This is a genomic window from Nocardia jiangxiensis NBRC 101359 (assembly GCF_000308615.1).
Classification (GTDB): Bacteria; Actinomycetota; Actinomycetes; order Mycobacteriales; family Mycobacteriaceae; genus Nocardia; species Nocardia jiangxiensis.
Genome location: NZ_BAGB01000013.1, coordinates 288,356 through 403,039, shown reverse-complemented (window position 1 = coordinate 403,039; position 114,684 = coordinate 288,356). Strand labels below are relative to the sequence as shown.

Genomic DNA, 114,684 nt, shown 5'->3' with positions numbered 1-114,684 from the left:
GACGGGATGAACGTGGACACGGTGCAGCGCGCCACCGCGGGACTCGCCGACTGGCTGCGTGAGCGCTGTCTGGGCGGCGGCGTGGTGATCGTCGGGCGCGACGCCCGGCACGGATCGGCCGAATTCGCCACGGCCACCGCGGAAGTCCTCGCCGCGGCCGGATTCTCGGTCCTGGCGCTGCCGCGCCCGCTGCCCACCCCGGTCGTGGCCTTCGCCGTGCGCGAACTGGGAGCCGTGGCCGGAGTGCAGATCACCGCGTCACACAATCCGGCCACCGACAACGGCTACAAGGTCTATCTCAGCGGCGGCTCCCAGCTGATCCCGCCCGCCGACACGGAGATCGAACGCCACATCGAAGCCGTGCGCGAACCGATCTCCCGCGCCGACCCGCAACCGACCTCCCCCGACCCGCAATTGCTGGACCTCCCGCCTGGCACCCCGGTCGCCGAACTGGGCGAGGAGATCGTCCGCCGCTATCTCGACCGCGTCGCCACCCTGCCCGCCCGGCTCGGCGGATCCGATGCCGCGCCGGACGCACCGAACACCGGCCGGACGACCCCGGGCTCCGCGAAACTCCCGATTCCGTTGCGGCGCAACGAACTCCGGATCGCGTTGACGCCGATGCACGGTGTGGGCGGGGAACTCGCCGTCGCGGCACTGCACGCGGCCGGATTCACCGATGTGCAGGTGGTGGTCGAGCAGTTCGCGCCGGATCCGGATTTCCCGACCGTCGGGTTCCCGAATCCGGAGGAGCCGGGGGCCGCGGATCTGCTGCTCGCGCTGGCCGATCGGATCGATGCCGATCTGGCGATCGCGCTGGATCCCGATGCCGATCGATGCGCCGTCGCGCTGCCCGGACCGGACGGCCGCCGGATGCTGCGCGGTGATGAAACCGGCGTGCTGCTGGGCGATTTCGTCCTCCGCGACGCCCCCGCCGACGCGCTGGTGGCGACCACCATCGTGTCCTCGCGGTTGTTGAGCAAGCTGGCCCCGGCCCGCGGCGCGCGGTACGCCGAGACGCTGACCGGCTTCAAATGGCTCGCGCGGGCGGGGAACGGCCTGGTCTACGCGTACGAGGAGGCGATCGGGCACTGCGTGGATCCGGCGGCGGTGCGCGACAAGGACGGCATCTCCGCCGCGGTCGCGGCCGCCGAACTCGTCGCCCGGCTGCGTGCCGACGGACGCAGCCCGCTCGATCTGCTCGACGATTACGCCCTCGAATTCGGCCTGCACGCCGGGGATCAGGTCTCGCTGCGACTGACCGATCAGGCCGCTGCGGCACAGGTGCTCGACCGGCTGCGCGAGAATCCGCCGGACGCCATCGCCGGTACCCCGGTCACCTGCACCGATATGGCGCAGGTGCGCGGCCCGATGCGCACCGACGCGCTGATCTTCGACGCGGCCGCGCAACGCATCGTGGTCCGCCCGTCGGGCACCGAGCCCAAGCTCAAGTGCTATCTCGAGGTCGTCGAGCCGGTGTCGTCCCGGGCTGCGCTGCCAGCGGCGAAACAGGCTGCCGCGCAACGCCTGTCCGATCTGCGCAAATACTTCGAGAATCTGTAGCACCGGCGGTCCGGCCGGAATTCGGTGCGGGAGTATCGGACTCAGCGCGGCCCGAACTGCCGATCGCCCGCGTCACCCAGGCCCGGGACGATGTATGCGTCGTCGTTGAGCCTGGCATCGACGGTCGCGGTGACCAGTCGGACCGGCAGCCCGGACTGCTCGAGCGCCGCGACGCCCTCCGGGGCGGCGACGACGCACACCGCGGTGATATCCGTGGCGTCGCGGGCGGCGAGCAGTTCCAGGGTGTGCCGCATCGAACCGCCGGTCGCCAACATCGGGTCCAGGACGAATACCGGTACCCCGGCCAGAGTTTCGGGCAGCGATTCCATGTACGGCACCGGCTGATGGGTGTGCTCGTCACGGGCGATGCCGACGAAGCCGACCCGTGATTCGGGGATCAGCTCACTGGCCGCGTCCACCATGCCGAGCCCGGCCCGCAGCACCGGCACCAGCAGCGGCGGATGTGTCAGGCGCACACCCTCGGTGACCGCGACCGGAGTGGTGACTTCGAACGTCGTCAGCGGGGCCTCGCGCAGGGCCTCGTAGATCAGGATTCCGGTCAGATCACGCAGTGCGCCACGGAAACCCGGGTTGGGTGTGCGCACATCACGCATGATGGTCAGCAGAGTCGAGACGAGCGGGTGATCCACGATGTGCGTTCGCATGAGGGAACGATAAGGTTTCCACCGGGTCCCGGCCCGCACTCCGTCCCGGATTTTTCTCGCTCGCGGAGTGGAACCGTTCTCGTGGAACCTGCGTCAAACTACTCGGATGACGTAATCTGCCACCAGACCAGCACGATGGGGGATTGTGATGCCAAAGATCTCGGTCGACACCGAAGGCCTTGCCGCTTACGGTGCGACAGCCGGCGGACTGGCCGGAGAAATGGCCTCGGCCGCAACCGCGGCGGCAGCCGCCGACCCGACTCTACTGGGCCCGATCTTCGGGCTGGTCGGTGGCGATTTCCTCAGCGCGTACTCCGCCGCCCACGCCGGACACGTGGCCTCGATCGGCCAGCTGTCCGCGGTGCTCGGCACGATGGGCACCGCCGCGGCCGGAGCCTCGGTCAGCTACGCGGAGAACGACGCCGAGCGCGTCACCGCCATGCACGCCGTCCAGGAAGAGCTCCAGGCATGATCGCCGGGATCGACCTGGACGCCCTGGCCAAGCCGCTGGTGGATCTGGTCGCCAGCTTCGGCACCGGCGTGTTGCCCACCGGCGGCCCCGCCGACGCGCTGCGCCGGACCTCCACGACGTTGGACGGCATCCACCAGGCCGGCAGCACGAGCATCAACCAGATGACCAACGCCTGGAACGGGCGCGCCGGTGACGCCGCCATGGACAAGGCGATGCAGGTGCAGACCTCCGCGGCGAACATCTCCGATCGCGGCACGAACATGGCCGACGTGGTCAGTCAGGCCGCGTCCACGGTGCAGACCGGTCAGCAGAAACTGGCCGGAATCCTGCAGGACTTCGTGCATCAGGTGAACGTGCTCGGCCCCGCGGCCACCACACCCGTGGGCCTGACGACCGTGGTCACCTCCGCGATCGACCATTTCGGCCAGGCGGTCGGCGTGGTCGGGCAGGTGCGTTCGGACCTCGATACGCACACCGCGTCGATGACCCAACTGACCCCGGCCCCGTCCACCCCGTCCACGGTCGGCACCCCGGCCAATGCGGCCTCGCTGATCTCCCAGGCCAGCAGCGGCGCGGAGACTGCCTCCGCACTGCTCGGCGGGGTCCTGTCCAGCGGCGGTTCGGCGGTCGGTTCGCTGACCACCCCGGCCTCGGCCAAGGATTCGAAGACCTCCACCGCGGCCAACAGCAGCACCGACAAGACCACCAAGAACGGGGGCGTGATGATCACGCTGCCCGACGGCACCAAGGTCGAAGCACCCAATCAGAAGGCCGCGACGGCGGTGAACGCCGCGATCAAGTGCTGCGGCACCCCGTATGTGTGGGGCGGCAACACACCTGGTCAGGGCCTGGATTGCAGTGGTCTGACCAAGTACGCGTACGGCCAGGCCGGGGTCGACCTGCCGCGCCTGGCAGCGGATCAGAGCCAAGGCGCGACACAGGTCAGTCCCGGTGATGTGGAGCCCGGTGATCTAGCCATCTGGGATGGTCACGTCGCCATGGTGGTGGGTAACGGAAAGATGGTCGAGGCCGGAGATCCGGTGCAGATCGATCCGATTCGAACGGAGAACATGGGAATGGCGTTCCACGGCTTCTACAGGCCCACGTCATGAGCGCGCCGCAGCAGCCGCCGAAGGAGATCCCGAACGTCACGGTCGCCTCGAGCACCAATCGTTCCGGCACCATCTCCGTGCGGGCGACCGATCAGGGCATGCCCGTGGAGATCAAGTTCGAGCGCAGCGAATACCGTTACGGCGCACAGGCTCTGGCCGGTGAGATCCTGCGCCTGACCAAACGTTCGGCGATCGTGGCCAAGGCCCGGCGGCGGGAGCTGCTGGCCGAGTCGGGTATGCCGGTCGAGATCCTCGACAAACTCGGCCTGCCCACCCGCCAGACCGCCGTGGACGAGCTGGACCGCATGGACGACGAGGACACCGGACCCACGAGCTGGATGAGGCAGGTTTGAGCGTATGAGTGCTGAGATGGATGCTCTCGTCGCCGCGGCGACCGAGAAGCTGGAGGCACTCGAGGCCGCACTGCACGGCCTCGGGCAGGTGCGCGGTAAGCACACCACCGACGACGGCCTGATCAGCGTCGAGGTGAACAGCGACGGCGCCCTGGTCGGCCTGCGACTCGCCGAGTCGATCACCACCCGTCCCCCCGCTGACGTGGGCCAGGCCATCATCGCGGCCTGTACACAGGCAGCCCAGGATGCGGGGGAACAGCGCTCCGCGGTCGTGGCGACGCTCAACTCGAGCTTCACCACACCGCAGGCGGGAAATGTTGGGGGGCGGGCCGAATAGTGCCACAGGCGCAGGGTCGATAGGCTCACGGTCATGGCTTCTGGAGACATCGTCCCGATCGAGCTCGGCCTGACCGACGGCGATCTCGTCACCCTATGGGCACCGCGCTGGCGCGACGGTGAGGACGAGTGGGAGGCATTCCTCGGACACGAGGACGCGCTGTACGGTTTCGACTCGGTCGCGGAGCTGGTCGCGTTCATCCGGACCAACGACGACAACGATCTGGTCGACCATCCGGCGTGGAAGGTCATCGCCGGGTTGTCGGCCGCGGAGCTGGAGCCCGAGGACGAGCACATCTTCGATCTGGTCGCGGTGCCGGAGTTGGCGGCGGGCGATCCCGATCCGGATGCCGTCGCCGAGCTCGAAGCGACGCTCGATATGGCCCGCACGATCGGGGACGTGTGCGAGCTCGAGGTGGTGACCAAGTTCTTCGACTCACACAAGGAGATCGGCGCGCTGTCCTCGGGCATGCGCGCGTTCTTCGGGCGTGAGGGCGAGGAGCTGTGGGGGCAGATCGGTGCGGCCATCGTCAAGGACTGGGACGAGGTCGTGGACGGCATCGACGCGGTGGTGAAGTCGCCGGAGGTCGATGCGGAGGCGGTGTCCGTCGCCGAGGCCGAACTGCTTGCGGCGGAACAGAACATCGTCGATGCCGAGGATGCGGCCGAGAACGACGAGGACGACGAGATCGAACAGGTCGACCTCGATGCGGAGGACGAGGAACCCGAAGACGAGGAGGAGGAGACCTTCTGGCACGGAGTCGGTATCGACCCGGTCCGGATCGTCACCTCCGAGGGCCAGTTCTTCACGTTGCGCTGCTATCTCGACGACGAGCCGGTGTTCCTCGGCAGCAACGGCCAGATCACCGTGTTCGGTTCCGAGCGCGCCCTGGCCCGCTACCTGGCCGACGACCACGATCACGATCTGGCCGCGGTGAGCACGTACGGCGAGGTGCACACCGCGGCGATCGACGGGTCGCTGGAGGTGGAGGTCTCCGACGAGAACGTCTACGTGCTGCCCGGCCTGGCCGACGATCTGGGCGAGGGCCCGGAGGCCGTCGATCTCGATCAGCTCGATCTGGCGGTCGAATTGTTCACCGACGCAGCCGATTACGCCGACGACGACACCGTGGAGCAGGCACTGACCAAGTCCACCTCACTGGGTTCGTACGTCTCGTACCTGCTCGAGCCCGACCCGGGCCGGATGGCGCCGAGCGCACCGTTCGCCGCCGAGGCCGAAGCCTGGCGAGTCCTGGAACGCGCCTTCGAAACCCGCCTCGACAAGGCATAGAGAAACCCCGCGCCGGAGCACCGGCGCGGGGTGGGCAATTCTCACCCGAGCAGTACCGCGTAACCCGGCTTGATCACCTCGTCGATGATGCGGAGGCGTTCGGGGAACGCGATGAAGGCGGACTTCATGGCGTTGATGGTGAACCGCTCGAGGTCGCTCCAGCCGTAGCCGAAGGTGTCCACCAGTTTGAGCATTTCCCGGCTCATGGTGGTGTCGCTCATCAGCCGGTTGTCGGTGTTGACCGTGACGCGGAAGCGCAGCCGCGCCAGCAGGTCGAACGGGTGCTTCTCCAGGGAGGGCACCGCGCCGGTCTGCACATTCGAGGACGGGCACAACTCCAGCGGAATCCGTTGGTCCCGAACGTAATTGGCGACCAGTCCGAGTTTCGGCCCGGATTCGGAATCGGTGATGTCGTCGGTGATGCGCACGCCGTGGCCGAGCCGTTCACAGCCGCAGAACGCGACGGCCTCGTGAATGGACGGCAGGCCGAAGGCCTCACCGGCGTGGATGGTGAAGTGCGCGCAGTTGGCCCGCATGTATTCGAAGGCGTCCAGGTGCCGGCTGGGCGGGTAGCCCGCCTCGGCCCCGGCGATGTCGAATCCGCCCACGCCGCGATCGCGCCACCGCACGGTCAACTCCGCGATCTCGAGTGAGCGCGCGGCATGGCGCATGGCGGTGAGCAGGCAGACCACCCGAATGGGTGTACCCGCCTCGGCGGCCAGTTGTTCGCTCTCGCGGAAGCCCGCCAGGGTGTGTTCGACGACCTCGTCCAGCGAGAGGCCGCGCTGCAGATGTTGTTCGGGTGCGAAACGCACCTCGGCGTACACCACGCCGTCCTCGGCCAGGTCCAGGGCGCATTCGCGGGCCACCCGGCGCAGGCCCTCGGCGGTCTGCATGACCGCCGTGGTGTGCGCGAAGGTTTCCAGATATCGCTCGAGTGATCCGCTGTCCGCCGCATCGCGGAACCAGTTGCCCAGCGCGTCGGCGTCCTGGGCGGGTAGCTGGTCGTAACCGCATTGTGCCGCGAGATCCAGCACGGTCCCGGGGCGCAACCCACCGTCGAGATGATCGTGCAGCACGGCCTTCGGGGCCTGGCGGATCGAGGCAAGAGTCAAAGGCATCGGTCCAGTCATGTATCGACGCTAGCCGCATCCGCCGCGTTCCGCAGCGAACTTTCCGCGTGTGCATCCCATGGAAGGCGAATCGTCCCCTTCCGGTTGCCCGCATGTCGCCTGTCCGATTCCCGCTGGACCATTCCGCCGCGGGAGGGGCGATGCGATCAGGGGGCAATACGGTCGAGCACGATCGAGACCGGCGCGCCCCGGTCGGGCACGGCCGACCCGGGCACTGCCGCGGCGTCGATCGCGTAGGCGTCGCGCAGGGCATCGAGGGCGGCCGGAAATGCTTCGGGCGTGTCGGTGTGCAGCGTGAGCAGCGGCTGCCCCGCGACGACCGGCTCCCCCGGTTTGGCGTGCATCTCGACGCCCGCGCCGAACTGGACCGGGTCACCCTGACGGGCACGCCCGGCTCCCAGGCGCCAGGCCGCCAGACCGACACCCATTGCATCGAGCCTGGTCAGCGTGCCGGATCGCGCGGCGGTGACGATCTCGGTGTGCGCGGCGACGGGCAGGGCGGCGTCCGGATCGCCGCCCTGGGCCCGGACCATCGCCTTCCAGTGGTCCATGGCGCGGCCGTCGGCGAGTGCGTCCGCCGGATCGACGTCACCGATTCCGGCTTGTGCCAGCATCTCCCGGGCCAGGGCGAGGGTCAGCTCGACCACATCGGCGGGGCCTGCGCCGGAGAGCACCTCGACCGTTTCGGCGACCTCGAGGGCGTTGCCGGCGGTCCGGCCGAGCGGAGTGTCCATCGCGGTCAGCAGCGCCACGGTGCGCAGGCCCGCGTCGGTGCCCAGTTCGACCATGGCCGTTGCCAATTCGCGGGCCGCGTCGAGCGTCTTCATGAAGGCGCCCGCCCCGACCTTGACGTCCAGTACCAGCGCCGCGGTGCCCTCGGCGATCTTCTTGCTCATGATCGAGCTGGCGATCAGCGGAATCGATTCCACGGTCCCGGTGACGTCCCGCAATGCGTAGAGCCGCTTGTCGGCGGGCGCCAGATCGGCCCCGGCGGCGCAGATCACCGCGCCGATCGCCGGATCCGCCAGTATCCGGCGCATGTCCGGAACCGGTACGTCGGCACGCCAGCCGGGTATCGATTCGAGCTTGTCCAGGGTGCCGCCGGTGTGCCCCAGACCGCGCCCGGACAATTGCGGCACCGCCGCACCGCACGCGGCGACCAGCGGCGCCAGCGGCAGGGTGATCTTGTCCCCCACGCCACCGGTGGAATGTTTGTCCACGGTCGGGCGCGGCAGATCCGCGAAGCTCATCCGCTGCCCGGACTCGATCATCGCGCCGGTCCAGCGCGCGATCTCGCGCCGGTTCATGCCCCGCACCAGAATGGCCATCGCCAGGGCCGACATCTGCTCGTCGGCCACCTCACCTCGGGTGAATCCATCGACGACCCAGTCGATCTGCTCGTCCGACAACTCCCCGCCGTCGCGTTTGGCCATGATCACCGACACCGCCGAATGCACGCTCACCATGCCCGACAGACTCTCAGAGGATTCCCCGCGGTGCACTGCCCATCACCGGGCACACGGACATGAATCACGAGCGGACTCCGGAGATATCCGCGGTCGCCGGTATCTCGCAGTGCCGCCGCGAATGCGCGGCCGCGCCCCGCACACCCTCGAACGGCAGGTAACGCAGCTCACATCCATCCCTGAAGCCGCTCAGCGAGGTGTCGTAATACGTTGTACGACAACGCTTTCCGAAACCCGACCGCATGTCCGGTCCGGCCACTCGATTCCACCTGGACCCACACCCTGTCGAGCGAACGGTCAGCACCACTGGGAAGTCGTGCGAAAACTCACATCATTTCCGCCCCGCCGCAAGATCATCGGGTCCGAAGGCAAACGGCAGCAAACGGTTCAGCGGCACCGGCCCGTCCGCGTGATCGACCATCAGATCACCGCCTCCGTGCTCGTAGAGCAGCTGCCGACAACGCCCGCACGGCATCAGGACCACCCCGCGCGAATCGCACACAGCAATCGCCAGCAACCTTCCCCCACCGGACGCACAGAGGTTACCGACCAGTACACATTCAGCACACAGCCCCAACCCGTATGAGACATTTTCCACATTGCACCCGAGCACCATTCGGCCGTCGACAGTGCGCGCGGCAGCGCCCACCGGATACCCCGAGTATGGTGCATACGCATTCTGCATAACTTCGAATGCATTGTGGCGCAATATATCCCAATCAATTTCCGACATTCCGAGACTCCGCTCGAGCTGTTCGTCAACGGTCGAGAAAAAGCTACCTCGAGCACTTCGAGATATCAGGCAAGGCAAACCTAACTCATGGAATTACGGCGCAACGAGCGGCACGCCGAATTAGTTCCGCGAATGTCCGGGGATTACAGTTCTGAAAGATCGGTTCGGGTTTGGCCATGCACCGTCGGCCACCGCCTTCGGGGTGTCGGCTCCGGGCACAGAGCTGGTGTATTCAGATCCAACGGCTCCTACTGTCCGCGCGCCGAAATCTGCGACCGGATCGCCACTGCCGGCCCGCCCGGCGGGTCCACAACGACGTTGGAGGCACCGCACTCTATGACCACCACGCTGGAAGCTCCGGCTCAGCCGAAGCGGAAGACTTTGTACCGCGGCGACCCTGGCATGTGGTCCTGGGCGCTGCATCGGATCACCGGTGTGACGATCTTCTTCTTCCTCTTCGTCCACGTGCTCGACACCGCGCTGGTGCGGGTCAGCCCGGACACCTACAACCGGGCGATCGAGACCTACAAGAACCCGCTCGTCGCTCTGATGGAGATGGCCCTGGTCGTGTGCGTGCTGTTCCACGCACTCAACGGCGTCCGGGTCATCCTGGTCGACTTCTGGTCCAAGGGCCCCAAGTATCAGCGGCTGATGCTCTGGATCGTGCTCGCGATCTGGGTGATCGTCGCCGGTATGGGCGTGGGACGCCAGCTGTTCTACATGATCACGACGGAGCTCTGAGACCATGACCGCACCTGTCCTCGGCAAGTCCTACGACCGCCCCGCCAGCCTCGACTCGCCCCGCGCGCCGCGCCGGGCCTCGGGCAACAACTTCGAGAAGCACGCGTGGCTGTTCATGCGCTTCTCCGGCATCCTGCTGATCGTGCTGGTCCTGGGCCACATGACGATCATGCTGATGCTCGACGGCGGCGTGAAGCGCCTGAACTTCGCCTTCGTGGCCGGTCGCTGGGCCAGCCCGTTCTGGCAGATCTGGGACCTGACCATGCTGTGGCTGGCTCAGCTGCACGGCGGCAACGGCCTGCGCACCGTCATCGACGACTACTCGCGCAAGGACTCCACCCGGTTCTGGCTCAAGACCCTGCTGGCCGTCGCGATGATCCTGATCATGGGCGTGGGCACCTACGTCATCTTCACCTTCGACCCCAACATCAGTTAGGAACAGGCCTCTTCGATGACCGAGAACCCGATTGAGGAACACCGCTACGACGTGGTGATCGTCGGTGCCGGTGGCGCGGGAATGCGTGCGGCGATCGAGGCCGGGCCCCGCGTCCGCACCGCCGTGCTGACCAAGCTCTACCCCACCCGCAGCCACACCGGCGCGGCCCAGGGCGGCATGTGCGCCGCGCTGGCGAACGTGGAGGAAGACAACTGGGAGTGGCACACCTTCGACACCGTCAAGGGTGGTGACTACCTGGTCGACCAGGACGCCGCGGAGATCATGGCCAAGGAGGCCATCGACGCGGTGCTGGACCTGGAGAAGATGGGCCTGCCGTTCAACCGGACCCCCGAGGGCCGGATCGACCAGCGCCGCTTCGGCGGGCACACCCGCGACCACGGCAAGGCGCCGGTGCGGCGCGCGTGCTACGCCGCGGACCGCACCGGTCACATGATCCTGCAGACGCTGTACCAGAACTGCGTCAAGCACGACGTGGAGTTCTACAACGAGTTCTACGTGCTGGACCTGCTGCTCACCGACACCGACCGCGGCCCGGTCGCGACCGGTGTGGTCGCCTACGAGCTGGCCACCGGCAGGCTGCACGTGTTCCACGCCAAGGCGATCATCTTCGCCACGGGCGGTTCGGGCCGGATGTACAAGACCACCTCCAACGCACACACGCTGACCGGCGACGGTATGGCGATCGTGTTCCGCAAGGGACTTCCCTTGGAGGACATGGAATTCCACCAGTTCCATCCGACAGGTCTGGCCGGTCTGGGCATCCTCATCTCCGAGGCGGTCCGCGGCGAGGGCGGCATCCTGCGCAACGCGTCGGGTGAGCGGTTCATGGAGCGCTACGCCCCGACCATCAAGGACCTCGCCCCGCGCGACATCGTCGCCCGGTCGATGGTGCTCGAGGTGGCCGAGGGTCGCGGCGGCGGGCCGAACAAGGACTACGTCTTCATCGACGTGACCCACCTCGGTGAGGACGTGCTCGAGGAGAAGCTGCCCGACATCACCGAGTTCTCCCGCACCTACCTGGGTGTGGACCCGGTCAAGGAGCCGGTGCCGGTCATGCCGACCTGCCACTACGTGATGGGCGGCATCCCCACCCGCATCCGCGGCGAGGTGCTGCGCAACAACACCGACGTGGTGCCGGGCCTGTACGCCGCCGGTGAGTGCGCCTGCGTCTCGGTGCACGGGTCCAACCGGCTGGGCACCAACTCGCTGCTGGACATCAACGTGTTCGGACGTCGCGCGGGCATCGCCGCCGCGGAATACGCCCAGCGCCACGACTTCGTGGAGCTGCCGCCGGAGCCCGCGACCATGGTGCAGAACTGGCTGGCCAACGTGCTGTCCGAACACGGCGACGAGCGCGTCGCCGATATCCGCGGCGAACTGCAGGCGACCATGGACGCCAACGCGGGTGTGTTCCGCACCGAGGACACGCTGAAGAAGGTGCTCACCGATATCCACGGATTCAAGGAGCGCTACGAGCGGATCACCGTGCAGGACAAGGGCAAGCGCTACAACAGCGACCTGCTCGAGGCCGTCGAGCTGGGCTTCCTGCTGGAGCTGGCCGAGGTGACCGTGGTGGGCGCGTTGAACCGCAAGGAGTCGCGCGGCGGCCACGCCCGCGAGGACTACCCCAACCGTGACGACGTGAACTTCATGCGCCACACCATGGCGTACAAGCAGGTCGAGCCCGGTGCGCCGGCGGAGTTGATCGCCGACATCCGGCTGGACTTCAAACCGGTCGTGCAGACCCGTTACGAGCCGATGGAGCGTAAGTACTGATGACTGCTGTAGCCGAAGCTCCCGCAGGGCAGAAACCGGCCCCCGTTCCGGACGGTTCGGTCATGGTCACCGTGAAGGTGGCCCGGTTCAACCCGGAGAACGAGCTGGGCGCGCACTGGGATTCCTTCCAGGTGCCGGTGCTGCCCACCGACCGTTTCCTGAACGTGCTCATCTACATCAAGTCCTATCTGGACGGCACGCTCACCTTCCGCCGCTCCTGCGCACACGGTGTCTGTGGTTCGGACGCCATGCGCATCAACGGCGTGAACCGGTTGGCGTGCAAGGTGCTGATGCGCGACATGCTGCCCAAGAACGGCAAGACCCTCACCATGACCGTCGAACCCATCCGCGGCCTGCCCGTGGAGAAGGACCTCGTGGTGAACATGGAGCCGTTCTTCGACGCGTTCCGCGCGGTCAAGCCGTACCTGATGACCTCGGGTAACGAGCCCACCCGCGAGCGCATCCAGTCCCAGACCGACCGGCACCGGTTCGACGACACCACCAAGTGCATCCTGTGCGCCTGCTGCACCACCTCGTGCCCGGTGTACTGGAACGACGGCAGCTACTTCGGTCCGGCCGCGATCGTGAACGCGCACCGCTTCATCTTCGACAGCCGCGACGAGGGCGCCCGCGAGCGCCTGGACATCCTGAACGATGTGGAAGGCGTGTGGCGCTGCCGCACCACCTTCAACTGCACCGACGCCTGCCCTCGTGGCATCGAGGTCACCAAGGCGATCCAGGAGGTCAAGCGCGCACTGCTGTTCGCGCGGTAGCAATGCACTCCGGGATCACCCGGAAAGGCAAGGCCCCGAGGGCCGCTCACATCATCGGATGTGAGCGGCCTTCGTCGTAGATCACAACACCGCGCGGGGGCGAGCGGGAACTCCGTGCGCCGGGTGCGGCGTTGGGAGTGCAGACAGGCTCGAAGCCCGATCCCGCACGGGGACGGGCGTATTCGTAGTAAGGACAGTGCCGTGATCTGCTTCTTCGACTCCTCCCACGGCCAGGCGACCACGCAGGCGATGTGGCAGCCGCAGTGGGGGGTGCCCCGGCCCGTCGAGGTCTGCCAGATGTGTGCGCAACGTATTCAGACCACGCAGCCGCCCTACTATCAGCCCGTGCAGCAGGGTTATCCACAGCCTGGTTACCCGCAGCCCGGCTATCCGCAGCAGGGTTATCCACAGCAGGGCTATCCGGGCCAGCCCGGGTATCCGCCCCAGCGTCAGGGGCACAGCACCGCCGCCGTGGTCGGTGCGGGTGCGGCGGGCGTGGTCGGCGGCATGCTGCTCGGTGAAGTGCTCTTCGACGACGACCAGGACTCCGAACGCGCCTACGAACGCGGATTCGAGGACGGTGGCTACGCCGACGAACGCCGGGACGACGGCTTCTTCTGATGGCTCCGAACCTCGGACGATACCGGATCTGCTAGGCAATTTGTCAAGGTAACTGGTCTTTTATTGTCGGCTGAGCCCAGCGGTGATTGCATCTAGGCATGTTCAACGAAGCTCAGTTGTACTCGCCGGTGACCACGGACACCGACGGTGATGTGACCGTGCACCTGAGCGACGAGCACCCCGGCGTGCACGATCCCGCCTACCGGGCTCGTCGCAACGCGATCGCCGCACGGGCACTGGCCTACCGGCGGGGCGAGCCGACGCCCCGGATCGAGTACACCGAGGACGAACAGCAGGTGTGGCGGATCGCCTCGGCCGAACTGTCCCGCAAACACCAGAGGTACGCGTCCGCGGAGGTGCTCGCGGGCGCGCACCGTCTGGGCCTGCCGCGCGATCACATTCCGCAGCTCGACGAGGTGTCCGCGCAACTGGTGCCGCTCAGCGGATTTCGCTACGTGCCCGCGGCCGGGCTGGTGCCGCTGCGGGAGTTCTTCGGCTCCTTCGCCGACCGCGTCTTCCACTCCACCCAGTACATCCGACATCATTCGGCCCCGCTCTACACGCCCGAACCGGATGCGATCCACGAAATCATCGGCCACGCCAATCAATTGGCCAGTCCCCGGTTCGCCGCGATCTACGCCGAGGTCGGCGCGGCGGTGACCCGGCTGGAAACCGATGCGGCACTGAAGTTCCTGGCCGACGTGTTCTGGTTCTCGATGGAGTTCGGCGTGGTCCGCGAACGCGGCCGGGTCCGTTGCTACGGCGCGGGCCTGCTGTCCTCGTACGGTGAGATCGAAGAGTTCCGCGACGCCCAGCTACGTCCGCTGAACGTGTACGAGATGGGCACGGCCGCCTACGACATCACCCACTACCAGCCCGTACTGTACTGCGCGGCTTCGATTTCCGAGATCGAGGACGTGGTGGGCGGATTCTTCGCCACGGTGACCGACGACATCGTCGCCGAGCTCACTACAGCGCCATCCCCTGCTCCAGGAAGTCGGCGACCTGCTTGATCTTCTCCATGTCCAGGCCGCGCCCGGTGGTGGCATCGAAGGTGGTACTCATCGCGCCGATCAGCGCGCCCGCGAACGCGCGCACCTCCAATTCGTCGGCGGACCGGCCGGTCCGGTCGGCGATCAGCCGGGCCACCAAACGCACATTGCGCTCGGTCTCGCGGGCGATCACGCTGGCCAGTTCGGGCACCGTGTAGATCAGCTTCATCCGCTGCTGTTCGAATTCCAGATCCTCCGGCTCGAGCGAATCGAAGACCTCGACGGTGGCACAGAGGAACGCACGCAGCGGCGACAGCTCCGCGGGCTGCGCCTCGACGGCCCGGATCATCGGCGGATCCAGGTCGTCGGTCAGCACGACCTGTTCCTTGGACGGGAAGTAGCGGAAGAACGTACTCGGCGAGATGTCCGCGGCCTCGGCGATCTGCTCGACCGTCGTCTCGGCGTAGCCCTGCTCGGCGAACAGCCGCATGGCCTCGGTCCGGATGGTGCGGCGGGTACGTTCCTTCTTGCGCTCGCGCAGGCCCATCCGGGGCGAACTCGCCGCGGAATGGGCCTGCGTTGGCGGCGCCTTCGAATCAGCCGACATGCAGCGATTCTCCCGCATCGTCCGCGGTCCGCGCGGACGATGCCGCGCTGCGGGTGCGGATCGCGGCGACGACCGCCGCGATCAGGCAGATTCCCGCACACACCCACAGCATCGCGCCCATCCCGCCGACGAAGGCGGACTGCACCTTCGAGAGCATCAGGCCGTCGCCGAGTTCGTGCGCGACCGCGACTCCCCCGCTGACACCGTCGGAGATCGGCGAATGGTTGTAACCGCCCAGTTGCGCGCGGTACTGGGTGGACAGCACAGTTCCCAGGACCGCGACCCCGATCGTCCCGCCGGCCTGTCGCAGCGCCTGGATCAGCGCCGAACCCGAGCCGGACCGCTCGGCATCCAGTTCGCCCATCGCCATGCCCATCGCGGCGGGCATCACGAATCCCATTCCGGCCCCGAGCAGCGTGATCCACAGCGCCGTGTACCCGTAGCCGCTGCTCACCGTGGTCAGCGCACCGATCACCAGACCGCCTGCCAGCAGCAGGAATCCGATCACCAGCACCACGCGCAGTCCGGCCCGCGGCAACAGTTTGTCCACCAGCCGAGTGCCGATCAGCAGCCCGCCGATCAAGGGCAGCAGCCGCAATCCGCTGCCGAGCGAATCCACGCCCAGCACCGCCTGGAAATACTGCGGCACGGTGAAGAACATCCCGAACATCGCGAAGTTGATGACGATGGAATACATCGTCCCCCAACGGAATCCGTTCACCCGGAACAGGCCGAGATCCACCAGCGGGTGATCGGTGCGCCGCTGCCGGCCGGCGAAGAGAACCAGCACCACCACACCCGCGGCGACGGTACTCCAGCCCAGCGGGTCACCCCAGCCCTGTCCGCCCAGGCGGATGAAACCGTAGGTGAGCCCGAGCATCCCGGCCGCGGACAGCGCCACACCGAGCAGATCGATGCGGAAGGTCTTCTCGCTGCGCGATTCCGGAACCAGCACGGCCACCGCGATCAGGCCGATCAGCACCATCGGGACGTTGATCAGGAAGACCGAGCCCCACCAGAAGTTCTGCAGCAGCCAGCCGCCGACGATCGGACCCAGCGGCATCCCGATCGCGGTGGAGGTGACCCAGACCGTCAGCGCCCGTTGCAGATCGGCCTTGTCGGGGAACAGTGTCGGGAGCACCGACATCGACAGCGGCATCATCGCGGCGGCGGCCAGGCCCAGCAGCGCACGCGCGGTCATCAGCTCACCGGACGAGGTCGCCAGCGCGCACCACAGCGAGGCGGCACCGAACAGCACCAGCGCGGCGAGCAGAAACCGCTTGCGGCCGTAGCGATCTCCGAGTGCACCCGCGGGCAGCATGAGCGCGGCCAGGACGAGCGTGTACGCCGTGGTGAACCACTGCAGCGCCGAGGTTCCGGCATGCAGATCGACCGAGATGGTGGGCAGCGCCACCACCAGCACCGTCGTATCCAGCCCGATCGCGAGCATGGCTGTCGCGAGCGCTCCCAGCGCCAGCCAGCGCGCCCTGCCGGACGTCTGTGCCGCAACCCCCGGCGACCCGGTGACCGGGCCGCTGTCGCGCGCATCCATTGCCTTCATGACAGATCCAATCATTTGGATGGTTCTTTATTTTGATAGTAACTCTCATTTCATAGCCCATGTCAATACCGAATGCGCCCGCGATGTCCCGAGTACGCCACGCCCCGAGCCCGATGCTCGACCAGCTCACAGTCACGCCCGGACCGGTTCCGCATAAGCTCGACGGCGATGCGCACTCGAACACCCCGGCCCGACGGCCGCACCAGCACACCCCGTGCGAGCCGACGTACGCTCGCCACCTTCGCCGTCGCCCTGGCCGCCGGACTCGTCGGCGTCACCACGCTGACCGGCGTCGACGTCGCGCTCTCCGGCCCGGCGAGCGCGCAGCCGACCGGGACCTCGGTCCCGTTCGTCACGCCGAACACCGATTCCTGCCCGGACCGGATCTCCCCGCCCCCGGCGATCGATGAATCCGAGGTCCCGGAACCGGGCCAGACCGTGCCCAAGCCGCTGCCGGTGCCCGCGAGCCCGGTCGGCGGCGGCAAACTCGGCGGCTGCGGCGTGCTGCTGCCCGACGGCGCGCCGCCGGCGCCCAAGGACATCTCCGCGACGGCCTGGATGATCGCCGATCTGGACACCGGCAAGGTGCTGGCCGCGAAGGATCCACACGGCCGTTACCGGCCCGCCTCCACGATGAAAACGCTGCTGGCCGCGGTCGCACTACCGCAGCTCGACCTGAACAAGGTCGTGATCGGCACCCAGGACGACGCGAATGCCGACGGCACCCGCGTCGGCATCGGGGCCGGCGGCCGCTACACCAACGACCAGATCTTCCACGCCCTGCTGATGTGCTCGGGCAACGACGCGGCGCACGCCATCGCCATGCAGTTGGGCGGAGTGGACCGCACCCTGGCGCAGATGGACGCGAAGGCGAAGGAACTGCACGCCCTGGACACCCGGGCGGCGACCCCGTCCGGTCTGGACGGTCCGGGCATGAGCATCTCCGCCTACGACCTGGCCACCATCTTCCGCCACGACATGACGATCCCCGCGTTCGCCGACATCGTGCACACCGAGGAGTACAACTTCCCCGGCTTCCCGGCCGATCCGAAGATCCCCGGCGACAAGGATCACCCCGGCTTCCCCATCGCCAACGACAACCACCTGCTCTACGACTACGAGGGCGATCTCGGCGGTAAGACCGGTTACACCGACGACGCCCGGCAGACCTTCGTCACCGCCGCCCAGCGTGGCGGCCACCGCCTGGTCGTCACCCTGTTGAAGGCCGACGTCCTGCCGATCCGCCCGCCCGAACAGGCCGCCCGCCTGCTGGACTACGGCTTCTCGCTGCCCACGGGCGCGAACGTCGGCTCGCTCCCCGGCTCCGATGCCGACCAGGCCCCCACCGCGGCGCTGGCCACTCCGCCGGTGCACAGCGTCGGCGCATCGGCGCCCAGCACGAACCACGACCACGAGAATCTGCGCACGACCCTGATCGTGGTCGGCCTGGCCGTGATCCTGATCCTGGTCGTGCTGGTCTGGCGGATGAGCGGGCGCGCGCGTCGCTGACGCGATTCGAAAAACGATGGAACCGGCGCGCGCCGCGCTGCGTCCAAACCATCAGACAGGTACCCGTGACGGCCCGGACGGTCGAAGCTGCCTGTGGCGGATCGGATCGAGAGCGAAAAGGGGGCCCGTGGCGACTGTGCTCAATGTGCCGCCGACGGAAGACTTCACGGCCTACACGGGACTGGTGTCGAAACAGGGCGATCATCTGGCGCCGATGGTCGCGTGGACCACGAAGGAATGCGCGGATGTCGACGGGCTGGACGGATTGCTGTCCCCGGGCAAGACCATCGTCCCCAAGGTGGCCGATCTGTTCGACGGCAAACTGAAGCAGTGCCAGACCGGCATGGGGCAGATCCAGAGCAAGGTCACCACGGTCGACAAGGAGTTGCGCTCCCAGGACGATACGAACGCCACGGCGATATCGACGCTGTTCGGCACGTCGGCGGGCAGCGCCGCGGATATCTCCGCGATTCCGGGCGCGTCACTCCTGGGCAATTTCACCGACGAAGACGTGACCCTGAAATCACCGAGCAAGCCCGACACGATTTCCACCGGCATGATCGGCGGGGTGAAACAGGCCCTGAAAGGCGGGAGCCTGATCTGGGTCGCGGACAAGATGTACAAATACGTCACGGGCAGCAGCTTCATCGATCAGCTGTTCAAGCCGCTGGTGGGCGACTGGGATCGCCTGATGTACCTGCACGATGCCTACGACACCCTCGGTGACGCCTGCCATACGGTCGCCGGCACACTGCGCAAGGGTTCGTGGAAGATCGGCGCCGAATGGCAGGGCGACACCGCCGAGGCATTCGACACGTACATGTTCCGCTGGACTATGGGCCTGGGCGGCATCGGCGACGGCACCAAGGAGATCGCCAAGGTCTTCAAGGACGTCTACGAGACGATCACCGCACTGGTCAAAATGATCGTGACGAAGATCAGCGCGGCATTCGAGGGATGTATCAAGGACCTCGCGATCGAGGCGGCCAAGACGATCGGCGGCGATATCGCGATCGAGGCGATCGGACTGGGCCCGGAGGATCCGCTGGCCGATGTCGCGGCCGCCGCCTGGACCGCGTATCGAATGGAGAAGATCTACAAGAAGGTGAAGCTCGTCGTCGCGGCGGTCAACGAGATCTTCACGCTCTACGGCCAGATCAAGACCGCGGTGGAGAAGATCACCTCCGGTATCAAGGCCGTGGAGTCGGCGTTCAGCTCGCCGATGCCCAGCATCGGCAGCCTGGTCGACGACGTCGAACAACGCGGATTCGACTTCGAGAAGAACAAGAGCTGGGATCCGGCGGCGGGCACCGCGCGCATCGCGATGCTGCCGTCGGTGTCCTGAGAAGGGGGTTTGTCGTGCTCGAAGATGTCACGGAGTTCGTGGTGGCGCCCGACTATCAGGTTCGCAGTACCACCTACGACGTACTCCGGCCCGATTCCGATCGGCCGATCGCGCGGTTCGGCCGTACCGAAGCCATGACCGGTCCGAATGCGGTGCCGTTCCCGGTGCATACCGGTCCGGGCCTCGATGTCCTGGCGGGCACCATCATTCCCGGCCTGGCCGTGGGGACCGACAAACGCTCGATCGGTTACTTCAAGTCCGAGGCGATCGGTTTCCAGAGTGTGGGCCGCAGTTACACCTTCCATCAGGAGGGACTGGGCACCCTACCGGGCAAGCAGCTCGGAGCCGATTCGAATCTGCTGAAACGGCGCGGTTTGCGGCTGCTCGATACGGTCGACATCGCCACGATGGCGATGAATCTGCACGTCCGGTTCGAGAGCGGCGACAGTCGGGGATTCGAGGTCGAACGACGGGCCGGGGTGTCCAACAGATATCGCTTCCTGGTCCACGCCCCGCGGGTGAGCCGACTGCTACTCCTGGCCACCTTCCTGCTGCTGGAGGGCGAGCGCGTGGATTGGCGCGAGACGTTGACAAGTCAGGCAAGGGTTTTCGATCCGGGTTCCTGGTTCCCGCGCAAGAAGCCGCGACGGTGACCATCCGGCCGACGCCATTCTTGTGACCGAAATACGCACGAGATCAATGGTTTTCGGTCGGCATCACCGTTTCGAGTGCCGGAAGCGGGTCAGCGCCGCCGCGGCGACCGCACCCGCCCCGAACAGCACCGCGCCCGTTTTCGCGGTCATTCCCGCCGACATCCGCGGCTGGATCACCGCGGGGCCGGGCGGGGGCACTTCGGCCTCGAGCATGTTCTCCCGAGCCGTGGCCGCCCATGCCGTGGCGAACAGGATGATCCGCGCGGTGATGTAGGCGAAGACCATCAGACCCAGGATCGGACCGAAGGCGACACCGGCCGGGCTGGTCAGAACATGTTTGAGGTAGTAACTGGCGACCTGTTTCCACACCTCGAAGGCGATCGCGGCGATCAACGCCGCCTGTCCCGCGCTGACCAGCGTGACCGGCTGACGCGGCAGCCGCGCGATCACCCAGGCGAAGACCGCCCAGGACGCGAGCACCGCCAGGACCAGCGACAATATCGTGAGCAGCAGCCCGACACCCGGAGCGTGTTGCAGGTGGACCACCGTGAGCAGTTCGCGGCCCAGATTGCTGGAGGCCAGCGCCGACATACCGAACGAGACCACCAGCGCGACACCGAGACCGAGCAGTGCGATCAGATCGGAGATCTTGGTGCGGAACCAATTACCCTGCGGCGCTTGCTGTTCCCACTGTTCGGTCAGCGCTGCCCGCAGGTTGGCCATCCAGCCCAGCCCAGCGTAGAACGCGCCGACCAGACCGATCACCCCGACGCCGGTGCGGGATTTGACCGCCTGATCGACCAGATCGTTGACCTGCCCGCCCAGCGATCCCGGCAGATTCGCGACGATCTTGTCCTGTATCTCGCTGAGCAGATGCGGATTGTGCGACAACACGAATCCGGCCACCGCGAACGCGACCATCAGCATCGGAAACAACGACAGCACAGTGAAATACGTGATTCCGGCCGCGTAGTAGTCACCGCGCTGACGCTGATAGCTCGCACCGGCTCGCACCAGATGATCCAGCCAGGGGCGGGTCCGGACCGCGCCCGCGATCCGCGCCTTCATCCTGCCGAACACCCAACCTCCCGCAACGCTCGGACGTCCGCGCGGACGGCGATCTCACACACGAATCCGCGCGGACGGTAACTCGACTGGCCGATCTCGCATCAGGGCGGCGGCCGCAGGCCGAGGCAGCGAAGACTACGTCCGCGCAGGCCCACCCCCTCGCGCGGATTCAGCGGGCCAGGAAGCCGACCCGGTCGTACACCTGTGCGAGAGTGTTACCGGCGATCTCCCGCGCCCGCTCCGTTCCCGCGGCGAGGACGCGATCGAGTTCGCCCTGATCGCCCATATACTCTTGCACCTTCGCCTGCAGCGGGGTGACGAATTCCACGAGCGCGTCGGCGACGTCGCCCTTGAGCTCGCCGTATCCCTTGCCGACATAATCCTTTTCGAGTGTCACGATCGGCGTGTCGGTGAGCGAGGACAGGATCACCAGCAGATTGCTCACCCCCGGTTTGGTCTCCGGGTCGTAGCGGATCTCGCGCTCGGTATCGGTCACCGCGGAGCGAATCTTCTTCGCCGACGCCTTCGGATCGTCGAGCAGATTGAGCAGGCCGGCGTCGGTGGCGGCCGACTTGCTCATCTTCGAGGTGGGATCCTGCAGGTCGTAGATCTTGGCGGTGCCGGACACGATGTGCGGGTCGGGAACCACGAACGTCTTCTTGAAGCGAGTGTTGAACCGCTGCGCCAGATTCCGGGTCAGCTCCAGATGCTGGCGCTGATCCTCGCCGACCGGAACCAGGTGCGGGCGGTACAGCAGGATGTCCGCGGCCATCAGCACCGGATAGGTGAACAGGCCGACCGTCGCGTTGTCGGTGCCCTGTTTGGCGGACTTGTCCTTGAACTGCGTCATCCGGCTGGCCTCGCCGAATCCGGTGATGCAGTTCAACACCCAGGTCAGCTCAGCGTGTTCGGGCACCTGACTCTGCACGAACAGGGTCGAGCGCTTCGGGTCGATGCCCAGCGCCAGCAGCTGCGCCGCCGCGCGCTTGGTGCGATTGCGCAGCTGCTTGGGATCCTGCGGCACGGTGATGGCGTGCAGATCCGGGATGAAGTAGAGCGCCTCGAAGTCCTCCTGCAACTGCACCCAATACTGCAGCGCGCCAAGGTAATTGCCGAGGTGGAAGGAATCGCTCGTCGGCTGGATCCCGGACAGGACCCGCTGCTTGCGCTCACCGGTTGGTGCAGGACTGGACATGAGCCGATCCTAAACGGGACGACCGGCCTGGAAAGCACACGGGTGACTCATCGAGCACGCACCTTCAGACCGCATGCCTTTCCGCGTAGCTGCGGGGGTCCACACCGGGCATGCTGGGGCGGCCCGAGCCGACGAGTTCCTTCTCGCGGCGGCCGAGCATGCGGTAGACCGGGGCGCTGGGGCCGGCGAGGGTGCCGTGCAGGACGCGCGGGGTCAGGGGTACGGAGGTGTGCGCGGTGCGGACCGCGCGGGACAGCGTGCCGAAGGCCAGTTCCTCGCGTCGACCCCAACGGATGTCGTACATCTCGCGGATGCGCGCGGGCAGACTGCCCTGGACCAGCAGATGCACGCTGTTCACGACCTGGTTCAGCGGGAGCGGCAGCGGGTAGGGCACCTGCTGCCCGGCCAGGTACGAGCCGACCAGGCGGGCCTCGTCGGTGAGGTAGAGCTCCTCGGAATCGAGATAACCGTCGAAGTAGCGGCGGAACTCCGGATAACTCGCGGGTGCGGCCTCGCGCGGCATGCCGAACAGCTCACCCCAGTACACGTAGTCCTGATACAGGTCCTCGCGTTCGGTCGCGGTCAGCCTGCGAACCAGCAGGTCGTGCATGACCTCGGCCGAGTCGAAGGTGAATGCCATGGTCATGAACATCAGCTGCGGATCGTGCGCGGAATAGCCGGTCCCCGCCGGGTGGTGCGCGCCCGCGTCCTCGGGCAGCGCGCCGTGCACCTTCGCATGCTTCTTGTCCGTGTACGACCGTGCCCGATCGGCCTCGGCCCTGGTGCCCAGGGCAACCGCCTCGAACAACCGACCGGTGATGGCGAGCCGGGTGTACGGCGTCGTGCGGTGCGCGGTGTGCTCCGCGGTGCCGACGTACAGCAGCGGATTCACCGCACCGACGACCAGCGCGCGCTGCCCGTAGGTGAGCCCGACCGCCCGCTTGCGCATGACACGGCGAATCATCGAATCGTCGGCGAAGTAACCGGACTCGGGCATCGTTGCCTCCTCATTTCGAGCATCTGGCAAAAGCATCCCCCAGATCAACAATTCTGGCAATGGCAAGAACCAGAATTGTCGGCATGACAGAATCGACGGATGGCAGCGCAACGGACCTACGGCGGAGTCTCCGCGCAGGAACGCCGCGCCCAGCGTCGAGCCGCCCTGCTCGAGGCGGCACTGGACATCATCGGCACCGAGGGGCTGGACCGCCTGACCGTGGCCGGGCTGTGCACCCGCGCCGGGCTGAACGAGCGCTACTACTACGAGAATTTCGACGGCCGCGACGCGGTGCTGGTCGCGCTGTTCGACGGCATCGCCGAGGAACTCGCCACCGCCATCCTCGCCGCGGCGCAGGACGCGCCGAGCGACACCTACGGCCGGGCGCACGCGGCCATCGCCGCGGGCATCCACGTCCTCACCGACGACCCGCGCAAGGCGCAGATCGCGCTGATCATCAGCGCCGCCACCCCCGAACTGCGGGCGCGGACCATGGACTCCATCCGCGGTTTCGCCGGTCTGGTCGCCGCCGAGGGCAGCGACTTCTACGCCATCGCCGGACCGAACGCGGATCCTTCGATCGGCTTCCGCGCCACCTACCTGGTCGGTGGTCTGGTGCAGACCCTCACCAGCTGGCTGCACGGCGATCTGCCGATGACCCGCGATCAGCTCATCGACCACACCACCGAGGTGTTCGTCCTGCTGGGCGAGGACCTGGCCCGTCGCCTGCGCTGAGCGCCCGGTCCGTCGTTCCGCGGTCGGCTCACATGCTGAGCGTGACCACCGGCAACCCCTCCGGCGCGGCCTGCAATACGACACGGAACAGGCCCTCGTGCGCGGACCAGTACTGTGCGCAATCGGTCATCGCCGAGACGAACCACTCCCGCTCGGCGGACCGCTCGGCCAGCAACTGTGCCGAATCACGCACGACCGCAACATATCCCGGTGCCGGACCGACGAATTCGTCCAGATCCCGCAGACATTCGTCGAAGGCGTCCTTGTTCTGCCCGAAGTAGTAGGGGAATTGGAAAGCCGCGGCGAACTCGTCGAAGACACCCGAGAGGGTGCGCATCTTCGACCCGCGCAGTTCGCGCACGACAAAGCCTTCCGGAGCCCGGAACCGCACGCCGCTGAATCCACCCGCATCCACGGTCAGCGAACCCAGGACGGATGCGGTGGACGCATCCGGATCGGTACCGGTCAGAAAGTGTGCGAGTGTCGTCGCCTCACCCATCGAGAGCATCCCTTTCGAAAACCGCCGCGAGACCCGCTCCGAGCCCGTCAGCGCATCCTGGTGAACGTCTTGTAGTGGTCGCCGGTGTAGTAGGCCGATCCGTCGCTGCCGGTGATGATGCGTTCGGCATCGCGGGTCTGACCGCGTTTCTTCGGGTTGACATCCCATTCCTGGTAGCTGATCGCCTTACCCGAGGAATCGGTCTTGGCCAGTGAGCCGCCGCGGTTCATCCACTGGTCCCCGCCCTTGGTACCCGGTGCGTTCGCCGAACCGGGCCAGCGACCCGCATCGATCTCGGTCAACGTCTGATAGGCGTGATCGGGCACGCCCGCGGCATGACTGGTGACCGGCGCGGCAGTCCCCTTCGCCTGCACCGCAGCCGCCTTCGAGGACGTACTCGCCCCCACCGACGACGACTGCGACGAATGCCCGTGCGACACCAACAGCCCGATCACGATCACGACGACCGCCGCACCGAGCCCGAGCAAACTCTGAATTCTCTTGCTGGACAGCTTCATCGGCACTGCACCGTCACCGGAGTGTGGTCGGATCCCGCAATACAGGCCAAGTTACGCGCCTCACCGGCCGCACGGCTCTCAGTCATGGAACACGAATCTACGTCACCTGCCCGCCCGCGCAACACGGCCGCAACATCGCCCGCCGCCCGGTTGCGAATCCCCTCGCCGGACGGGTTCAGCGGTACTGCACCGTGACGGGAGCGTGATCGGACCAGCGCAGGTGGTAGTCGGCGGCGCGTTCCACGACGGCCTGTTTGGCACGCTCGGCGATACCGCCGCGGGCGAGCTGGTAATCGATGCGCCAACCGGCGTCGTTGTCGAAGGCGCGGCCACGGTAGGACCACCAGCTGTACGGGCCGGGGACACCAGGGTGCAGGGTGCGGACGACGTCGACGTAGCCTGCGGCGATCATCTCGTCGATCCAGGCTCGTTCGCCGGGCAGGAATCCGGACTTCTTGACGTTGCCCTTCCAGTTCTTGATGTCGAGTTCGGTGTGTGCGACGTTCCAGTCGCCACTGATGACGAAATCGCTGGTCTGCGCCTTCATGTGAGCGCCCAGCTCGCTCAGGAAACGGTACTTCTCATCCTGCATCGGCGTCTCGGCCTCACCGGTGTGCACATACACGCTGGCCACGGTGAGTTCCTCGAATTCGGCCTCGATGTAGCGGCCGAGCCCGTCGAATTCCGCGCTGCCGAATCCGATGCGCACCGCCAGCGGCTCGCGACGGGACAGGATCGCCACCCCGGCGCGTCCCTTCGTACCCGGTTCGGCATGGGCGAGATGCCAGCCGGCATCGAGTGCGGGCGTCAGCGCCTTGCGGGTCTGCTCCTCGGTCGCGCGCGTCTCCTGCAGGCAGATGACGTCGGCCTCGGTGACCGCGAGCCACTCGAGCATCCCTTTACCCGTCTTGCCGGTGGCCGCGCGCACCCCGTTGACGTTGATCGAACTGATGATATTGGCCACCGAAAGACCGTACAATGCTGGTCAGACACTCCCTGCGGACACCGTGGTCCAGAAAGGAGTGAGGACGATGATGTCAGGCACCGCCCCGCTCACGCCGACCAAAGCCCTGCACACGGGCTCGGGCGATCCACTTCTGCTGCTGCACGGATTCATGCTCTCCCCACACTGCTGGGAATCGGTGGCGCAGCGACTGTCGAGCACCTGCGAGGTCTACGCTCCGGCCCTGCGCGGCCATTGGGGCGGTCCGCAACTCGACGGATGGTATATCGACGTCGCCACACTCGCGGATCAGATCGAGAATCAACTCGACGAATTGGGTTGGCGCACCTGCCATATCGCGGGAAATTCACTCGGCGGCTGGGTGGGCTTCGAACTCGCCCGGCGCGGCCGGGCCCGCACGCTCACCGCGATCGCTCCGGCCGGCGGCTGGGCGAGCCCGTCCCTGTTGCAGATTCGGGTCGGGCTGAAATTCCTGTCCCTGGTGCCGGTGGTGGAGATCGGCAAGCGGATCGGTGGCACGATCAGATTGAGCTCTCCGGCAAGACGATTCGCGGCGCTGTTCCTGAGCAAGAACACCTCGGTGGTACCGCGGCGGCTGATCGAGGCGGCGATCACCTCGGCGATGCACTGCCCGGCGATGCTGCCGCTGCTGGCCAGCGGACCGCGGATGCCCGCACTCGAGGATATGTCCACGTTGCGCACGCCGGTGCGGCTGCTGATGTGTGAGAACGATCGGGTGATCCCGCACCAGCCTTATTCGCAACGGTTTCTGCGTGAGCTGCCCGAGTCCGCGGATCGGATACTGGTGCACGGGGTCGGGCATGTGCCGATGTTGGAAGCTCCGGATCGGATCGCGACGTTGATCGCGGAGCATGTGTATGCGAGCCGGTCGCATCTGCGGGCTGTGTGACAAGGCCGTCTCACCCGCTCAGGTGCACCCTCGAGTCGGCTGAATGCCGAGGTACCGCTGGTGTGCGGCACCTCGGCGGCGTGGATCACTGAGCTAGCAGGCCCTTGGCTACGTGGGTCACCTGGATTTCGTTGCTGCCTGCGTAGATCATCAGGGACTTGGCGTCGCGGGCCAGCTGTTCGACGCGGTATTCGGTCATGTAGCCGTTGCCGCCGAAGAGTTGGATGGCGTCCATGGCCACCTCGGTGGCCGCTTCGGAGGAGTAGAGCTTCATGGCCGACGCCTCCGCGAGGGTGGGCGGTTTACCGGCCTGGGTGCTCTCCAGGGCGTTGAAGACCATGTTCTGCACATTGATTCGCGCGACCTCCATCTTCGCCAGCTTGAGCTGGATGAGCTGGAAGCGGCCGATCTCCTGGCCCCACAGCGTGCGGTTCTTCGCGTAATCGATGCACAGGCGGTGACATTCGTTGATGATGCCCAGTGCCATGAATGCCACGCCGATCCGCTCGGCGGTGAAACTCGAACGGGCGCTTTCCCGTCCGTCGCCGCCCTTGTGCTCCTCGGTCTCGCCCAGCAGGCGATCACGGCCCAGCCGCACATTGTCGAAGAACAGTTCACCGGTGGGCGAGGCGTGCAGGCCCATCTTCCGGAACGGTTTGCCCTGGGAGAAGCCCTCCATCCCCTTGTCCAGCACGAAGGTGAGCACCTTGCGCTCGCGCCGGTCGGCGCCGTCGCCCTCGTCGAGCTTGGCGTAGACGATCACCGTGTCCGCGTACGGGCCGTTGGTGATGAACGTCTTGCGGCCGTTGAGGATGTAGTCCTCACCGTCGCGGCGAACGTAGGTCTTCATCCCGCCGAACGCGTCCGAACCCGAGTCGGGTTCCGTGATCGCCCACGCCGCAACCTTTTTCATGGTCACGATGTCGGCGAGCCAGCGCTCCTTCTGCGCGAGCGTGCCCCGGGACATGATGGTGGTCGCGCCGAGACCGAGGCTGACGCCCATCGCGGACACCAAACCCATGCAGACACCGGACAATTCGCCGATCAGCACCGCCATCATCGACTGCTGCCCGCCGAACGGCCCACCACCGGAGGACTTCTCCCGCTTCGGTTCCGAATCCGCCCCGGCTTCGGCCCGAGCCCGCTCCTTGGCCAGCATCTTCTCGACCGACTCCGCGCCGAGCGCATCGATCCCGAACTCCGCGAACAGCTTGCGGATGATCGGATACGGCGTCATCTCGCCGCTCTCCATCGCATCCACATGCGGCCGAACCTCTTTGTCGATGAACGCGCGCACCGCGGCGCGGATCATCTCATCGGTCTCGGACCATTCGAACATCGTTGTCCTCCAAATATTTCGAACCGGGGGCGATCAGGGCAGCCGTGCGGAGATGTCGTCGATCGTCCAGGGGCCCTCGGTCTCGATCGTCTTCACGTCGTGCCAACCCGCCAGCTCGGAGATCGCCCCGCCCTGCACCGCGAACACCTTGCCGGTCATCGGGCATTTGTCCGAGGCCAGATAGGCGACCAACGGGGAGATGTTGGCCGGGCTGAACGCGTCGAACTCGCCCTCGGGGACCTCGGCGGCGAAGATCGCGCCCATACCGGGCGTGGCCAGGGTCAGCCGGGTGCGCGCCATCGGGGCGATCGCGTTGACCCGCACGCCGTATCGGTCCAACTCCTCGGCGGCGACCAGCGTCAGCGCGGCGATACCGGCCTTGGCCGCACCGTAATTCGCCTGTCCCGCATTGGGAATCGTGATGCCCGAGGCCGAGGCGGTGTTGACCACCGCGGCGGTGGGCTGATTCCCCTTCTTGGACTGGTCCTTCCAGTACGTGGCCGCATGCCGCAGCACGTTGAAATGCCCCTTCAGATGGACCGCGATCACCGCGTCCCACTGCAATTCCTCGAGTCCCGCGACGAATCCGTCGCGCAGGATGCCCGCGTTGTTGACCACCACGTCGAGTCGGCCGAACTCCGAAACAGCCTGGTCCACAAGGCTCTTCGCACCATCCCAGAGCGCGACGCTGTCGGTGTTCGCGCAGGCGCGACCACCCGCGGCGACGATCTCGTCCACCACTTCCTGCGCCGGACCGCTGTCGGCGCCCTCACCGGTGTTGTCGCCGCCGAGGTCGTTGACCACCACACTCGCGCCCTCGCGGGCGAACAGCAGCGCGTGCTCGCGCCCGATCCCCCGGCCGCCGCCGGTGATCACCGCGACCTTACCTTCCAATGCACCCATCACTTCTCCTCGATCTCGGCCAGACCATCGCTGAGCACGACGTCCTCGCCGCGCACGGTCTCGAATGCGTACGTGGTGATGCCGTTGCCGGACTTCACTTTCCAGATGCGCGTCAGCAGATCGTCGCCGGGGAACACGAGTCCGGCGAACCGGACGGCGAACCGGCGCACCCGGCTCACGTCGGATCCACCGACCTCGGTGAGCACCGCCCAGGAGGCGAAGGCCATCGTGCACAGGCCGTGCGCGATGATGCCGGGCAGTCCGGCGTCCTTCGCGACCTCCTCGTCCAGGTGCAGCGGCACCGGATCGCCCGATGCCGGAGCGTAGCGGAAGGTCTGGTCCTGATCCACGTGTTGCGGCACCACCGCGATCGGATGCTGCGCGCGCAGGGCCTCGTCGAATCCGTGCGGCGGAGCCGATTCCCCGACCGTGCGGCCCGCGTCGACATTGCGGAAGAATGCGGTCAGATACTGCTCGTTGACCGGATCACCTGCCGCGGAGCGGGTTTCGATGTGAATAGTGATCGTGCTGCCGCTGCTGCGACTCGCGTAGCCGATCGCGCGGGCCCTGGCAACCAGCGTCTCACCCGGCCGGATCGGGCGGTGGAAGTGAAAGTCCTGCTCCCCGTGCACGACTCGGCCGAAAATGTCCATCGGGGCCACGTCGATCACCGGGACCAGCATCGCGTCGAACACCGGGACGATCGCGAAAATCGGTGAGGCGACCTCACCGGCGCGATGCGCGGCGATCGGATCGTTCGTGGCAGCGGCATATTCGGCGATCCGCTCCCGGGTCACCTCGAAACGTTCCTCGTCGGACCAGGTGTTCAGCCCCGAGTCGTCGAATTCGACGGTCTTGACGCCACTCACGCTGCGTTCCCATGGCATGAGTAGCGGCGCGCCTGACCGTTCATGCCGCGGCCAGAGTGTCGAGCGCATCGAGGGAGGTCTCGAGCTGCTTCATGCCGTCCTTCTCCACGGCCTTGCCGAGTGCGCCCTTGATCAGCGCGCCCTCGAAATCGCCCTGGAGTGAGAGTTCGCTGCCCTCGCCGGCACCGGAGATCCGGAAGGTGAATTCGACCTTCACACCGGCCATTCCGGTCGCGCCCAAGGTGAGGGTGCTGGGCGCTTCGACCGCGACGACGTTCCATTCGAACTTGTTCGCCATACCCAGCATCACCACCTTGGCGACCAGCTTGCTGCCGACCTCGAGCGTCGCCGGGGGCTCCTCCATCCAGCGCTCGTGAATGGAGAACCAGTCGCCCCAGGTGTTCGGATTGCCGACCACGGCCCACAGCGCCTCGGGTCCGGCGGCCATCTTCTTGGTGTACTCGATATGTCCCATGCTGCTACTCCTCGTCGAGTTCGGTTGCTGGACATGACATTCCGGTGTATGCGCGGGCCGGGCAGGCCGCGATCAGCGATCGGCGCGCTGGTATGCCGTGACGACGGCCGCACCGCCGAGGCCGATGTTGTGCTGCAGTGCGGCGGTCACATTCGGGACCTGGCGTTTGTCGGCCGTGCCGCGAAGCTGCCAGGTCAGTTCCGAACACTGGGCCAATCCGGTGGCGCCCAGGGGATGCCCCTTGGAGATCAGTCCGCCCGACGGGTTGACCACCCATTTACCGCCGTACGTGGTCTGATTCGCGTCCAGGAGCGCGGGGGCCTCACCCGGAGCGCACAGGCCCAGCGCCTCGTAGGTCAGCAACTCGTTGGCGGAGAAGCAGTCGTGCAGCTCGATCACCTGGAAGTCCGCCGGACCCAAGCCGGACTGCGCGTATACCTGTTGCGCGGCTTGCACATTCATGTCGTAGCCGATGAGGTTCTTGGCCGTGCCGTCGAAACTGGACTGGAAGTCGGTGGTCATCGCCTGCCCGACGATCTCCACCGCCTGCCCGGCAAGATCGTGCTCGTCGACGAAGGACTCCGAGGCCAGGACCACCGCGCCGGACCCGTCGGAGGTCGGCGAGCACTGCAGTTTGGTCAGCGGGTCGTAGATCATCCGCGCGCCCAGGATGTCGTCGAGGGTGTACTCGTCCTGGAACTGCGAATACGGGTTGTTGACCGAATGTTTGTGGTTCTTGAATCCGATCTTCGCGAAATGCTCCGCGGTGGTGCCGTATTGCTTCATGTGCTCGCGGCCCGCGGCGCCGAACATCCAGGGCGCGACCGGAAAGAGCACCTCGGAGATCTCGGCCATCGCCATGATGTGCTTGCCCATCGGCTGTTCCCGGTCGTCCCAGGTCGATCCGAGCGAGCCGGGCTGCATCTTCTCGAAGCCCAGGGCGAGGGCGCACTCGGCCAGACCGCCCCGAATCGCCTGTGCCGCAAGGTAGAGCGCGGTCGACCCGGTCGAGCAGTTGTTGTTGACGTTGACCACGGGAATACCGGTCATCCCCAGTTCGTAGACCGCACGCTGGCCCGAGGTGGATTCGCCGTAGACGTAGCCGACATACGCCTGCTGCACCTGCTCGTACGAGATTCCGGCGTCGGCCAGGGCCTTGGTGCCCGACTCGCGCGCCATATCCGGGTAGTCCCAGTCGCTGCCGTCCTCGTTCTTGCGACGCCCCGGCTTCTCGAACTTCGTCATGCCGACGCCGACAACGTAGACCTTGTTCGCCATCGAACTCCTCACCTCCTCACCGCCGACCACACGAGGGCGACGGCGGTCACGACTCCCGCAGGACCGAATAAAACAAACATACAAACCTGTATGTAACACCGCAAGAGATGTTCCCTGAGAAGATGCCGAGTTCAGGCCGTGCCGATGACATACACCCCGCGACGCACTCCCACCCTCGGAAATGCTTCGCCGCTACCCGGGGCTTCGACGGGAGCGCAGCCGAGCCGGATCAGTCGACGGTGAGGTCCAGACCCGCGAGCAAGGATTCGGCGGCCGCGCGCAGATGTGCCGAGGCGCGACGCCAACGACGTTGGGCGCGTTCAGGATCGGGAGAGATGAAGTTGGACACCAGGATTCCGCGCAGAGCGTCCATGGCGGTGTAGACGAAATCGCGAACCTCTTTGCGCCGCAACTCGTCCGGGACGAACTGCGCGACCGACATCAGCACCGCGTTGTTGACGAAGGGTTCGACCTTCTCCAGCTCGGTGGCCAGCACCGCATCGGTGCGACCGGCCACCCACAGCTCCATCGCGGCGATGAACAGCGGGCCCTGATGCAGCGCCCAGAGCGAGTCGAGCATCGCGCCGATCGGATCGCCCCCGACCTGCACCCGGCCGAGTTCGCGCATGGCCGCCTCGGTCCGGCGCTGCGCCAGATGGCTGATCGCGGCCACCACCAGATCGGTCTTGGAGCCGAAATGATGCACCTGCGCACCACGGGTGACGCCCGCCCGCTCGGCCACCCGCGGGGTCGTGGTCCCGGCATACCCGTATTCGACCAGGCAGTCGATGGTCGCATCGAGCAGCCGCACCCGCATCTCACTGCTGCGCTGCTCCTGCGTCCGGCGCAGCGGCTTGGACGGTGCGGGCCTGGTCATTCCGGGAATTCTACACTTACATTCAGGCGTGAATGGAAATGCCGGCCGCAGCCGCCTCGCCGGACGAGGGTCAGGCAGTACGCCGGGCGAGGCGGACGGTAATGGTGAACAGCAGCACGCCGCCCACGGCGAGTCCGGCCCCGACCACCGCGGGTGCGGTGTAGCCGAGTCCCGCGGCGATCACGCGTCCGCCCAGCCACGCACCGGCCGCGTTGGCGATGTTCAGCGCGGCGTGGTTCAGTGCGGCGGCGAGGGTCTGGGCGTCGTGGGCGACATCCATCAACCGGGTCTGCAAGCCCGGTGACAATGCCGCGCCCGCCGCGCCGACCAGGAATGCGCCCACCGACGCGGAGATCGGATTATGTACTGCGGCAACGAATCCCCCGAGGATGATCACCATCGCGATCAACGCGGCGAACACCGAGGAGTCCACGCCGCGATCGGCCAGCACGCCGCCCAGGATGCTTCCGACGATCATGCCGATCCCGAACAACGCCAGCACCAGCGGAACCAGATTCAGCGATAATCCGGCCACGTCGGTGAGCGTCGTGGTGATGTAGGTGTAGACCGCGAACATGCCGCCGAAGCCGACCGCGCCGACCAGCAGGGTCATCAACACCTGCTTGCGGCGCAGCGCACCGAGTTCGGTGCGCGGGTCGGTGACCCGGATTCCGGAGAGTTCGGGCACGAATCGGGCGATGGCGAAAACCGTCGTCAATCCGATCGCGGCGACCACGAGATAGGCGTCCCGCCAGCCCAGATTCTGGCCGAGCCAGGTAACAGCGGGAACGCCGACAACGTTGGCGGCGCTCAACCCCAGCATAACCGCGGCAATTGCCTTCGCGCGCTGTCCTGCCGGAGCCAACGTCGCCGCGGCCAGCGAGGCGACGCCGAAGTACGCGCCGTGCGGCAGTCCGGAGACGAACCGGGCCAGCACCAGCGTGCCGAATGTCGGCGCGAGCACCGTCGCGAGATTGCCCACCGTGAACGCGACCATGAGCACGATCAGCAACCGCTTGCGCGGCACCCGCGCGCACAGCGCGGCGATCACCGGCGCGCCGACCACCACACCCAGCGCATAGGCCGACACGCTGTACCCGGCCGACGGCTCGGATACGTGCATGGCATGCGCGATATCCGGCAGCAGGCCCATCGTGACGAATTCGGTCGTGCCGATGCCGAATCCGCCCAGCGCCAGCGCCAGCATCGCGGGAATGTGCCAGCTCGTGCGCGGTGACGGCGCATCCTGCGGCGACTGGACGGCCGGATCACTGTCACGGCGGGCGGGCGAGGGCTGCGCGGGCACTTCGGACGCGGAGAGGGATTCGGGCACGGTCAACGGCAACGCGACGGCGACCGCGCCCGATACCCATGGCGTCGGTGATCTCCCTCACCGTCCGCGACGTCGGTTCCGATCGGATTCCGAATCGACTCGGCGGCAACGGTTTCCGATCTGAATCCGACTGGGAAAACACCGCGCTGTAACCGGAATCACCGCACCGCGCGCCCGATCAGCCGTCTGTGGCGGGCCAGGGGTTCGCGCCGCTTCCGGCGAAGAACACAGGTCGCCGGAAACAGTTCGGGCACCCGCGGCCACCGCTTGCGGTGGGGGCGGGTGCCCGGTGTTTCATCTCGCCGCGGCGTCGTTCGCGCCGGACGAGCAACCAGCTCAGCTCAGCTGGCGCGCCAGGTTGGCATCGAGAACGCCGAGGAACTCCTCGGTGGTCAGGTAGCCCTGATCGCCGCCGACCAGCAGCGCGAGGTCCTTGGTCATCTGGCCGTCCTCGACGGTCTTGATGACGACGTCCTCGAGGGTCTGCGAGAAGCCGATCACCTCGGGGGTGTTGTCCAGCTTGCCGCGATGAGCCAGGCCACGGGTCCACGCGAAGATCGACGCGATCGGGTTGGTGGAGGTGGGCTTGCCCTGCTGGTGCATCCGGTAGTGCCGGGTGACGGTGCCGTGTGCGGCCTCGGCCTCGCAGGTCTTGCCGTCCGGGGTCATCAGCACCGAGGTCATCAGGCCCAGCGAGCCGAAGCCCTGCGCGACGGTGTCGGACTGGACGTCGCCGTCGTAGTTCTTGCACGCCCAGACGTAACCGCCCTCCCACTTGAGTGAGGAGGCGACCATGTCGTCGATCAGCCGGTGCTCGTAGGTCAGACCGGCCGCGTCGAACTGCGGCTTGAACTCGGTCTCGAACACCTCCTGGAAGGTGTCCTTGAACATACCGTCGTAGGCCTTCATGATGGTGTTCTTCGTCGACAGATACACCGGATAGTTCTGCTGCAGACCGTAGTTCAGCGAGGCCCGCGCGAAGTCCTCGATCGACTTCTTGAAGTTGTACATACCCATCACGACGCCGCCGTCCTCGGGCATCTTGACGACCTCGTGGACGATCGGCTCGCTGCCGTCCTCCGGGGTGAAGGTGAGCGTGACGGTACCGGCCTGGTGCACCTTGAAGTCGGTGGCGCGGTACTGGTCGCCGAAGGCGTGACGGCCGATGATGATCGGCTTCGTCCAACCCGGGACCAGACGCGGAACGTTCGAGATGATGATGGGTGCGCGGAAGATGGTTCCGCCGAGGATGTTGCGGATGGTGCCGTTGGGCGACCGGTACATCTTCTTCAGGCCGAATTCCTCGACGCGCGCCTCGTCGGGGGTGATGGTGGCACACTTCACGCCGACGCCGTGCTCCTTGATGGCATTGGCGGCGTCGATGGTCACCTGGTCGTCGGTCTTGTCCCGGTACTCGATACCGAGGTCGTAATAGTCGAGATTCACATCGAGGTACGGGTGAATCAGCTTGTCTTTGATGAACTGCCAGATGATTCGGGTCATCTCGTCGCCGTCGAGTTCGACGACGGTTCCCTCAACCTTGATCTTGGACATGGATCTTCGTGTCCTCCTAGGATGGTGCTCCCATTGTTCCGCCAGGTGAACACGCTTGTGAGCGGACCCAGCTGTTCAACAGACAACGTATACGCCCCGTGTTGTCCACGAGACTCGAGGTGCCAAACAGAACAAGCGTACTGGTGCGGTGGATCTCATCGGCACTGGACCTACCTCGAGTGATATATCCGTCACATCTGCGCATGTTCGGCTTTACTGCGTACAACCCCCGCGGTGGGCGGCAAATTCCGGCCGGAACTGGTGAAATCCACCACGGGTTTCGAACTCCCGCGGGCTCCGGCTACGATGTCCGGAAGGTCATGAGCACCAGCGCCAAGCCCCGGCTCGCTGGTCGGCAACCCTCCTGTTGCGGCGGGGTGCTCCGGGTGATGACCGGGCTCCCGAGGGTCGGGAGCAAGCGCGATCATCAGGAGGAATTCCGAAATGTGTTGTAGCCGTCCATTATCCGGACCCCGCTGACGCCCGCCGGCAGACCTCTCGGAGCATGACATGAGTAACTCCACCGCGCCCGCGTCCGATCCGGACTCCGTGCCGCGCAGCCCACACCGCACATCGATATTCGCTGATCGCCCCCGGTATACCCGCGCGACGCCGAGGCCCCGGAACGCTGTGGCTACCATCGAGGACGTGTGTTCCCCCGTCGTCGACCCGGTTTCGGGCACCCGTGCGCGGACCGCCCGCGCGATGATCGCCGGTCCCAGGGATGAGCGGATCTCGCCTCCCGAGGCGGCGGTGGCGCGGTGACCGTGGGCATCGACCGGAGCGCATCCAGTAATCGCGCAGCAACCTTGCTGCCGCCGCCGGACGGAAGTCTGGGCACGATCGCCGTCGGCGAGATCCGGCTAGAGAGCGGGGACGTGGTTCCCGGCGTCGAACTGGCCGTCCAGCGCTGGGGCGAGCTGTCGCCCACCGCGGACAACGTCGTGCTCATCGAGCACGCGCTGACCGGCGACTCGCACGTCACCGGCGCACCCGACGACCTGCATCCACTGCCCGGCTGGTGGGACGGCATCGTCGGACCGGGCGCGCCGCTGGACACCGACGAATGGTGTGTGATCGCCACCAACGTGCTGGGCGGATGTAAGGGCAGCACCGGTCCGGCATCTCCGGGGCCGGACGGAAAGCCTTGGGGAGCAAGGTTTCCCGGAATCTCCATTCGCGACCAAGTGACCGCCGAGGTCGCGCTGTTCGACCTGCTGGGCATCGAGCGGATCGCCGCTGTGGCCGGTGGCTCGATGGGCGGTATGCGAGTGCTGGAGTGGATCGTCGGCCATCCGGAGCGGGTGGGCGCGGCGCTGGTGCTGGCCGTCGGGCCGCGTGCGACCGCCGACCAGATCGGCACCCAGACCACACAGATCGCCGCCATCACCGCCGACCCGGACTGGCAGGGCGGGAACTATCACGGCACCGGCCGTGCCCCGACCAGTGGTCTGGGCATCGCCCGGCGCATCGCGCATCTGACCTACCGCACCGATTTCGAACTGGATCACCGTTTCGAGAATCACGCCCAGGGCGATGAGGACCCCCGGCGCGGTGGCCGCTACGCGGTGCAGAGCTATCTGGACCACCAGGCCCGCAAACTCGCGAACCGCTTCGACGCGGCCAGCTATGTGCTGCTGACCGAGGCCATGAACCGGCACGACATCGGCCGCGGGCGCGGCGGGGTGGCGGCGGCACTCGCCGCGACCTCGGTGCCCTGCGTGGTCGGGGGTGTCGATTCGGATCGGCTGTACCCGCTGCGGACCCAACAGGAACTGGCCGATCTGCTGCCCGGCTGCGCGCGGCTCGAGGTCGTGCACTCCCGGGACGGGCACGACGGCTTCCTGACCGAGACCGAGGCCGTCGGCAAACTGCTCGCCCAGACGATGGATCTGGCACGCACCACGTGCCCGTGACCGCGGGCGATGCGGTGCGGGGTTCGGTTCAGCCCACGCCCAGGCTGCTGATCGTCGCGGCCAGCGCGATGATCGTGCCGCCCAGCACCGCGTAGGTGACGACGTCGAAGGGTTTGCTGCGGACCGCCAGCAGGCCGACCCGCACCTCCGGCAGTACCAGCCGCAATGCCGAGGCCAGCAGCGGTGCGCCGCCGATGACGAACGCCCCACGTCGCCACCGATCCTGTACCAGGAACACCACAGCCACCACCAGCACAACCGCCACCAGGACCATCGGCAGCTGGTTGCGCAGGAATCCGAGCGGTCGTTCGGACTGAGCGGTCGCGGAAGCATCGGTCACCCCCCGATTCTCGCATTCGTTCGCCGGCACCTCCCGGCGCCCGGGTGGGGACGGGAGGGGACGTAGGGTTCATCCCGTCCGGACGTGAGGAAAGGCTGCGTTCTGTTGTGCTGAGGCTGATGTTCTTCGAACCACAAATTCCGCCGAATACCGGCAACGCGATTCGGCTGGCCGCCGGGACCGGGTTCTCGCTGCACCTGATCGAGCCGCTGGGCTTCGATCTGTCCGAGCCCAAGCTGCGCCGGGCCGGGCTGGACTATCACGACCTCGCCTCGGTCACCGTGCACGAAAACCTTTCCGCCGCATGGAAATCCCTGAACCCCGAGCGGACGTTCGCCTTCACCGCGGCGGCGGACACGCATTACACCGATATCGTCTATCGCGAGAACGATGTGCTGTTGTTCGGGCCGGAGCCGACCGGGTTGCCCGAGGAGGTGCTGTCCGATCCGCACATCACCGAGCGGCTGCGGATTCCGATGCTGCCCGGCCGGCGGTCGATGAATCTGTCCAACGCCGCCGCGGTCGCGGTGTACGAGGCATGGCGGCAGCTGGGCTTTCCGGGGGCGGTCTAAGCCCGGCCGGGCGGGTACCGGTCGGCGATCTCGAAACGCTTGAAGCGGGAGGTGGCGCCACCGGTGAGACGAACCGAACTCTTCGACACGCCCAGATGTGCGGCGAGCAGTTCGATCGCCGCCTTGTTCGCCTTCCCCTCGACCGCCGGTGCGCGCACGTACAGCCGCAGGGCGCCGTCCTCGAGGACCTCGACGAGCGGGCCCTTGCGACTGTTGGGCGTGATGGTCGCCCGGACCACTGTCGGCATGTCGCACAGCGTAACCACGGACTTCGCGATCCAGCATCCGCCGGCTAGACATGTGGGAGCCGTATGTCGAGGACGTCGTGGGCGAGTACCTGCAACTGTCCGGGTGTGGTGAGCAGCAGATCGCCGGTCTGGGTTGTGCGGGGCTGCTCGGAGCCGGTACGGCGGAGTTCGAGAGCGGTCACCGGAGTGAGCGAGCCGTACCGGAGCGTCTCGCCGCCGCCGCGCCGCTCCCACTGCCTGCCGGATCGGTTCCAGACGGCGGTGGCGAGGCGGCCCGGTGATCCGGACTCCCAGTTCGCGTAGGTGGCGGTCAGATCGGCACCGTCCCAGCGCAGATCCTCCAGGGCCGAACAGTCCGAGGCCGCGGGCGGGTCCAGCGTGTCGATCCGATCGTTCAGCAGGTCGATACGCAGTAATCGCGCTGTGCCGCAGGCAATTCCGTCGCGGATTCGGCCCGCGATCGCGACCGCCTGCCCGTCCGGCCGCAGCGCCGCCCGGTCGAAAGCGGTGTTGACGCCTTCGATCCGGCCCAGCGCGCGTGCGACGCCGGTGTCGGTATCGACGAGGGAGAGATGATTGATCCCCCAGGACGCGCCGGGTGGCGACTCGACCCGGTCGAGAACGAGCACCCGCTCACCTGCCGCGAGCAGGTGCGGGCCCGAGACCACGGCACCCGGCGCGATCGGATCCGGTGGCGGCAGGGTGATCCTGGCGCGCGTGGTGGGATGCGGATCGCGCAGGTCGGCCTGGATGAAAGTGTCCGGCTCGTTCCACCAGCCGACCGTCGTTCCGTGCAATGGGAAGATGCGAGCACAGTGGCAGTCCACGCGACCCGGCAGCGCCGTGCCGCGCACCGCCTCCATCGCGGTGAGTCCACCGGAGCCGTCGAGGGCATAGATATGGGAATTGTCCTGTGTGAAACCGCTTTCGGAATAGCTCCCGCGATATCGCGCGACCACGCGCCGCGATGTGGCCAGGACCAGTTCGGTGCGAGTGCGGAAGATGAACGCCCGCGCACTCGCCGACACATCGGCGCTTCTGCCCGTATCCGGCCGTGCCGGGGCGATTCCGGCGGCGCAGCCCGAGACGATCAGCGCGCACCCGATCAGTGCCGAAATCGTTGCCCCGCAGGGATTACGGCCGGTCATCCGAGCACCTCCAAGGCTCGGCGGTAGTAGGTCTCGCGAGCCTGCAGACCGTTGTATCCGCCGTTCACCGCGCGGGTGACGGCGGCGAAATCACCGGCGTCGGCCAGGGCGTTGATATTGCGGGAGGTCCAGTACCACTGGGCGATCCGGAACCCGATATCCGGCACGGCGGCCTGTTCGGGATTGTCCTCCAGGTCCAGGCCCAGGGCCTGACCCGCGGCGCGGTAGTTGGCGCGACCGGTCAGCTGGATGGGGCCGCGGCCGTGATAGCGCGGGCCGTCACCCGGCTGCGTATTACCGGCGGCGGTATTCGGCTGGCCCGGATCGTACTGGTGGAAGTAGGCATCGTCGCCCAACTCCTCGAAATACCGGAATTCACAACTCTCGTGGGCCAGCTGCGCCAGGAAGGCGGCTCGACGCGCGGGCGTGCTGATATCGCCCTCCCGCATGGCCGCATCGAGGGCGGGCAGATACTGCTGCGCCCGATCCATCGGCAGATTCGGCATGATCGCGGTGAGCTGCTCGGCCGTGATGCCCGGCGGCGGCGCGGGTTGTTGCGCTGGGGGCTGTGTCGATACCGCTGCGAGAGCGGTATTTTCGACGGCGATATTCGCTACCCGAAATCCACCGCCGAAGTCGTCTGCCTCGGGGCTCGGAACAGACTGTGCGGGAGTCGAATCCACCGCAGCAGCCGAATTCGCCGCGGGACGGGTCTGCGTGGCAGCGGCCGGAGCCGTGGCGGCAGCCAGGTGTCGCATTTCGTGTGCCACGGCCAGAATCGCCTGCCTGCCGCGTTCTTCGGCGCGATCGACCGCGGCCACGGCCTCGGCGATGACCTCGGACCATTCGGCGGCCGCCGCGGATCCGGAGGTGACCGTCCAATCGTCGGCGACCGTGCATCCGGCCGCTTCGGCATCGGCGACATAGTCCAGCAGCGCCATCGCCGTGTAGTGCAGATCGGACAGGGCCTGGGCGCCCGCGGCGCACAGCCCCTCGGCATGGTCACACAGCATCCGATCGTGCCGGTGCGCCGCCTCGACGGAGGCGAGCACCGCCTCGAAGGCCACGCCCTGCCAGCCGTCACCGTCGAGCCGATGACATTCCCTGCGCACCGCGGCCGACAACGTCTCCAGATCCGCGATGTGCCTGCCGAATTCGGCGCGCATCCGGTCGGCCGCCTCGAGCGCGCGCCAGGTCACCAGTACCGAACGCGGCGGGGTCATATCCGCACCTCCAGCCCGGCGAGCAGACGGCCGTGCGCGAGATCGGCCTCGACGAACGCGGTGACCGCGCGGTCGGTGCGCTCGGCCAGCCCGCCGAGGCGATCGGCACTGCGTTGCACCAGATCCGCTGCGGTGCAGGCCGACTGACACAGCAGCGATACCGCGGCACTGTGCGGCACCAGAGTTCCGATCAGCGCGGCGATCTGGATCGCCGCGCCGCGGACTCCGTCGAGTTCCTGGCCCGCCTGCCGCGCGAGCCGACCGAATTGCCGTACCGCATCCGTGTCGACCACACACGAATCACCGCCCACACCTGAACCGGACATTCTTCCCCCTCGTTCGAAGCACTGCTCACCGACTTCGGGCACCGTATCCAGCCCCGCACGTGCCTGTCACGAGTCGAGCGACAGCCGCACCCGCTCCCGGAATTCGCACCCTTTTCGCAGCTCATAAGGGGTGCGGGAGCGAAATTGAGGTGCGCCTTCTCCCCTACGCGGGCATGCTGATACGAGACCACCGAGTCTTGTCTGTGAGACCCGGTAGGCTCGCGTGGGAACGGGGGCGGCAGGGCCCTGGCAACGACCAGAGAGTGCGGTATGTCCAAGCGATTGACAGTCCTGCTGGCGATGACAGCGGGAATAATCCTGGCGACGACGGGTGCGGCCCTGGCCGGTCCGGTCACCATTCACGACGATTCGAAGGTTCTCGACGCCGGGCGCGTGACCACGGCCGGGAACACACTGTCCGATCCGGTGCAGATCTACACCACCGAGAAGTTCTCCGACGACAACTCCGCCTTCGAGAGCGAGGCGAAGAAGGACGTCGAGAATGCGACCGACGTGGTGATCGCGATCAACACCAAGTCCCGGCATCTGGCGATCGAGACCGGCTCGAATTCGCACATCCGGGACACCTCGTCCGCGGGCGCGGCGTTCAAGGGCGCCTTCGGCTCCGGCGACTACACCGGCGCGACGGTGGCCGCGCTGCAATCACTGGCGAGCACCGCCAACCAGGCCGCCCCGCACAGCGCGAACAACGTTGCGCCGCAGCGGATTCACCACCACGCCACGAGTAGCGGCCACGGCACCAGTTGGGTCAGCTGGTTGTGCCCGCTGATCATCGTGGTGCTGCTGGTGGCCGTCGTCGTGGCGGTGATCCGGCGACGTCGCGGTGGCGGCGGCGGGTTCCCCGGTGGCGGCGGCGCACCGGGCGGCTACGGCCCCGGTGGTTACGGTCCGGGCGGTTACGGTCCGGGCGGCTACGGTCCCGGCGGCGGTTACGGTCCGGGCTACAACCAGGGCGGCGGTATGAGCCCCGGTATGGCCGGTGGCATCGGCGCGGTCGGCGGCGCGGTGGGCGGCGGCCTGCTCGGTTACGAACTCGGCAAGATGGAAGGCCGCGAGGAAGAGCGCGACCGCGCCTACGATCAGGGCTACGACCAGGGCGGTTACGACCAGGGCTACCAGGGCGGCGGCGACCAGTTCGGCGGCGGCGGAGGCGATTACAGCTTCGGCGGCGACAGCGGCGGCGGATTCGACGGCGGCGGCGGTGACGGCGGCGGAGGCGGCGGCAGCGACTTCTGAGCCGATGGCGGCGGATGCGCAACGCACATCCGCCGCCCGGCTCATCGGAAGTCGCGTGAGCGTGATGCGACGCGCAGATCCATGCGTTGCAGATGTTCCGCGACCACGGTGACCGCGCCCTCGGCGTTCTGCACACGTCCGCGCACCAGAAGTGCGGACGCGCCTTGGGCGATGCGGCGATAACGCTGCCACAGCCCCACCGAGCACACCACGTTCACCATGCCGGTCTCGTCCTCCAGATTGACGAAGGTGACCCCGGCGGCGGTGGCGGGCCGCTGCCGATGCGTGACGGCCCCACCCACCAGCACCTTCGAACCGTCCGGCACCGCGAGTAGTCCGGCAGCAGGTATCACGCCCAGCGCATCCAGTTGCGGACGCAGGAATTCGGTCGGATAACTACCGGGCGAGACGCCGGTCGCCCAGACGTCGGCGGCGGCCAACTCCAATTCGCTCATCCCCGGGAGTGCGGGCGCGGCGGTGGCCGCGCCGGTGCCGGGCAGCCGATCCGCCCGCTCCCCCGCCGCGGCGCCCGCAGCCCACAGCGCCTCGCGCCGGGTGATCCCGAGACTGTCCAGCGCGCCCGCGGTGGCCAGCGATTCGGCTTGCGGCACAGTCAGTTCCACGCGTCCGGTCAGGTCCAGGAAGGATGTGTAGGGACCGCTGGCCCGAGCCTCGACGATCCGGTCGGCCAGATCCTCGCCGATATGCCGGACCGCGCCCAGCCCGAGCCGCACCTGCGTCCCGCGCTGTTCCAGGGTGGCCGCGGTGAGGCTGCGGTTGATGTCGGGGCCGTGCACCACCACCTCGTGCCGCCGGGCATCGGCGACCAGCGATTGCGGCGAGTAGAACCCCATCGGCTGGGCGTTCAGCAGTCCGGCGCAGAACGCCGCCGGATGATGCAGTTTGAACCATGCCGAGTAGAAGACCAGTGCGGCGAAACTCTGCGAATGGCTCTCCGGGAAACCGAAATTCGCGAAGGCGTACACCTTCTCGTAGATCCGATCGGCCAATTCACCGGTGATGCCGTGTAATTCGCGCATACCGCGATAGAACCGCTCACGCAGTCGCTCCATCCGCTGCGGCGAGCGCTTGGAACCCATCGCCCGGCGCAGTTGATCCGCCTCGGCCGCGGTGAAACCGGCCGCGTCCACGGCCATCTGCATCAGCTGCTCCTGGAACAGTGGAACGCCGAGCGTGCGGGACAGCGATTTCTTCAGGACCTCGTGATCGTAAATGACCTTCTCCTGCTTGTTGCGGCGGCGAATATAAGGATGTACCGAACCCCCCTGAATGGGGCCGGGCCGGATCAACGCCACCTCCACCACGAGGTCGTAGAATTCTCGCGGCTTCAGCCGCGGCAGTGTGGCCATCTGGGCCCGCGACTCCACCTGGAAAACACCCACCGAATCGGCGCGCGAAAGCATCTCGTACACAGCGGATTCGGCGAGATCGAGCCGATGCAACTCGACGAGTTCGCCCTCGTGCTCGTGCACCAGATCGATCATGTAGTGCAGCGCCGAGAGCATGCCCAGACCGAGCAGATCGAACTTCACCAATCCCGCTACGGCGCAATCGTCCTTGTCCCACTGCAGGACGCTGCGTCCAGGCATGCGCGCCCATTCCACCGGGCACACGTCGGCGATGGGCCGATCGCAGATCACCATGCCGCCGGAATGAATGCCCAGATGCCGTGGCAGACCTTCGATCCGGCCGGCCAATTCCAGGACCTCGGCGGGGATATCGGAATCCGTCTCCTCGGCGACGCCGTGCCAGCGGCTCACCCGTTTACTCCACGCATCCTGCTGTCCGGCCGAAAAACCGAGCGCCCGTGCGGCATCGCGAACCGCGGACTTACCGCGATAGGTGATCACGTTGGCCACCTGTGCGGCATATTCCCGGCCGTATCTGCGGTAGACGTACTGGATCGCCTCCTCCCGGCGATCGGATTCGATATCGATATCGATATCGGGCGGCCCGTCGCGCTCGGGCGCCAGAAAACGTTCGAACAGCAGCTCGTTGGCCACCGGGTCGACATTGGTGATGCCGATGGCGTAGCAGACCGCGGAATTGGCCGCCGAACCCCTTCCCTGACACAGGATGTCGTTGTCTCGGCAGAATTCGACGATGTCGTGCACCACCAGGAAATAGCCGGGAAAACGCAGATCCGAAATCACCCGCAGTTCGTGGTCGAGCTGGCGGTACGCGTCCGGATGCGCCGTCCGCGAGCCGTAGCGCCGCTCGGCCCCCTGATAGGTGAGCCTGCGCAGCCAGGAATCCTCGTCGTGTCCGTCGGGAACGTCGAACGGCGGCAGTTTCGGCGCGATCAGCTGGAGATCGAAGGCGCATTCCCGAGCCAGGGCAACGGCATTGGGCACCGCCTGCGGACAGGCGGCGAACAGGCGGGTCATCTCCGCACCGGAACGCAGATGCGCCCCGCCTGCGGGAGCGAGCCAGCCGTCCATCCCGTCCAGACTCTGCCGGGCCCGCACCGCGGCCAGCGTCATCGCCAGCCGACGCTGCCGGGGCGCGGCGAAATGTGCTGCGGTGGTGGCGAGGATCGGCAGTCCGACCCGATCGGCCAGGGCGATGAGCCGGGCGTTGCGCTCGTCGTCGGTCGCGGTGCCGTGCCGGGTCAGTTCCACGGTGACCCGGTCGGGGCCGAACCGCTCCACCAGGTCCCGCAGTGCGGCCTCGGCCTGCGCGTCACCCTCGCGAAGTGCCCGGCGCACATGGCCTTTGCGACATCCGGTGAGAATCTGCCAGTGCCCGTCCGCCGCGGCGGTGAGCCGATCCAGGTCGTAGCGCAGGATCCCCTTCTCCCCACCCGTCATGTGCGCGAACGACATCTCCCGCGACAACCGGCGATAGCCCTCCTGTCCGCGAGCGAGCACCAGCAGATGCGTGCCGCCCGGATCGGGACTGCCCGCGCGCGGCTCGGTGTCCCCCACACCGTCCCCGACCGCATCGCCCAGTGACAGCTCCGCGCCGAACACCGTCGGCAGCCCCCATTCGGCCGCGGCCTCCGCGAAGCGGACCACACCGTAGAACCCGTCGTGATCGGTCAGCGCGAGCGCCTCGAGTCCCAGCCGCACCGCCTCCTCCACGAGCTCCTCGGGCTGACAGGCGCCGTCGAGAAAGCTGTAGGCCGAGTGCGCATGCAATTCCGCATACGGCACCACCGGTTCTGTATCGCGCGGCCGCTCCCCCGCGCGATACGCACCGCGTTTACGTGACCAGGCCGGACTGTCACCACCGTCGCCCTCGGGCCGGTCGCGCCCGGGTCGCCCGGACAGCACCCGCTCCAGCTCCGCCCAGCTCGGCGGGCCCAGCCCCATGCCCATACGCACCTCCGACAGACCATCCGGTTCCTTCTATGGTCGAACATACATTCGATTCAGAGAAGTGTTGGTCACAGAACGGCTAACACGCATAAGTTTTGTTCTGTAAGGTGACGGCATGGGAGAGGACAGGGCGGCAACCGGAACCCGTGTTCCCAACCGCCGCGGGGAGGGCGCCAAGCTGCGCGACGAGATTCTGGCGGCCGCGGTCGAACTACTCGATGAATCCGGTGACGCGAACACCATCACCCTGCGCGCCGTCGCCCGCCGCGTCGGCATCGCCGCCCCCTCGATCTATCGCCACTTCCTCGATCAGCCCGCCATCGTGCTCGCGGTGATACAGCAGGCTTTCGCGGAGTTGAACGAGCATCTGCGCGACAGTCTGGCCGCCGCGGACGACGACCCCCGCAAGCGGCTGTTCGCGGTCTGCGACGGCTATCTGGAGTACGCCCGGACCCACCCCGGCCGCTACCGCACCATGTTCGGAGGGCTCTGGCAACCGGATCTGAACGAGAGTTCGGTGGACGAGAACGACCTGGCCTCACTCGGGCAGGCGAGTATGCAACTGCTCGCCGAACAGCTCGCGAGCTGCGTTGCCGCGGGCCGCGCAACCAGCACCGACCTGCCCGCCGACACGGTCGCGCTGTGGCTCGGCCTGCACGGACTCGCCCACCAACGGGTGGCGTCTCCCGCCTTCCGCTGGCCGCCGGATATCGCCGAACGCATCATCACCGCACTCGCCCACCTCGAAGACCGGTAACCGCCCGACGGATACGCCGATCACCGAATCGGTTGCGCCGCAGGATGACTAGCGATGCGCGAGGCCGTCGAGCAGCAGGGTGAGGGTGAAGTCGAATCGGTCATGGTTCTCACCTGCGGTGAGCTCGGTGGCGTAACGGGTGGTGTGCGGGAAGGTTTCGGCAGGTAGGGCGGTGAGGCGGCGGTGTAGTTCGTCGCGGTCGAGAACCCAGGCGGTGTCGTCGTCGGTCGCGCGCCGACGGGCGATCGACACCTCGAGGCAGTAGGCGGCCACGTACAGCAGGAGGGCGTCGACGGCCCAGGCGGCGGCCTGCGGGGTGACGCCGCCCGCGAGCAGGATCGCCAGCATTCCCTCGCTGACGCGCACGATCTCGAGGTCGGTGGGCGCCATGGCCAGGGCGGCGCGGGAGATTCCCGGATATTTCAGGTACTGATCGCGGAACTGGGCGCATACGTCGCGGATCTGGTCACGCCAGGTCGCCGGATCGGGCTCGGGGAGAGCGAGTCCGGCACACAGCCGTCCGATGAGCAACTCGTCGAGGTCGGCCTTGTTGACCACGTGGGCATAGAGCGAGGCGGGGCCGGTCTCGAGCATGCCGGCCAGTCGGCGCATGGTCAGCGCCTCGTACCCCTCCGACGCGACGAGGTCCAGCGCGGTGTCGACGACCTGCTCCACGGTGAACACGGTTTTACGGCGTCGCGCTCCGACGGGAGCTTCGGGATTCGGTGGCCGATGTCGCGCCGCGCGCCGCTCTCTGGGGTTCACTCGATCACCATACCTTGACACGAACACTGTTCGTAACTAGAACAGTGTTCGTGATAGCTGACGTGAACCAGGACGTGGACGTGACCGTGGCCGGGGCCGGACCGGTGGGGCTGATACTCGCCGCCGAACTGGCACTGGCGGGAGTATCGGTGCAGGTGCTCGAGCGCCTGGCCGAACCGGACGACGCGATGAAGGCGCAATCGATCAACATTCCGACCGCGGAGGCCCTCGACCGTCGTGGCCTACTACCCGCCGCCGAGCAGGTGCAGCGCGAGACACTCGCCCGGGTGGGGGCACTCGCCGAGTGGGTGCGCGATCGGACGTCCGGCGCGGGCGGGCCCGCATCGCAATTCACCGGGCATTTCGCCGGGATGAGCCTCGACCCCGAGCTCGTGGACTGGTCCGATCCCGACTTCACCGCGCACGCCGCGGCGTCCGGAGCACGCATCGTGCCGCAGCGGCAACTGGAGGCGCTACTGGCGGAGCATGTCGCGCGACTCGGCGTACCGGTGCATCGCGGGGTGGAGGTCACCGGAGTCGAGGACACCGGTGACGGGGTGCTGGTCGGCACGACGGCCGGTTCGGTGCGCACCGGATGGCTGGTCGGATGCGACGGCGGGCACAGCGCCGTGCGGCGTCTGGCGGGTATCGACTTCCCCGGCGCCGCACCCGAACTCACCGGCTATCAGGCGGTCGTCGATATCGCCGACCCGGACGAACTCGGCGACGGATGGGTGTGGTCGGCCCAGGGTGTCTATCGCTGCGGGCCGCAGCCGGGCCGGGTGGCGATCATGGAGTTCGGGGCCGTCGCCGACCGCACCGCACCGGTCACCCTCGCGGAACTGCAGGCGAGCCTGCGCCGGGTTTCCGGCACCGAGGTCACCCTGACCGCACTGCGCGCCCCGGCGACTCGCTGGAGCGACAACACCCGCCAGGCCGCGACCTACCGGTCGGGGCGGGTGCTGCTGGCCGGTGACGCCGCGCACGTACACCCGCCGTTCGGCGGTCAGGGCCTCAACCTCGGGGTCGGTGACGCGACGAACCTCGGCTGGAAGCTGGCCGCCGTGATCGCCGGATGGGCCCCCGAAGGGCTGCTGGACAGCTACGACGCCGAGCGACGTCCCCTGGGCGCCTGGGTGATGAGCTGGACGCGAGCCCAGATCGCGGTGCTGCGCGGGGATGCCAAGTCCGCCGCGCTACGGGAAGTCGTCGCCGATCTGCTGGACACCCGCGACGGCGCCACCTACGCGGTCAAGAAGATCGCCGGGGTCACCCAGCGCATCGACCTGCCCGGTGAGCACCGGCTGGCCGGCCGATACGCCCCCGACCTGTGGCTGCGCGACGGCTCCCGCCTGACCGACCACGGTCACGACGGCAGATTCCTGCTACTCGACCGCAGCCCGGACACCGTATTCACCCACCTCGCCGCGGCCTGGCCCGACCGAGTGCGCAGCCTGGCCGAAGGCCACCCAACCGGCGCAGCCGAAGGCCACCCGACCGGCGCAGCCGACGGCCACCCGACCGGCACACCTGCCGGGCTGCTGGTCCGCCCGGACGGCGTGGTCGCCTGGGCCAGCGACATCGCCGACGACGACGCCACCGCCGACCTCACCGCAGCCCTGCACCGCTGGGCCGGTGCGCCGACATCCGCACCCGAACGCGACACCCTGCCGGAGCCATCGCCATCTCTCGGTTCGGAACCGGCAGTGTGACGCATGGCCCATTCTCGTTGCCGCCAGAACTTACTTAGGAGTAAGTTCGTGTCGAATCGATCTGCAAAGGAGCGACGATGACCGATAACCACGCGGCCGATCGACCCCGGCGCCGCCGGCGGGATCTGACCGGCAGGTATGTGCTCATCACCGGGGCCTCCTCCGGCATCGGCCGGGCCGCCGCGCTGGCGGTCGCCGCCAAGGGCGCGGTGGTGCTGCTGCTGGCCCGCCGCGAGGACGAATTGGCCGCCGTGGTCGACGAGGTGCGGGCCGCGGGCGGGCAGGCATACGGCTATCGCTGCGATGTGACCGATGCCGAATCGGTCGAGCAGACCGTCAAGGCCGTTCTCGACGAGCACGGACATGTCGACATGCTGGTCAACAACGCCGGACGGTCCATCCGGCGAGCCGTGCACCGCTCCACCGACCGGATGCACGATTTCGAGCGCACCATGGCGGTCAACTATTTCGGCGCGGTCCGGATGACGTTGGCGCTGCTGCCGCAGATGCGTGAACGCAAGTTCGGGCATATCGTCAACATCTCCAGCGCCGGTGTGCAGGCCGCCACCCCGCGCTTCGCCGCCTATCTGGCCTCCAAGGCCGCACTGGACAAGTTCACCGAGGTGACCGCGGTCGAAATGCGCGCGGACAACGTCACTTTCACCACCATCCACATGCCGCTGGTGCGCACCCCGATGATCGCCCCCAGCGGTAAACAGGGCCCCTCGGAATCTCCGGAATGGGCCGCGGCGACCATCGTGCGCGCACTGTCCGAACGCCCCAGGCGCATCGACGTCCCGTTGGGGACCATAGCCGAATACGGCAGCCTGTTCACCCCGCGTTTCAAGGACTGGGTCCTGCACCGCTACTACCGCGCCCTGCCGGACTCCCCCGCCGCCAAAGGTGAGATCGCCCCCGAGACGGACCTGGAAAAGCTTGCCCCGCAAAGAAAACCGCATCACGAACGGTCACCGGCCGGTCGGGTCAGCCGCACCGTCCTGCGCCGCGCGGGACGTCTGGTCCCCGGAACCCACTGGTAGATCGCCGCGTTCGCGCACCCACACCATCCCCCGTCCGGATTCCCCTGGCGCATGCCGCTCGCGCGGCTCGGTCCGCTCCAATCGCCACCCGAGCCGCCGGGGCACCGCCGCACTGCGGACATTCGCGACGTCGCAGTGGATTTCGATGCGTTCGACACCGGGCAGGACCAGCGCGATCGCCGTCACCGCGGCAACCGAACGGGTGATCACGCCGCGGCCGGTATATCCGGTATGGCACCAGTATCCGATCTCCAGCGTCGCGGGGCCGACCCGATCGTGCAGACCGAGTGAGCCGAGCACGGTTTCCGCCGAATCGAACAGGCCGTAGTTGCAGTTCCCGTCGGCGGGCCAGTTCGCGGCCGCGGCCTCGATGAAATCCCGCTGCTGCGCACGCGTCCGCCGCTCGGGCAGCCACGGCATCCAGGCGTGCAACTCCTCGTACGACGCCTCGATCGCCTGGAACTGCGCCTCCGAATCGCGCCGCTGCCACCGCCGAATCACCAAGTCGCCGAGGTCGATTCGTTCGGGCGGCGGGGCATCCGGCGTCAGCACCGCGGGGCGTGCACTGTCCATGTCACGATGGTGCCGCCCTCGGGAGTCCTGGAGCAACACATTTCACGGGACGCGCCGAGAAGTCAGTGCCCGAGGAACGGCAGTACGGCGGCGGCGAACTCGCGACTGCGGTCGCGGTGGATGCTGTGGCCGCAGTCGAAGGATTCGATCGTGCAGTCCCCGATGCTGGCCTGCAGCAGTGCCAGCTTGTCCGGATCGACCATGCCGCCGGGGCCGCCGCGCAACATCAGCGTGGGCGCGGTGATCTCGCAGAGCCGCTCCCACCAGCGCGGATTCGGGGTGCGGAACTGCTCCAACGCGATCCGGGTCATCGACCGGTCGAAGGCCAGCACCGTACGCGGATGACGCAGCAGACTGGTCGACGCGTGCCACAGTTCCGGCACCGTCGGCAGCCGACGGGTGAGCGTGAGCTGCTCCGCATCCGACCGCAACGGCAGCGGCTGTTCCTCGATCACCAGGCGACGCACCAGTCCGGGTCGCTCGATCGCCACACACGACACCGCGTAACCGCCGAGCGAATGGCCGACCAGATCCACCGAGGTCAGCTCGAGCTGCTCGCACAGCCGCAGCAGATCCTCGCCGAATTCGCCGAACCGATAGGAGTCGGTGTGCGCACTGCGCCCGTGCCCGCGCAGATCCGGCGCGATCACCCGGCGGCCCAGCCGAAACAGCCGCTGCCCGAACCGATCCCAGGTGTGCCCGTCCCCGCCCATACCGTGCACCAGCAACACCGGAACCTCGGACAGCGGATGCGCCGTGGCCGCCGGTCCGGAATCGCGATAGGCGATCTGCACGCCCCGCAGCGAAACGCTGGTAACCATCGACTCCACGATCAGCCAGGATACGGGGCACCGAGCAGTTCGAGGATGTCGTCGTACAACGATCAAAGGAGTTGCCCTGCCTCGTAGTGTCGATACCGTGACGGATATCGGTGTCCTGCTCGCGGCCTACGACGAGCAGATGCGGGGAACACCGCCCAATCTTCCGGACGGGGTGCGCTGCGAACAGGACGGTCCACTGCTTCGGATCGTCGGCCAGTTCCGCGGCCTGGTCAGCGCCCCGCCGGACCTCGGACCGGGTGGCGCCGAGTTGGACCTGCTGATCGCCCGGCAGCGCGACTACTTCGCCGCGCGCGGTGAATCGGTGGAGTGGAAGACGCGCGGACACGACAAGCCGGACGATCTGACCGACCGACTTCGCGCGGCCGGTTTCGTTCCGGAGGACCAGGAGACAGTTCTGATCGGCGTGGCCGACGACATGGCCGCGGCCCCGGTGCCACCGGATGGGATCCTCGTGCGCCGCGTCACCGAAGACGCCGATATGCATCGGATCGCCGCCATGGAATCGATGGTGTGGCAGCAGGATTTGAGTTGGCTCGCGGACGACCTGATCGGCCGGGTGCGCACCCATCCGGACGAGATCCGGGTTCTCGTCGCCGAGAGCAACGGTGAAGTGGTGTCGGCGGCGTGGCTGGTATTTCGTGCGAGCACCGAATTCGCCGCGCTGTGGGGCGGATCGACGTTGCCGCAGTGGCGGGGCCGGGGAATCTATCGGGCGTTGGTGGCTGCCCGCGCCGCGCTCGCCGTCGCCCGGGATGTGCGATATCTGCAGGTGGACGCTTCCCCCGACAGTGCCCCGATTCTGCGGCGTCTGGGTTTTCGGGCCGTGACCACGACCACCCCGTACGTGTGGTCGCCGCCGGAACGTGCGGACAGCATGATCGGCGGCTAGTCGTAGAGGCCCTCCGCATGCCAGATGTGGTCGCGGCCGAACAGCAGCAGCACCATGACGTCGTCCCGCAGCAGGATCTGGGCGCGGACGGCGTCGGCGTGGCCGTCGGACCACCAGCGTTCGTCCAGTGGCCAGGGACCGGACCAGGCGGCGACCTGCCAATCCTTGGTTCCCCAGCGCAGATGGGCCGGGTCGGCGGTGAACAGGCCGCGGTCGGTGATCCAGACCGGGGCGCCGGCGGCGGATTCCAGGATCACCTCGGGGCGATCGACCAGGACCACCGCGGGGGCGGGGATGGGGAGACGACCGGGCCAGGGCAGTGCGGGGTCGGCGGCGGGTGACAGTTCGTCGCCGAGCGCGATCAGCGTGATGCGTTCGGCGGGGCCGCGGCCGCCGCTGAGCACTCCTTTGAGCACGGCCTCCCCGCCCAGCAGGCCCTGCACCCGGACCAATGCGCGCCGGAACCGCTCCTCCTGTTCGCCCTCCCCACCCCAGAGACCGAGTTGCAACGCACCGGCCGTGACGACCTCGACCGGTTCCAGGCGTAACAGGACGATCGGGGCCGCCGGTACCGCACGTCCGGGAGCCACGGTGTTGTCCGCACTCCCGTTCGGCGGTGCCGTTCGCCGCGTGCGGGACGCTCCTGGACGCTCGGCCTGGCCGCCGATCGTCGCGATTCCGGTCCATTCGTCATGGTCGGGGTGGTGGCCGCGGAGCGCGCGCTGAGTGAGCCAGCCGTCCAACTGCCAGCGCACTCGATCCGCGGTCCCCTCCGGGGTGAGCGGTTCGGCGCATCGCCAGATTCGGGAAAGACGTTCTCCGGCAGCTGTTTCCGCGGTCACCGCGAGCCGGGTGCAGGCCACCGCGGCATCGGCCAGGCGATCGTGCAATCGAACCGCCAGCAGGCGACCGGCGAAGGCGGCGGCATCGATCCGGTCGATCGGCGGATCGCAGGGGTACTCCACTGTCAGATCCGGTGCGGGCGGACGTGCCGCGGGCGCACGTTCGGGTTCGGCGCGGGCGCAGCGATGTGCCGCGATCGCGTCGACACCGAACCGGGAGGCGACCTCCGCCGGGGTCAGTGCGGCGAAATCACCGATCCGGCGTAATCCCAAGCGATGCAACAGATCCACCAGATCCACCCGTTCCGGACCGGCCAGGCTCGGTTCGACGGCCAGCTCGCTCACCGGCAGCGATGCCAGAAATTGCGCACCCGTTCCCGGCGCTACGAGAGCAGCCCGGCGTGCGGCCAGGACCGCGGTGGACATCTCGTCCGCGATCCCGATCCGGCACTCCACCCCGGTCGCCGCCACCGCGTCGACGAGTTGTTCGGCCGCCTGCTCCTCGGAACCGAAGAACCGCGCCGCACCGCGCGCCGCCAGCACCAGCAGGCCCGGACGCAGCACTTCCACCCCGGGCACGGTCGCGTCCACGGCCGTCGCCACCGGTTCGAACAGCCGCGCATCCCGATCCGGATCGTCCTGCGCCACATACAGATCGGGACAGCGCGCCTGCGCCTCCCGCCGCCGGAGCCCACGCCGCACCCCGGCGGACCGCGCCAGTTGCGAACACGCCACGACTCGATTCGCGTGCAGCACGACCACCGGCCGGGTCGGCGCGAGGTCCGCCGCCGCGGCGGCCGCGACGGCCGGCCAGTCCGGGCACCACAGCGCCAGCACCCGGGACGTACGCCGAGCGCTCACCGGCATCGCTCACGATGCCGCATGACGTGCCTCCACCACCTTCGGCACGAAGGAATCCGACTGCGCTGCAACCCATTCGATGCGTCCATCCCGAGGCGTCAGATCGAGTACGCCGGTGCGCTGCGGGGTCGAGCGGCCGCGAACGCGGACATCCAGCCGCATGGTGCGCAACCGTCCGCAGCCACGGCCCAGCCCGCCGTAACCGGCGATCCGGGTATCGATACGCAGCACCGAACCACTCCAGCGCCCACCCGCCACCACGAGCGTGGCGCCTTTACCGCGAGCGCGTGCGGCGAGTACGCGAGCCCGCGCAGGCGGCACCTCCCGACCGCCCATACCGAGCACCACCAGATCGAGACCGTCCAGCAATATGGAAGCAACCTCCAGCGGGTCGGACCCTGGATCGGGAATCACCGCAAGTCGCGCCAGATCCGCACCCATTTCGACCGCGGCGAGCAGACCGAGCCGCGGCAGACCGACCACCGCGACATGCCCGCCTGCTCCGGTCACCGCCGCCAGCAGCCCGGCCAGCAACGAGCTGGCACCCCAGTACTCGACCACCGACCCCCTGACCAGTCCCCCGTCCGGCAAAAGCTCGCCCAGAGCAGACGGCACCGGCAACGATTCCTCGCGACTCTCCCGCGACAGCGGCGCCCGCGTCGTCGAGGCCGCCCCGCGCGCCGGAATCGCGGCCATCCGTCGCCGCAGCTCGGCCAACCGCTCGTGCCGCACTTCGTCGGGCGAACCCATCCTCGACCGCCTATCTCCACCGAGTGGATCCCAGCACCGATCCAGCTATCGATGCCAATCGAATATACGTTCGATTCACTGTCAGTAGAACCCCCACCCCCGACCACGTCAAGTGACCGTGCCGACAGGTCTCATCCGTCACTTGCCGGTTGCATCCGTCACCGGAGTCGGCGTACCGATGCCGGGTTCGAGCGTGGGCGTTATCGCTGCGCGAAGCCCTGGTGAGCAGGTTCGGACTCTGCGCTGATGTCGTTCACTCGGTCGCGGCCGATCGCCGCATCGGCGGTTACTCGCGACAACAACACCGCACTCGTGTGCGACCGAGCCCGGGATCCGCCCGGCTGCGGCAGTGATACGCCCGGATCTGATGACTTCGATACATCAACTGCTACAGTCACTTTCGATATATTCGCCGGACAAATAGCCCGAATCGACTGTCCGACAATGGCATCAGGCAGGCCGGTGATCCTCCGAAGATCCCCGGACATGCTCGGCGGGTGTCGGCCGAATTGGGCCGCAACGAGTCCCGGTCTCCTCCAGCGAGACGTCGGTGTTTGGGCAGGCGACCCCTCACCGTGATCCGGACGGGCGATCGTGATGCGTTCATGGGACGCGTTGCCGCCGATTCGCCGAAATGCGGCAGCGGCAGCCGGAAGGACCATCGGCAACCATCGTGACCTGCGGCGGCACCCGCACCCGAAGTCCGATCTCCGCTCCGGACAACGGTGAAAACCTGCCGCCACGAGGTGCGCTCTTCAACCTCATGGTTCCGAAGCAGGCCAGTCAGGATGGTTTTCGGCTATTCTCGCGCCCGTGACCGAACGCGCCCGCTCCATCGTAGGCCCCGACTATCTGGTCGCCGGCCGCTACCGTCTGCAGTCCAAACTCGGTGGTGGCGGTATGGGTGCGGTCTGGCTGGCGACCGACCGGCTGCTCAACCGCGACGTCGCCATCAAACAGGTCCTGTCCACGGCGGGACTGAGCGAGGACGAAGCCCGCGTGATCCGCGATCAGATCGTGCACGAGGGCCGGGTCGCGGCCAAGCTGTCGCACGAACACGCCATCGCCGTCTACGACGTGGTACTCGAGGCCGGTGAGCCGTGGCTGGTGATGGAGTACCTGCCCTCCCGCAGCGTCGCCAAGGCGATGGCGCTGGCGGATGCGCTCTCGCCGATCGAAGTGGCACAGATCGGCGCACAGGTCGCCGATGCGCTGGCCACCGCGCACGCCGCGGGCATCGTGCACCGCGATATCAAGCCCGGCAACATCCTGGTCGCCGACCGCGGCGCGGAGGTCGGCAAGGTCAAACTCAGCGACTTCGGTATCTCACGCGGCGCCGGTGACCTGTCCGACGAGCCGGAGGACGTGATCACCGGCACCCCCGCCTATCTGCCGCCGGAGGTGGCGCGCGGCGCACAGCCCACCGCGGCCAGCGACGTATTCTCGCTCGGCGCAACGTTGTACACCGCGATCGAGGGGCATCCGCCCTACGGCATCGAGGAGGACAACGAGGTCATCGTGACGCGCGCCGCGATGGCCCAGATCATCCCGCCCACCCGCAGCGGCGCACTGACCCAGGTCCTGCTGCACATGATGGAACCCGCCCCGCAGCGCCGTCCCACCATGGCCGAGGCCCGCAACGAGATCCTCACCGCCGTATTCGGTCCCGGCACCGGCCCCTATATCCTCGGCGCCCCGGTCCGCACCGAGGACGGCACCATCCCCGCCTGGGCGGCCCGCAACTCCGCAGCGGGCCTGCGCAGCCCGCACTCCACCCCGCTGCCGCGCCCGCCCCGTGCCAATGCCCCCAAAGCACCCGCCCCTCAACGCAAACCGTCCTTCACCCTCTCCTCCCTCGGCCCCAACGCCGCCCCCCTGGCCATCGCGGTCGGCCTCCTCATCGGCCTCCTGATCCTGATAGTCATCCTGATAGCCGTCATGTAGAAGCAGAAGCGCTGAAGTCCCGCAGAGGTGCGAACCACTCAGTCGATGCGGCGGCGGTGGGCCCAGCGGGTCAATGCGTTCCGGTTGGACTGCTGGGTTTTGCGGAGCACGTTGGAGGCGTGGGTTTCCACGGTTTTCACCGAGATGAACAGGGATTCGGCGATCTCTCGGTAGGTGTAGCCGCGGGCGAGCAGGCGCAGTACCTCGAGTTCGCGCGGGGTCAGCGAATCCAGTTCCGGATCCAGCGGCGGCTCGGGGGCCGGGGAACGTCCGGTGAACGAGTCCAGGACGAAACCGGCCAGGCGCGGGCTGAACACCGCGTCCCCACCGGCCACGCGCCGGATCCCGTCGGCCAGTTCCGGTCCGGAGATGGTCTTGGTGACGTAGCCGCGCGCACCCGCGCGAATCACCGCGATCACGTCCTCGGCGGCGTCGGACACGCTCAGCGCCAGGCAGACCGGGCCCTGCCGGTCGCGTTCGAGACCCTGCAGCACCGCGACTCCGCCGCCGTCGGGCATGTGCACGTCCAGCAGCACCACATCCGGACGGGCCGTGGCGATTCCGGCGACGGCTTCGGCCACCGCACCCGCCTCACCGACGACCTCCATATCGGATTCACGGCCCAGTTCGGCCCGCACACCCGAGCGGAACACGGCATGGTCGTCGACCAGAAACACCCGGATGGACACTGCATCTCCTCACCTGAGACCGAAACTCACACGCATGCCGCGGGCATGGCACATCGCCATCATCGGTACCACATCGCACCCCGCCCCGCCCGTACTCATCATGCCTGTTCGACGCGCGAACATGTCCGCGGAAGACTGCAGCGGCTCGGCCGGTCCCGACACGGCTCGAATTCCTGGACGCGAGGTTCGGCCTCGTCCTCGCCGAACCGATTCGCGGGTCGTAGGCGCACGCGGAACAGGTTGCGCCTCAGTGCCTTCCGAACTCGGATTCGGGAACGGTGGCAGGTTCGGAGGCGTCCGTCGACCCCACGGATCCGACGGCCCCGGAATTCGCCGCATCACCCGATGGTCCGGTATCCGACATCCCGCCCGGTCTCTCGGGATCCACCGCATCACCCGGACCTCCGGCACCCGACACATCCTCCGCCCCCTCCGAATCACTGCGCGGCAACGTGATCCGCACCTCGGTACCGCGTCCCGGCGTCGAATCGATCACCACCGTGCCGCCGCGACGCTCGATCCGGGCATGGATGGATTTGGCCAGGCCCTGACGATCCGCCGGGACGTCGGCCGGATCGAAACCGGCTCCGCGGTCGCGCACGAACACACCCACCTGATGCGGTTCGACCTCCGCGAACAGATCGATGGTGGGCACCCCGGCGTGTTTGGCGGCATTGACCAGCGCCTCGCGGGTCGCCCCGAGCAGTGCGGTGAAATGCTCTCGGGGCAGCCCGAATCCGGTATCGCCCGGATCCATCGACACATCGCCGACGGTCACCGGCGCGACCTTCACCCCGTGCTGGTCCTCCACCTCACCGGCGATGGTGCGCAACGCGGCGGCCAGACTCGACTGGGCGGGCGTGGCGTCCTCGAACAGCCATTTGCGCAGTTCGCGCTCCTGACTGCGAGCCAGCCGCACCACCTCCTGGGAATCCTCGGCCTGCCGTTGGATCAGCGCCAACGTCTGCAGCACCGAATCGTGCAGATGGGAGGCGATCTCCTCGCGTTCCTCGTTGCGGATGCGGGCGGCGCGCTCGGAGTTCAGCGCCCGCATCATGCGCAGCCACAGCGGCACGGTCAGCAGGCCGACCCCGATCAGCGTGACCGCGACCGCGATCAGCGCGGAGCCCAGTGAACTCAGATTGATCCGCCCCAGGACCACCACGCCCAACCCGACCACGATCAACGTCGCGCCCGCCACGATGCGCGTCCAGGTGAGCACCGTGGGCCGAGCGGGCAGCCCGAACATCGACCGCGGACCCTCCGCGTCGAATTCCCGCCACACCAGCGCCGCACCCACCGCGACCACGACGATCGGCCCGACCACCCGGGCCGCGGAACCGCTGAACAACCAGGACATCGACACAGCCAGCGCCACACCCAGCAGCGCCAGCCCGGCCGCCTGCCGCCGCTCCCGGGCCGTCGGCGCCGGCCCCTCCGCACCGGACGGAGTGAACGCCCACAGCATCCCGTACGCGGCGATGCCCGCACCCATCAGCGCCGACAGCAGCACGAAGGTGACACGCACCTTGAACACGTCGACCCCGAGATGATCGGCGATGCCACCGGCCACCCCGCCCACGACACGGCCCCCGGACCGCCGCTGCATTCGCGGCGCGGTGGACTCGACCCCACGGGCATCGAAGGCGGGCATGGACGGATACATGCCTCGATACTGACACGCCCCACCGACACCGACCATCGGGGAAATACCCCATTTCCGCGAGCCATGCGACAGGTCGCAGTCGTCACCCGCAGGTCGCATCCGTCACCGCATACGTGGTCGGGACGACGTCACTTGCCCGCCGTCTGCTCTCGCCGCAGCACGACTCCGGCCAGTTCGGCGGGCGTTGCAGTGCTCGTGTCGACAATCGTGTCGTAGGGGTGGCCGTGATCGTGCACCGTGCCCAGATGGCCTCGCGCCAAGCCGATCGTCTTGCCGCGAGCCAGTTCCCGCTGCTCGGCGACGGCCGGCGGACAGGTGACACCGACCAACTGAACATCCAGGCCGGCCAGCGCATCCAGCCACATCGGCAGCAGGTCCGGGGACAGCAGCATCTCGTCGATGACCAGGTGATCGCCCCCGCGGGCGAACTCCGCGGCCGCAGCACACCCCGACCGCAGCATCCGGTACCCGACGTGGCCGTAGCGGACGACCAGCACCGGATGACCGTCCGCATCATGGCCGGTCCGGTCGTACCAGAATCCGTCACGACTGAGCGGACCATCGCGTCCACCACCCCAATTCGGCGGCACCAGACCGAACAGGGTGTCGATCCCCCAATAGACGAACGGGACATCGCTCTCATCCTGGATGGCCCGCGCCAACGTGGTCTTACCCGCGCTCGACGTGCCGTTGAGGAAGATCACCCGAGCAGGGAGTTCAACGCTCCGCATCCACCCACGTTATCCGGCACTCCCGGATCGCCCGCTGCCGTCACACGAGCACGCTGCCGGATCCCGCGAGAACACCCGCAGGTCGACGGGGGTGAGTGGGTGATGGGCGATCCGGTCGTGATGTAGCGCGATCGTCGCCGTAACCGATTTTCTCCGAGACCAATCAGGGTCATCCCCGATGCGATCCGGGCACCGGCACGGCCACCATGGACACCATGACCAGAGCGAACGGCTGGACCGGCGGGGCCGGCCGGACCGGATTCAACGAACAGCTCCAGCACCTGTGGCGGACGCGGCCGGTGCGACTGCCGCGCCGGGGGCCGGTCGCCGGTGTGGCGGCCGGGTTCGGGCAACGCTACGGGGTGGACCCGGTGCTGGTGCGGGTCGCCTTCGTGGTGTCGACGATCTTCGGTGGATCGGGCATCGTGCTGTATCTGCTGGCATGGTTGCTGATGCCCGCCGCGCAGGACGACGTGTCCGCCGCGGAGAGCCTGATCGGCCGGGGACACAGTATGCAGTCGCCGACCAAGACGCTGGTGCTGATCGTGGCGCTGGTGATCGCGGTCAGCACGGTGGGACCGGTGGGCGCCGGACTCGGCGGGGCCGGACTGATCAGTTTCGCGCTGATGGTGGCCGGCTGGTGGCTGCTGTACCTGCGGCAACCCAATCCGCCCGCGGGCAGCACCGATCCGCTGTTGCCCGACGGCGGACCCGCCCCGACCGGATATCCCGGGGTGTTCCCGGGCGGTCCAGCCTGGACCGGGCCGACCTACGGCCCCTACACCAGACTGCCCGATCACTACGAGCCGGATCAGCCGAAAAGCACTGCTGAACAGCAGGTTTCATCATTCGAGACGGTTACCGAGGTCATTCCGCAGGACCGCGCCCCGGAAGCCGATGGCGATGCCACCGCGTCGAACACCGCCGTACTCCGCACCGATCCCCCGCTGGATTCGACTCCCACAGAACAGGATTCGTCCAGCACACCGACGGACGAGGCGACACAACCGATCCCACCTCCGCGCACCGGCCCGTTCCGGCCGACGCCGGACCCGTCCAAGATCGGCCCGACCGCCTCGGGCTGGGATCCGCTCGGGGTGACCCCGCTGGCCTGGGATCTGCCCGATCCCACCCCGCGCGGACCGGTACTGCCGACCCCGCCGCCGCCGCGTCCCCGCTCCCGGCTCACCCCGATCGTGATCGGCCTGGCCGTACTCGCGGCGGCGGGAGCGGGTGCGCTGACGGCCGCCGGAGTGAGCTGGATGACCCCGGGCCGGATCGGCGCGGTCGCACTGACGGTGGTCGGATTGGGTCTGCTGATCGGCGCGTTCCTGCGGCGCGGCTACGGTCTGATGGTGCTGCTGGCGCCGCTGGCCGGATTCGTGATCCTGGCCTCGCTCGTCGGCCCGGTGACATTCGACCGCTCCGCGATGGGTGAGCACACCTGGAAACCGGCCACGATGGCCGAACTGAATCCCGCCTACCAGATCACCGTCGGCGATGGAACGCTGGACCTGCGGTCGTTGAACCTCACCGAGAATCGCACGGTCGCGGTACATGTGCGCGCCGGCGACTTCCACGTCCTGGTGCCCGCATCGATGCGCCTGGACGCGCGATGCCGGGCGAAAGTGGGCGATGTCAGCTGCCCGCAAGGACTCGTGGGCCCGGCCACCGGCCCGGTGCTCACCCTCGATGTCGATGTTCAGGCCGGAGATGCGGAGGTGACCCATGGCTGAGCACACCAGGACCGATGATCCGGAAACCCGCCGCGGACCGTCGTTCTCACTCCTGTTCGCCGGATTTCTGGCGCTGGTGGTGAGTGTGTGGGCGTTCCTCGGACCGTCCGCGTGGCCCGCGCACAGCATCGTCCCGGTCGGCTGGATCGTGGTGGCCGTGGCCATCGTGGCCGGGATCGTGATGGTGATCTCGCCGCGTCGACGACGACGCTGACACTCCCGAAACAGCAGGGCCCGGACCGTTCGACGGTCCGGGCCCTGCCCTCATATGAGCCCCGCACTCACTCCCGCTCGATGGTCCCCGACACGGGCTGAGCCTGGTCTCACTCCCGCTCGATGGTCCCCGACACGGGCTGAGCCTGGTCTCACTCCCACTCGATGGTCCCCGGTGGCTTGCTGGTCACGTCGAGCACCACGCGGTTGATCTCGGCGACCTCGTTGGTGATGCGGGTGGAGATGCGCTCGAGGACGTCGAACGGCAGCCGCGTCCAGTCCGCGGTCATCGCGTCCTCGCTGGATACCGGGCGCAGCACGATCGGATGACCGTAGGTGCGGCCGTCCCCCTGGACGCCCACACTGCGCACATCGGCCAGCAGCACCACCGGGCACTGCCAGATCTGCCGGTCCAGCCCGGCCGCGGTCAACTCCTCGCGGGCGATGGCGTCGGCGTGCCGCAGCGTCTCGAGCCTGTCCCCGGTGACCTCGCCGACGATGCGGATGGCCAGTCCGGGCCCCGGGAACGGCTGGCGCGCAACGATTTCCTCGGGCAGGCCCAATTCGCGCCCGACCGCGCGCACCTCGTCCTTGAACAGCAACCGCAGCGGTTCGACGAGGGAGAACTCCAGATCGTCCGGCAGACCGCCGACATTGTGGTGGCTCTTGATATTCGCCGTCCCCGAGCCGCCGCCGGATTCCACCACATCCGGATACAGCGTGCCCTGCACCAGGAATTCCACCTTCGGAGCCGAACCCTCCACGGCCCCGGCATCTTTCACGACCTGCGCGACGGCGTCCTCGAACGAGCGGATGAACTCACGCCCGATGATCTTGCGCTTCTCCTCCGGATCGGTGACGCCCTTCAGCTCACCGAGGAATTTGTCCACCGCGTCGACGGTCACCAGTTTGGCGCCGGTCGCGGCGACGAAATCACGTTGCACCTGCTCGCGTTCGCCCGCGCGCAGCAGACCGTGATCGACGAACACACAGGTCAGCCTGTCGCCGATGGCCCGCTGCACCAGCGCCGCGGCCACCGCGGAGTCCACGCCGCCGGACAGACCGCAGATCGCGTGTCCGTCGCCGACCTGATCCTGTACCTGCGTGATCAGCACCTCGGCGATATTGGCCGGGGTCCACGACGCCGGAATACCGGCGATCTCGTGCAGGAACCGGCTCAGCACCTGCTGACCGTGCGGGGAGTGCAGGACCTCGGGGTGGTACTGCACACCGGCCAGCCGCCGCTCGGTGTCCTCGAAGGCCGCCACCGGCGCGCCCGCACTGGTGCCGGTGACCTCGAATCCCGCCGGAGCGTCGGTGACCGCGTCACCGTGGCTCATCCACACCGGCTGCACGGTGGGCAGGCCGCCGTGCAGCACACCGCCGTCGACGCTGAGTTCGGTGCGTCCGTACTCGCGGGTGCCGGTGTGCGCGACCGTACCGCCCAGGGCCTGGGCCATCGCCTGGAATCCGTAGCAGATGCCGAAGACCGGGACGTTCAGATCGAACAGGCGCGGATCCAGCTGCGGCGCACCGTCGGCGTACACACTCGACGGCCCGCCGGACAGGATCACCGCGAGCGGCGCCCGCTCGGCGATCTCCTCGACGGTCGTGGAGTGCGGGATCACCTCGGAGTACACGCTGGATTCACGAACCCGCCGCGCGATCAACTGCGCGTACTGCGCCCCGAAATCGACAACGAGCACCGGTCGCTGGGTTTCTGCCACCGAAACAGTCTACGAAGCCCACGACGTCGCTCGTCATCGGCCCGGAGCCGACCATCGTGCAACGCCTCTGGACGGACGAGCCATACGACAACGGTCCATACCGGCTCGTCACAACGGCGTGATCGAATCACCGTGCGGCGCAACATCGCTCCGGCGAACCGGGAGCAGCCGCGGATTCGGCGGCACATCGTGGAGTACCGGTGGGACAAGCTGGACAACCGCCCATGCGGGACGGGTGTTCCAGCTATCCTCGTGCTCGTGCCATTCGCCCGTGCGATCGACGCCGAAATCCACTACGAGGACAGCGGCGGACACGGCCCGGTTGTGCTACTCGGGCACGAATTCTTCATGGACAGAACGATGTTCGCCTCGCAGGTCGCTGCGCTGTCCCCGGAATTCCGCATCGTCACCTGGGATGCCCGCGGGCATGGGGACACCCGGGATCAGGGGCTGCCGTTCAGTTACTGGACCTCCGCGCGCGATGCGCTCACCGTGCTGGACCAGTTGCGGGTCGAGCGCGCGATCGTGGGCGGCACCTCCCAGGGCGGGTTCAGCGCCATCCGCACGGCGCTGCTGGCCCCCGACCGGGTCGCGGCGCTGATCCTCATCGCCACCGAGGCGCACGCCCCGACCACACACGAGCTGGACAATTCCCGTCGCTTCCTGGAGCGCTGGCACGAACCGCGCCTGCGCCGTCAGATGGCCGAGCATCTGGCGCAGTGGCTGATCGGCGAGGACGCCTGGTACCGCGCGGTGTGGGTCAAGCGCTGGCTCGCGCGCGACCCGCACGCCACCGAGGTGGCCGCGGGCTGCATCCTGGGCCGTGATTCGATCCTGGACCGACTGCCCGAGATCACCTGCCCGGTCCTGGTCATCCACCCCACCCAGGCCGGTATCGCCCGCACCAATGCGGTGGAAATGGCGCGGCGCCTGACGAATTCACGGTTCGTCGAGATCGAGGCAGCCCGTCAGGCGGTCAACATGACCCACCCGGCCCAGGTCAACTCGGTCATCCGCAAATTCCTCCGCGAAACAGTGCTGACCCAGTCCCACTAAGCGCGCACGCTCAGGCCGACCTTCTGGAATTCCTTCAGTTCGCGGTAGCCGGCCTTGGCCATCGAACGGCGAAGGCCGCCAACGAGATTCACCGAACCCCACGGATCGCTGGACGGGCCGTAGAGCAGCTGCTGCAGGGTCGGGCGGTCGTCCTCGTCGGCGAACTTCAGCAGGGCCCCACGCGGGACGGACGGATGCGCGGCCGCGGCGGGCCAGTACCAGCCGCGCGCGGGCGACTCCTGCGCCAGGGCCAGCGGGACGCCGAGCATGGCCGCATCGGCGCCGCAGGCGATGGCCTTGGCCAACTGCCCGGAGGACACGATGTCACCGTCCGCGATGACGTGCACATACCGGCCGCCGGTCTCGTCGAGGTAGTCTCGGCGGGCCGCGGCGGCATCGGCGATCGCGGTCGCCATCGGCACCCCGATGCCCAGCACCTCACCGGTGGTGGTCGCGCCCGCGGTGGAGCCGTACCCGACGATGACGCCGGCCGCGCCGGTGCGCATCAGATGCAGTGCGGTGCGGTGGTCGCTCACCCCGCCCGCCACCACCGGAACGTCCAGTTCGGCGATGAAGGTCTTGAGGTTCAGCGGCTCTCCGTCGCCGACGTGTTCGGCGGAGATGATGGTGCCGTGCACGACCAGCAGGTCGATCCCGGCCTGCACCAGGCTCGGGGTCAGCGCGCGAGCGTTCTGCGGACTCACCCGCACCGCCATGGTCACACCGGCGGCCCGCACCTGCGCGACCGCCGAGGCCAGCAGATCCGGCTGCATCGGCGCGGCGTGCAGCGACTGCAGCAGGGCGATCGCGGCCTCGGTGCCCTCCTTCTCGGCCACCTCCAGCAGGCGGTCGATACAGGAAGCGACATCCGCGTGCCGGGCCCACAGCCCCTCACCGTTGATGACGCCGAGCCCGCCGAGGCGGCCGAGCTCGATCGCGAACTCCGGCGACACCAGTGCGTCGGTCGGATGCGCCACCAGCGGGATGTCGAACCGGTAGGCGTCCAGCTGCCAGGCCAGCGACACCTGCTTGGACGAGCGGGTGCGCCGGGAGGGAACGATGTCGACATCGTCCAGTTCGTATGTCCGCCGGGCGGTCCGGCCCATGCCGATCTCGACCATGTCGCGCATGTAAGTACTCCTTAATTCCTGCGCAGTGTGTGCTGCGCCGCCTCGGGCATCGCGGGTTTGCGGAGCCGGGAGGCTCGCCGGTCTGCGGAGCCGCCGGGTGCTCCGTGACCGCACATGTCACGGTCCGGACGGCCGGGCGCGCCGCACACGCAACTGCCCCCGTCGCCCGCGACGAACCATCAGGCCCGCTGTCGCGAGAATCCGGACGCACAGCAAGAGCCTAACCACCCTCACCCGCGCCCAGTCACCCCCCGGTTACCGGGGGTGTCAGCCGCGCCCGGTGTAGTTGGGCGCCTCGACCGTCATCGTGATGTCGTGCGGGTGGCTCTCCTTGAGCCCGGCCGCGGTGATCTGCACGAACTGCTTGTCCTGCAGATCGGTGATCGACTGCGATCCGGTGTAGCCCATGGCTGCCCGCAGACCGCCGACCAACTGGTGGATCACCTGGTTGACCGGGCCGCGGAACGGCACCCGGCCCTCGATGCCCTCGGGCACCAGTTTGTCCTCGGCGAGCACGTCGTCCTGGAAGTAGCGATCCTTCGAGTAGGACTTGGCCTGCCCACGCCCCTGCATCGCACCCAGCGAACCCATGCCGCGGTAGCTCTTGAACTGCTTGCCGCCCACCAGGATCAGCTCACCGGGCGACTCGGCGGTACCGGCCAGCAAGGAGCCGAGCATCACGGTGGACGCACCGGCCGCGATGGCCTTGGCGATGTCACCGGAGAACTGGATGCCGCCGTCGGCGATCACCGGCACTCCGGCCGGCTTGCAGACCGCCACGGCCTCGAGGATCGCAGTGATCTGCGGCGCGCCGACACCGGCGACCACGCGGGTGGTGCAGATCGAGCCGGGGCCCACGCCCACCTTCACCGCGTCCACGCCTGCCGCGATCAGCGCCGAGGCGCCCTCGCGCGTCGCGACGTTGCCGCCGACGATCTGGATGCGATCGCCGACCTCGGTCTTGACCTTGGTGACCATCTCCAGCACCTGCACCTGATGGCCGTGTGCGGTATCCACCACGAGCACATCGACCCCGGCGTCGGCCAGCGTCATCGCGCGGGACCAGGAGTCCTCGCCGACGCCCACGGCCGCGCCGACCAGCAGGCGCCCGTCGCGGTCCTTGGTCGCATTCGGGTACTGGTCGGTCTTGACGAAGTCCTTGACGGTGATGAGCCCGCGCAACCGGCCCTCGCCGTCCACGATCGGCAGCTTCTCCACCTTGTGGCGACGCAGCAGGCCCAGCGCGGCCTCGGCGGTGACGCCCTCCTGCGCGGTGATCAGCGGCGCCTTGGTCATCACATCGGCGACCCGGCGGTTCTGATCGACCTCGAAACGCATGTCGCGGTTGGTGATGATGCCCACCAGCTCACCGGTCTCGTCCACCACCGGCAGACCGGAGATGCGGAAGCGCGCGCACATCGCGTCGACCTCGGCGAGAGTGTCGCTGGGGCGGCAGGTGACCGGATCGGTGACCATGCCCGCCTCGGAGCGCTTCACCGTCTCCACCTGTGATGCCTGATCGGCGGCCGCGAGATTGCGGTGCAGCACGCCCATACCGCCCGCACGCGCCATCGCGATCGCCATGCGAGCCTCGGTGACGGTGTCCATCGCCGAACTCACCAGCGGCGTGCGCAGGGTGATCTCCCGGCTCAACCGACTCGACGTCTGCACCGAGCTGGGGATCAGATCCGAAGCGGCGGGCAACAGCAGCACATCGTCGAATGTGAGGCCGAGCATGGCGATCTTGTTCGGATCGTCGCCACCCGTACGAGGGCGGACGGCGTGTTCGCCCATCACGGGACTACTCATCGGATCGACCCCTCCTGGACCTCGAACGCCGTGAGCCCGGAACACGCCCGAGCTCGCGAATTTATTCTGACGGATACGGCACCGAAGACTCTTCCCGGCACCTGGGGTCCATGCTATCGGCCGCGAATGTGTGCGAGTGCGGCGGCTCCGCCGACACCGGACCAGCGCCCGGACCCGATGCCTCCCGAGTTGCGCGTTCGGGGGTATGCGGGGTTTGCTGGACGCGCCCAGGCTCCGGGCCGGACTGATCTGTCCCGCACAGTCATCCGTTGCCGGTTGTTTTCGGACCGCAGGCCCCGGTGCACCGCCCCAACCCCTCGAATCGGTGCGACAAGCGCGTCAAAATATGCGCAGCGCTGGCGCGGAGGGGGTGGTTCTGCGTACCGTGGGAATGTGCGTGACCATCTACCACCTGGCCTGCCGCCGGACCCGTTCGCCGGAGATCCCTCCGACCCGTCGGCCGCGCTGGATGCCATCGAGCCTGGGGAGCCGCTGGATCCTCACGAGCGGCTAGCGGTCGAAGAGGATCTCGCCGACCTCGCTGTCTACGAGGCGCTACTGGCGCACCGCGGTATCCGCGGGCTCGTGGTCAGCTGCGAGGACTGTCGGCAAGATCACTACCACGATTGGGATATGTTGCGCGCCAACCTACTCCAGCTCCTGGTCGACGGTACGGTGCGCCCGCACGAGCCCGCCTACGATCCGACCCCGGAGGCCTACGTGACGTGGGACTACTGCCGCGGGTACGCCGACGCCTCGATGAACGAAGCGTTGCACGGCGACGGATTCGACGGGTTCGACGCCTGACCGACTTTTCGCCCGGCCGACGCATGTGACGTCGGCCGGGCGAAAAGAAAAACCGGACGCCCTGGGGGCCGTCCGGTCGTTGCGAGAACGCCTCGTTGTTCGATTGTGCCTGCGCTGCGGGCTATTTGATTCCCCCACCAGGCAGGAGACCGCCCCCTGACGGCAGACCGCCCCCCGACGGTATGTGCACCGTCGAGGGTACGACCGGGCCCGGATTCACCGACGGCAGCGAATGCTGGGTGGGCACCGGATTCTCCGTCGGGATCGGATGCGTCGTGGGCCCCGTCCCCATCGTCGGGACGACCACGATGCTGGTCGGCAGGCCCGTGGGCTGAACGGTCGAACCGGGCTCGTGTCCGCCGGGCCGGGTGGTCGGCGGAACCACCGTGGTCGGCGGATTCGAATGTGAGGTCGGCGGGGTCCCCGGCAGGGTGGTCGGCAGCGTCGCACCGCCGCCGGGCACCGTGCTGACCGGCGAATGCGGAGAAGTGGGCTGCCCCGGCGTGCCCTGCAGAATCCGCGGGTCCCGCGTGGTCGAGGGAGTCCCGCTGCCCGGATGTCCGCTGTTGGGCCACGACGGGAGCGTCGTGGGCAACGCGGACGAGTTCGGCAGCGTGGGCACCGGAACGCCGCTGGGAATCAGCGAGGCGGCGATCTCCGGAGCTTTCGCCTGCAGCTGCGTCCAGACCTGGTTCCACCGGTCGTTGAGAGTCTGCTTGCGACCCGAATCGCTGATCTGCCCGGCACTGGCCTGCGCGCTCGCCAGGAGCGGCTTGGCCTGATCGGGATGCCCCGCGGCGATCAGATCCTGCGCCTTGGCCATATCGCCCTGAGCGTTCTGCGCGATGGTGGTCTGGGCCTGCTGACTGAACACGACCTCCTTGACCTTCCACAGCGGATCGCCGGGCTCGGCATTGTAGGAGAACGCCGTCATACCACCGGCGATCAGCGCTATCGCGGCCGCGGCGCCCATGAGCGGGCGGACGAGCCGGAGGTGACCGCGTTTGGTGGCGTTGACCCTTGTCTGCCGAGCACCGATTTCCTGGTTGACAGCCGCGACAATGTCGTCCAGATCCGGTCCGGCCGGCAACGGCTCGTCGACGATGTCGGACCGCCAGCTCGCCAGCAGCGTCGCGAGTTGATACTCCTCGTCGCTGTCCGTCGAAACGGTCCCATCGCCGGCGATCGCATCGATCAGCGCATCGTCGCGACGAACCGCGACGATATCCACCGGTCCGGTGTCACCGGAATCCTCGGCGTAGGGACCGCTGTTCTGCGATCCAAGCCGCGCCTTCCAGTCGCCCCGACCGCGCTCGCCATCCCTAGCCATACATTTCACCTGCCCTCGCCACTTGTGACTTGAGTTTCGCGAGGGCCCGGTGCTGAGCCACCCGCACCGCACCCGCCGTACTGCCCACGGCGGTTGCGGTTTCTTCCGCTGACAAACCCATCACCAGGCGCAGGATCAGGATCTCTCGGTGTTTCTCCGGAAGCGTGGCCAGCAGGGTGTTCATCTGCCGTCCGGCCTCGGACTCGAGAGCTCGCTGCTCAGGCCCCTGGTCGGTGGATATGACATCTGGTACTTCGGCCATCGCGTCCGACTTGTTACGGGCGGCGTTGCGATGGGCGTCGGCGACCTTGTGCGAAGCGATTCCGTAAACGAAAGCCATGAAGGGCCGGCCCTGGTCCTGATAACGCGGCAGGGCGGTCATCACGGCCAGGCACACCTCCTGCGCAACGTCGTCCGCGGAGAGCTGCCCACGCTCCGCGGAACCGATTCGCGCCCGGCAGTAGCGCACTACCAACGGGCGAACGATCTCCAATACCTGGGCCAGAGCCGAACGATCACCCTGCGCTGCGGCAGCGACGGCGGTGTCCAACTCCTCGCCCGTGTGCGTCATCGTCAGAGATATTCCTGGCGTTACAAGTGGCACGGTCCATGTTTGACCAGTGCTTCCGCCGGTCGGCGGAACGAAACCAACAATAGCCGTTCCAAACCTCGGACTCGGCAACACGGTGAATCTATCGGTCGCCGAGAACCCCGGTGTCCGAACGCAATCGACCGCCGCGTACTGCCAGTTCACGCGCACACTCTGCGGCTTCGGCAGCCGCGCGTGTTGCGGCGGAACCGGTTTCGACTCCGCCGCGCAGCATCGCGCTCGCCCATCGCAGCGGCAGCAAACCGTGTTCGCGGCACTGCTCGGCGACGGCCGCCGCGAGTTCGGCGGAGCGACCGAGAGCACCCTCGGCGGCCGTCGCGGCGGCCAGGAGTAGACGGGACTTGACGGCGTGTCTCGCCGAGGGGCAGCGCTCCGCGATCGCCACGGCCGCCGCGGCGTGATCGCGGGCGGAACGCTCGATCAGATTCGCGCCGGGGGCCGCGAGCGCGGTCTCGGCGCAGACCCAGTGCCAGCGCAGCCGGGTGCGCCACCCCTCGCACGCCTCTAACGGAAGGCGGCAACGTTCCAGCAGCCGAGCGGCGAGCGCCGGTCGGGCGGTTCCGAGCGCATCGGCGGCAAGTCCGGTCAGCGCATCGCACACCGCTTCGATGCGGGTGACGAAGATCACTTCGGTGTCAACCACGCGAACCTCGGGCGCGGACAACGTTCCCGAATCGCAGGCGCCGGCCAGCGCCCGCCCGTCCGATATCGCCGCCTCGGCGTGCCAGCCCAGCTGCCGCAGCAGTGACGCCTCGGTGCTGTCGGCCAGCGAACGCAGTGCCGAATCGCCGGTCAGCCGGTGTGTGCGGCGGAGTTCGGCACGAGCGGCGGCGTACCGGCCCTGCCCGCCCAGCGCGACCGCGCGCAGCCACGACTCGACGCCGTCGGCGGCGGCGGGCAATTCCGCTGTCGCCGCATACGGGTCGGGACCGAAGGCGGCCGCGGCGAATATCGCGTGCCGCGGCCGGGATTCAGAACGGAACTCGTGCATCGCCGTACCCTATCGACGCACCCGTTCCGATGCGTTCGCGGAACTCCTGGCAACCATCCGGCATGCAGAAAGCCTCGCAGGTGTTTCGATCTCGTAAAACTACTCCGCGCAATCGCCTAGCACGCGCGTCAAAAGTTCGCATGCTTTTCGAGTAATTAACCTGCCCGCCCCGGAATGTCCATCCGCATACCCCTCGGGCCGGATAACCGCCTGCTCAAACCATGATCTGGGTCACATATCCCGAAGCGCACGGGAGTCGCGGGAACCACGCATTTCCATCAGGAAACTACCGTTTACCTGCGGTTTTGTGAGCGCTCACATGATTGCGCGCCAACCGGCTGCAACCACCAAACAGATCAGTATCTCGACCGGGAGCTGAAAAGTAAACAGCGCAGAGGTTAAATCTGCGATTCCCTCGATTTGAAATCCCCAATGTGGAAACTATTGACTCGATTTGTTTGTCCGTCCTAACGTACGACATCGCCGTCGTCGGCGCCTCACGAAAATGTGAGTGCCGCGAACTGCGATCGCCGGACCCCCGGCGATACGGTCCGAGCCCGATCTCGGCGAGGTCTCATCCGGCCACGCCCCGGGGCCGGACAGACCGTTGCTACCGCACCGCTCGACAACGCCGACGAGCTCGCACCATCAAGGAGTTCACCATGCCCATGCCCACTCACCTCCCCGGGCCGAACGCCGACGTCTGGGATTGGCAGATGCGCGGTTCCTGCCGCGGAGTGGACTCGTCGGTATTCTTCCATCCCGACGGCGAACGCGGCCGGGCCCGCACCCAGCGTGAGCTGCGTGCCAAGGAGATCTGCCGGAACTGCCCGGTGCTCATGCAGTGCCGTAGCCACGCCCTGAAGGTCAGCGAGCCGTACGGCATCTGGGGCGGACTGTCCGAGACCGAGCGCGAGATGCACGCGCGCCGCAACCGCCGCCGCGTCGCCGTCTGAGCAGGCCGGACGGCTCGTCACAGAGGTCCGGAGAAAATTTCTCCCCATCCGCGGGCGCGGGTGCGCCGAATGCCTAGCAAATGCGCGGCCACTCGAGCACACGGCCAGTGAACAGCACGAACGAGCACCCTGGAATATTCGGCTACCCCCGTAGGACCTGCGGTGCAGCAGTCGGCATCGTTGCCATCCGATATACGGCACACGTCGCCTGATTCAACGAAAACGGCTTGCGCAACCATGCAGCAGCCCGTATCCGTCACAACGAGTTCGACGTTGATCCACTGTGCATAAAAGACGGCGTTTCGCAGATACCTTCGGCGTGTCTGCGGCGTGTCTCCTGAAAAATTCTCCGCGTGTCGATCGATGTCCGAAAACCGCTGAGCCGCAGTCGGTTTTGCCGATACCCCAGCGAAGAGGAGGTCATAGCGGCAGGCTACGGTAGTGGCCGATGACACAGAATGGAGCGTTGTGACAACGCGGCCGTCAGCCGCAGAGGACGACTCGTTCCACCAAGCGTTTCGGGACGGGCGGGCGAACTCCCCCAGCGTGAACTCTGCAGTGACGGCGCGCGCAGCCGAAGGACTCGAACTGGCAGCACTGCTCGAACGGTGCGGACTGTCCGATCAGCGAGCCTTCGCCGAACTGTACGACCGAACCTGTGCACGCGTATTCGGCCTGGTGCTGCGCGTTCTACACGATCCGGGCTATGCGGAGGAGACCACGCAGGAGGTCTATCTGCAGATCTGGCGTACCGCAGCCAATTTCGATGCGACCAAGGGTTCCGCGGTCACCTGGCTGATGACGCTGGCCCATCGACGGGCGGTCGACCGGGTGCGCGCGGAACAGGCCCACGCCCTACGCGAGGTCGCCTACGGCGCAAGCACTCTCGGCAACGAGTTCGACGAGGTCACCGAGGAGGTCGGGCGGCGCCTGGAGCAGCAGGCCGTGCGCGCGGGCCTGGAAACGCTGACCGCCACACAGCGAGAGGCGATTTCGCTCGCCTACTTCGGCGGACATACGTATGCGGAGGTGGCCGCGCAGCTCGGCGTAGGGTTACCGACCGTCAAGTCCCGTATTCGGGACGGTTTGACCAGACTGAAGAAGAATTTGGGAGTGACGTGAGATGAACGAAAGCCAGATCGATCTCGCGCACATGGTCGCGCTCGGGTCGATCGGCGACGAGGACCAGCGCGCAGTGCGGGAGATAGCCGACGGCGACGACCCGGTGCTGCGTGCGGACTTCAACACGGAAGTGCAGCTGAACCGACAAGCTCTCACCCTGTTCGCCTCGGCGTCGGCAACCCCACCGCCCGCCTCGCTGCGTGATCGCGTTTTGGACATGATCGCCGCGGAAGAGTCCGAAAGTTCCACACCGGCCCATACACCGCGTAATCCGGTGCATCCAGGCAGCCCGACCGCCTAGCCGATTCCATCCCGCTGCGCGACAACCGAATCCGCAGCCGAGAATCTCGATATTCCCGATAAGCCGACGGGCCGTTCACATTCATGAATGAATGTGAACGGCCCGCAATTCTGTTTACCCCCACTCGAATGCCGAACGGTCCGGCCCGCCGAAATTCGAGATATCCCATCAAGATATCCCACCGGAAACGCGAGAGACGCACTCCCCCAACCGCGCACAGATCCCCTGGAACGCCCCTTCGCGGCCGACCGCAGACGAACACTCTCGAAACACATGGCTGAAACCCGGATCTCGGTCATTCAGCGCCGAGCCCGCAGACCGCACACACAGAAGTGAAACGGGGCCGTCAACCGCAACCACGCGAGATACGTGCTGCCCCAACCCCGCACGAAGCGAGCCCTCGAACGAGGACTTCGCGCCGACTCGACGACGAACGACACTCGAGACACGCAGGCAACGATCCTCAGCGACACGCCCTACAGATCGCCGACGCACCGCAGCAAAACCAGGGCCACCCCCGGCTGCGCGAGATGCGCACTCCCCCAACCTCACACGGAAAGAAACTTGAACCGACCGTTCACGCCGAATCACCGATCAGCACCCGAGCCGGCAAGGGCGAGCACGAGTCCGGAAACACGGCAGCGAGCACCACAAGCCACAACAAGGGCCGAAACGGGACGAAAGCCATCACCCCCAACACGCGAGATGCGCTCTCACCCACCCCGCACGGAGCGAGCCTTCGAGCGAGGAGTTCGCGGCCGGGTCGCCGTTCACCGCTCGAAGCGCATGGGCGAAGCCCGAGTCTCGAGCGGTGAACGGCGGCCCTTCAGGGCCGCGAACACGCCGTAGCGAAGCGGAGGCCGAAGATACAGCTCAGTGGGCGTGACCGTGGTGGTCGTCGGCCTCTTCTTCGGCGGGCTTGTCGACGATGGCGCTCTCGGTGGTGAGCACCATGCGGGCGACGGAGACGGCGTTGAGGACCGCGGAGCGGGTCACCTTCACCGGGTCCACGACACCGTCGGTGACCAGGTCGCCGTAGACGAGGGTGGCGGCGTTGAAGCCCTCCTTGCCGTCGACGACCTTGCTGACCACGACCGCACCGTCGACACCCGCGTTGGCGGCGATCCAGTACAGCGGGGCCTCGAGCGCCTTGCGGACGACCTCGACGCCGACGGCCGCGTCACCGGTCAGCGATTCACGCAGTTCGGCGAGCTTGGTGCTCGCCTGCACCAGCGCGGTGCCGCCGCCGGGGACGATGCCCTCCTCGACCGCGGCCTTGGCCGCGCTGACCGCGTCCTCGACCCGGTACTTGCGCTCTTTGAGCGCGGTCTCGGTGGCCGCACCGACCTTGATCACCGCGACGCCGCCGGCCAGTTTGGCCAGCCGCTCCTCGAGCTTCTCGCGGTCCCAGTCGGAGTCGGTGGCCTCGATCTCGCTGCGCAGCTGGGCGATTCGCCCGTCGATGGCCTCCTGGGTGCCGGCGCCGTCGACGATGGTGGTCTCGTCCTTGGTCACGACCGCGCGACGCGCCGAGCCGAGCACGTCCAGGCCCGCTTCACGCAGGTTGATGCCCAGATCGGGGTTGACGACGGTGGCGCCGGTGACGATGGCCAGGTCGTCCAGGAACGCCTTGCGGCGGTCACCGAAGAACGGCGCCTTGACCGCAACGACCTTGAGCGTCTTGCGGATCGCGTTGACGACCAGGGTGGACAGCGCCTCGCCCTCGACGTCCTCGGCGATGATCAGCACGGGCTTGCCGGATTCGGCGATCTTCTCCAGCAGCGGAAGCAGATCCGGCAGCGAGCTGATCTTCTCCCGGTGCAGCAGCACGACGGCGTCCTCGAGCACCGCTTCCTGCTTGTCCAGGTCGGTGACGAAGTAGGCCGACAGGTAGCCCTTGTCGAACTGCACGCCCTCGGTGATCTCGAGGTCGGTGCTCACCAGGGAGGACTCCTCCACGGTGACCACGCCGTCCTTGCCGACGGTGGTCAGCGCCTTGCCGACCATCTCGCCGATCTCCTCGTCGCGCGAGGACACGGTGGCGACCTGCGCGATGGCCTTCTCGCCGGAGACCGGCTTGGCGGCCGCGAGCAGCGCCTCGGACACCACGTCGCCGGCCTTGCTCATACCCGAGCCCAGGGCGATCGGGTTGGCGCCCGCGGCGATGTTCTTCAGGCCGCCCTTGATCAGCGCCTGCGCCAGCACGGTGGCGGTGGTGGTGCCGTCACCGGCGACGTCGTTGGTCTTGGTGGCCACGCTCTTGACCAGCTGCGCGCCGAGGTTCTCGAAGGGGTCCTCGAGGTCGATGTCGCGGGCGATGGTGACGCCGTCGTTGGTGACGGCCGGGCCGCCGAACGCCTTGGCCAGGACCACGTGCCGACCGCGGGGGCCGAGCGTGACCTTGACGGCGTCGGCGAGCTTGTCGACCCCGCGCTCCATTGCCCGACGAGCCTTCTCGTCGAACTCGATCTGCTTTGCCATGTTTCGGAATTCCTTCAGTGTCTGATCGTCGGCGCTGGGCGGCCCCGCGTACGCGGACTGTCGCCGGGCCCTGTGCGAGCGCCGAGGAAGGGGCCGTAACGAATGCTGCCCCGGTGCCTCATCTCGGGGCGCCGGGGCAGCGTTCGTCTACGGCTGGGTCACTTGTTGACGACAGCCAGGACGTCGCGCGCCGACAGGATCAGGTACTCCTCGCCGTTGTACTTGATCTCGGTGCCGCCGTACTTGCTGTAGATGACGGTGTCGCCTTCCTTGACATCCACCGGGATGCGGTCACCGGTGTCGGTGATCCGCCCGGGGCCCACGGCGATGACGGTGCCCTCCTGGGGCTTCTCCTTCGCCGTGTCGGGGATGACCAGGCCGGAGGCGGTCGTCGTCTCGGCCTCGCCGGCCTGGACGAGGATCTTGTCCTCGAGCGGCTTGATGTTCACGCTCGCCACGTTGAGCCCTCCACTTTCAGGGGATTTCTACTCGTCCGGGGCTGTTCCCCGGACTCACGGTTTCGGTCGTGTGCCGACCCTGCCCATAGCCCCGTCGTCGCGGGTGCCGGGACCCCAGTGCAGTGGTCGTGCTGGCAGCTGAGCAACTTCCACCAGTGCCACCTAGCACTCTATACAGCAGAGTGCCAGCGCTCAAGGTTGGGTAGTGCTGATTCTCCGACACCTCTTCGCAACCCGCCGTGTCGCGACACGTTGCGCGACACGCCGACGATTTTTCGACGGAAACCCCCGCTGACCCTGGACCTCACGGGTAACTCGCGTCACATCGCCCACACGGTGGCAATCGATCTGAGAAATCTGTAACGTTCGGATAACGGAATGTGACACTATGGACGACGGCTCCGTGATGTTGCCGTGCCAGCAGACGCCGTACCGCTAGAAGGCTCCGTGCCATCGGGAGGTACATGTCGGATGGTTGCACACCGTCACGCGATCCGCCGAGCGTTGCACATACTGCTTCACCCCGCGCGAGCCCTTGGCGCACACCATGGAACGAGTATCAGACCGCAAGTGATCGTCGCCGGACCCCACGCCCCGACGGACCACGGGCCCGGCCCGATCAGCTCGGGCCATCCGCCATCCACGCGGATGCCCGTGCTGTCCGCATCCGATGGTCGGCGACGCGATGACCATCCGCTCGAAGGGAGGTGAACATGCGAACATCCCTCGGTATCTCCGCCGGGAACGAAGTGGTGTGCTCGGCGCTGGTCGCCACCGCACCCAACGGCGCTCAGGACTTCGACTACCGAATCGTCTCCGCAGACGCCGCGCATTCGGATCTCGGCGATCTGGTGGCCTCCTCGATCGAGTTGATGACCACTCAGATGCCCCGCGAATTCGTGTACCCGCGCGGTGCGCACGCCGCCGGACCGGCGCCCACGCCCGGCGAGCGGTTTCCCACCCCCGGCGCCATCGCGGTCGCGTACCGCGATCGGGAACAGGCCGTGGCGATCCGCTCCGCCATCGGCCGCCAGCGCCGCGACGTACAACTGATCCTGGAAAGCACTGCCGCACTTACCTATCTGCGCCATACCGGCCTGTTGGACAGATACGAGACGGTCGGCCTGATCGATCTCGGCTCCTCCGGCATGACCGTCTCGGTGGCCGACGTCGCCGACGACGCGGTGCTGCACAGCGAGCGCACGAGCGCCGTCAGTGGTGACGCCATGGACGAGCTGATCTACCACCATCTGCTCGACTGCCATTTCGCCCGTCGCGGCACCCGGCCCAACCGCGCCATGCTCGTCAACCGCGCCCGAGCCGCCAAGGAGCATCTGTCCATCGCCCCGGCGGTGACCATCGATCATGTCGCCGGTCAGCCGCTCAAGCTCACCCGCGCCGATTTCGAGGAGCTGATCGCCGATCTGCTCCACGAGGCCGCGGTGTTCGCCGCCGCGGTGTTCGCCCGCGCGCCGAAATATCCGCGGGCGGTCACCGTGATAGGCGGTTGCGCCAATATGGCCGCCGTGGTCAACGGCCTCGCCGATCTGCTCGACGTCGTGGTCCTGACCGTGCCCGAGCCGGAGGCCGCGACCGCGAAAGGCGCTGCGCTGGTTGCCGATTCGGCGCAGCCCTCGGCCTTCCCGGTGATCAGCCTGGGCTCGGACGCCAAACCAGGCACCTTCACCAAACTCGTCGGCACCCTGGCCGGTGCGGTCGTGGTGCTCGGCCTGGTCGTCGGCTACGGGGTCAAGGAACTGGTCCCGACCGCGGATCACGACGTCACGCCCGCCGGTACCAGTCGCACCGCGGATATCCCCACCACCACGACGGCACCGCCGCCCGCCCTTCCCGAGAGCTCCTCGAGCACCACCACCGAGCAGTTCGCGCCGGGTCGGCACACCGCGGCCACCACCACCCCGGCTCCGTCCACCACGGACACCAGCCAGCAACCCACCACCACCACACCGAGCGCGACGCCGGCGACCACCGGCGTGCCGCTACGCCCGGACCCGGGCCTGCCGCCCATCCCGCTGCCGGATCTGCCGCACCTGCTCGGCCCGTTGCTCGGCACCACCACCCCCCAGCCCACCGTGCCGAACAGTGTCCCGGCCCCGACCACCACACCCGCGCCGCCACTGACGACGACGCCGAGTCACGGTCCGCAGCTGCCGCGAGCCAACACCGGTTCGGCCGCGCGAGCCACACTCCACCCCGCCGACTGACGACAGCACGCCGTGCCGGATTTCGTCCCGGCTCCGCCGAAAACACCTGTGCCGGATCGCGATCCACATCTGCCGGATGCCGGTGCCAGCGCAGCCGTGTGAGCCGAATCCACCTCGCCCCCAGCCGATCGGCCCACTGCGACATCGGAATGAATACTCGCTGTACAGATCGTGCGGCTCTGCTTCGGGGCCTGCGGCTGCCGTAAGCTGTCGCGGTCATGCGCATGCGACCAGTACGCCGTATCGTCGTGGCCGTCGCCGCGATGAGCACCGCGGCGGCGGCGAGTGCCTGCGGGCACCCCACTCCCGCGAAGCCAGCCCAGCAGATCATCGACGTCTCCGAGGATGCCTGCGGCCAGGGCTGGACCGATCCGCACACCGGTCAGCAGACGCTCTATTTCCGCAATACCGGATCCAACCCGACCACCGTCGACCTCATCGACGTGCGCTCCGGTGCGATCTCCGCCGAAGTGCCCAATATCGGGCCGAACACCACCCGCAGCACCCGCGTCGACGTCGGCGGTGGCACGTTCGCCTTCCGGTGCGCCATGGAGGGTTCGAGCAACGCGATGATCACCGGGCCCACCGTCACGATCGCCGGACCGCCCGCGGCCTCGGCAGCGGCGCCGGTCACCCCCGAGGATCTGTACGGACCGGACAAGCAGTACGTGGATTACGTTGCGGCCGGGCTGAACCGGCTGGCCACCGACACCGACACCCTGCGCGCCACGGTCGATCGCGGTGATCTCGCCGCAGCACGCACGGCCTGGCTGACCGCTCATCTGGACTACGAACGTCTCGGCGCGGCGTACCACGCGTTCGGCGATTACGACGGCAAACTCGACGGCCGGACCGACAGCCTGCCCGGGGGCACGGCCGATCCGCAGTTCACCGGATTTCATCGGGTGGAATACGGTCTGTGGCACGGCGAATCGGCCGCGACGCTGGCCGGATCCGCCGATCAGCTGACCCGGGACGTGCACGGACTGGTCGCGGACTTCCCGAACATCCAGGTGCCGCTGCTGGATCTGGGTCTGCGCACGCACGAAATCCTGGAGAACACACTGCAATTCGAGATGACCGGCGATGCCGACTACGGCAGCGGCACCTCCCTGGCCACCGCCGCGGCGAACGTCACCGGGACCCGGGAACTGCTCACCGTGCTGGATCCGGTGCTGCGCACCCGCTATCAGCAGCTCCCGCAGGTCACGACCTGGTTGAACCGTTTCGAGGCCATGTTGCAGGCGCACCACGCCGATGCCGCCCCCGGCGATCCCACCGGCGGCACGTGGACCGCGGTGTCCGCACTGAGCCCGTCGGATCGGCAGCGGTTGAACGGCACGCTGAGCCAGCTGCTGGAGTACCTCGCCCCGATCGCGACCATCTGCAAACCGCGAAAGACGTTCCAGTGACCGCGAATCCGTCGCCCAGTCGGCGTTCCTTCCTGCGCGGTGCGATGGCCGCGGGCGTCGGCGGCGCGGTGACCGCGGCCTCGACGGTCGCCCCCGCCGCACTGCATACGGTGACCGCCGCGCAGGCCGCACCGCCGTTCCACGGGATCCACCAGGCCGGGGTCGCCGATCCGCCGCCGGCCGGTGCGCAGGGCATCACGGCGTCGTTCGATGTGATCGCCGAGAATCCGGCCGAGCTGACCGAGCTGTTCCGCACCCTCACCGAACGCGCCCGCATCCTCAGCGCCGGTGGCCCCCCGTCCGCGGTCGGCATCACCGCACCGCCCGCCGACAACGGCGTCCTGGGTCCGGAGGCGCCGCCGGGCGGGCCGGTGATCACGGTGGGCGTCGGCGCGAGTCTGTTCGACGACCGATACGGCCTGTCCGGCAAGCGGCCCGCACGGCTGACGGCGATGCCGATGTTCCCCAACGACAATCTTCGACCCGCCTGGTGCCACGGCGATCTGAGCCTGCAGCTGACCGCGGCCGACGCCGACGTCTGTGTGCACGCACTGCGCGACATCACCCGCGCGACGCGCGGTGCGATGCAGCCGCGCTGGCGGATGAACGGTTTCGTCAGCCCGCCCCGGCCGAGTGGGACGCCGCGAAATCTGTTCGGCTTCAAGGACGGTATCGCCAATCCTGGCAGTACCGACTTCGACCATCTGGTGTGGACCGGGGCCGGCGAGCCCGCCTGGGCCGCCGGGGGCACCTATCAGGTGGTCCGGTTGATCCGGATGCTCGTGGAGTTCTGGGACCGGGTCGCGATCACCGAGCAGGAGAACATGTTCGGCCGGGTGCGCGATACCGGCGCGCCGCTGAACGGCAATCACGAGAGCGACCTACCCGACTACGGCGACGATCCCACCGGACTGGTCATCCCGCTGAACGCGCATATCCGCCTGGCCAATCCGCGCACACCCGACACCGCGGGCAGTCAGATCCTGCGGCGCAGTTTCAACTACGACCGCGGCAACGACGACGCCGGAAATCTCGACCAGGGCCTGATCTTCCTGTGCTACCAGCGTGATCCGCACGCGCAGTTCGAGGCCGTCCAGCAGCGACTGCTGGACGAACCGCTGGTCGACTACATCTCACCGTTCGGCGGCGGATACTTCTTCATCCTGCCGGGCGTGCACGACGACGCGGATTTCTACGCACGCGCCCTGCTGACGTGAGGCGGATCTTCCATCCGACAAGCGGACGTCGCCCGGTGTTCACCCCTGGGAAATCTCCACTCGTGACTATCGTTTGACTTCGCATGAGCGGCGAGGCGGGATCGACCCAGGAGGACACGTGAGTACAGGCTCCCAGACGCGGCGCGCACCGGCGCAGGGTGGCAGCGGAAAGTACAAGCGACGCACGACGATCGCCGCCGCCATCGCGACGGTGGGGCTGCTCGCGGCCGCCTGCTCGTCCTCGACGAGCCCCGCGGCCACCGATCAGTCGGCGACGACCACGACGCCGATCAAGCACATCGTGGTCCTCTACGACGAGAACATCTCGTTCGACCACTACTTCGGCACGTACCCGAATGCCGCCAACACCGACGGCGTGCCGTTCACCGCCGCGCCCGGCACCCCGGCGGTGAACGGGCTGACCCCGGATCTGCTGACACACAACCCGAATCTGTTCCAGCCGCAGCGCCTGGGCCCGGATCAGGCCATGACCTGCGATCAGGACCATTCGTACAAGGCCGAGCAGGAGGCCTTCAACAACGGCAAGATGGATCAGTTCGTCCAGAAGACGCAGAAGGACGAATGCCCGGCCGCCTACGGTCCGAACGGGATCGTCATGGACTACTACGACGGCAACACCGTCACCGCCATGTGGAACTACGCCCAGAACTACGCGCTGAGCGACAACTCCTTCGGCACCACCTTCGGCCCGTCCACGCCGGGCGCGCTCGAGGTGACCGCCGCGCAGACCTACGGCGCGCAGGCCATCGACGCGAAAACCGGTAAGCCGGTGCAGGATCCGAATCTGGTCGCCGCGCCCGACGCGCAGGGCATCGGCTCCGACATCGACGACGCCGACCCCGCCTACGACGACTGCTCGAACAAGAGCCACACCACCACCGACAATCTGATGGCGATGAACGCCAAGAACATCGGTGACGCGCTGAACGACAAGAACATCAGCTGGGGCTGGTTCCAGGGCGGATTCACCCCGACCGGTAAGAACGCCGACGGCAAGGCGGTGTGCGGTTCGAAGCATGCCAACCTCGGCGGTCAGCAGGTGCTGGACTACAGCCCACATCACGAGCCGTTCCAGTACTTCAAGTCGACCTCGAATCCGAGTCACACCGTGCCCGCTTCGCTGGACGAGGTCGGCCACGCCGGTCCGGCCAATCACCAGTACGGGCTGGAGTGGTTCGATCAGGCCGCCAAGGCGGGCAAGCTGCCCGCGGTGAGCTACGTCAAGGCGTCCGAATATCAGGACGGCCACGCCGGCTACTCCGACCCGGTCGACGAGCAGCACTTCCTGGTGGACCGGATCAACGCCATCCAGCAGTCGCCGGACTGGAAGTCCACCGCGATCTTCATCGCCTACGACGACTCGGACGGCTGGTACGACCACGTCGCCGGACCGGTGATCAACGGTTCCACCAGCGCCTCGGACGTCTACGGCCCGTGCGCGAGCAAGCCCGCCCTCGGTGGTCACCAGGGCCGCTGCGGCACCGGCCCGCGCCTGCCGCTGCTGGCGATCTCGCCCTACGCGAAGACCAACCACGTCGACCACACCCTCACCGACGAGACCTCGATCGTGAAGTTCATCGAGTCCAACTGGTCCCTGCCCACCCTGGGCAACGGCTCCTCCGAAGCCACCGCGGGCGACCTGTCCGGCATGTTCGACTTCGCCTCCCCCAAGGCCACCCAGCTGATCCTCAACGCGGACGGCACCGAAAAGCACTGAGCTGGAAGGTAGTTCGGGCACGACAACCCGTCAGTGCCCGAACTACACCCCCGCGGGACGAGCCGACCTGTCGCTGACCCGCGACAGGTCGGCTCGAGCCGTTTTACTCGCGGTGATTCGGTCCGATCGGAACGTCGCGCGAGCGAGCCGGACTAGGGCAGTTGGGTGGTCGAAACCGCGAGGCCCGGGTCGGTGGCAACGGTGAGGGTGGAAGGTTTCGCGCCGCCCGCGATGACGTGGGCGCCCAGCGTCGCGATCATGACGCCGTTGTCGGTGCACAGGCGCGGCTTGGGCACGCGGAGGGTGATACCGGCTGCGGCGCAACGCTCCTGGGCCATCGAGCGGATGCGGGAGTTCGCCGTCGCGCCGCCGCCGAGGACGAGGGTGTCCACGCCGACGTCCTGTGCCGCGCGAATCGCCTTGAGCGTCAGCACATCCGCGACGGACTCCTGGAACGAGGCCGCGATGTCCGGAATCGGCAGCTCACGACCGTCGCGCTGAGCGGCCTCGACATATCGGGCCACGGCGGTCTTCACGCCGGAGAAAGAGAAGTCGTAGCGCGCGTCGCGGGGGCCGGTCATCCCGCGCGGGAAGGCGATGGACTGCGGATCACCGTGTGCCGCGGCCGCATCCAGTGCCGGGCCGCCCGGGAAACCCAGATCCAGCAGCCGGGCCACCTTGTCGAAGGCCTCGCCCGCGGCGTCGTCGACGGTGCTGCCGAGTTCGGTGATCTGCTCGGCCAGATCGGTGACGTGCAGCAGATGGGTGTGCCCGCCCGACACCAACAGCGCCACGCACGGCGGCATCGGACCGTGTTCGAGGGTGTCCACCGCGACGTGGCCGCCGAGATGGTTCAGCGCGTACAGCGGGATATCCCACGCCGCCGCATAGGCTTTCGCGGCCGCGACGCCGACCAGCAGGGCACCGGCCAGTCCGGGACCGATGGTCACCGCGATCGCATCGGGCCGGGCGACGTCGGCCGCGGCGAGTGCGCGCCGCATGGCGGGCACGATCGCCTCCAGGTGTGCGCGCGAGGCGATCTCGGGAACGACGCCGCCGAAGCGGGCGTGCTGTTCCACACTCGAGGCGACCTCGTCGGCCAGCAGTTCGCAGGCGCCGTCCTCGTGCCAGCGCACGATGCCGACCCCGGTCTCGTCACAGGAGCTCTCCACGCCCATCACGATCATGCCCGCACACCCCTGTCGGTCCGCACATCGGTTGTGCGACAGCCTATTTCACAACCCGCGCGAATCCCCGAGCTCGGCGGTGCGCCGCGATTCATGTGAGCACCCCGTTCGGATCGGCGATACCGTCGGTCGCGGGACGGCGCATGGTGAACGCGTCGGCCCCGCTGGGCTGGTAGTAGTTCTTGCGCAGACCGATGATGTGGAAGCCGTGCTTCTCGTACAGCGCGATCGCCGGAACGTTGTCGGTGCGGACCTCGAGGAACACCGGCCCGCCGCGGTTACCCGCCTCGGCCAGCAGCGCGCGCAGCAGCGTCGTGCCGATCCCGCCACGATGGCTGTCCGGGTCGACGCCGATCGTGTGCACCTCGGCCTCGGGATGATCCAGCGGGCCCAGCAGCGCGATCCCGGCGTAGCCGACGATGTGGCCGAATTCGTCCCGCGCGACCAGATAGCGGTTGTGCGCACCGGCCAGCTCGGATTCGAAGGCCACATCCGGCCAGGGATCGTCCTCGGGGAACAGCACCTTCTCGAGTTCCACACAACGATCGATCGCGGACCGATCCATCGGCTCGATCCGGATCGCCGGTGCGATCCGGTCACTCATGCTGTGTCCTCTGGAGCATGAGCGGGGGCCTGCGTGGTGACGCTCCGCTGCCGCCTCCGGCCCTGACCGCTCATGACTGCACCATCTCGGGCATCAGCGGGGGCCTGCGTGGTGACGCTCCGCTGCCCCCTCCGGCCCTGACCGCTCATGCCCGGACCGCCTGATAACTGCGTTCGACCGCATCCGGGCGGCGCAGATACAACGGGACCAACGGCTGCGGGGTCGCCCGCGCCAGCAGCTCGGCGGCGGCGCAGCTGACCAGTCCGGCCGGGGACGGGGTCTCCACCGGCAGCACCGGAAGATCGAAAAAGTCCACGTGCGAAGCGGATCCGGCGATCACGGTGGAATCGCCGGACTCCAGATCACCCGGCTTGCACACCTGCGGCCCCGCGACGCGCACCACCGCGCGGGACTGCGGACCGCCGTTGCCGTTGCCGACCACGAACGATCCGGCCAGGGCCGCCTTGGACACCGCGCGATAGCGAGCCCAGTACACCTCGCGGCGCCGGGCGTCGGTGACGACCAGCAGTTCGGCATCCACCGCGGAGATATCGCGCCACGCGGCCGCGGCGATCGCGTCCAGACTGCACACCCCGTACACCGGCAGACCCAACGCGTCGCCGAACGCGGCGGCGGTCGCCATCCCGACGCGCAGGCCGGTGAACGGGCCCGGCCCGACACCGACGACGACCGCGTCGAGTTCGGCGCGGGAACGCCCTGCGGTGTCGAAGCATTCGAGGATCTGCGGAGTGAGCACCTCGTTGTGGGCGCGAGCGTCCACGGTCACCCGGGATGCGAGCGTATGGACCTCGTGGTGCTGGGGCGCGGTCTGCTCCAGTGCCACCAGTCCCGCGGTGACGGCAGGCGTCGCGGTGTCGAGGGCGAGTACAAGCATGATTGCCTCAACGATACCGGTAGGTCACCTCCCCGACGGCAACCCGCCTGCCCTCGGTTCCCCCCTCCGCCGCACCGGTATCGCCGTCCCGGACCGCGTCGGATGGCGCCGATTCGTCCATCGCCGCCAACGACCAAGTACCGCAACGACTACCGGAAACGATGCGCCCCTGACGGCGATGTGCACCACCGGTCGATCCGGCTGTCGCACCCGGGAATGGTGTCCGGCATCACACCGCGGCGGTTCAGCCGGCCGCGACCCACTCCCAGGTCGCGGTGCGAACGTCCGAGTCCGGCTCGCGGCGCAGCACGACGCGCAGGTGCCGATCGGTGAGATGTTCCACGACGCCCAGACCCCATTCGACGACCACGACCGCGTGATCCAGATCGGTGTCCAGATCGAGGGAATCGAGTTCGTCCAGATCCCCGCCGAGGCGGTAGGCATCGACGTGGACCATGCCGACCGCGCCGGGATGATCCCCGGCGCGATGCTGCCGGGCGATGATGAACGTCGGCGAACTGACTCGCCCCTGTACGCCGAGCCCGTCGGCGAGCCCGCGGGTCAGCGCGGTCTTCCCGGCGCCCAGCGGACCGTCGAGCACGACCAGATCACCGGGCCCCAGATCGCGGGCCAGTTCGCGACCGAGCGCCTCGGTGTCCTCGACCGTCGGCAGAATCCGCTGTTCAGCCACCTGCGACCTCCTGCTTTCCCCCGGCGCCGAGCAGCCCGCCGCGCAACAGCAGACGATCCAGTGCGGCATTGACCAGATCCGGATACTGCATGTGCACCATATGCGCGGCATCGGTGACGCGAACCAGATCGGCATCGGGCAACCGGCGGGCCAGCGCGACCGAATTCCGGAACGGAATCACCATGTCGTGACCGCCGCCCAGAACCAGTTCCGGCAGTGCCGCCAGGGTGGGCAGCGCCGCGGATTCGTCGTGCACCTGCAGGGCCTCGAGGAATTTCACGACGGTGGCGACCGGCGTCCGATCGATCATCGAGGTGGTGAACCGGGACAGCGTCGGGCTCACGTCGCCGTGGAACGAGCTGACGTGCAGGATCGGATTGATCACCTGCCGCGCGGCGACCCGCCCGGCCTGGATCAGCGCGGGTGCGCTGTGCACGGCGAGCCGGAATCCGTCGAGCGCCGGATTGCGCAGCAGCTGCGGCACACCCGCCGAGGCGACCTCCGCCGCGGCCGTCGACAGCAACGCCACGGCCCGCACCCGCTCCTGGAACAACTCCGCAAACTGCGCGGCGGCAGCGAGAATCGCCATACCGCCCATGGAATGTCCGACCAGCATCAGCGGACCGTCCGGCGCGCACGCCCGGATCACCTCGACCAGATCGCGGCCCAGCTGCGGCACCGTGCAGCCGCCCACACTCGACTCGCCGGAGCGGCCGTGCCCGCGCAGATCGAAGAAGATCATGCGAACTTCCGGGCCCCACAGCTTCTCGAGATCGCGCCGCTGAAAGTGGAAGGACTCCATACTGTTACAGAATCCGTGCACGAAAACCACGGTGGCGGGGGCGTCTTCGGGACCGCATTCCCGAACCGCCAGTGCCACACCGTCTTCGGTGGCAACCGTGCGCGCCCGATCCCGATCGAGCAGGGTGAAATCCTCGTCGCGCAGGTCGTCGCCGCGGGCGGGCCACTGCACAGACGCGCCGACGCGCCGCAACGCATGGGCGGCGGCCAGCGTGCCGAGCACACCCGCGGTCGCCATCCCACCCTGACAGACGAACTTCACAATCCTTTGTGGCCGAGCATATTTCATGAACAAGCCCCTCCGCCCACATACCGTCGCGCCACCCGCCCACGCGGCGAGCACACGATCTCGTAGTGGATGGTACCCAGCAGATCGGCCCATCGCTGCGGATGCGTCTGCCCGGGACCACCACCGAACAGCACCGCGGTATCGCCCTCCTGGACTCCGGTGGCGTCGTCCCCCAGATCGACCACCAGCTGGTCCATGCACACTCTGCCGACACTGGGATAGTCGCGTTCGCCGATACGCACCGAGATCCGCCCGCCCAGTGAGCGGAACACCCCGTCGGCGTATCCGGCCGGAATCAGCGCCACGGTGGTGTCGCGCGGTGCGATCCACTCGTGCCCGTACGACACGCCCTCCCCCTCGGCGACCCGCTTGACCAGTACGACCTGCGCCTGGAACGTCATCGCGGGACGCAGCCCGAATCCGGCATCCTCGATCGGCGACAACCCGTACATCGCGATGCCGGGCCGGACCATGTCGAAGGTGAGATCGGGCCGGGCCAGCGCGGCGGCCGAATTGGCCAGATGGGCGAGTTCGGGTTCGAGACCGAACTCCTTCGCCGCGGCGATGGCGTCCAGGAGCCGATCGCGCTGCATGTCGTTGCCCGGATGCTGCGGGGTGTCGGCGTGTGCGAGATGGGAGAAGATCGCCCGGAACCGGACCGCGCGCTCATCGACCAGTTCCCGCAGCAGCTCCAGGACCTGCGGATATTCGATATCGGAGACACCGTTGCGGTTCAGTCCGGTGTCGACCTTGAGCGAGACCGTGGCGGTCCCCCCGGTCGCGCGCGCGGCCTGTTCGATCGCCCGCAACTGCCACACCGAGGACACGCCGAGTTCGATATCCGCGGCGACCGCGGCCGAGTAATCGGCGTCGGCGATGTTCAGCCAGCTCAGGATCGGCGCGTCGATCCCCGCGGCCCGCAGATCCAGCGCCTCGGCGATGGTGGTGACGCCGAGTTCGGCGGCTCCGGCCGCGAGCGCGGCGCGTCCCACCTGCACCGCACCGTGGTTGTAGCCGTCGCCCTTGACCACGGCCATGACCCCGGCGTCACCGGCGTACTCGCGCAGCACACGCACGTTGTGTGCGATGGCGTCCAGGTCGATGACGGTCTCCACCTGCGCTGCTGGGCTGTTCACGGCTACCGATCCTGCCATTGCCACACCCTGGACCCTCGTCCGGTCGGTCCGGACCGTCGTCCGCGGTCGGTCGCGGTCCAGCATCCACCCCGCAATCTGCGCAGAAGCCTCGGAGAAGCGCTTGCTTGGAGCACACTCCAGGTGCCTACCGTTGATCACGGGGCCGACAGACCCCGACCACTGACATGGAAGGTCACCATGAGCAAGGTTTGGTTCATTACCGGTGTGTCGCGTGGATTCGGCCGCGAGTGGGCGATCGCCGCGCTCGAGCGGGGCGATCGGGTCGCGGGAACCGCACGCGAGATGAGCACTCTCGACGATCTTACCGCCGCACATCCCGACACCTTCCTGGCGCTGCACCTGGACGTCACCGACCGGGATGCGGATTTCGCGGCCGTCCAGCAGGCGGCCCAGCATTTCGGGCGGCTCGACATCGTGGTGAACAACGCCGGTTACGGCCACTTCGGCATGATCGAGGAGCTCACCGAACAGGAGGTCCGCGCGCAACTGGAGACGAATCTGTTCGGCGCGCTGTGGGTGACGCAGGCGGCGCTGCCGATTCTGCGTGCGCAGGGCAGCGGCCACATCATCCAGGTGTCGAGCATCGGCGGGATCAGCGCATTCCCGAATGTGGGCGCGTACCACGCGTCGAAGTGGGCGCTGGAAGGGTTCTCCCAGTCGCTCGCCCAGGAGGTCGCCGATTTCGGCATTCACGTCACGCTGATCGAGCCGGGAGGTTTCAGCACCGACTGGGCCGGGCCGTCCGCCAAGCGCAGCACCCCGAATCCGGCATACGACGCGGTTCGCGACATCCGGGAGAAGCAGCGGGCCGCGCGCAGCGTCGGCGAGCCGACCGGCACCCGGGAGGCGATCCTGCAGATCGTCGACGCCGAGAAGCCGCCGCTGCGCATCTTCTTCGGCGTGGACCCGCTGGGCATCGCCACCGCCGACTACGAATCCCGGCTGGCGCAGTGGCGCGAATGGGACACGGTGTCCAAACTCGCCCAGGGCCAGTGAGACCCGCCCGGGTCCGGCTCGGGGCAACCCGCCCGGATCCGGCCCGGAACGCCGGGCCCGCAGGTCGGACAGGTGGCGGCCGCTATCCGATGCCGTAACTGCGCAGGGTCTGGATCGCCGGACGGATGTGCTGCAACAGCGGACTCGCCGAGATGGGAGCGCCTGGGCCGCTGGCAGATTCGGCGTACGCGGCGAGGTTGGCGGCCAGGGCATGGACTCGGGCGGCTGCCGCTGCGGCCCAGGACGGGTCGCGGCCGGCCGCCAGCAGTGCGCCGATGACGCCGGACAGCACATCGCCCGCGCCCGCGGTGGCGGCCCAGGAACCCCCCGCCTCGTTGATAAGGGTCGGGCGGCCGGGCGCGGCGATCAGCGTGGCCCGACCTTTCAGCAGCACCGTGACCTGCCACTTCTCGGCGAGATCGCGCACGGACGCCACCCGGTCCGGGCCCGGATCCGCGCCGGTGAGGCGGGCGAACTCACCGGCGTGCGGGGTCAGCACGGTCGGCGCGGCACGGCCCGCGATCAGGGTGGGATCGGCGGCAACGAGGGTCAGCGCGTCCGCGTCGAGGACGACCGGCAGATCCGTCGCGAGGATTTCCGAAAGTCGTTCACGGGCGAAGTCGTCGGTACCGGCGCCTGGACCCGCCACCCAGGCCTGCACTCGGCCGGTGGACGAGATCGTCTCGGCAGCAATGACTTCCGGAAAGTTTGCGAGCACCTCCGCCGCACCGGTACCGGCGTAACGCACCATCCCCGAGGTCGCCGCCACGGCCGCGCCGGTACACAGCACCGCCGCACCCGGATACGTCGCGCTCCCGGCGCAGATACCGGTGACCCCCTGGGTGTATTTGTCGTCGTACGGGCCGGGAACCGGCCACTGGGCACCGATCGAACCCGGTTCCAATGCGGCGAGTTCGGCCTCGGGCAGACGTAATCCGATGGGTACCAATTCGATTCGCCCGCACCAGGGCGCGGCGAGCGCGTGCACCGGTTTGTACGCACCGAATGCGACCGTCACATCCGCCCGAACGGCGGGCCCGTCCACCGCACCGGTGTCCGGATCCACACCACTGGGCAGATCCACGGAGATGATCGGAACGTCCACCGCCGCAACGAGCTCCGCTGCTCGCGGCCGCAGTGAGCCGTGTCCGGAGATACCGACGATCCCGTCGACCACGAGATCGGGCGAGCCGAGGTCCTCCCGGATTCGCCCACCCGCCCGCCGCAACGCGGCCAGCCCCAGCGCATGCGCCCGCTCGGGTGAAAGCAGCACCGCGGACACCGCGACCCCGCGCCGCCGCAGCATCGCCCCGGCCCACAGCGCATCGCCGCCGTTGTCCCCCGACCCGACCAGCAACGTCACCGAACGCCCGGCCACGCCGCCGGTCCGCTCGCGCAATTCCCCCGCGACGACATTCGCCAGCCCGTACGCCGCCCGCTGCATCGGCACCCCGGCCGCGACCCGCCCGAACAGCTCGGACTCGGCCGCCCGAACCTCATCGACCGGGTAATACCCGCGCACCGCCATCGTTCGCCTCCTGCCCACCGACCCCGGCACATCCGACGACAGCAGAGTACGCCGCGGCACCGACCGCACTGTCGATGCAACGAGACGCAACCGCTGCGCACCGGCCGTCAGCGGTCGGCGCGTAACGCGACGAACCGGACAACGGTGCTGCGGCGAACCGGGGGTTATCGGGCGGGGCTAGGCTGGGCGGCATGCCGATGGACTGGAGCCGCCGGAAAATGCTGCGTGCCGGATTCGGCGTCGCCGCACTCGCGGGAATGCTGCTGGTGAGCGGATGCGGTTCCGGGACAACGACATCCGCACCGACATCCGGTTCGGTGACCGGGTCGGAATCCTCGACCGCGGCGGCCGCGCCCGAGGGAGCGGTGACGGTCGAGGTGAAGAATATGAAGTTCGCACCCGACGCGGTCACCATCAAGGTCGGTGGCACCGTGACGTGGAACTTCGCCGATCGTTTCCCGCACGCGGTGCAGGGCATCGGTGACAGCGCGATGGGCATCAACAGCCCGATCTTCAATACGGGCAGTTGGAGTCACACCTTCACCGTGCCGGGCACGTACCGCTATCTGTGCCCACTGCACCCGGATATGCACGGCACCATCACCGTGCAGTAGCAGATCAGTACGCCGAGAACACGCGATCGATCGTGCCGTACCGGTGGGCGGCGTAGTTGCAGGCCGCGCTGATGTTGGCGACCGGGTCGTAGATGTCCCACGACGTGCCGTCCACGTGGTAGGCGCGGAAGGTGGGGTCGATGACCTGCATCAGGCCCTTGGAGGGGATGCCGCGGGCGGCGTTGGAGTCGCTCAGGTTGATCGCGCGCGGGTTGCCACCCGACTCCCGCATGATGTTGCGGTGGATCCCTTCGTAACTGCCGGGGATGCCGCGCTGCGACATGACGTACTGCGCGTTGCGGATCCAGCCGTCCAGGTTGTTCGCGAAGACCGGCGGAATCAGCTGAGGCAGCGGTTGCGGCATCGGCTGGAGGAACTGCTGCAGCTGGTTCTGCTGCGCCAACGGCAGTTGGTTCTGCAACTGCAGGGCCTGCTGCTGCAGTTGCTGCGGCACACCGGCGATGGGGGTCTGAGCGTTGGCCGCCACGGGTACGACCGCGACGGCGGCTAGCAGGGTCAGGGGGATCAGTTTTCGAAAGTTCATCTCGACTGTGTTTCTGACAGCGCGACGGTACCGAGAGCGCTCGGGATTCGACCTGGCGGCCGGAGCGTTCACCGCTACCTGTCCGTTTGTCGGTTGTGTTGTGGGAGTTGGCGATTCAGTTATCCGAAGACATGACGGATACGCGCGGTCTCACACCGGATCCGGAACCGGCGACTGCCGACGCGGCCGTGGCGACGAATGTCGCCGAAGCGGTCGTGTCCACCTGCTGGAGATTTGCTGGAAGCTCATCTCGGCAAGTCACAGAATGGTCGCGACAGATGAACGCAAGGTTAACGAAAAGACAACTAAACACACTTTCGAGAGTGACATATCTGACTCTCGGGCAGTGTCTGATAATGGATCACACCAGCGTGACCAGTGTGACAGCGATACGAAGCCGCCATGACCGGCCGCGCTACAGGATTGCGATATATGAACGGCTCGCGTTATCCGCCGGTGACCACGCGACCGAATCGAGCAACATCAACACGGCCGCCAGCTACCCCGGACGGTATTCGCGAGTACGCGCACCATGCACCGAGGAGGCGTTCAGTGCCTCGACCGCGGCGACCAAGGCAGACAGTTCGGGGTCCGCGGCCGCCTGCCGGAGAGCGCCGGACAAGGATTCGTCATGCGTGGGCCGCGCCTGATCGAGCAACCGCAATCCCGACGCAGTCACGTCGGTGTAGATCCCCCGACGGTCGTCGGGACACAGATAACGCTGCAGTAGACCGCGATCCTCCAACCGGGTGACCAGCCGGGTCGTCGCACTCTGACTCAAGGCCACCGCATCGGCGACCTGATTCATGCGCAGGTGCCCGCCCTGCCCGTCGTGCTGACGACTGAGCACCACGAGCAGCGAATACTCCCGGACGCTCAATTCGTGACCGACCTGCAGCGCGCGTTCGATATGCGCCTCGATCCGAGCGTGCAGCACCGACAGTGCGTACCAGCCATCGGCGAGACCGGTCAGGGCGGCGTCCGCGGTCATCGATTCCTCCTGCGTGCGGCGTTGTTTCTTCAGGATACCCCGCTTCCGAAATATACCGCGCTTGCAATTAACGCGCGTCTGCAACTATTGTCGACGCCTGTAATGCTTACCCGCAACACTCGTGGAGGCTCCACCCATGCCCCTCGCACTCCTGGCCCTGGCACTCGGGGCGTTCGCCATCGGCACCACCGAATTCGCGGTCGTCGGCCTGCTGCCCGATATCGCGAGCGGCTATCACGTACCGATCCCCACCGCGGGCCTGCTGGTCAGCGGATACGCCCTGGGCGTGTTGATCGGCGCCCCGATCATGACCGGACTCGGCACCCGCGTCTCCCGTAAGCGGATGCTGCTGATCAGCATGCTGTTACTCGTCGCCGGTAACGTATTGTCCGCTCTCGCACCGGTTTTCGGCCTGCTGCTGACCGGCCGCATCGTGGCCTCGCTGGCGCACGGCGCATTCTTCGGGATCGGGTCCATCGTCGCCGGAACGCTGGTGAGCCCGGATCGCCGCGCCGGAGCGATCTCGTTGATGTTCACCGGACTCACCGTCGCCACCGTCCTGGGCGTACCGCTGGGCACACTGCTCGGTCAGCATTTCGGGTGGCGGATCACCTTCTGGCTGATCGCGGCGGTCGGCCTGGTCGCCACCGTCGGGGTCGCGGCGCTGGTCCCCGATCAGGCCGCCCCGCGCGAGGCCCGGTTGCGCAGCGAACTGGCCGTCCTGGCCAATCCTCAGGTGCTGCTGGCCATGGCCATGACGGTGCTCGGCTTCGGGGGCGTATTCGCCGCGATCACCTATCTCGCACCGATGATGACCGAGGTCACCGGATACGCGGAGAGTTCGGTCACCTGGATCATGGTGCTGTTCGGCCTGGGCTTCCTCATCGGCAATCTGATCGGCGGCCGCTATGCCGATCGCCATCTGATGCCGATGCTCTACCTCACGCTCGGCACATTGACCGTGGTACTGGGCGTTTTCACGCTCACCGCGCACGACAAGATCACCGCCGCGATCACCGTCGTGCTGATCGGCGCACTCGGATTCGCGACCGTCCCGCCGCTGCAGAAACGCGTCCTCGATCAGGCCGCCGGCGCACCCACCCTGGCCTCGGCCCTGAACATCGGCGCCTTCAACCTCGGCAACGCCCTGGCCGCATGGCTCGGCGGCCTCGTCATCGCCGCCGGATTCGGCTACACCGCGCCCAACCGGGTCGGCGTCGTCCTGTCCGGCAGCGCCCTGGGCCTGGCCGTACTCTCGGGCGCCCTCGAGCGACGTTCCACCGCACAGGTCACCCCGGAACCCGAACCCCTTGCCGCAGTAGCCGATTGACCCGCGTCGAGCCGGGCCGCCGGACCACCCGCATCCGGCGGCCCGCTACTACTCGACCGTGACGGACTTGGCCAGATTGCGCGGCTTGTCGATGTCGTAGCCGCGGGTCTGGGCCACCTCAGCGGCGAAGATCTGCAGCGGGACCGTCGAGAGCAGCGGCTGGAAAAGAGTTGGGGCGACGGGAATTTCGATGAGGTGGTCGGCGAAGGGGCGCACGGTGTCGTCGCCCTCCTCGGCGATGACGATGGTGCTCGCGCCGCGCGCCTGGATCTCCCGGATATTGCTGAGCAGTTTGGAGTGCAGTACCGCGCGGCCCTTCGGCGAGGGCATCACCACGATGACCGGCAGCCCCTCCTCGATCAGCGCGATCGGACCGTGCTTGAGCTCACCCGCGGCGAAACCCTCGGCGTGCATGTACGCCAGTTCCTTGAGTTTGAGCGCACCCTCGAGGGCCACCGGATAACCGACGTGGCGGCCCAGGAACAACACCGTCGAGACATTCGCGAACCGACGCGCGATCTCCCGCACCTGGGGCGCGGTCTCCAGCACGCGCTCCACCAACGCCGGCATCGACTCGAGTTCGCCGAATTCGCGCGCCACCTCGTCCGGGTACTTGGTCCCGCGCGCCTGCGCGAGGGCAAGGCCGACAAGGTAATTCGCGGTGATCTGCGCCAGGAACGCCTTGGTGGAGGCGACGCCGATCTCCGGGCCCGTGCGGGTGTACACCACCGCATCGGACTCGCGCGGGATCTGCGCGCCGTTGGTATTGCAGATGGCCAGCACCCGCGCCCGCTGCTCCTTGGCGTGCCGCACGGCCTCGAGCGTGTCCGCGGTCTCCCCCGACTGCGAGATCGCCACCACCAGCGTGGACCGGTCCAGAACCGGGTCGCGGTAACGGAATTCGCTGGCCAGCTCCACCTCGACGGGCAGCCGCGTCCAATGCTCGATGGCGTATTTGGCGAGCAGACCCGCGTGATACGAACTGCCGCAGGCGACGACGAAGACCTTGTCGAACTCGCGCAACTCCTGATCGGCCAGGCGTTGCTCGTCCAGCACGATCCGGCCCTTGTCGAAGTGCCCGATCAGCGTGTCGGCGACCCCGGCGGGCTGCTCCTCGATCTCCTTGAGCATGAAGTAGTCGTGACCGCCCTTCTCGGCGGCGGCCAGATCCCAGTCGATGGTGAACGGGCGGGTCGGCACACCGGAATTGCCGTCGAAATCGGTGACGGTGTATCCGTCGGCGGTGATCACCACCGCCTGGTCCTGCCCGAGTTCGACTGCCTCCCTGGTGTGTTCGATGAACGCGGTGACATCCGAGGCGATGAACATCTCCCCCTTGCCGACGCCCACCACCAGCGGCGTCGACCGCCGCGCGGCCACGATCGTGCCCGGATGCGCGGAATGGGTGAACACCAGCGTGAACGCACCCTCGAGCCGGCGCAGCACGGCCAGCGCACTGGCGACGAAATCACCCGCGGTCGGACCCGAGTCGTAGGCGCGCGAAACCAGATGCACCGCGACCTCGGTATCGGTATCGCTGCGCAACTCCACCCCGGCGGATTCGAGCTCATGCCGCAGCGGCGCGAAGTTCTCGATGATGCCGTTGTGCACCACGGCAACCGCACCGGTCGCATCGCGATGCGGATGCGCGTTGCGGTCGGTGGGCGCGCCGTGCGTCGCCCATCGGGTATGACCCATTCCGGTGGTTCCGGCGAAGTTCGACACTCCGGCCTCGGCCAGCTCGGCTTCCAGATTGGCCAGGCGACCGGCCTTGCGTTCGACGGCGATCCCGCCCGCACCGTCCAGGATGGCCACACCCGCCGAGTCGTATCCCCGGTACTCCATACGGCGCAGCGCGTCCACGACGACGCCGAGCGCGTCCCGGTATCCCACGTAGCCCACGATTCCGCACATGGGGCACCAGCGTACTGGGGCGCAACCGGGACAGCGACAGGGCCGCGAGATGCGCTCGCGCGCGTGCCCGGCTGCGCTCGTTCGGTGCGGCAAAGGGGCACATTCGCTCGAGCGGCGCGGTCGTGGCGTGTCCGGGACCCGGGCGCGTCCGACGCGGGCAGCTGGAGGCGTCGAAGCTGTTCGGCCCGGGAAACCGCTGGCAGATGCGTTGCCGCCCCGGTCGATCGGCTCGACGACGACCCCGAGATCCGGCGAAACGCCGTTCGCGGACGGCTATCGGATAAATTCGACGTCGTGTCGGCGTCTGTGAAATCGCTCCTGAGCACCCTGGCCAGCCCCGGCCCCCACCGGGTCCTGCGCGGCAATCTCGGCATCGCCGGGCAGCCCGGGTTGGTGTTGACCCCGGAGACGGGTCTGAACCTGCCCGCCGTCGCGTTCGGGCACGGCTGGCTCACCGGTGCGGGCAACTATCGCAAGCTGCTCGAACATCTCGCCTCCTGGGGTTTCGTCGCGGCCGCACCCGACACCGAGCGCGGACCGATCCCCTCGCACCTGAACCTGGCCACCGACCTGCTCACCACCCTGGACATCTGCACCGGAGTGCGGCTGGGTGAGGGCAAGATCAGCGTTCATCCCGACAAACTGGCCCTGGCCGGTCACGGTATGGGTGCGGGCGCCGCGGTCATCGCGGCTTCGCAGCGCAAGGTCGCGGCCGTCGCCGCGCTCTATCCCGCGGTCACCGCCCCCTCGGCCGAATCCGTGGCGCCCGATATCGAATCCCCCGCTCTGATCCTGGGCGCCGGCGCGGAGCTCGACGAGGCCGGCTCCGATGCCGTCGCGCTGGCCGCCGCGTGGGGTGGTCCCGCCGTGCTTCGCTCGGTCGACGGCGCGTCTCGCAACGGCATCGTCCGGGGCCGCCGTGTCCTGGCCGCGCTGGGGGCGACCAAGTTCGAACCCAGGACCGAACGCCTCACTCGCGGCCTGCTCGTCGGATATCTCACCTACCAGTTGCTCGGCGACAAGAAGTACAAGGCGTTCGCCGAACCGGAAGAGGTGATCGCACGCACGGCGATCATCGATCCGCATGCGGTCGAGGAGTCCGAACCTCCGTCGAAGATGGAGCTGCTGCAGGTTGTCCAGCTGTTGCGCAAATAAGCGAACTCACCTGACGGACTGCATGATTCGCCCGCTTTGCCCGATTTCACACTGAGCGTCGTCGCGCCCCGGCCGTCGGCTGCACCATGACCGCCGATCGGCCGTCGCGCGATCGAGCCTTGCCCGAGCATGCCGAGATACCCGAATGCTATGGAACCGGAACGGTGTCGGAGACGTCCAAGTAAGCACTGAAGGCGTCGTACGTCTCGTGACGGAATGAAAAGGTGGCTCGGAATTGGCTGGTTTTCTCTCGGTGGACATCGAGGCACTGGGTAAAGCGGTGCAGTCGTTGCGCAACTCCGAACAGGTGCTGACCGATGCGATGAAGGCGATGGCGCAGGGCGGTCACGGCGATATCGGGCCGAAGGTGCTCAACGATGCCGCCGAGAGCTTCCAGCGCCGGTGGAAGTACGGGATCGAACAGATCGGCAAGTCGGCCACGTCCACCGCGGACGGCATCTCGCAATGCCACGACGCCTATCAGGAGGCCGATACCGCGTTCGCGCAGGCCCTGACACAGGCGAAGTCCGTCGTCGAGGGCACCTCCGGTACGGAGACCAAGGTATGAACCAGGCCAACCCGTACCCGAACATCGGCTTCAACCCGGTCCCCGGCACGCCCGACGACGTCTCCGGCCTGCGAACCGAGATCAACTCCGCGGGTGCGGCAGTCAAAGAGACCAACGATCTGCTCAAACGTCTCCGCAACAGCAACGACGGCATCTGGAAGGGCGACGCGGGCGACGCGTTCCGCTCCCACTTCGACAACACCCTCGCCCAGGATCTCGGCTACGCGCAGAACTCCCTCGAACGCGCCGTCACGGTCCTGGACGAATGGCACACCGGCCTGGTCGGCTACCAGGACACCGCCAAAACCCTGGAGACCGAAGCCGCCGAGGCCCGCGACAACCACGCCAAGGCCGTCACCGCCCTGCAACAAGCCAAGGCCAATCCGGACCTCGGCCTGGCCAATCAAACCTTCACCGACCAGAATGCCCTGGCCGCAGCCCAATCCCGCCTCGACACCGCCGAAGCCGCCGTCCGCTCCGCCGGCACCTCGGTCGACAACTACCAGGGCGCACTAGATTCCGTCATCCAGCGAGCCAAGGACCTGGAATCCGAACACGGCAAGCTCGCCCGCAAGGTCGCCGCCGAACTCGACGCCGCCGCAAAGGATTTCGCCCCCAGCGCCCCGAACCATCATTGGTGGGACAGCATCACCGATGCGGTGAAGGCGGTGGGTAAGTGGATCGACGAGCATCGCAAGGGATTACACGAGGCTCTCTCGATCATCTCCTCGGTGGCCGGATTGCTGGCTGTCGTCACTCCCCCGCCGATCGACGCCATCGCCCTGGGAGTCTCGCTTGCCGCGGGCGCGGGAGCACTCGCATTGGACGCGACCGACAAGGACATCCGCAACGCATTCCTGCACGGCAGCTGGTCGGACAAACTGAAGGCTGCCGAGACCGTCGGTGGCGACGCGATGAGCGTGATCCCCGGGGTGGGCGGTTTGGCCAAGGTCGGAAAGGTTGCCATGTTGGGTGATGCGGCTGGTGACGTCGGCCGATTCGAAGGTATGGCGCGAGCGTGGTCGGAATCCGCGCATGCCCCCGGATGGGTGAACAACAAGATGATCGGCGACGGTACCAACAAGCTTGCGACAGCGCTCAACAGCAGCGGTTTCACCGCGGGAACCCATACCGTTCTGCAGGCCATGAAGGTCGAGGGCGCGCATGCCACAGCCGATCCGGCAGTCGCCCTGAAGGTCTTCAAGGGGCTCAAGACTTCGGTCACCAAGATCGGGACCTGGGGATACAACGAGGCGACGGGCTGAGATATGAACATCACACCGAAACGTGAGATCGAGTATTCGATCGCGGTGGATATCCCACCCGGATACCATCCGCTCCCGCTCACAAATATCGACCAGGCCCTCCAGAATGCTGCGGGCCCGATCACCGATGCCGCTCCGGATTCGCTGAATTCGAGTGTTTCGGACGTATTGGGCGTGCTCGAGTTCTTCCTGAAGGCACTGGCGGCTCGCCGGACGGTGTACTGCGGAGTCGGCCGTCACTTGACCGAGGCGGGCGAACAGGTCACGTCGTGGATCACGATTTCACTTCTGCAGTGCGGAGATCCGCAGAATCCACGGCTGGTCGTACAGGACTTCGCGATGAACAAGCTGGCCCAGGAGCCCTCGGCCGTCGTCGAACCTATCGAGGCCAACGGCCGACCGATGCTGTTCTCGGAGTTCACGCGTCGGTTCCCCGCTCCTGACCTTTCGGCGTACGAGGGCAGATCCGACGACGTCACCGTCTTTCAACTCGAAGCGCTGGTCCCTTCGGATGACGGCACGAACGTGGCGGTTATCGAGTTCTCGACACTGGCGGTCGATTCCGGCCCGCTGTACGGCGAAATGCTGTTCGGAATGGCCACATCGATCGATTTCACCGAGCTGACGCCCGCGTACTCGAGTCTGAATCTTTAGCCGGGAGAGATGGTGAACCAAACCTTCAGTGGAGTCGATTCCGATCATCCGCCACGGGCGATAGATTGGCCTGCCACTCGTGCCGCGCTCGGGTATCGCCGGTTGTGGCTCTGGGTGGCAACCCTTTTCAGTGCCGCTTGTGGGCCGTTGGCCGTGGTCGCGGTGAACAAGTTCGATCAGCCTGGGATACACGGTGCGGCGAAGGCCGGTCGGTTCCTCCCCGGGCCGCTGTTCATCGTGTTCGTTTTCGGCTTGATGTTCGCGGTGACATTCTTGTGGATACATGGGCGACGGCGCAAGGCGTTGAAGCGGAATCCGTGGATGCGCTGGCCGATCAACTACATCTCCACCGGCCGTTACGAGTGGGTGGAACTTCTCGACGGGAATCGGCGGCCGGTGTCGGCGTTGATCCTGAACACCTGGTCGAATCAGATCGGCAAGCTGGTGAACCACAGGACCACCGAGATCTGGTTCGCGGGCGATCCGCGAAAGTACGGCATCATCTCGGTGAACGAGGGTGGCGGACCACTGCGGTATGCGTATTACTCCGCAGCGAGGCAGCCTCCGTCCTTCACCTACCGCGATCCAGGAGCCGATCAGCCGAGGTCATCCGGCGAGCCCGATGGGGGCGGATACGAGATGCAGCGGGAGAACGGCCGGGTCATGATGAAACGTCCCGGTGAGCCCGACGCCGAGGCGAAGCCGAAACGGCATGGTGCGCTGGATGATCCGGATTATCCGTCGCCGCGCAAGCTCAGGCGCGCACTCGGATTCGCACTCGACGTGCTCATCCATCTCGCAATCGGCGCGGCCGTCGCCTTCACGAAAGCGCCTGAGTCCGCCAAAGATGCTCTGCTACATAGCGATTGGCACCACGCCGTACCGATCGCGGTATTCACGGTCCTGGGCTTGCTGGCCGCCTCCTTCGTCAACCGCGTGATCATCCAGGCGATCGTCCACACCACACTCGGCAAAGCCGTATTCGGCCTGGTCGCACTTCGCCCCGACACCGGCCGATATCCGTCCTTCGGCAGGTTGCTCGCGATCTGGTTGATGGACCTGTACATCCCTCCCGCCTTCGTCGTCGCGTTCTGCTCACCCGCCGGCGATTTGCCCGGACCGGCCCGAATCGAGGACTACATCCTGACCGCGGTGCAGTGGCGCGACCGGCGCTGACCGAAACCGCCTGACGGCCACCGACTTTGCGATTTTTCCCGGCCGTACCCCGATCTTCCCCATGTTCTACACTCCGAACAGCATGTCGAGACGGAATTGTCCGTCTATGGGAGGGGAAAAATGTCAGGCGAGGTCCCGGCGCACGGTCGGCAGGGTGAGGACAGCGACAGCGACCCGAGGCAGGGGGCCGGATCGGCGCCGACGCCCTCCCCGGCGCAACCCACGGTGTGGTTCGGGCACAACGCGATCGGCGGCGAGCCGCAGCCGCCGACGTCTCGGCCGCAGCAACCGGGGGCGCAGCCGACGGGGATCCCGCAGCCACAGCCGAATTGGCTACAACCAGGGACACAGTCGGCGTGGCCACAGCAACCCGGGGTACAGCCGACCGGGCCGCAGCAGCCACCGGCACAGCCGACATGGCCGCAGCAACCGGGGACACCGCAGCCAGGCACGCAGCCGATGTGGCCACAGCAGCTGGGGTCGACCGGCCAACCGCCGCAGCAGCTTCCGACAGGACAGTCGCCACAGCAGTCTCCGACGGAACAGCCACCCCAGCAGTGGTCACCTGGGCAGCAGTCCCAGCAATCATGGCCGCAACAGCCGGTCGAGCAGTCCCGGCAGCAACAACCAGGCCAGCAGTCCTGGCAACAGCCGCCGGTACAGCAGCCGTACTACGTTCCGCCCCAGTCGGGCGGGGCAGGCAAGGTGATCGCCATCGTCCTGGGCTGCGTCGTTGTCGTCGCCTTGGTCGCGGTGATCGCGGTCGTCGCGAGTAATTCCGGCAGCCACGATTCCGCTTCCGCGCACTCGACCTCGTCCACCACGACCACGGACATCTGGGCCCCGACAACCACTTACTCGACTGCCCCGACAACACCGCCGTTCGACCCGAACACACTCGACGATGCCTCGACCGACCGGACCCCGTTCACCGCGGATGCCCTACTGGCCCAATCCTTCACAGATGCCAAAGGGGTGCAGTACAACCTGGTGGGCAGCGGTCCGCAGGCTTGCATCCAGGAATCCGATTCCGACAATGTGAAGAACGCGCTGCGCCAGAACAACTGCACCACGAATATGTCCGGGACCTACATCGACAGCGCCGAACACATCCTGGTCTCGGTGAATGTCCTGGTCTTTCCCGACACAGTGAATGTCAACCTCGCCTACAGCGCCCTGAAGGGAGCCACCCAGGACTGGGCAATCTGGTGTCCCACAACAGGAGTCGGCCACGCGGCCTGCAGCGGCGACATCGCGCGCGCCACCAAGTCCCAGTGGTCGTTGTCGAACCATCGGTACTTCATCCAAGCCACCGGCATCTACATCAACCTGACCCAGGACAGTAGCGTGGAGCCATGGGTAGACGCGGCCGCCGACAAGGCCGTCGATGTGGTCGGCCCCCAAACCCACTGAAGCGACCGGCCCCAGGGCGTCGACCGACGACGACCAGAGTCGCCGGAAGCCGCCTCAGGAGTCGGTGAGCGGACCGCCCGCGGCTCGCCACTGCACCAGACCGCCGCTCATATTGACCGCCTCGAATCCGTTCTCCACCAACAGATTCGCCGCGCCCGCCGATCGGATTCCACCGGTGCAGAAGGTGATGAGAAGACGATCCTCGGGAAGCTCGACACAGCGGTCCAGCAGCACTTCCAGGGGTGCGTGAACCGCACCGGGAATGTGCACCCGATTCCACTCGAACTGGCGGCGCACGTCCACCACGAGTGCGCCGCGCTCGACGAGCGAAACCGCCTCCGCGGCACTGACAGCCGGGGGCCGACGCAGATAGTGCCGGATACTCATACGTTCCGAGCCTTGCCATATTCCATAACCTTCAGCCTAACTGAAGGTTAGTCGGATGACGACAGCGCCCGCGTCATCTGCACCCGCAAAGCATCCGTCAGCTCCGGATTCTGCGCGGCGAACTCCACGTCGAGATCGACGACGAGAGCCGCGGCCCGATCCAGCACGGCAGCCCCCTCGGCCGTGACACTCAGCGTCGACGCCGCACCGGCATGCGCGGTCCCGTCATCGACCAGACCGGCCGCGACGAACCGCGCAACCGCGGTGTGCACACTCTGCACGGTGATCCGCGAACGTCGCGCCAATTCACTGAACGAGATCCCCGGCGTCCCGCGGATATGCCCCAACAGCCCGTACTGACGCGTCGTCAACCCGAGCGGCTTCAGACCGTCCGCAAGCCTCGCCTCCCACACCCGACTCAGCGTCAACAACATGATCGTGGGGCTGAACGGGGGCGCATCGGACATGCGTGCACGCTACCCCGCCGATCCCGAGCCATATCAGCTGATGCTGTCCCCCCTGATTTACTTGTTGTCGCCCGACGAGCGTGACCGACCCCGCTTCGGTCCACGCCAGTAATCCGCAGTAAACCCCTTTGCGAATTCGTTGACTCCCTTCATGGGATTCTTGCTCGTCTGCCCTTCCAGGAGGGCATAGCATGCCAGCACCATCAGGCGATTTATCTTCGGATCATGAACCGAGAAGCGGTATCTATTCGATACGCCAGCCGCCTTCGTCATTTCGAATCCAGGACTACCACTGCCGCGGAACCGATAGCGGAGTTGAACAACACCCCCCACGAAGTCACTGTTATCGATGACGCCGACGAGCGGAAGGTCCCTGATCTTTCCGAGCATACCCACCTGCTTGCCGACCAGTTCCACCATGTCGTTCTGCCGGAATGTTATATCGGCACCTGAATTCATATGACGGACATACTTGTAGTCCAGACCGCCGATCCGCACCCCATCCTTATCATAGGCCTGATTATTGACGATCGCCCCCGCTACGGTTTCCAGTCCAGGACCGACGAAGACCGTATACGGATTCATGAATTCATCATATTTGCCCGCCACCATTCGAGCGACCGGCTCGGAACCACCCGAGGAGTTGATATCGAATGTCACCTCACGAATCTTGTACGTCGGGACGACCTCGAAATCCGTTAAATCTTGAAACACTGCTCACACCTCTCCTTCCGCCCCAGAGTAGGGTAATCCAGTTCGCGCCAACCGAGCATCAGATACGTCTACGTCGCCGACGGCAGCATCGCAACCCGAGCCACACCGGCCGTCGGATCCCAACTACCGTCCTTCTCGAAATCGAAGCCCCGCTGCTCGACGTCGCTGATCAGACTTCCGGCAGTGGGCCAAGGGGAGTTATCACTCAATAGCGACTCGAGCTGCTTCTTCGCCTCGGACACCTTTTCCACGGTTTTCTTTATCCCGTTGTACACGGTGTAGATCTTATTTACGGCACTGAGCACAGCCTTTACGCGCTTGTATATCTTGATCGCGCGATAACCGGTCCATGCAGCGGCTACCACATCTGCAACCGGATCCTCCGGCCCCAATCCGATAGCCTCGATGGCTACGTCGCCCTCCACCGTCTTGGCAGCTTCCTTGGCAAGCTCGGTGATCTCGTTGGCGATCAACGAATCGATCTCCGAAACGATAATCTTCACGGCATCGACAACCAGGTCGTAGACTTCCTTGCAGACCTTGGCGAATTCTTTCGCAGCATCGCCGACCCCTCCGAGTCCCATGGTCCAGCGGAACATATACGCATCGAATGCTTCAGCGGTGTCACCGTTCCATTCACTGCCCAGCTTCCACGAGCCTTTGCGAAGGGTTCCAGCAACCGTATAACATGCATCACCAAGAGTGTCGTATGCATCGTGCAAGTACATCAACTGATCCCAGTCACCGAGCAGCGGTTTGAACAGCTGTTCGATAAAACTGTGACCCGTGACCATTTTGTAGGCTTTGTCGGCAATCCATATGAGCCCACCCCCGCCGGTGCCCTTCTTATCACTTCCATCCACGCTGATGCCGTGCTTTGCAGCCAAGGTACCGACAAGCCCCTTGGATATAGTTTTCGGCTTGTCGGGGGCCTTCAGATTCACCGCCTCATCGGTGAAGTTTCCGAGTGTGGAAGATCCGGGTACGGACGATACGTCGAAGGAAATGCCAGGCGAGTCCGGTATAATCTTGGCAATTGCCGTGGCATTCTTTTCATCCTCGCTCCGCAACTCCTTATCGACGGTCGTGACCTTGTCTTTCACCGTCCCCATACCGATCTGACATTGCTTCAGCTTGCCACCGAGGAGCTGAGCAACCTCCGGAACGATGGGTTTCACAGCAGACAACAGCCCGTTCAAACCATCGGTATCGGAACATTCCTTACCGGCCCAGGCAACCATCGGCGCCAGATGTTCCCCCTGCTTGGATACGAGACCGGTAAAGGCCGTGAAGTCATCTGTGGGCGGGACATTCAATGTGTCGGCCACAACCGACCCCCTTCGAATTCTCGAAACTCGACGCTGCCATCCGGTCGCGACGAGCGACCTCGACCAAGCCGGTATGGCCTGCGAAACCCCCGGTCGACGACACATTCAACGCTGTGGTCATGCGCGCCCCCCTCGAGTCTCTGGCGTATCGGTCGGTAGGTTACCGGACCATCGGTACGGCCCGCATGCCCACTTGGACGCATGGGAACCTGCTTCGGTTCCCTCGACTTCCGATGTTGCACAGGGTGTTTCCGATCACCGCAGCTTGTCGCCCGGCCTGTTGCAGCCGGGGCTATCATCGAGCGGAGCAAACGAGGGTGTGGGAGTTCCGATGGGCGAAAAAGCCGACTTCGAAGCGAGCGATTTCGATGCGATCCTTGCCGAGATCGACCGGAAGGAAGCGGATCTGAAGGCTGCCCAGCGGCAGCTCGCGGACGTCACCGCGAAGGCTCGGTCCGCAGACGGGCTGGTCGAAGTTACGGTGAGCCCGACAGGTGCGGTCACCGCAGTCACGCTGGCCCCCGAAACCTTCCGTCGCAGCACGCCGCAATACCTGGGCCGTTCGGTGGTCGAGGCGGCGCAGCAGGCCACCCGGCAGGTTCGGCAGAGCGCGAAGGCAGCGGCAGCACCGCTCGCGGAAATCGGCAGGGAGCTCGGCGAGGCCATCGACGAGCCTCGAACCACCCACTCCGCCAACGCATCCGCACCGGCCGCAGAACCGGGCGTGGAGGTGGCATCGACCGATCACACGGCCCGCGTCGGCGTCGACGCGCTGGGAATCGTTGCGGTCGTGCATATTTCACCCGATGCCTACCGCGGCGGCACCGTCGGCAAACTGGCGGGCGCGATCACCGAAGCCGCCGAACGCGCGGCCCGCCAGATGTACGAAACCCGCATGGACGCAGTCGAATCGGAAATGGACCTGACGGATATTCCGAATCTGGAGGAGTTCTTCCCCGTCCCCCAGGAATCGGATCAGGACAGTCCCCTGACCCCCTCGACTCCGCCCGTCACTCCTGCGCCACCGGCCCCGCGCACTGCACCCGCACCCCCGGCGTCGGTGAACCGGATCATCCCGGGCACCCGCAAACCCAACCGCGATCAGGTCGTCGGACCGTCCGATTGGGACGAAGACGACGGCTACGGCCAGCCTCGGCAATCCTGGATGGTCTGATCCACCGGATCGGCGGGCCATCCACTATCCGGCCCGAGCCGCGACGTTCCGGTCTGCGGCTCAGACCAACCAGCTCTTGCGGCGGTAGTACTCGTCGTCCTCGTCTTCGTCGTCGACCGGACGGACCATGTCGTTGGCCTTGCGGAAGGCGGCGGCGCGGGCGATGGCGGCGCGTTGTTCGCGGAGTTCGGCCTCGCGACGTTCGGCTTCGGTGAGTTGTTCGGTCGGCTCGCGGTTTTCGCGGGATGGCTCGTAGCGCTGCTGGATCGCGGGGTCGTTGGCCCTGCGCACGGGTGCGGTTCGCAGCGCCGCGCGTTGTTGCTGCGCTTGCGCCTCGCGGCGGGCCGCTGTCTCCTGCTGTTCACGGGCTTCGGATGCTCGGTGGGCGTGTTCCTCGTCGGCTGCGGACCGGACGGCTTGTTCGCGCTCGCCACGTTCGCGGGCCGCTTCCGCGGCGAACCGCTCGGCGCATGCCTGAGCATTGCGCTCGGTCTGGAGTTTGGCCTCGTCCAGCTCCTCCATCAACATCGACATGCGGCGGCGGTTCTCCGCGCCGATGCGCTCGATTTCAGCGGCGTAGTCCACGATTTCGACACTCCGTGTTCAGTCGGTACCTGCGTAGATCACAGCGGGCCCGCCTCGGAAAGCTCTGCGCCACTGTCGAACGGCTTCGTCGGCGAAGGGGTGGTCTGATTCTCGGCCTGGTCGGACTTGGACTGGTCCTTCTGGGTAGCAGTTCCAGGGTTGACGCTGGTCCCGCTGTCGACACTCGGCGTCTTGTTCTCGGTCTGCTCGGTGGCGGAATTCTGCTCACTCGAGCTGTGATTGCTCGCCTGACTGCCGGAGTCCGAGGATGCCGAAGACGAACTACCCGATGCGCCTCGAGATTCCGAGGCGCTCTGCGAGCCGGAAGAGCTGTGCGAATCCGACGTGCTGTGAGATCCGGACGCGCCCTGAGTATCCGAAGTGCCGTGCGGGCCCGACGCCCCGTGGTCCTCGGTGGAGATGACGGGCATCCCGTGCTCGTCGAACTCGAGCGTGTAGGTCTTGTCCTCGCCGGCGGAGTCCGAGAGATCCAGCGACAGACCGCCCTGCGCGCCGAGCCCGAGCTTCACATGCTTTCCGGCGACATCGAATTCGGCTACGGACTTCTCCGAGGCGCCCGATGCGCCGCTGGCCGACTTCAGGACGCCGTCGATGCCCTTCTCGATCTGCCCGGACAGTGCGCTGATCGCGCTCTCGCCCTGCGTCACAACCGAATTCATCGCAGTTCCCAGGCCGTTCAATGCCGAGGAGGCGGTGCTGGTCAGGGAACTGGCTTGACTCGCCAGGCTCGAGAGTGTCGTGCTCAGGTTGGAGTTGTTGCTGTTCGAGTTGTTGGTGTTGGTACTCGTGGGTGACGTGGTTGTCGTCTTGTCCCCCGAATCCGTCGTCGATGCGGTCGTTGTCGACTTGGAAGGGGAGGGGGAAGGCGATGGTGACGGAGAGGGGGAAGGTGAGGGCACCGACGTGGTCGCCGGGCGAGGATACCTGGTGTCGTGCACCGCGTTCATCGCGTCGGTGACGAGTTTGTAACTTTGATTGATCGTATTATCGGCAGTGGTACACGCACTATCGAAAATTCCCAGCTTGGCATCCAGCTCAGGCTTGAATATCTTGTCCATCCAGTACTGTGCCGATATCTGGGTTATTTTTCCGGGATCTTCGGAAATATCATTCTCATCGTCAGCCTGTTTCTTCGACCAATTGTCGCCACCACGATCTACATTCGGAAGAATTGCGCGATCAGCAAACCAGCCATCAAGAGCCTCAACCTGCTCCTTACTGACCCACTCCCTGGCTTTACAGATATCGATCAGCATCTGAATATCGCTGGGACTTCTCTCATCGATCTCGAACTTCGGCTTACCGCCGTCCAGCTCCGGAATGTGGTAGACGACGGACGCCTTGTCGACAACTGCGTCATGCACCTGGGTGATCACGGCGGTCATCGCATCGACGGCCTGCTGCGCGGCCTCGATATCATTCCCCGCGTACTTGACCTGATCGGCAACCATCGCGTGCGCGGTCGACGATGTCGAACCACCGCTCCACACCTGCTGGAGACGAGTGGCGCAGTTCTGTTGCGTCTGCAACTGAGTCTGCGCCTCTTCCAGGGCGGTCGACAAAGCATCGCGAGTCCCCGCAAGTTTCACCAGATTCATGCCACGCTGCTCGTCGTAACGAGCCTCGAGTTCTCCCTTGGATTCGTAAGGACCGGTATACATCTGCGTATACAACGGATAAAACTGCACGAAGTACTCGATTCCCCCATCGGCACCCCAGTTCAGAATATCATCTACGGACTTCCCCGCATTGGCCGTACGCTCGGCGTCGCTCGCTCCCATTATCTCGCCTACACTCCCCGTCCGTAGACCCTATTTATCGACATTGGATATCTGATCGGCGTTGTACCCATCGGTCCATCCGTATGCGATCGCCGATGATCCGAGCGAATTGGCCGTAGCGGTAGTGGCGTCACTCCAGTGCTTCAACCAATCGGCGATGTGCTGGAGTCCATCGTGGATCGCGGTGCCCTGCGCAACGTAGGCGCGCCCCGCCTCACACTCCGCGCCGTTGCGTCCCATGCCGAACAGATGATCCGGACTGCTCACCGCCTTGGATTGATTGGCGACGGTCGTCGCCGAATCCTTCATATGGCCGGCAAGTTCGGCCAGATCGTCCGTACTGACGTCCAACGGTGCGTTTGCCATCGCTGCATCCCTCCACTCCCCGACCGGTCGTCGCAAAATAGCCCCGCCGATCCTTCGGCCCGCGAGCGCCCTATCCAGTTGGACGTACGCGACGTACGAACGGTTCCCGTCCGATCATAGGAGTCGGCGATACGAACAGGTCCGGCAATCCATCCCCGCCAAGCGAATAAGGTCGGGTGGAAACACGAACCCGCTGCGCGGGCTCAGTGCTTGTGATCGCCCAGGTGCCCCTGATCGGTGCGCACCCATTCGGTCGTGCCGTCGGGGTTGTGGTGGAACTCCCACGCCGAATAGTCGCCGTCGTTGTCCACGGCGGTGAGGTGGTCGGCGAAGCCGTCGTGGTCCATATCGCTCCACACGTCCACCGAGTGCGGGCCCTGGACTGTTTCGGCATCGGGGATGTGGTCGCCGTTGAGATCCTGGGTGGGGTGGTGGAGCTCGATGGCGCCGAGGCCGCCGAGATCGGAATGCGCATCGACGTCCGGCATGTCCAGGCCTGGCAGGTCGCCCGAATTGACCATGTACAGCTCCTCGGATGGGGGTCCGGCAGGGAAGTGGTTCCATCCTGTCATCCCACACACCCGCGGCGCATCCGCCTTCTCCTCGTTCCTGTGGATAACTCGCCGATGTCGGCCTCACTCCTTCGGAATGACCACCCACAGCACCAGGTAGATCAGGAACTGCGGTCCGGGCAGCAGGCACGACAGGATGAACAGCAGGCGGACGAGAGTGGCGTTCCAGCCGAAGTATTCGGCCAGGCCACCGCAGACGCCTCCGATCCAGCGATCGGTACGGGAACGGGTCAGGCGGCGCATATCACTGGTTGTCATATCTCCACTGTGCCGTCCGAGCACCCGAACGCACATCGGGACCAGGACCGATGCGCACCCTGATTTCCCCGGGCCCGATCTCGGGGTGCAACCCCGAGCACGGCAGACTCATGAAGGTGAACAAGCTTGTCAGCCGAGGACGACGGTCGTGACCGCGACGCTGCACGCCCGCAGCCTGTCCGCCGGACACGGTGAACGCGTCCTGTTCAGCGATCTGGATCTGATTCTGGCGCCCGGTGACGTGATCGGGCTGGTCGGTGTGAACGGGGCCGGGAAGTCGACACTGTTGCGGATGTTGTCCGAAGGCAACGCGTCCGAGGGGCAGATCTCGTTGAGCCCGCCCGACGCGACGGTCGGCTATCTCGCGCAGGAACCCGAGCGCGCGCCCGGGGAGACCGTACTGGGATTCCTGTCCCGGCGCACGGGAGTCGCTGCGGCACAGCAGATCATGGACACCGCCGCCGAACGCCTGGCCGAAGCTCCGGACGACGCGGACGATTATTCCGCCGCCCTGGAACGCTGGCTGGCGCTGGGCGGTGCGGATCTGGACCAGCGGGCGCAGGAGGTGGCCGCGGAACTCGGCCTGATCGAGAGCCTGCCGCAGGGGCTGGACACCCCGATGACGGGTCTGTCCGGCGGACAGGCCGCGCGGGCGGGTCTGGCCTCGGTGCTGTTGTCCCGCTTCGACATTCTGCTGCTGGACGAGCCGACCAACGACCTGGATCTGGACGGGCTGGCCCGGCTCGAGCGCTTCGTCTCCGGGGTGCGGGTGCCGCTGATGGTGATCAGCCACGATCGAGAGTTCTTGGCGCGCACCGTGAATCGCATCGTCGAGCTGGATCTGGCGCAGCAGCAGGTCGGGCTGTACGACGGCGGCTACGAGTCCTATCTGGCCGAGCGCGAGATCGCCCGCCGCCACGCCCGCGAAGCCTACGAGGAGTACGCGGACACCAAAGAGGGTCTGCAGGCGCGCGCGATGACGCAACGCAACTGGCTCGAACACGGCGTCCGCAACGCCCGCCGCAAGGCCAAGAACGATTCGGACAAGGCGGGCCGCAAGATGCGCGCGGAATCCACCGAGAAACAGGCCTCGAAGATGCGCCAGACCCAGCGGCGCATCGAACGTCTCGAGGTCGTGGAGGAGCCGCGCAAGGAGTGGGAGCTGCGGATGGAGATCGCCGCGGCCCCGCGCAGCGGCTCGGTGGTCGCCACCGTCACCGGCGCGCGCCTCACCCGCGGCGATTTCACGCTGGGACCGGTTACCGCCCAGGTGGATTGGGGCGATCGCATCGTGCTGACCGGCGCCAACGGATCCGGTAAATCCACTCTGCTGGCCGTGCTGCTGGGCAAGATCGCGCCCGACACCGGAACCGCGACACTGGGTTCCGCGGTGGCCGTGGGCGAGATCGATCAGGCCCGCGGCCTGTTCCGCGGAACTGCCTCGCTCGCGGAAACATTCGGCGACCAGGTGCCCGATCAGCCCGAGGCCGAGGTCCGCACGCTGCTGGCCAAATTCGGGCTGCGCGGGCCGCATGTGTTGCGCGCCAACGACACCCTGTCCCCCGGTGAACGCACCCGTGCCGCCCTGGCCCTGCTCCAGGCGCGCGGGGTGAACCTGCTGATCCTCGACGAACCCACCAACCACCTGGACCTGCCCGCCATCGAACAACTCGAGCAGGCCATCGAATCCTTCACCGGCACACTGATTCTCATCACCCACGACCGCCGCATGCTGGACACCGTCCGGGCGACGCGACGGTGGCGGATGACCGACGGGCAGCTCACCCAGGACTGATCCCGCGCGGCACCCGCACCGCAGGCTGTTCAGCCCTCCTTGATCGCGGAGATCAGGGTGCGGTCGGAAATGGTTCGGGTGCTGACGATCTGGGTGAAGGTGTGCGGCTGCTCGCCGGGCTTCTGCTGGGTGAGGCGGACCTCCCACTGGCTGCCGTCGGAACTGCCGCGGGTGACCTGCACGCAGTAGCGGGTGCCGACGGGGACCTGGTTGATCCCGCGTTGGATGTTCTCCGCGGCGGGAAAGGCCGAGGGCCCCGAGGAAGCCGACGACACGGTCGCATCGTCGGTGACGACCGCGCGCGCCGCCGAACCGGAACGCTGCACGTAGTAGGCGCGTTCGAAGGCGAGGATCGCATCGGGGCCCGAACTCGTGCCGCCGGGATCGGTGCCGGAGACCTCGTCCGCGTCGCGGCGCTGCTCACAGTCCGCGGTCGCGATCGGCGCCGGGGAAGCCGGTGCGGTCGTCGGTGGCGCCACATGGGGAGCCGTATCCTCCACCACCGCGGGCACACTCGCGGCCGCGGTGGTGTTGTTCCTGCGATTGCCGGTGTGTATGACGGTCAGCACCACCGCGACGACCACGATCCCGACCCCGACCAGGATCAGCAGGCTCAGCACCTTGTCGCGGCGACGACCGTCGTCGGGGCGGCGCGAGCGGGCCCGGCGCAGGCGAGAACCCGCACTTCCGCCGGAACGATCGACGATCTGCGGGACCTGTACCGGCCCGTCGTCGTCGCTGTAGTCGTATTCCCTGGTCGGCACCCGGGTGGTGGGCGCCTCGGGCGGCGGATCCGGTTGCCGCGCACCCTGATTCAGCCATTCCTCCCAATCGCCGGAGCGATCGTCCGTACCCGGGATCGGCATCGGCGCCGGACGCGACGGCGGGGGCCGTCGACGGGTGCCGCGACGGCCCGGACGGCGCGAAGGCTGCCGCGCGGGCGGGCGCAGCATCGGCAAGCCCAGGTCGAACGGATTGTCCTGCCCGGGATCCGGTTCGTCGGAGTCAGATCTCGTCATCGCCCAGATCGCCGATGACGGCGGTCGGGACCATCCGAGTCGCAGCCGGAGCCGTCACACCGAGCTGACCGTCCCGTGGTTTCTGATCACCGCCACCCGTGCCCGCCGAGGGCGGCATCGCCAGCCCGGCGCTGGGACCGGACTGGCTGGGCGCCGGGGTATCCGGGGCGGGAGTCGCCGGTTGCGGCACCGGTTTCGCCGCGGGCGCCGGTGCGCTCGTTCCGGGCGCCACACTCTCGCCGCTGGATGCGGGCGTACCGGGATCGGACGTACTCGAGTCCGAACCACCCGCATCCGGCGGAATGACCGAATGCGAGTTCCCCGCCGACTGGGCCGAGGGCGTGGACTGCGACCCGCCGAAATCGAACAGGCTCGAACTGGTGCCGCTGGTTCCGTCTGTGCCGCCGGTCCCATTGGTCCCGTCGGTGGACGCCTTCGGATTGATCAGCTGCGGAATGGCCTGCTCGGCCACCTGCGCCCCGGTATCGATGGCGTGCGTACCGACCTCGGCGATCTTATCGATCAGCTCGGTGCCGATATTGACCCCGGCGCTGATCGCCGACGACCCCAGATCCACGCCCGCCGCGATGAGCTGTTCCTGCAACTGCAACTGTGCCGCGGCGGCGGGATCCAGCTGGGGGCCGGTACCGGTGCCGTTCATGGACAGCGCGGGCGTGGTGCCGTTGAACGAAGTGCCGTTGAACGAGGTCCCGCTGCTGAGCGGGCTGTAGTTGTTCGACAGATTGTTCGGCGTGTAGCTGCTCGAACTGGTCGAGTCGTCGTTGTTGTAGCTCGGCGTGTTGTCGCCGGAGAACTGGCTCGTGGACAGATCCACCGGCGTGGTGACTGTCAGCGGGCCCATCGCCGTCAATTTCGAGGTGTGCGAGGCCATTTCGGTCTTCGCGGTGTCGACCGCGGTGATGGCCGCACGCAACGCCTGGCTGGCCCGATTGATCACCGCATCGGTGTCGGGGGCGGCCTTGGCGTTGTTCAGGATGGTGCGCGCGTCGCGGCGGAAATC

The 114,684-nt window shown here is 67.1% G+C and carries 111 protein-coding genes and 1 riboswitch (2 of these 112 only partly in view); of the genes, 47 read left to right on the top strand and 64 right to left on the bottom strand.

Annotated elements, in window-relative coordinates:
• Window positions 1–1,563: the 3' portion of a phospho-sugar mutase gene (locus ON40_RS06330; protein ID WP_083895454.1), read on the top strand. 51 nt of this gene lie to the left of the window's left edge; the window shows 1,563 of its 1,614 coding nt (coding positions 52–1,614); its start codon lies off the left edge, out of view; it ends in the stop codon at window positions 1,561–1,563.
• A gap of 41 nt (window positions 1,564–1,604) precedes the next feature.
• Here the strand turns inward: ON40_RS06330 and upp are convergent, their stop codons facing one another.
• On the bottom strand, window positions 1,605–2,228 hold the full coding sequence (upp, locus tag ON40_RS06325; protein ID WP_040819336.1) for a uracil phosphoribosyltransferase: 624 nt from the start codon (window positions 2,226–2,228) through the stop codon (window positions 1,605–1,607).
• A gap of 148 nt (window positions 2,229–2,376) precedes the next feature.
• On the opposite strand from upp, the gene ON40_RS06320 reads away from it, so the two are divergent.
• From ON40_RS06320 to ON40_RS06300, 5 genes are read left to right on the top strand one after another with little or no spacing between them, the layout of a single operon-like run.
• On the top strand, window positions 2,377–2,700 hold the full coding sequence (locus tag ON40_RS06320) for a DUF2563 family protein (RefSeq protein WP_040819333.1): 324 nt from the start codon (window positions 2,377–2,379) through the stop codon (window positions 2,698–2,700).
• On the top strand, window positions 2,697–3,812 hold the full coding sequence (locus ON40_RS06315; protein WP_040819330.1) for an NlpC/P60 family protein: 1,116 nt from the start codon (window positions 2,697–2,699) through the stop codon (window positions 3,810–3,812). Before ON40_RS06320 ends, ON40_RS06315 begins: the two co-directional genes overlap by 4 nt.
• On the top strand, window positions 3,809–4,165 hold the full coding sequence (locus ON40_RS06310; RefSeq protein WP_051192740.1) for a hypothetical protein: 357 nt from the start codon (window positions 3,809–3,811) through the stop codon (window positions 4,163–4,165). Before ON40_RS06315 ends, ON40_RS06310 begins: the two co-directional genes overlap by 4 nt.
• Window positions 4,166–4,169: 4 nt before the next feature.
• A complete protein-coding gene (locus tag ON40_RS06305; protein ID WP_040819328.1) occupies window positions 4,170–4,502 on the top strand; it encodes a YbaB/EbfC family nucleoid-associated protein in 333 nt (110 codons plus the stop codon).
• 33 nt (window positions 4,503–4,535) lie between these two features.
• On the top strand, window positions 4,536–5,792 hold the full coding sequence (locus tag ON40_RS06300; protein ID WP_040819325.1) for a SatS C-terminal domain-containing protein: 1,257 nt from the start codon (window positions 4,536–4,538) through the stop codon (window positions 5,790–5,792).
• 41 nt (window positions 5,793–5,833) lie between these two features.
• Here the strand turns inward: ON40_RS06300 and ON40_RS06295 are convergent, their stop codons facing one another.
• The 4 genes from ON40_RS06295 to ON40_RS06280 form a co-directional block, all read right to left on the bottom strand.
• Window positions 5,834–6,925 (bottom strand): adenosine deaminase, encoded by a 1,092-nt coding sequence (locus tag ON40_RS06295; RefSeq protein ID WP_040819322.1) that lies wholly within the window; start codon window positions 6,923–6,925, stop codon window positions 5,834–5,836.
• A 146-nt stretch (window positions 6,926–7,071) separates the two neighbouring features.
• The gene (locus ON40_RS06290) at window positions 7,072–8,382 is read right to left on the bottom strand and encodes a thymidine phosphorylase (protein WP_218008749.1); all 1,311 of its coding nucleotides are present in this window, start codon (window positions 8,380–8,382) and stop codon (window positions 7,072–7,074) included.
• A gap of 73 nt (window positions 8,383–8,455) precedes the next feature.
• Entirely contained in the window at window positions 8,456–8,650 is a 195-nt protein-coding gene (locus ON40_RS53130; RefSeq protein ID WP_169541826.1) for a hypothetical protein, read from the bottom strand.
• Window positions 8,651–8,722: 72 nt separating this feature from the next.
• Window positions 8,723–9,124, bottom strand: a complete 402-nt coding sequence (locus ON40_RS06280) for a cytidine deaminase (protein ID WP_083895436.1) — start codon at window positions 9,122–9,124, stop codon at window positions 8,723–8,725.
• Between the two features lie 336 nt (window positions 9,125–9,460).
• Here ON40_RS06280 and sdhC point away from each other — a divergent pair, with 336 nt between their 5' ends.
• From sdhC to ON40_RS06250, 6 genes are all read left to right on the top strand, one after another.
• Window positions 9,461–9,865 carry a succinate dehydrogenase, cytochrome b556 subunit gene (gene sdhC / locus ON40_RS06275; protein ID WP_083895435.1) on the top strand — a complete coding sequence of 135 codons (405 nt, stop codon included), beginning with the start codon at window positions 9,461–9,463 and terminating at the stop codon, window positions 9,863–9,865.
• 4 nt (window positions 9,866–9,869) lie between these two features.
• Window positions 9,870–10,301, top strand: coding sequence for a succinate dehydrogenase hydrophobic membrane anchor subunit (locus ON40_RS06270; RefSeq protein WP_040819311.1), 432 nt, complete (start codon window positions 9,870–9,872; stop codon window positions 10,299–10,301).
• A gap of 15 nt (window positions 10,302–10,316) precedes the next feature.
• Window positions 10,317–12,098 (top strand): succinate dehydrogenase flavoprotein subunit, encoded by a 1,782-nt coding sequence (gene sdhA / locus ON40_RS06265; protein ID WP_040819308.1) that lies wholly within the window; start codon window positions 10,317–10,319, stop codon window positions 12,096–12,098.
• Entirely contained in the window at window positions 12,098–12,871 is a 774-nt protein-coding gene (locus tag ON40_RS06260; protein ID WP_040819307.1) for a succinate dehydrogenase iron-sulfur subunit, read from the top strand. The genes sdhA and ON40_RS06260 overlap by 1 nt, the downstream gene beginning before the upstream one ends.
• 201 nt (window positions 12,872–13,072) lie before the next feature.
• Window positions 13,073–13,492: a hypothetical protein gene (locus ON40_RS06255; RefSeq protein ID WP_051192739.1), complete on the top strand. Its 420-nt coding sequence runs from the start codon at window positions 13,073–13,075 to the stop codon at window positions 13,490–13,492.
• A 98-nt stretch (window positions 13,493–13,590) separates the two neighbouring features.
• Complete coding sequence (locus ON40_RS06250; RefSeq protein WP_040819305.1) at window positions 13,591–14,505, top strand: phenylalanine 4-monooxygenase; 915 nt, start codon at window positions 13,591–13,593, stop codon at window positions 14,503–14,505.
• Here ON40_RS06250 and ON40_RS06245 read toward each other — a convergent pair.
• Together ON40_RS06245 and ON40_RS06240 are read right to left on the bottom strand one after the other, a co-directional pair.
• Window positions 14,462–15,091, bottom strand: a complete 630-nt coding sequence (locus ON40_RS06245; protein ID WP_245567684.1) for an acyl-CoA-like ligand-binding transcription factor — start codon at window positions 15,089–15,091, stop codon at window positions 14,462–14,464. The two genes, ON40_RS06250 and ON40_RS06245, sit on opposite strands and share 44 nt — an antisense overlap.
• Entirely contained in the window at window positions 15,081–16,652 is a 1,572-nt protein-coding gene (locus tag ON40_RS06240; RefSeq protein WP_245567683.1) for an MFS transporter, read from the bottom strand. The genes ON40_RS06245 and ON40_RS06240 overlap by 11 nt, the downstream gene beginning before the upstream one ends.
• A gap of 168 nt (window positions 16,653–16,820) precedes the next feature.
• Here ON40_RS06240 and ON40_RS06235 point away from each other — a divergent pair, with 168 nt between their 5' ends.
• From ON40_RS06235 to ON40_RS06225, 3 genes are all read left to right on the top strand, one after another.
• Entirely contained in the window at window positions 16,821–18,161 is a 1,341-nt protein-coding gene (locus ON40_RS06235; RefSeq protein WP_051192738.1) for a D-alanyl-D-alanine carboxypeptidase family protein, read from the top strand.
• Between the two features lie 127 nt (window positions 18,162–18,288).
• Window positions 18,289–19,506 carry a hypothetical protein gene (locus ON40_RS06230; RefSeq protein ID WP_040819301.1) on the top strand — a complete coding sequence of 406 codons (1,218 nt, stop codon included), beginning with the start codon at window positions 18,289–18,291 and terminating at the stop codon, window positions 19,504–19,506.
• Window positions 19,507–19,520: 14 nt separating this feature from the next.
• Window positions 19,521–20,159, top strand: coding sequence for a hypothetical protein (locus tag ON40_RS06225; protein ID WP_040819299.1), 639 nt, complete (start codon window positions 19,521–19,523; stop codon window positions 20,157–20,159).
• A gap of 63 nt (window positions 20,160–20,222) precedes the next feature.
• Here the strand turns inward: ON40_RS06225 and yhjD are convergent, their stop codons facing one another.
• From yhjD to ON40_RS06210, 3 genes are all read right to left on the bottom strand, one after another.
• Window positions 20,223–21,227: an inner membrane protein YhjD gene (gene yhjD / locus ON40_RS06220; protein WP_040819297.1), complete on the bottom strand. Its 1,005-nt coding sequence runs from the start codon at window positions 21,225–21,227 to the stop codon at window positions 20,223–20,225.
• 169 nt (window positions 21,228–21,396) lie between these two features.
• On the bottom strand, window positions 21,397–22,422 hold the full coding sequence (trpS, locus tag ON40_RS06215) for a tryptophan--tRNA ligase (protein WP_040819295.1): 1,026 nt from the start codon (window positions 22,420–22,422) through the stop codon (window positions 21,397–21,399).
• Between the two features lie 64 nt (window positions 22,423–22,486).
• Complete coding sequence (locus ON40_RS06210) at window positions 22,487–23,419, bottom strand: oxygenase MpaB family protein (RefSeq protein WP_040819293.1); 933 nt, start codon at window positions 23,417–23,419, stop codon at window positions 22,487–22,489.
• Window positions 23,420–23,518: 99 nt separating this feature from the next.
• On the opposite strand from ON40_RS06210, the gene ON40_RS06205 reads away from it, so the two are divergent.
• The gene (locus tag ON40_RS06205; RefSeq protein WP_040819291.1) at window positions 23,519–24,154 is read left to right on the top strand and encodes a TetR/AcrR family transcriptional regulator; all 636 of its coding nucleotides are present in this window, start codon (window positions 23,519–23,521) and stop codon (window positions 24,152–24,154) included.
• A gap of 28 nt (window positions 24,155–24,182) precedes the next feature.
• Here the strand turns inward: ON40_RS06205 and ON40_RS06200 are convergent, their stop codons facing one another.
• The 3 genes from ON40_RS06200 to ON40_RS06190 all read right to left on the bottom strand — a co-directional run bounded on the left by ON40_RS06200 (window position 24,183) and on the right by ON40_RS06190 (window position 26,135).
• Window positions 24,183–24,653: a barstar family protein gene (locus tag ON40_RS06200; protein WP_040819598.1), complete on the bottom strand. Its 471-nt coding sequence runs from the start codon at window positions 24,651–24,653 to the stop codon at window positions 24,183–24,185.
• Between the two features lie 47 nt (window positions 24,654–24,700).
• Window positions 24,701–25,171 carry a guanyl-specific ribonuclease gene (locus ON40_RS06195; RefSeq protein WP_040819289.1) on the bottom strand — a complete coding sequence of 157 codons (471 nt, stop codon included), beginning with the start codon at window positions 25,169–25,171 and terminating at the stop codon, window positions 24,701–24,703.
• Between the two features lie 175 nt (window positions 25,172–25,346).
• Window positions 25,347–26,135 carry an exodeoxyribonuclease III gene (locus ON40_RS06190; RefSeq protein ID WP_083895452.1) on the bottom strand — a complete coding sequence of 263 codons (789 nt, stop codon included), beginning with the start codon at window positions 26,133–26,135 and terminating at the stop codon, window positions 25,347–25,349.
• 67 nt (window positions 26,136–26,202) lie between these two features.
• Here ON40_RS06190 and ephH point away from each other — a divergent pair, with 67 nt between their 5' ends.
• A complete protein-coding gene (ephH, locus tag ON40_RS06185; protein WP_040819285.1) occupies window positions 26,203–27,045 on the top strand; it encodes an epoxide hydrolase EphH in 843 nt (280 codons plus the stop codon).
• Between the two features lie 85 nt (window positions 27,046–27,130).
• On the opposite strand, the gene ON40_RS06180 is transcribed toward ephH, so the two are convergent.
• From ON40_RS06180 to ON40_RS06145, 8 genes are all read right to left on the bottom strand, one after another.
• A complete protein-coding gene (locus ON40_RS06180; RefSeq protein WP_040819283.1) occupies window positions 27,131–28,384 on the bottom strand; it encodes an acyl-CoA dehydrogenase family protein in 1,254 nt (417 codons plus the stop codon).
• Window positions 28,385–28,417: 33 nt separating this feature from the next.
• On the bottom strand, window positions 28,418–29,287 hold the full coding sequence (locus tag ON40_RS06175; protein WP_040819281.1) for an SDR family oxidoreductase: 870 nt from the start codon (window positions 29,285–29,287) through the stop codon (window positions 28,418–28,420).
• On the bottom strand, window positions 29,287–30,156 hold the full coding sequence (locus ON40_RS06170) for a MaoC/PaaZ C-terminal domain-containing protein (protein ID WP_040819596.1): 870 nt from the start codon (window positions 30,154–30,156) through the stop codon (window positions 29,287–29,289). Before ON40_RS06170 ends, ON40_RS06175 begins: the two co-directional genes overlap by 1 nt.
• A gap of 40 nt (window positions 30,157–30,196) precedes the next feature.
• Entirely contained in the window at window positions 30,197–30,631 is a 435-nt protein-coding gene (locus tag ON40_RS06165; protein WP_040819279.1) for a type II toxin-antitoxin system Rv0910 family toxin, read from the bottom strand.
• Window positions 30,632–30,703: 72 nt separating this feature from the next.
• On the bottom strand, window positions 30,704–31,909 hold the full coding sequence (locus ON40_RS06160) for a lipid-transfer protein (protein ID WP_040819593.1): 1,206 nt from the start codon (window positions 31,907–31,909) through the stop codon (window positions 30,704–30,706).
• 229 nt (window positions 31,910–32,138) lie between these two features.
• Window positions 32,139–32,786, bottom strand: a complete 648-nt coding sequence (locus ON40_RS06155; RefSeq protein WP_040819276.1) for a TetR/AcrR family transcriptional regulator — start codon at window positions 32,784–32,786, stop codon at window positions 32,139–32,141.
• 70 nt (window positions 32,787–32,856) lie between these two features.
• Window positions 32,857–33,993 carry an MFS transporter gene (locus ON40_RS06150; protein ID WP_040819592.1) on the bottom strand — a complete coding sequence of 379 codons (1,137 nt, stop codon included), beginning with the start codon at window positions 33,991–33,993 and terminating at the stop codon, window positions 32,857–32,859.
• 462 nt (window positions 33,994–34,455) lie between these two features.
• Window positions 34,456–35,673: an NADP-dependent isocitrate dehydrogenase gene (locus ON40_RS06145; RefSeq protein ID WP_040819274.1), complete on the bottom strand. Its 1,218-nt coding sequence runs from the start codon at window positions 35,671–35,673 to the stop codon at window positions 34,456–34,458.
• Window positions 35,674–35,989: 316 nt separating this feature from the next.
• Window positions 35,990–36,100: riboswitch (SAM riboswitch) on the top strand.
• 334 nt (window positions 36,101–36,434) lie between these two features.
• On the opposite strand from ON40_RS06145, the gene metX reads away from it, so the two are divergent.
• Complete coding sequence (gene metX, locus ON40_RS06140; RefSeq protein WP_083895433.1) at window positions 36,435–37,589, top strand: homoserine O-acetyltransferase MetX; 1,155 nt, start codon at window positions 36,435–36,437, stop codon at window positions 37,587–37,589.
• Window positions 37,590–37,617: 28 nt separating this feature from the next.
• Here the strand turns inward: metX and ON40_RS06135 are convergent, their stop codons facing one another.
• Window positions 37,618–37,863 (bottom strand): DUF3017 domain-containing protein, encoded by a 246-nt coding sequence (locus ON40_RS06135; protein ID WP_051192753.1) that lies wholly within the window; start codon window positions 37,861–37,863, stop codon window positions 37,618–37,620.
• 173 nt (window positions 37,864–38,036) lie between these two features.
• Between ON40_RS06135 and ON40_RS06130 the strand changes: the two genes are divergently transcribed.
• On the top strand, window positions 38,037–38,501 hold the full coding sequence (locus ON40_RS06130; RefSeq protein ID WP_040819270.1) for a tRNA (cytidine(34)-2'-O)-methyltransferase: 465 nt from the start codon (window positions 38,037–38,039) through the stop codon (window positions 38,499–38,501).
• On the opposite strand, the gene ON40_RS06125 is transcribed toward ON40_RS06130, so the two are convergent.
• From ON40_RS06125 to ON40_RS06110, 4 genes are read right to left on the bottom strand one after another with little or no spacing between them, the layout of a single operon-like run.
• Window positions 38,498–38,749 (bottom strand): DUF167 domain-containing protein, encoded by a 252-nt coding sequence (locus tag ON40_RS06125; protein WP_040819268.1) that lies wholly within the window; start codon window positions 38,747–38,749, stop codon window positions 38,498–38,500. The two genes, ON40_RS06130 and ON40_RS06125, sit on opposite strands and share 4 nt — an antisense overlap.
• A gap of 44 nt (window positions 38,750–38,793) precedes the next feature.
• Window positions 38,794–39,897: a hypothetical protein gene (locus ON40_RS06120; RefSeq protein ID WP_040819265.1), complete on the bottom strand. Its 1,104-nt coding sequence runs from the start codon at window positions 39,895–39,897 to the stop codon at window positions 38,794–38,796.
• On the bottom strand, window positions 39,894–41,120 hold the full coding sequence (locus tag ON40_RS49630) for a glycoside hydrolase family 19 protein (RefSeq protein ID WP_218008744.1): 1,227 nt from the start codon (window positions 41,118–41,120) through the stop codon (window positions 39,894–39,896). Before ON40_RS49630 ends, ON40_RS06120 begins: the two co-directional genes overlap by 4 nt.
• Window positions 41,117–41,446, bottom strand: a complete 330-nt coding sequence (locus ON40_RS06110) for a hypothetical protein (RefSeq protein ID WP_157186215.1) — start codon at window positions 41,444–41,446, stop codon at window positions 41,117–41,119. Before ON40_RS06110 ends, ON40_RS49630 begins: the two co-directional genes overlap by 4 nt.
• Before the next feature lie 270 nt (window positions 41,447–41,716).
• On the opposite strand from ON40_RS06110, the gene ON40_RS47940 reads away from it, so the two are divergent.
• Window positions 41,717–42,703, top strand: coding sequence for a hypothetical protein (locus ON40_RS47940; protein WP_051192735.1), 987 nt, complete (start codon window positions 41,717–41,719; stop codon window positions 42,701–42,703).
• Between the two features lie 41 nt (window positions 42,704–42,744).
• Here ON40_RS47940 and ON40_RS06100 read toward each other — a convergent pair whose 3' ends face one another.
• A complete protein-coding gene (locus ON40_RS06100) occupies window positions 42,745–46,044 on the bottom strand; it encodes an error-prone DNA polymerase (RefSeq protein ID WP_040819261.1) in 3,300 nt (1,099 codons plus the stop codon).
• Between the two features lie 115 nt (window positions 46,045–46,159).
• On the opposite strand from ON40_RS06100, the gene ON40_RS06095 reads away from it, so the two are divergent.
• A complete protein-coding gene (locus ON40_RS06095) occupies window positions 46,160–46,801 on the top strand; it encodes a TetR/AcrR family transcriptional regulator (protein WP_040819259.1) in 642 nt (213 codons plus the stop codon).
• A gap of 48 nt (window positions 46,802–46,849) precedes the next feature.
• Here the strand turns inward: ON40_RS06095 and ON40_RS06090 are convergent, their stop codons facing one another.
• Window positions 46,850–47,566 (bottom strand): TetR/AcrR family transcriptional regulator C-terminal domain-containing protein, encoded by a 717-nt coding sequence (locus tag ON40_RS06090; RefSeq protein ID WP_040819257.1) that lies wholly within the window; start codon window positions 47,564–47,566, stop codon window positions 46,850–46,852.
• 50 nt (window positions 47,567–47,616) lie between these two features.
• Here ON40_RS06090 and ON40_RS06085 point away from each other — a divergent pair, with 50 nt between their 5' ends.
• Both ON40_RS06085 and ON40_RS06080 read left to right on the top strand, forming a co-directional pair.
• Window positions 47,617–49,278 (top strand): FAD-dependent monooxygenase, encoded by a 1,662-nt coding sequence (locus ON40_RS06085; protein WP_218008743.1) that lies wholly within the window; start codon window positions 47,617–47,619, stop codon window positions 49,276–49,278.
• A 77-nt stretch (window positions 49,279–49,355) separates the two neighbouring features.
• Entirely contained in the window at window positions 49,356–50,318 is a 963-nt protein-coding gene (locus ON40_RS06080) for an SDR family NAD(P)-dependent oxidoreductase (RefSeq protein WP_040819255.1), read from the top strand.
• Here the strand turns inward: ON40_RS06080 and ON40_RS49190 are convergent.
• The gene (locus ON40_RS49190; protein ID WP_063712950.1) at window positions 50,247–50,891 is read right to left on the bottom strand and encodes a GNAT family N-acetyltransferase; all 645 of its coding nucleotides are present in this window, start codon (window positions 50,889–50,891) and stop codon (window positions 50,247–50,249) included. The genes ON40_RS06080 and ON40_RS49190 overlap by 72 nt on opposite strands.
• A 62-nt stretch (window positions 50,892–50,953) precedes the next feature.
• The gene (locus ON40_RS06070) at window positions 50,954–51,712 is read right to left on the bottom strand and encodes an alpha/beta fold hydrolase (RefSeq protein ID WP_040819584.1); all 759 of its coding nucleotides are present in this window, start codon (window positions 51,710–51,712) and stop codon (window positions 50,954–50,956) included.
• Between the two features lie 97 nt (window positions 51,713–51,809).
• On the opposite strand from ON40_RS06070, the gene ON40_RS06065 reads away from it, so the two are divergent.
• The gene (locus tag ON40_RS06065) at window positions 51,810–52,622 is read left to right on the top strand and encodes a GNAT family N-acetyltransferase (RefSeq protein WP_040819253.1); all 813 of its coding nucleotides are present in this window, start codon (window positions 51,810–51,812) and stop codon (window positions 52,620–52,622) included.
• On the opposite strand, the gene ON40_RS54375 is transcribed toward ON40_RS06065, so the two are convergent.
• Together ON40_RS54375 and imuA' are read right to left on the bottom strand one after the other, a co-directional pair.
• Complete coding sequence (locus ON40_RS54375; RefSeq protein WP_373281852.1) at window positions 52,619–54,325, bottom strand: DNA polymerase Y family protein; 1,707 nt, start codon at window positions 54,323–54,325, stop codon at window positions 52,619–52,621. The two genes, ON40_RS06065 and ON40_RS54375, sit on opposite strands and share 4 nt — an antisense overlap.
• Before the next feature lie 9 nt (window positions 54,326–54,334).
• A complete protein-coding gene (gene imuA', locus ON40_RS06055; protein ID WP_040819249.1) occupies window positions 54,335–55,075 on the bottom strand; it encodes a DnaE2-dependent mutagenesis accessory factor ImuA' in 741 nt (246 codons plus the stop codon).
• Window positions 55,076–55,888: 813 nt separating this feature from the next.
• Here imuA' and ON40_RS06045 point away from each other — a divergent pair.
• Window positions 55,889–57,019, top strand: coding sequence for a serine/threonine-protein kinase (locus ON40_RS06045; protein WP_040819243.1), 1,131 nt, complete (start codon window positions 55,889–55,891; stop codon window positions 57,017–57,019).
• A gap of 38 nt (window positions 57,020–57,057) precedes the next feature.
• Here ON40_RS06045 and ON40_RS06040 read toward each other — a convergent pair whose 3' ends face one another.
• From ON40_RS06040 to ON40_RS06030, 3 genes are all read right to left on the bottom strand, one after another.
• Window positions 57,058–57,702 carry a response regulator gene (locus tag ON40_RS06040; protein ID WP_040819582.1) on the bottom strand — a complete coding sequence of 215 codons (645 nt, stop codon included), beginning with the start codon at window positions 57,700–57,702 and terminating at the stop codon, window positions 57,058–57,060.
• Between the two features lie 253 nt (window positions 57,703–57,955).
• Window positions 57,956–59,374, bottom strand: coding sequence for an ATP-binding protein (locus tag ON40_RS06035; RefSeq protein WP_083895432.1), 1,419 nt, complete (start codon window positions 59,372–59,374; stop codon window positions 57,956–57,958).
• Between the two features lie 128 nt (window positions 59,375–59,502).
• Window positions 59,503–60,105 carry a chloramphenicol phosphotransferase CPT family protein gene (locus ON40_RS06030; RefSeq protein WP_040819241.1) on the bottom strand — a complete coding sequence of 201 codons (603 nt, stop codon included), beginning with the start codon at window positions 60,103–60,105 and terminating at the stop codon, window positions 59,503–59,505.
• A gap of 215 nt (window positions 60,106–60,320) precedes the next feature.
• Here ON40_RS06030 and ON40_RS06025 point away from each other — a divergent pair, with 215 nt between their 5' ends.
• Together ON40_RS06025 and ON40_RS06020 are read left to right on the top strand one after the other, a co-directional pair.
• Entirely contained in the window at window positions 60,321–61,841 is a 1,521-nt protein-coding gene (locus tag ON40_RS06025) for a PspC domain-containing protein (protein WP_040819580.1), read from the top strand.
• A complete protein-coding gene (locus tag ON40_RS06020) occupies window positions 61,834–62,055 on the top strand; it encodes a hypothetical protein (protein ID WP_040819239.1) in 222 nt (73 codons plus the stop codon). The genes ON40_RS06025 and ON40_RS06020 overlap by 8 nt, the downstream gene beginning before the upstream one ends.
• Window positions 62,056–62,206: 151 nt before the next feature.
• On the opposite strand, the gene guaA is transcribed toward ON40_RS06020, so the two are convergent.
• Window positions 62,207–63,781, bottom strand: coding sequence for a glutamine-hydrolyzing GMP synthase (guaA, locus tag ON40_RS06015; RefSeq protein ID WP_040819237.1), 1,575 nt, complete (start codon window positions 63,779–63,781; stop codon window positions 62,207–62,209).
• A gap of 258 nt (window positions 63,782–64,039) precedes the next feature.
• Between guaA and ON40_RS06010 the strand changes: the two genes are divergently transcribed.
• Complete coding sequence (locus ON40_RS06010) at window positions 64,040–64,837, top strand: alpha/beta fold hydrolase (RefSeq protein WP_040819579.1); 798 nt, start codon at window positions 64,040–64,042, stop codon at window positions 64,835–64,837.
• Here ON40_RS06010 and ON40_RS06005 read toward each other — a convergent pair.
• Together ON40_RS06005 and guaB are read right to left on the bottom strand one after the other, a co-directional pair.
• Entirely contained in the window at window positions 64,834–65,967 is a 1,134-nt protein-coding gene (locus tag ON40_RS06005; RefSeq protein WP_040819235.1) for a GuaB3 family IMP dehydrogenase-related protein, read from the bottom strand. The genes ON40_RS06010 and ON40_RS06005 overlap by 4 nt on opposite strands.
• Before the next feature lie 267 nt (window positions 65,968–66,234).
• Complete coding sequence (gene guaB, locus ON40_RS06000; RefSeq protein WP_235747217.1) at window positions 66,235–67,776, bottom strand: IMP dehydrogenase; 1,542 nt, start codon at window positions 67,774–67,776, stop codon at window positions 66,235–66,237.
• Window positions 67,777–68,169: 393 nt separating this feature from the next.
• Here guaB and ON40_RS05995 point away from each other — a divergent pair, with 393 nt between their 5' ends.
• Window positions 68,170–68,583 carry a DUF5319 domain-containing protein gene (locus tag ON40_RS05995; RefSeq protein ID WP_019932909.1) on the top strand — a complete coding sequence of 138 codons (414 nt, stop codon included), beginning with the start codon at window positions 68,170–68,172 and terminating at the stop codon, window positions 68,581–68,583.
• Window positions 68,584–68,704: 121 nt separating this feature from the next.
• Here the strand turns inward: ON40_RS05995 and ON40_RS05990 are convergent, their stop codons facing one another.
• The 3 genes from ON40_RS05990 to ON40_RS05980 form a co-directional block, all read right to left on the bottom strand.
• Window positions 68,705–69,913 (bottom strand): anti-sigma-D factor RsdA, encoded by a 1,209-nt coding sequence (locus ON40_RS05990; RefSeq protein ID WP_051192734.1) that lies wholly within the window; start codon window positions 69,911–69,913, stop codon window positions 68,705–68,707.
• Window positions 69,906–70,484 (bottom strand): sigma-70 family RNA polymerase sigma factor, encoded by a 579-nt coding sequence (locus tag ON40_RS05985; protein ID WP_040819228.1) that lies wholly within the window; start codon window positions 70,482–70,484, stop codon window positions 69,906–69,908. Before ON40_RS05985 ends, ON40_RS05990 begins: the two co-directional genes overlap by 8 nt.
• 121 nt (window positions 70,485–70,605) lie before the next feature.
• Entirely contained in the window at window positions 70,606–71,514 is a 909-nt protein-coding gene (locus ON40_RS05980) for a hypothetical protein (RefSeq protein WP_040819226.1), read from the bottom strand.
• 662 nt (window positions 71,515–72,176) lie between these two features.
• Between ON40_RS05980 and ON40_RS05975 the strand changes: the two genes are divergently transcribed.
• The 3 genes from ON40_RS05975 to ON40_RS05965 all read left to right on the top strand — a co-directional run bounded on the left by ON40_RS05975 (window position 72,177) and on the right by ON40_RS05965 (window position 73,893).
• Window positions 72,177–72,470: a WhiB family transcriptional regulator gene (locus ON40_RS05975; protein ID WP_040819224.1), complete on the top strand. Its 294-nt coding sequence runs from the start codon at window positions 72,177–72,179 to the stop codon at window positions 72,468–72,470.
• 546 nt (window positions 72,471–73,016) lie between these two features.
• Entirely contained in the window at window positions 73,017–73,592 is a 576-nt protein-coding gene (locus ON40_RS05970; protein ID WP_040819222.1) for a sigma-70 family RNA polymerase sigma factor, read from the top strand.
• 1 nt (window position 73,593) lies between these two features.
• Window positions 73,594–73,893, top strand: a complete 300-nt coding sequence (locus ON40_RS05965) for a hypothetical protein (RefSeq protein ID WP_051192733.1) — start codon at window positions 73,594–73,596, stop codon at window positions 73,891–73,893.
• 873 nt (window positions 73,894–74,766) lie between these two features.
• Here ON40_RS05965 and groL read toward each other — a convergent pair.
• The gene (gene groL, locus ON40_RS05960; protein WP_040819219.1) at window positions 74,767–76,374 is read right to left on the bottom strand and encodes a chaperonin GroEL; all 1,608 of its coding nucleotides are present in this window, start codon (window positions 76,372–76,374) and stop codon (window positions 74,767–74,769) included.
• Window positions 76,375–76,532: 158 nt separating this feature from the next.
• Window positions 76,533–76,832, bottom strand: a complete 300-nt coding sequence (gene groES / locus ON40_RS05955; protein WP_040819216.1) for a co-chaperone GroES — start codon at window positions 76,830–76,832, stop codon at window positions 76,533–76,535.
• A gap of 713 nt (window positions 76,833–77,545) precedes the next feature.
• Here groES and ON40_RS05950 point away from each other — a divergent pair.
• The 4 genes from ON40_RS05950 to ON40_RS05935 all read left to right on the top strand — a co-directional run bounded on the left by ON40_RS05950 (window position 77,546) and on the right by ON40_RS05935 (window position 83,424).
• Window positions 77,546–79,057, top strand: a complete 1,512-nt coding sequence (locus tag ON40_RS05950; RefSeq protein WP_040819213.1) for an Hsp70 family protein — start codon at window positions 77,546–77,548, stop codon at window positions 79,055–79,057.
• A gap of 218 nt (window positions 79,058–79,275) precedes the next feature.
• Entirely contained in the window at window positions 79,276–80,469 is a 1,194-nt protein-coding gene (locus tag ON40_RS05945; protein WP_218008742.1) for an EfeM/EfeO family lipoprotein, read from the top strand.
• Window positions 80,470–80,513: 44 nt separating this feature from the next.
• Window positions 80,514–81,686: a Dyp-type peroxidase gene (locus tag ON40_RS05940; RefSeq protein ID WP_051192751.1), complete on the top strand. Its 1,173-nt coding sequence runs from the start codon at window positions 80,514–80,516 to the stop codon at window positions 81,684–81,686.
• Between the two features lie 118 nt (window positions 81,687–81,804).
• The gene (locus tag ON40_RS05935) at window positions 81,805–83,424 is read left to right on the top strand and encodes a phospholipase C (protein ID WP_051192732.1); all 1,620 of its coding nucleotides are present in this window, start codon (window positions 81,805–81,807) and stop codon (window positions 83,422–83,424) included.
• A gap of 152 nt (window positions 83,425–83,576) precedes the next feature.
• Here the strand turns inward: ON40_RS05935 and tsaD are convergent, their stop codons facing one another.
• The 6 genes from tsaD to alr all read right to left on the bottom strand — a co-directional run bounded on the left by tsaD (window position 83,577) and on the right by alr (window position 89,045).
• Window positions 83,577–84,611 carry a tRNA (adenosine(37)-N6)-threonylcarbamoyltransferase complex transferase subunit TsaD gene (gene tsaD / locus ON40_RS05930; protein ID WP_040819209.1) on the bottom strand — a complete coding sequence of 345 codons (1,035 nt, stop codon included), beginning with the start codon at window positions 84,609–84,611 and terminating at the stop codon, window positions 83,577–83,579.
• A gap of 91 nt (window positions 84,612–84,702) precedes the next feature.
• Complete coding sequence (gene rimI, locus ON40_RS05925; RefSeq protein WP_040819208.1) at window positions 84,703–85,215, bottom strand: ribosomal protein S18-alanine N-acetyltransferase; 513 nt, start codon at window positions 85,213–85,215, stop codon at window positions 84,703–84,705.
• A 145-nt stretch (window positions 85,216–85,360) separates the two neighbouring features.
• On the bottom strand, window positions 85,361–86,110 hold the full coding sequence (gene tsaB, locus ON40_RS05920) for a tRNA (adenosine(37)-N6)-threonylcarbamoyltransferase complex dimerization subunit type 1 TsaB (RefSeq protein ID WP_040819207.1): 750 nt from the start codon (window positions 86,108–86,110) through the stop codon (window positions 85,361–85,363).
• A 244-nt stretch (window positions 86,111–86,354) separates the two neighbouring features.
• Window positions 86,355–86,801 (bottom strand): tRNA (adenosine(37)-N6)-threonylcarbamoyltransferase complex ATPase subunit type 1 TsaE, encoded by a 447-nt coding sequence (gene tsaE, locus ON40_RS05915; RefSeq protein ID WP_040819206.1) that lies wholly within the window; start codon window positions 86,799–86,801, stop codon window positions 86,355–86,357.
• Complete coding sequence (locus tag ON40_RS05910; protein WP_245567682.1) at window positions 86,794–87,840, bottom strand: alpha/beta fold hydrolase; 1,047 nt, start codon at window positions 87,838–87,840, stop codon at window positions 86,794–86,796. Before ON40_RS05910 ends, tsaE begins: the two co-directional genes overlap by 8 nt.
• A 47-nt stretch (window positions 87,841–87,887) precedes the next feature.
• A complete protein-coding gene (gene alr / locus ON40_RS05905) occupies window positions 87,888–89,045 on the bottom strand; it encodes an alanine racemase (RefSeq protein ID WP_051192731.1) in 1,158 nt (385 codons plus the stop codon).
• Between the two features lie 180 nt (window positions 89,046–89,225).
• Between alr and ON40_RS05900 the strand changes: the two genes are divergently transcribed.
• Window positions 89,226–90,044 carry an SDR family oxidoreductase gene (locus ON40_RS05900; RefSeq protein ID WP_040819200.1) on the top strand — a complete coding sequence of 273 codons (819 nt, stop codon included), beginning with the start codon at window positions 89,226–89,228 and terminating at the stop codon, window positions 90,042–90,044.
• Window positions 90,045–90,126: 82 nt separating this feature from the next.
• On the opposite strand, the gene ON40_RS05895 is transcribed toward ON40_RS05900, so the two are convergent.
• A complete protein-coding gene (locus ON40_RS05895) occupies window positions 90,127–91,566 on the bottom strand; it encodes an NAD(P)H-hydrate dehydratase (protein ID WP_040819571.1) in 1,440 nt (479 codons plus the stop codon).
• 197 nt (window positions 91,567–91,763) lie between these two features.
• Here ON40_RS05895 and ON40_RS05890 point away from each other — a divergent pair, with 197 nt between their 5' ends.
• Window positions 91,764–92,186, top strand: a complete 423-nt coding sequence (locus tag ON40_RS05890; protein ID WP_083895428.1) for a plastocyanin/azurin family copper-binding protein — start codon at window positions 91,764–91,766, stop codon at window positions 92,184–92,186.
• A 4-nt stretch (window positions 92,187–92,190) separates the two neighbouring features.
• Here the strand turns inward: ON40_RS05890 and ON40_RS51125 are convergent, their stop codons facing one another.
• Both ON40_RS51125 and ON40_RS05880 read right to left on the bottom strand, forming a co-directional pair.
• Entirely contained in the window at window positions 92,191–92,730 is a 540-nt protein-coding gene (locus ON40_RS51125; protein WP_040819198.1) for a transglycosylase SLT domain-containing protein, read from the bottom strand.
• Window positions 92,731–93,229: 499 nt separating this feature from the next.
• Complete coding sequence (locus ON40_RS05880) at window positions 93,230–93,721, bottom strand: MarR family winged helix-turn-helix transcriptional regulator (RefSeq protein WP_040819197.1); 492 nt, start codon at window positions 93,719–93,721, stop codon at window positions 93,230–93,232.
• Window positions 93,722–93,857: 136 nt separating this feature from the next.
• Here ON40_RS05880 and ON40_RS05875 point away from each other — a divergent pair, with 136 nt between their 5' ends.
• The gene (locus tag ON40_RS05875; protein WP_040819567.1) at window positions 93,858–95,051 is read left to right on the top strand and encodes an MFS transporter; all 1,194 of its coding nucleotides are present in this window, start codon (window positions 93,858–93,860) and stop codon (window positions 95,049–95,051) included.
• 48 nt (window positions 95,052–95,099) lie between these two features.
• On the opposite strand, the gene glmS is transcribed toward ON40_RS05875, so the two are convergent.
• Window positions 95,100–96,965, bottom strand: a complete 1,866-nt coding sequence (gene glmS / locus ON40_RS05870) for a glutamine--fructose-6-phosphate transaminase (isomerizing) (protein WP_040819194.1) — start codon at window positions 96,963–96,965, stop codon at window positions 95,100–95,102.
• A gap of 294 nt (window positions 96,966–97,259) precedes the next feature.
• Here glmS and ON40_RS05865 point away from each other — a divergent pair, with 294 nt between their 5' ends.
• The 6 genes from ON40_RS05865 to ON40_RS05840 all read left to right on the top strand — a co-directional run bounded on the left by ON40_RS05865 (window position 97,260) and on the right by ON40_RS05840 (window position 103,196).
• The gene (locus ON40_RS05865; protein WP_040819193.1) at window positions 97,260–98,120 is read left to right on the top strand and encodes a dienelactone hydrolase family protein; all 861 of its coding nucleotides are present in this window, start codon (window positions 97,260–97,262) and stop codon (window positions 98,118–98,120) included.
• A 235-nt stretch (window positions 98,121–98,355) separates the two neighbouring features.
• Complete coding sequence (locus tag ON40_RS05860; protein WP_157186214.1) at window positions 98,356–98,688, top strand: hypothetical protein; 333 nt, start codon at window positions 98,356–98,358, stop codon at window positions 98,686–98,688.
• A complete protein-coding gene (locus tag ON40_RS05855; RefSeq protein ID WP_051192730.1) occupies window positions 98,685–99,953 on the top strand; it encodes a hypothetical protein in 1,269 nt (422 codons plus the stop codon). The genes ON40_RS05860 and ON40_RS05855 overlap by 4 nt, the downstream gene beginning before the upstream one ends.
• Window positions 99,954–99,956: 3 nt before the next feature.
• Window positions 99,957–100,607 (top strand): hypothetical protein, encoded by a 651-nt coding sequence (locus ON40_RS05850; protein ID WP_040819191.1) that lies wholly within the window; start codon window positions 99,957–99,959, stop codon window positions 100,605–100,607.
• A 114-nt stretch (window positions 100,608–100,721) separates the two neighbouring features.
• Window positions 100,722–101,783 (top strand): RDD family protein, encoded by a 1,062-nt coding sequence (locus tag ON40_RS47930; protein ID WP_157186213.1) that lies wholly within the window; start codon window positions 100,722–100,724, stop codon window positions 101,781–101,783.
• 459 nt (window positions 101,784–102,242) lie between these two features.
• On the top strand, window positions 102,243–103,196 hold the full coding sequence (locus ON40_RS05840; RefSeq protein WP_157186212.1) for a hypothetical protein: 954 nt from the start codon (window positions 102,243–102,245) through the stop codon (window positions 103,194–103,196).
• A gap of 54 nt (window positions 103,197–103,250) precedes the next feature.
• On the opposite strand, the gene ON40_RS05835 is transcribed toward ON40_RS05840, so the two are convergent.
• From ON40_RS05835 to ON40_RS05820, 4 genes are all read right to left on the bottom strand, one after another.
• On the bottom strand, window positions 103,251–103,583 hold the full coding sequence (locus ON40_RS05835) for a rhodanese-like domain-containing protein (protein WP_040819188.1): 333 nt from the start codon (window positions 103,581–103,583) through the stop codon (window positions 103,251–103,253).
• A gap of 47 nt (window positions 103,584–103,630) precedes the next feature.
• On the bottom strand, window positions 103,631–104,050 hold the full coding sequence (locus ON40_RS05830; protein WP_040819187.1) for a MarR family winged helix-turn-helix transcriptional regulator: 420 nt from the start codon (window positions 104,048–104,050) through the stop codon (window positions 103,631–103,633).
• A gap of 57 nt (window positions 104,051–104,107) precedes the next feature.
• Entirely contained in the window at window positions 104,108–104,764 is a 657-nt protein-coding gene (locus tag ON40_RS05825; protein WP_157186211.1) for a hypothetical protein, read from the bottom strand.
• A 68-nt stretch (window positions 104,765–104,832) separates the two neighbouring features.
• Window positions 104,833–106,092, bottom strand: coding sequence for a hypothetical protein (locus ON40_RS05820; protein ID WP_040819184.1), 1,260 nt, complete (start codon window positions 106,090–106,092; stop codon window positions 104,833–104,835).
• Window positions 106,093–106,423: 331 nt separating this feature from the next.
• Here ON40_RS05820 and ON40_RS51700 point away from each other — a divergent pair, with 331 nt between their 5' ends.
• The gene (locus ON40_RS51700; RefSeq protein ID WP_051192728.1) at window positions 106,424–107,266 is read left to right on the top strand and encodes a YbaB/EbfC family nucleoid-associated protein; all 843 of its coding nucleotides are present in this window, start codon (window positions 106,424–106,426) and stop codon (window positions 107,264–107,266) included.
• Window positions 107,267–107,326: 60 nt separating this feature from the next.
• Here ON40_RS51700 and ON40_RS05810 read toward each other — a convergent pair whose 3' ends face one another.
• The 5 genes from ON40_RS05810 to ON40_RS05790 all read right to left on the bottom strand — a co-directional run bounded on the left by ON40_RS05810 (window position 107,327) and on the right by ON40_RS05790 (window position 110,849).
• Window positions 107,327–107,851, bottom strand: coding sequence for a hypothetical protein (locus tag ON40_RS05810; RefSeq protein ID WP_040819182.1), 525 nt, complete (start codon window positions 107,849–107,851; stop codon window positions 107,327–107,329).
• Window positions 107,852–107,889: 38 nt separating this feature from the next.
• Window positions 107,890–109,653: a hypothetical protein gene (locus ON40_RS05805; protein WP_040819181.1), complete on the bottom strand. Its 1,764-nt coding sequence runs from the start codon at window positions 109,651–109,653 to the stop codon at window positions 107,890–107,892.
• 30 nt (window positions 109,654–109,683) lie between these two features.
• The gene (locus tag ON40_RS05800; RefSeq protein ID WP_040819179.1) at window positions 109,684–110,019 is read right to left on the bottom strand and encodes a hypothetical protein; all 336 of its coding nucleotides are present in this window, start codon (window positions 110,017–110,019) and stop codon (window positions 109,684–109,686) included.
• Between the two features lie 203 nt (window positions 110,020–110,222).
• Window positions 110,223–110,540 (bottom strand): DUF6802 family protein, encoded by a 318-nt coding sequence (locus ON40_RS05795; protein WP_040819177.1) that lies wholly within the window; start codon window positions 110,538–110,540, stop codon window positions 110,223–110,225.
• Window positions 110,541–110,654: 114 nt separating this feature from the next.
• Window positions 110,655–110,849 (bottom strand): PspC domain-containing protein, encoded by a 195-nt coding sequence (locus tag ON40_RS05790; RefSeq protein ID WP_040819176.1) that lies wholly within the window; start codon window positions 110,847–110,849, stop codon window positions 110,655–110,657.
• 148 nt (window positions 110,850–110,997) lie between these two features.
• Here ON40_RS05790 and ON40_RS05785 point away from each other — a divergent pair, with 148 nt between their 5' ends.
• Window positions 110,998–112,644, top strand: a complete 1,647-nt coding sequence (locus tag ON40_RS05785) for an ABC-F family ATP-binding cassette domain-containing protein (RefSeq protein ID WP_040819175.1) — start codon at window positions 110,998–111,000, stop codon at window positions 112,642–112,644.
• Between the two features lie 29 nt (window positions 112,645–112,673).
• Here ON40_RS05785 and ON40_RS47920 read toward each other — a convergent pair whose 3' ends face one another.
• Window positions 112,674–113,663, bottom strand: coding sequence for a DUF8176 domain-containing protein (locus tag ON40_RS47920; protein ID WP_157186210.1), 990 nt, complete (start codon window positions 113,661–113,663; stop codon window positions 112,674–112,676).
• Window positions 113,650–114,684 carry the 3' portion of a RodZ family helix-turn-helix domain-containing protein gene (locus tag ON40_RS05775; RefSeq protein ID WP_040819173.1) on the bottom strand. It continues 417 nt past the right edge of the window, so 1,035 of the gene's 1,452 nt are visible here — the last part of the coding sequence; its start codon lies beyond the right edge, outside the window; its stop codon occupies window positions 113,650–113,652. The genes ON40_RS47920 and ON40_RS05775 overlap by 14 nt, the downstream gene beginning before the upstream one ends.

Bases quoted from the DNA above. Each gene is read 5' to 3' on its own strand.
- alr (WP_051192731.1), bottom strand. From the start codon at position 89,045: ATGGCAGGATCGGTAGCCGTGAACAGCCCAGCAGCGCAGGTGGAGACC.
- ON40_RS06210 (WP_040819293.1), bottom strand. From the start codon at position 23,419: ATGCCCGAGTCCGGTTACTTCGCCGACGATTCGATGATTCGCCGTGTC.
- ON40_RS06150 (WP_040819592.1), bottom strand. From the start codon at position 33,993: ATGCTGGCGCTGGCGCTGGGCGGATTCGGCATCGGCACGACCGAATTC.
- upp (WP_040819336.1), bottom strand. From the start codon at position 2,228: ATGCGAACGCACATCGTGGATCACCCGCTCGTCTCGACTCTGCTGACC.
- ON40_RS06270 (WP_040819311.1), top strand. From the start codon at position 9,870: ATGACCGCACCTGTCCTCGGCAAGTCCTACGACCGCCCCGCCAGCCTC.
- ON40_RS05950 (WP_040819213.1), top strand. From the start codon at position 77,546: ATGCGAACATCCCTCGGTATCTCCGCCGGGAACGAAGTGGTGTGCTCG.
- ON40_RS06145 (WP_040819274.1), bottom strand. From the start codon at position 35,673: ATGTCCAAGATCAAGGTTGAGGGAACCGTCGTCGAACTCGACGGCGAC.
- ON40_RS06035 (WP_083895432.1), bottom strand. From the start codon at position 59,374: ATGTATCCGTCCATGCCCGCCTTCGATGCCCGTGGGGTCGAGTCCACC.
- ON40_RS06070 (WP_040819584.1), bottom strand. From the start codon at position 51,712: ATGGTTACCAGCGTTTCGCTGCGGGGCGTGCAGATCGCCTATCGCGAT.
- ON40_RS06020 (WP_040819239.1), top strand. From the start codon at position 61,834: ATGGCTGAGCACACCAGGACCGATGATCCGGAAACCCGCCGCGGACCG.
- ON40_RS06100 (WP_040819261.1), bottom strand. From the start codon at position 46,044: ATGGGCATGGGGCTGGGCCCGCCGAGCTGGGCGGAGCTGGAGCGGGTG.
- ON40_RS05880 (WP_040819197.1), bottom strand. From the start codon at position 93,721: ATGACCGCGGACGCCGCCCTGACCGGTCTCGCCGATGGCTGGTACGCA.
- ON40_RS05830 (WP_040819187.1), bottom strand. From the start codon at position 104,050: ATGTCCGATGCGCCCCCGTTCAGCCCCACGATCATGTTGTTGACGCTG.
- ON40_RS06110 (WP_157186215.1), bottom strand. From the start codon at position 41,446: ATGTCCGGTTCAGGTGTGGGCGGTGATTCGTGTGTGGTCGACACGGAT.
- ON40_RS05840 (WP_157186212.1), top strand. From the start codon at position 102,243: ATGTGGCCACAGCAGCTGGGGTCGACCGGCCAACCGCCGCAGCAGCTT.
- ON40_RS06310 (WP_051192740.1), top strand. From the start codon at position 3,809: ATGAGCGCGCCGCAGCAGCCGCCGAAGGAGATCCCGAACGTCACGGTC.
- tsaD (WP_040819209.1), bottom strand. From the start codon at position 84,611: ATGATCGTGATGGGCGTGGAGAGCTCCTGTGACGAGACCGGGGTCGGC.
- ON40_RS47920 (WP_157186210.1), bottom strand. From the start codon at position 113,663: ATGACGAGATCTGACTCCGACGAACCGGATCCCGGGCAGGACAATCCG.
- ON40_RS05900 (WP_040819200.1), top strand. From the start codon at position 89,226: ATGAGCAAGGTTTGGTTCATTACCGGTGTGTCGCGTGGATTCGGCCGC.
- sdhA (WP_040819308.1), top strand. From the start codon at position 10,317: ATGACCGAGAACCCGATTGAGGAACACCGCTACGACGTGGTGATCGTC.
- ON40_RS06155 (WP_040819276.1), bottom strand. From the start codon at position 32,786: ATGACCAGGCCCGCACCGTCCAAGCCGCTGCGCCGGACGCAGGAGCAG.
- ON40_RS05890 (WP_083895428.1), top strand. From the start codon at position 91,764: ATGCCGATGGACTGGAGCCGCCGGAAAATGCTGCGTGCCGGATTCGGC.
- ON40_RS06235 (WP_051192738.1), top strand. From the start codon at position 16,821: ATGCGCACTCGAACACCCCGGCCCGACGGCCGCACCAGCACACCCCGT.
- ON40_RS51700 (WP_051192728.1), top strand. From the start codon at position 106,424: ATGGGCGAAAAAGCCGACTTCGAAGCGAGCGATTTCGATGCGATCCTT.
- ON40_RS51125 (WP_040819198.1), bottom strand. From the start codon at position 92,730: ATGAACTTTCGAAAACTGATCCCCCTGACCCTGCTAGCCGCCGTCGCG.
- groL (WP_040819219.1), bottom strand. From the start codon at position 76,374: ATGGCAAAGCAGATCGAGTTCGACGAGAAGGCTCGTCGGGCAATGGAG.
- glmS (WP_040819194.1), bottom strand. From the start codon at position 96,965: ATGTGCGGAATCGTGGGCTACGTGGGATACCGGGACGCGCTCGGCGTC.
- ON40_RS06250 (WP_040819305.1), top strand. From the start codon at position 13,591: ATGTTCAACGAAGCTCAGTTGTACTCGCCGGTGACCACGGACACCGAC.
- ON40_RS06080 (WP_040819255.1), top strand. From the start codon at position 49,356: ATGACCGATAACCACGCGGCCGATCGACCCCGGCGCCGCCGGCGGGAT.
- ON40_RS06280 (WP_083895436.1), bottom strand. From the start codon at position 9,124: ATGTCGGAAATTGATTGGGATATATTGCGCCACAATGCATTCGAAGTT.
- ON40_RS05980 (WP_040819226.1), bottom strand. From the start codon at position 71,514: ATGCACGAGTTCCGTTCTGAATCCCGGCCGCGGCACGCGATATTCGCC.
- ON40_RS05850 (WP_040819191.1), top strand. From the start codon at position 99,957: ATGAACATCACACCGAAACGTGAGATCGAGTATTCGATCGCGGTGGAT.
- trpS (WP_040819295.1), bottom strand. From the start codon at position 22,422: ATGTCCAGTCCTGCACCAACCGGTGAGCGCAAGCAGCGGGTCCTGTCC.
- ON40_RS05940 (WP_051192751.1), top strand. From the start codon at position 80,514: ATGGCCGCGGGCGTCGGCGGCGCGGTGACCGCGGCCTCGACGGTCGCC.
- tsaB (WP_040819207.1), bottom strand. From the start codon at position 86,110: ATGCTTGTACTCGCCCTCGACACCGCGACGCCTGCCGTCACCGCGGGA.
- ON40_RS06260 (WP_040819307.1), top strand. From the start codon at position 12,098: ATGACTGCTGTAGCCGAAGCTCCCGCAGGGCAGAAACCGGCCCCCGTT.
- ON40_RS06095 (WP_040819259.1), top strand. From the start codon at position 46,160: ATGGGAGAGGACAGGGCGGCAACCGGAACCCGTGTTCCCAACCGCCGC.
- ON40_RS05965 (WP_051192733.1), top strand. From the start codon at position 73,594: ATGAACGAAAGCCAGATCGATCTCGCGCACATGGTCGCGCTCGGGTCG.
- ON40_RS05875 (WP_040819567.1), top strand. From the start codon at position 93,858: ATGCCCCTCGCACTCCTGGCCCTGGCACTCGGGGCGTTCGCCATCGGC.
- ON40_RS06315 (WP_040819330.1), top strand. From the start codon at position 2,697: ATGATCGCCGGGATCGACCTGGACGCCCTGGCCAAGCCGCTGGTGGAT.
- sdhC (WP_083895435.1), top strand. From the start codon at position 9,461: ATGACCACCACGCTGGAAGCTCCGGCTCAGCCGAAGCGGAAGACTTTG.
- yhjD (WP_040819297.1), bottom strand. From the start codon at position 21,227: ATGAAGGCGCGGATCGCGGGCGCGGTCCGGACCCGCCCCTGGCTGGAT.
- ON40_RS06160 (WP_040819593.1), bottom strand. From the start codon at position 31,909: ATGGCGAACAAGGTCTACGTTGTCGGCGTCGGCATGACGAAGTTCGAG.
- ON40_RS05985 (WP_040819228.1), bottom strand. From the start codon at position 70,484: ATGACGCACACGGGCGAGGAGTTGGACACCGCCGTCGCTGCCGCAGCG.
- ON40_RS05990 (WP_051192734.1), bottom strand. From the start codon at position 69,913: ATGGCTAGGGATGGCGAGCGCGGTCGGGGCGACTGGAAGGCGCGGCTT.
- ON40_RS49190 (WP_063712950.1), bottom strand. From the start codon at position 50,891: ATGGACAGTGCACGCCCCGCGGTGCTGACGCCGGATGCCCCGCCGCCC.
- ON40_RS06240 (WP_245567683.1), bottom strand. From the start codon at position 16,652: ATGAAGGCAATGGATGCGCGCGACAGCGGCCCGGTCACCGGGTCGCCG.
- ON40_RS05800 (WP_040819179.1), bottom strand. From the start codon at position 110,019: ATGGCAAACGCACCGTTGGACGTCAGTACGGACGATCTGGCCGAACTT.
- ON40_RS05855 (WP_051192730.1), top strand. From the start codon at position 98,685: ATGAACCAGGCCAACCCGTACCCGAACATCGGCTTCAACCCGGTCCCC.
- ON40_RS05790 (WP_040819176.1), bottom strand. From the start codon at position 110,849: ATGACAACCAGTGATATGCGCCGCCTGACCCGTTCCCGTACCGATCGC.
- rimI (WP_040819208.1), bottom strand. From the start codon at position 85,215: ATGAGTGACCGGATCGCACCGGCGATCCGGATCGAGCCGATGGATCGG.
- ON40_RS06320 (WP_040819333.1), top strand. From the start codon at position 2,377: ATGCCAAAGATCTCGGTCGACACCGAAGGCCTTGCCGCTTACGGTGCG.
- ON40_RS06165 (WP_040819279.1), bottom strand. From the start codon at position 30,631: ATGGGACATATCGAGTACACCAAGAAGATGGCCGCCGGACCCGAGGCG.
- ON40_RS06300 (WP_040819325.1), top strand. From the start codon at position 4,536: ATGGCTTCTGGAGACATCGTCCCGATCGAGCTCGGCCTGACCGACGGC.
- ON40_RS06295 (WP_040819322.1), bottom strand. From the start codon at position 6,925: ATGACTGGACCGATGCCTTTGACTCTTGCCTCGATCCGCCAGGCCCCG.
- guaB (WP_235747217.1), bottom strand. From the start codon at position 67,776: ATGAGTAGTCCCGTGATGGGCGAACACGCCGTCCGCCCTCGTACGGGT.
- ON40_RS06200 (WP_040819598.1), bottom strand. From the start codon at position 24,653: ATGGGTGAGGCGACGACACTCGCACACTTTCTGACCGGTACCGATCCG.
- ON40_RS49630 (WP_218008744.1), bottom strand. From the start codon at position 41,120: ATGACCCCGCCGCGTTCGGTACTGGTGACCTGGCGCGCGCTCGAGGCG.
- ON40_RS06175 (WP_040819281.1), bottom strand. From the start codon at position 29,287: ATGGGTGCATTGGAAGGTAAGGTCGCGGTGATCACCGGCGGCGGCCGG.
- ON40_RS06005 (WP_040819235.1), bottom strand. From the start codon at position 65,967: ATGCGCGACATGGTCGAGATCGGCATGGGCCGGACCGCCCGGCGGACA.
- ON40_RS05795 (WP_040819177.1), bottom strand. From the start codon at position 110,540: ATGGTCAATTCGGGCGACCTGCCAGGCCTGGACATGCCGGACGTCGAT.
- ON40_RS06135 (WP_051192753.1), bottom strand. From the start codon at position 37,863: ATGGTCCTGGTGGCGGTTGTGCTGGTGGTGGCTGTGGTGTTCCTGGTA.
- ON40_RS06245 (WP_245567684.1), bottom strand. From the start codon at position 15,091: ATGTCGGCTGATTCGAAGGCGCCGCCAACGCAGGCCCATTCCGCGGCG.
- ON40_RS05975 (WP_040819224.1), top strand. From the start codon at position 72,177: ATGCCCATGCCCACTCACCTCCCCGGGCCGAACGCCGACGTCTGGGAT.
- ON40_RS06180 (WP_040819283.1), bottom strand. From the start codon at position 28,384: ATGTTCGAATGGTCCGAGACCGATGAGATGATCCGCGCCGCGGTGCGC.
- ON40_RS05910 (WP_245567682.1), bottom strand. From the start codon at position 87,840: ATGGCGACCGCGGGTGTGCTCGGCACGCTGGCCGCCGCCCATGCGTTG.
- ON40_RS06030 (WP_040819241.1), bottom strand. From the start codon at position 60,105: ATGCGGAGCGTTGAACTCCCTGCTCGGGTGATCTTCCTCAACGGCACG.
- ON40_RS06120 (WP_040819265.1), bottom strand. From the start codon at position 39,897: ATGACCGGCCGTAATCCCTGCGGGGCAACGATTTCGGCACTGATCGGG.
- ON40_RS06025 (WP_040819580.1), top strand. From the start codon at position 60,321: ATGACCAGAGCGAACGGCTGGACCGGCGGGGCCGGCCGGACCGGATTC.
- ON40_RS06305 (WP_040819328.1), top strand. From the start codon at position 4,170: ATGAGTGCTGAGATGGATGCTCTCGTCGCCGCGGCGACCGAGAAGCTG.
- ON40_RS06205 (WP_040819291.1), top strand. From the start codon at position 23,519: ATGGCAGCGCAACGGACCTACGGCGGAGTCTCCGCGCAGGAACGCCGC.
- ON40_RS05805 (WP_040819181.1), bottom strand. From the start codon at position 109,653: ATGGGAGCGAGCGACGCCGAGCGTACGGCCAATGCGGGGAAGTCCGTA.
- ON40_RS06125 (WP_040819268.1), bottom strand. From the start codon at position 38,749: ATGCCGACAGTGGTCCGGGCGACCATCACGCCCAACAGTCGCAAGGGC.
- ephH (WP_040819285.1), top strand. From the start codon at position 26,203: ATGATGTCAGGCACCGCCCCGCTCACGCCGACCAAAGCCCTGCACACG.
- ON40_RS05945 (WP_218008742.1), top strand. From the start codon at position 79,276: ATGCGCATGCGACCAGTACGCCGTATCGTCGTGGCCGTCGCCGCGATG.
- ON40_RS05835 (WP_040819188.1), bottom strand. From the start codon at position 103,583: ATGAGTATCCGGCACTATCTGCGTCGGCCCCCGGCTGTCAGTGCCGCG.
- ON40_RS47940 (WP_051192735.1), top strand. From the start codon at position 41,717: ATGTCCAAGCGATTGACAGTCCTGCTGGCGATGACAGCGGGAATAATC.
- ON40_RS06195 (WP_040819289.1), bottom strand. From the start codon at position 25,171: ATGAAGCTGTCCAGCAAGAGAATTCAGAGTTTGCTCGGGCTCGGTGCG.
- imuA' (WP_040819249.1), bottom strand. From the start codon at position 55,075: ATGGGTTCGCCCGACGAAGTGCGGCACGAGCGGTTGGCCGAGCTGCGG.